The following is a 115,343-nucleotide window of genomic DNA, read 5'->3' as shown; positions in this document are numbered from 1 at the left end:
CGGATCACTCTTCGTGCATTTGACGCACCAAAAGTTAACAACGTCGCTTTTTCTCTTTTACTTCACTGCTATATTCCCCTCACAAACACAGCGTTTTCGCCTGTCTGACATCACGCTAACAGCGTGGTTAACTTGCAGAACTGGCATGAAACATGCAAATTACTTTGCGCAAACACATCACGAACCACATAACAAAAAGCACTTCACTTGAGGGTAATCTATGAAAAAGCGTGTTCTGGCTCTTTCCCTGATGCTGGGCTTATCCAGTGCTGCCAGCGTCTTCGCGGCGGTTCCGGGTTCAATCCGTATCGGCACAGATCCAACTTACCCACCGTTTGAGTCGAAAAACGCGCAAGGCAAGTTAGTGGGCTTCGATATCGACCTCGCTAACGAAATCTGTAAACGTATTCATACCCAATGTACCTATGTTGAGAGCGACTTTGATGCGCTGATCCCTTCGCTGAAAGCGAAGAAAATTGATGCCATCATCTCCTCACTTTCCATCACAGCGAAACGTCAGGAAGAGATCGCCTTCTCGGAAAAACTCTACGCCGCTAACGCGCGTTTAGTCGCGCCGAAGGGATCGAAAATTGAGCCGACCATTGAGTCCCTGAAAGGCAAAAACATCGGTCTGCTGCAGGGCACCACCCAGGAAACTTACGCCAATCAGAACTGGCGGCCAAAAGGGGTGAACGTCACACCTTATGCAAACCAGGATCTGGTCTATCAGGATCTGAATGCCGGTCGTATTGATGCTGCCTTCCAGGATGAAGTGCAGGCCAGCGAAGGGTTCCTGAAGCAGCCGGTCGGTAAAAATTACGCCTTCGCCGGTCCGGCCGTGAAAGATGACAAGATTTTTGGCGTCGGTACCGGCATGGGACTGCGTAAAGATGACAGCGAACTGAAAGCCGCCATCGACAAAGCCTTTGCTGACATGCGTAAAGATGGCACCTACGACAAGATTGCGAAGAAATACTTCGATTTCAACGTGTACGGCGACTAACCATCCTGTCGCTTTACCCTCTGTATCCGTTTTGCCGGGTCTGAGCCGGTTCTGCCAGGTGCAGAATCGGGTTCTTTTCCGCTAATGGCGGATGGCATCTGCAACAGAGAGGTAAAGCTAAACTGCCCGTCTCGCTTGCGGGCAGCGTTTCGTTTTCACCCCACGACAGGACCCTCTCGATGCTGTATGGCTATTCTGATGTAATTCTTCGGGGCACGCTGGTGACGCTGGAGCTGGCGCTCACTTCCGTCGTGCTGGCAGTGCTGCTGGGCCTGATTGGCGCAGGCGCGAAACTGTCGCGCAGCCGGCCACTGGCGATGATTTTTGAAGGCTACACCACGCTGATTCGTGGCGTGCCAGACCTTGTACTGATGCTGCTGATCTTCTACGGTCTGCAGATTGTCCTCAACCAGATAACCGATGCGCTGGGCATGGCGCAGTTTGATATCGACCCGATGGTCGCCGGTATCATCACGCTCGGCTTTATCTATGGTGCCTACTTCACCGAAACGTTCCGCGGCGCCTTTATGGCCGTGCCTCAGGGGCAGATTGAAGCAGCAACCGCGTTTGGCTTTACCGGCGCGCAGGTGTTCCGCCGCATTCTGTTTCCGGCCATGATGCGCTACGCGCTGCCAGGCATCGGCAACAACTGGCAGGTGATTCTGAAAGCCACCGCGCTGGTCTCGCTGCTGGGGCTGGAAGATGTGGTGAAGGCGACGCAGCTGGCAGGAAAAAGTACCTGGCAGCCGTTCTACTTCGCCATTGTGGCCGGTGTGATTTATCTGGTATTTACCACGCTGTCAAACGGTGTGCTGTGGTGGCTCAACCGGCGCTATACGGTAGGTGTAAAGAGGGCGAGTTATGATTGATATTATTCAGGAATACTGGAAATCGCTGCTCTGGACTGACGGTTATCGTTTTACCGGTGTAGCTATCACCCTGTGGCTGCTGATCCTCTCGGTCACCATTGGCGGATGTCTGGCAATCCTGCTGGCGATAGCGCGGGTTTCCCCTAACCGGTTTATCAGCTTTCCGGTCTGGCTCTTCACCTACGTCTTTCGCGGCACGCCGCTCTATGTGCAGCTGCTGGTGTTCTACTCCGGCATGTACACGCTGGAGATTGTGAAAGGCACTGAACTGCTGAATGCCTTTTTCCGCAGTGGTCTGAACTGTACGCTGCTCGCCTTCACCCTCAACACCTGCGCCTACACCACGGAAATTTTTGCCGGTGCGATTCGCTCGGTGCCACACGGTGAAATTGAGGCGGCACGGGCATACGGCTTCTCTACTTTTAAACTCTATCGCTGCATTATCCTGCCATCGGCGCTGCGTACGGCACTGCCGGCCTACAGCAACGAAGTGATTCTGATGCTGCACTCCACGGCGCTGGCCTTCACCGCCACCGTGCCGGATCTGCTGAAAATCGCGCGGGATATTAACTCGGCGACCTATCAGCCGTTTACCGCCTTTGGTCTGGCGGCTGTGTTGTACCTGATTATCTCTTACGTGTTGATCAGCCTGTTCCGCCTGGCGGAACGTCGCTGGCTGGCCCACGTGAAACCCTCTTCATCGCATTGAGTAGAACTATGGCTGACAATAAATTAAGCGTCACCGAATTGCATAAGCGTTACGGTGAACATGAAGTGCTGAAAGGGGTCTCGTTAACTGCTAAAGCGGGCGATGTGATCAGTATCATTGGATCGTCCGGCTCAGGGAAAAGTACCTTTTTACGCTGCATCAACTTCCTCGAAAAACCGAGTGAAGGCAGCATCATGGTGAATAACCAACAAATCACCTTAGTCCGTGACAAAGATGGTCAGCTCAAAGTGGCTGACAAAGAGCAGCTGCGCGCGTTACGTACCAGCCTGACCATGGTGTTCCAGCACTTTAATCTGTGGAGTCACATGACCGTGCTGGAAAACGTGATGGAAGCGCCGATTCAGGTGCTGGGGCTGAGTAAAGCGGCGGCGCGTGAGCGTGCCATCAAATACCTCGATAAAGTCGGAATTGATGCGCGGGCACAGGCAAAATATCCGGTTCACCTCTCCGGCGGTCAGCAGCAGCGTGTGTCGATTGCGCGCGCGCTGGCGATGGAGCCAGAGGTGTTGCTGTTTGACGAACCCACTTCGGCGCTTGATCCGGAGCTGGTCGGGGAAGTACTGCGCATCATGCAGAAGCTGGCGGAGGAGGGCAAAACCATGGTGGTCGTGACCCACGAGATGGAGTTTGCCCGTCACGTCTCCAGTCATGTCATTTTCCTGCATCAGGGTAAAATCGAAGAGCAGGGGCCGCCTGCGGAACTGTTCGGCAGCCCGAAAAGCCCACGTTTACAGCAGTTCCTCAAGGGATCGCTGAAGTAACGGTTAGATGTTAGTTAAGGTGAGGGAATCAGGGCACCGGCGTAACGTGCCCTGCGCAGAATAAGTGCGAGCCGCGTTTGAGATTTTGCGTCATCTCTGCGTTCTGCCCTCGCACTCTGCATCCATGCTGAGATATCACTTTTGCAGTAGCTTCAGCGCCGTATCCTCATCGGTCACCAGTCCCGATACCCAGCCGCCCTGTAATGCGGCACGGATTGCTGGATACTTGCGCTCGCTACCCGCAAAGCCAATAATTTTACGCTGAGTCCGGCTTTCCAGTCGCACGCTGGTCAGTAGCTCATCCGTTTCGCCCCATACCCGCTCACCCTGCTGATTGAAAAAGTGACCGAGCATTTCGCCCACCACGCCGCGCCCATTTAGCGCCTCGACCTGCGCATCTGTGATGAATCCCTCGGCATTCAAAGGACAGCCCGGCATCACTTCGCCAATACCCACAAAAGCCACGTCCGCCTGTAATGCGCGATCAATGACGCGCTGGTAAACCTTATGCTGAACCCACATCGCTTTATCCTCTGGGGTGTCGGCGTATAAGGGCGCTGGGATAAAGAAATACTTACCTTGCATCTTTTCGGCCATCTTCAACGGTACGTCATAGCGAGTACCGGAATCATCCCGCGCGATGGCACCAATCATGGAAACGCAATGATGCTGCGGGCGATCAACCCAGGGTAGCGCATCAATCATTGAGCGCAGGGTTTTACCGGAACCAATACCGAACACCTGAGGCGTTTCCTCATTGATGAATTGTGTCATCACCGCCGAGCCTTCAACTGCCAGCATTTGTTGAATAGCCTCATCATTCAGACTGGCCGATGGCACAACGCGGCACAAATCCAGACCAAACTTCGCCTGTACCTCACGCGCCAGCTGCAGACAGTGTGTGACGGGATGATCAATTTTTACGTTCACCATGCCCATTTCACGTGCACTGGATACCAGCCGCTGCGCTACCTGTCGTGACAAACCCAATGCCTGCGCAATCTCCTGCTGTGTCACGCCTGCGACGTAATACATCCATGCAGCACGTGCGGCCAGCTCCTGCTTTTTTTCTTCTCTGCTCATCACGATGTTCCGTCGAATTTGAGGGGACATCTTAACGCCGTGCGGGTCGAAAAGCACTAACTGAGCAAAAGCCCGGAATGAGAGCAAAAATATTATTTGTGACTCAGCTCGCAGAAGGATCTTCGTAATAGGCACTATGCTACAGGTCATCGGGCAAATGCCCTTAGGTGTGGCAAATGTTTAAATGAGGCGATTATGAACAACCAATCAGTGTGGATGCACATCGGCGCGGGATCTTTTCATCGTGCACATCAGGCGTGGTATCTGCATAAACTGCGTGAGCAGGGTGATGAAAGCTGGAGCATCGCGCTCGGCAATATCCGTAATGACGCAGTGCCGCTGCTCAATCAGCTCGCGGCGCAGCAGGGAGAATATGTGCTGGAAACCGTGACGCCTGAAGGTAAGCGCGACTACGAAACCATCACTTCGCTGCGCAAAATTTTGCCCTGGGACAGTGATATCAGTGCGTTGATCGAGCAGGGGGCCAGTGCGGAAACGCGTGTGATTAGCTTTACCGTGACCGAAGCGGGTTACTACCTGACGCCCGCGTTTACCCTGGATCTCAATCAGGCAGATGTGAAGGCCGATCTGGGTGGCGATATCCGCACCCTTTACGGTGCACTCAGCCATATTCTGACACAGCGTGTTGCGCAAGGCGGTCCGCCGGTTACGCTGCTGAACTGCGACAATCTGCGGCACAATGGTGAGCGTTTCCGTGACGCCTTCCTGGCGTTTCTTACGGCCAAAGGCGATACCGCGCTGGCCGACTGGGTGCGCACGCAAACCCGTTCACCGAATACCATGGTTGATCGCATTACACCCCGTCCTACTCCGGAGGTGGCAGAACGCGTGCAGGCGGCGACCGGCAAACAGGATGGCGCAGCAGTAATGGCCGAATCTTTTATTCAGTGGGTCATTGAGGATGATTTTATTGCCGGGCGCCCGGCGCTGGAAAAGGTCGGTGTTGAACTGGTGGAATCGGTACTGCCGTGGGAAGAGGCGAAAATTCGCATCCTCAATGCGACACATGCTGCGATTGCCTGGGCGGGCACACTGATTGGTCTGAACTATATCGATGAGAGCACCAGCCATCCGGCGATTTATCAACTGGCTCACGACTATGTGACCCAGGATGTCATTCCTTCTCTGTCTCCCAGCCCGCTTGATTTAGCGGATTATCGTGACGTGGTGCTGGCCCGCTTCAGTAATCCTTACATTAAAGATACCAATCAGCGCGTCGGTGCCGATGGTTTATCCAAAATTCCCGGCATGGTGACGCCAACCCTGCAACAGTGCTACCAGCGCGGTGCGCAGCCCACCGCAACGGCGGTGATTCCGGCACTGTTCTTCCTGTTTATGCAGCGATGGGCCGATGACAATTTACCCTATTGCTATCAGGACGGTGCGCTACAGGTCGATACGCTACGTAAGCAGTTCGCCAGCGCCGATCCGCTCCATGCGTACCTGAGTGATAGCGCGCTGTTTGCGGAACTGGCATCTGATAAGGCGTTTCATGAGTTAGTCACCCGCCGTGTTGCGAGTTTGCAGCAGTGGCTGAAACAGCCTGAACTGGCGGCGGTGTAATTATGTATCTCGGCATTGATATTGGTACCTCAGAGCTTAAAGCGCTGATCATTAATACGCACGGTGAGATTGTGGCGGCTCAGCACGCCACGCTGAGCGTGCAGCGTCCCCATCCCCACTGGGCTGAACAGGATCCTGAATGCTGGTGGCAAGCCTGCAGCGAGGTTCTGGCGGGATTACGTCATCAGTTTCCTCTGGCATGGGCCGCGATTCGCGCTATTGGATTATCGGGACAGATGCACGGGGCCGTGTTGCTGGATGCCGGAGGGAAGGTGCTGCGTCCGTGTATCCTCTGGAACGACACGCGCAGTGCACCGCAGTGTGAAAGGCTACGGAAGAGCAATCCCCGGATAATGGAAATTAGCGGCAATATGATTATGCCCGGCTTCACTTTGCCGAAACTGCACTGGGTCGCGGAAAATGAGCCAGAAATTTTCAGCCGTATCGATAAGGTCCTGCTGCCGAAAGATTACCTGCGCTGGCGTCTTACCGGGCGCTTTGTCAGTGAGCCTTCGGATGCTGCCGGAACGCTGTGGCTCGATGTCTCCCGGCGTGACTGGTCGGAAGAACTGCTGGCCATCACCGGACTGAAGCGTGCCCAAATGCCTGAACTGGTAGAAGGCAGTGCCATAAGTGGACGCCTGCAGCCGACGCTGGCGAGCGAGTGGGGTTTATCTACTGCGGTTACTGTCGCGGGAGGCGGCGGTGACAATGCCGCATCGGCAGTCGGTGTGGGGGCGGTGAATCCCGGTGATGCGTTTATCTCATTGGGTACCTCCGGTGTGATTTTTGTCGTAAACGACCGCTTACGGGCTGACCCTCAATGCGGGGTGCACGCCTTTTGCCATGCGTTACCGGGCCGCTGGCACCAGATGAGTGTGATGCTTAGCGCCGCCAGTTGTCTGCGCTGGTTGTGCAATCTGCTGTCGGTCAGTGAAAGCCAGCTGATGGAGGAGATGGTCCAGCTCAGTGATGAGCAAGTGCGTAGCGCCCCGGTTTTCCTGCCCTATCTGTCTGGTGAACGCACACCACATAACGATCCTGACGCATCCGGTTCTTTCTTCAATCTGCGCCATGAAACCCCGCGCGCCTTGCTGGGCTATGCGGTGGTTGAAGGCGTGGCATTTGGGCTGGCTGATGGGTTGAGTGTGCTCGGCGATGCCAGGCATCACATTCAGCAGTGCAGCCTGACCGGTGGTGGCGCACGTAGCACATTGTGGGCTCAATTGATTGCCGATGTGCTGCAACTGCCCATTGTTACCCATCCCGCCAGCGCATCTGGCGCGCTGGGTGCGGCACGTTTAGCGTGGCTGGCTGATGGCGGCCTTGAGCATGAGGTGTGTCTGAAGCCGGCTGTGCAGGCGCGCTACCAACCGGACGAGACGCGCGGTGCCGTGCTGCAAAAGCGGCTATGTCTGTTCCGGGAACTCTACGTCCAGCAACAACAGGTGCGCAGTTTGCTGCCTGCATAACGACTAACCAGACAGAAGGTAATTGTGATGCAATCGAACGAATACTGGTTTGGCTTACCGAAAAAGATGTTCTGGGGCTTCCTCGCTATCGCAATCTTTATGGCGGGTGATGGCTTTGAAATGGCGTTTCTGTCGCGCCATATCACCGATATGGGCTTTACGCCCGCGCAGTCTGCAGTCGTATTCACCTTCTATGGCTTAGCGGCAGCCCTGGCGGCCTGGGCATCTGGCGTGGTAGCCGAGTTGATCACACCGCAGCGCGCGATGATGATTGGCTTTGTGTTATGGATCGTGATGCATACGCTGTTTATGTCGCTGGGGCTTGGCCTGCGCAACTATCCGCTGATGGTGCTGTTCTACGGCATTCGCGGGCTGGCTTATCCGCTGTTTATCTACTCTTTCATGATGATGCTGGTGCAGGTCTTACCGCGCGAAAAACTGGCGGCGGCGACCGGCTGGTTCTGGGCGATGTATTCTGTCGGCATCGGGGTGATTGGCAGTTATCTGCCAAGTCTCACCATCCCGATGCTGGGGGAAACCGGAACGCTATGGCTGGCTATTATCTGGGTGGCTTGTGGTGGGATCCTCGCATACTTCAGCCTGCGCAAGGTACCGGTGGATCGCTCTCGTGTGAATTTGCCGATGCGTGACAAGATGACAGAGATGGCGCGTGCCGTGACCATCCTGTTCACCAATCAGAATGTGTTTTATGCCTGCCTGATTCGCATCATCAACACGCTGTCGCTGTTTGGTTTCGCCATTATCATGCCACTGCTGTTTGTCGATCGTCTCGGCTTTACCATCTCTGAATGGCTACAAATCTGGGCGGTGTTCTTCTTTGTCACTATATTTACGAATATCTTCTGGGGCCTCACGGGAGAGAAGCTGGGCTGGATCCGTCAGGTGCGCTGGTTTGGTTGCCTGGGGATGGCCATCTCCAGCCTGACCTTTTATTATCTGCCGCTGTATGCGGGTCATAACTTCTGGGTCGCATTAATCCCTGCGGTAATGCTGGGCATTTTTGTCGCCGCGTTTGTACCGATGACCGCTGTATTTCCCACGCTGGAACCGCATCATAAAGGCGCTGCGGTCTCTATTTACAACCTCTCCGCAGGACTCAGTAACTTTGTGGCACCGGCTATCGCCTCAGTCATGCTGCCGTTCTTCGACATTGTCGGTGTGGTATGGGCCTATACCGGGCTATACGTGTTCGCTGGCGTGCTGACCTTTATTATTCGTGTGCCACAACCGGGGCATACGCGTGAAGAGAAGGTAGTGAAGTCGCGTGTAGCAGAGCAGCGTAACTAACGAAACATACGGCGGCCCAGGGCCGCCGTATGTTTATCCTGCGACATCCTGCAGCGCTTCCTGCAAATCGTACCAGCGGAAACCAAAGCCTGAGGCTTCCAGCCGTTTTGGCAGCACATGCTGTCCTCCCAGCACCAGCACCGACGATTCGCCCATCATCAGTTTAATGGCGCTGGCAGGCGTGCGCATAAAGGCCGGACGATGCATAACCTGGCCCAGGGTAGCGGCAAACTGCTCGTTACGCACCGCGTAGGGAGCGACCATATTGAACGGACCCCGCAGATCGTCATGCTCCAGCAGCCAGATAATGGCGTTTAGCATGTCATCAATGTGAATCCACGGCATGTACTGTTTACCACTGCCAATCGGCCCGCCGATGCCGAGTTTAAAGGGCAGCTTCATTTTGCTGAGTGCGCCGCCCTCAGACGCCAGCACCACGCCGGTTCGCAGCAGGCAGACGCGGGTGCGTTCGCTTTCAGCCGCGAGCGCCAGCTGCTCCCAGCGGGCGCAGAGCTGATGAGTAAACTCATCCTGACCCTGATCCTCTTCAGTCAGCACCAGATCGCCGGTGTTGCCATAAAAGCCGGTTGCCGAACCTGAGATCAACACGGACGGTGGCGTGGCGCTGGCGTTGATCAGTGAGACAATCTGCTCGGTTATCTGCCAGCGGCTTTCACACAGCTGCTGTTTATGCGGCTCCGTCCAGCGTTTGTCGGCAATAGGTTCTCCCGCCAGATTAATGACCGCATCGATCGTATCCAGGTTCGACTGTTGCGCCAGCCCTGACCAGAGCGCGACCTCTTCGCCCAGTTTTTCACGCGCGCTGACCACGTCACGCGTCACCACACTGATCTGATGCCCCAGCTGTTGCAGGCGCGGAATCAGGTGACGGCCAATCAGTCCCGTGCCACCGGTAATAAGAATGTGCATGTTGCGGCTCCCTTGATGTTTTTGTTATTTGCACCTTTCAGCATAGAAGAGTCGAGCCACTCTATCGTGAGTCGCGTCGCGCTTTCTTATTCCGGAGGCAGAGATCGGATCAGCTCAGCGTTGCCTTCCCAAATAAAAATCGGTAAACATGATGCAACCCTGACAGCCAATTGAGGTAACCGATGAATTATCCGTCCATCACCCTGTGGTCAGATTCATCATTTTTCAGTCCTTACGCCATGTCGGCCTATGTTGCTCTTACCGAAAAAGGGATCCCTTTCCAGCTGAAGCGCGTCGATTTGTCGCAGAATCAGCAATACGCCGCGGCTTACCGCGAGCTGTCGCTGACCTGCCGGGTCCCGACCCTGCAGATTGATGCGTTCCTGTTAAGCGAATCCTCGGCGATTACCGAATATCTTGAAGAGCGCTTTCCGGCGCCCGAATTTGAGCGCCTCTATCCCCGCGACCGCGAGAAGCGTGCCCGCGCCAGAGAGATCCAGGCCTGGCTGCGCAGTGACTTCCTGTGGATACGTCAGGAGCGTCCCACAGAAGTGCTGTTTGCCGGTGAGCGCTTTGCGCCGCTGACCGCATCAGCGCAGCAGGCGGTGGATAAACTGGTTATGGCCGTCGATCGCCTGCTGCCGGACGGGCAACAGAACCTGTTTGGCGAGTGGTCAATTGCGGATACCGATCTGGCGGTGATGCTTAACCGGCTGGTATTGCATGGCGATCCTTTGCCCGCGCGTCTGCGGGATTATGCTGAGTTTCAGTGGCAGCGAGCCTCAGTACAGCTGTGGTTAGCAGAAAGTGGTAAAAATCGGTAACAGCCAGGGCTTGCTCAGGCTGCCGGAAGTGATTACCTTACGCCACATAAAAATAAAGACGTGGCAAACTGCGTACCCAAGTGTACGCCAAACAGGAAAGGGTTACGGATGGTGGATCAAACTGCGGGTGACGGCATCGAGTGGGTCGATATCGTAAACGAAGAGAATGAAGTTGTTGCTCAGGCAACACGTGCGCAGATGCGCGCTGAGTGCCTGCGTCACCGCGCTACCTATATTGTGGTTCATGACGGTATGGGCAAGATTCTGGTGCAGCGTCGCACTGAGATAAAAGATTTTATGCCGGGCAAACTGGACGCAACCGCAGGCGGCGTGGTGCAGAGCGGTGAAGATATGCTGGAGTCTGCGCGACGTGAAGCGGAAGAGGAGTTAGGAATTGCCGCGGTGCCGTTTGCTGAGCATGGCAAATTCTACTTCGAAGATCAGCACTGTCGCGTCTGGGGCGGACTGTTCAGTTGTGTGTCACATGGGCCGTTCGCCATGCAGGAATCGGAAGTCGATGAGATTATCTGGATGACGCCCGATGAGATCACCGCACGTTGTGATGAGTTCACTGACGATTCTCTGAAAGCGCTCTCTCTGTGGATGAGCCGCAACGGCGATAACCGGGCCTGAAAACGGGCGCTTTAACGCGTCTCAGCGATCCGCATTAAAGCTTCCGGCTCTGTTACCGGCGAAAAAAAGGCATGCCCTGGGGCATGCCTTTTTCGTTCTTACCTGACGCTTAGCCTTGTTCAGCCTGCTGAGACTGAATGGCGGTTAAGGCGATGGTATAGACGATGTCATCAACCAGCGCACCGCGCGACAGGTCGTTAACCGGCTTACGCATACCCTGCAGCATCGGCCCGATTGAGATCAGATCGGCTGAACGCTGTACCGCTTTATACGTGGTGTTACCGGTGTTCAGATCCGGGAAGATAAAGACGGTGGCGCGACCGGCAACCTGTGAATCTGGCGCTTTCGACTTCGCCACATCTTCCATGATCGCGGCGTCATACTGCAGCGGACCATCAATGACCAGATCAGGACGTTTTTCCTGCGCGATACGCGTTGCTTCACGCACTTTTTCAACGTCGCTGCCTGCACCTGACGTGCCGGTAGAGTAGGAGATCATCGCAACACGTGGATCGATACCAAAGGCTTTAGCAGAGTCGGCTGACTGAATTGCGATCTCAGCCAGCTGCTCAGCGGTGGGATCCGGGTTAATCGCGCAGTCACCGTAAACCAGCACCTGCTCCGGCAGCAGCATAAAGAACACCGATGAAACCAGTGAGCTGTTAGGCGCAGTTTTGATCAGCTGCAGAGGCGGACGAATGGTGTTGGCGGTGGTGTGAACCGCACCTGAAACCAGGCCATCCACTTCGCCACTTTCCAGCATCATGGTGCCCAGCACCACGTTATCTTCCAGTTGTTCCTGGGCGACCACTTCGGTCATCCCTTTGCTCTTACGCAGCTCAACCAGACGCGGCACGTAGTTTTCACGCACCTGTTCCGGATCAACAATCTCAACCCCTTTGCCCAGTTCGACACCCTGAGCCGCAGCAACACGCTGAATCTCATCCGGGTTGCCTAACAGTACGCAGGTGGCGATACCGCGTTCAGCACAGATAGCGGCCGCTTTAACCGTACGCGGCTCGTCACCCTCTGGCAGCACGACGCGTTTGCCCGCTTTGCGCGCCAGCTCAGTCAGCTGATAGCGGAAGGCCGGTGGCGACAGGCGACGGCTGCGCTCTGACGTGGCGGTCAGTGACTCAATCCAGTCAGCATTAATGTAGCTGGCAACATATTCCTGCACTTTCTCGATGCGCTGCGTATCGTCAGCGGGCACTTCAAGATTAAAGCTCTGCAGGCTCAGAGAGGTCTGCCAGGTATTGGTTTTCACCATGAACACCGGCAGGCCGGTCTGGAAGGCACGGTCACAGAGGCGCGCGATGCGATCGTCAATCTCGTAGTTACCGGTCAGCAGGATAGCGCCAATCTCAATGCCGTTCATGGCGGCCAGACAGGCGGCGACCAGTACATCCGGGCGGTCTGCGGAAGTCACCAGCAGTGAGCCTGGACGGAAATGCTCCAGCATGTGCGGGATACTACGGGCGCAGAAGGTGACCGATTTAACCCGGCGGGTCTGAATCTCACCTTCGTTGATGATGCGCGCATCCAGGTGGCGGCACATATCGATTGCGCGGGTGGCGATCAGATCAAAGCTCCACGGCACGCAGCCCAGCACCGGCAGCGGGCTGTCTGAGAACAACTGCTTAGGATCGATATTGGCGATGCTGGCTTTTGACGAGTCATCAAAAATTTCTGACAGGTCAGGGCGGGTACGCCCCTGATCATCGACCGGCGCGTTGAGTTTATTGATGATCACGCCAGTGATATTTTTATTCTTCTGACCGCCGAAGCTGCTCTGCGTCAGTTCAATGCGCTCTTTCAGTTGGGCCGGAGAGTCATTGCCCAGCGCCATCACGAAGACGATTTCCGCATTCAGGGTTTTCGCGATTTCATAGTTCAGCGCGTTGGCGAACTGATGCTTACGGGTAGGGACCAGACCTTCAACCAGTACCACTTCAGCATTCTGCGTGTTGGCATGGTAACGGGAGATGATCTCTTCCATCAGCACATCCTGCTGGTTCGATCCCAGCAGTGATTCAACACGTGACATCTGCAGCGGTTCAGCGGCAGGAATCGAAGAGTTCTTACGGATAATAGTGGTGGTTTGATCCGGCGTATCGCCGCCGGTACGCGGCTGAGCAATCGGCTTAAAGACGCTGAGCCGAACGCCTTTGCGCTCCATGGCGCGGATAACGCCGAGGCTGACGCTGGTCAGGCCGACGCTGGTGCCGGTCGGAATGAGCATAATTGTACGTGACACGTTTGAACCTCTCAGTAATGGCAGGGTGTCAAAAACAACTCCGTCAGCCTGAGCTGACGGAGAGAAGTGTTTACGCAGTCAGACGCGCGGCGTCCTGGGCGATGACCAGCTCTTCGTTGGTCGGGATCACCAGCGCCGGGCGGGTGCCTTCTTTATTGATGTAGCCAGACTTGCCGAAACGGGCCGCCAGGTTGCGATCGTGATCGACGTCAAAGCCCAGCAGCGCCAGTTTTTTCAGTGAGAGTTCACGAACCATCGCGGCGTTTTCACCGATGCCGCCAGTAAATACCACGGCGTCCAGGCGACCATCCATCAGCGCGGTGTAGCTGCCGATATATTTCGCCAGGCGATGACAGAAGACATCCATTGCGCGCTTCGCATCTTCTTTGGTGGTGTAGTTATCTTCCACGTAGCGGCAGTCGCTGGTGACTTCGGTCAGACCTAACAAGCCAGACTCTTTGGTCAGCAGTTTATTGATGGCATCGACGCCCATACCCAGCGTATCGTGCAGGAAGAAGATGATTGCCGGGTCGATGTCGCCACTGCGGGTACCCATCACCAGGCCTTCCAGTGGGGTCAGGCCCATTGAGGTGTCCACACACTCGCCGTTGCGAATGGCAGAGACAGAACCGCCGTTACCGAGGTGGCAGGTAATAATATTCAGTGACTCAAGCGGCTTGTTGAGCATTTTGGCCGCTTCGTGGGTCACATAGAAGTGGCTGGTGCCATGCGCGCCATAGCGACGAACGCCATGCTCTTTATACAATTTGTACGGCAGCGCATAGAGATAAGACTCTTCCGGCATTGTCTGATGGAAAGCGGTGTCAAATACCGCGACATTCTTATCTGACAGGTGCGGGAAGTTTTTCATCGCTTCATCAATACCGATCAGATGAGCCGGATTGTGCAGCGGTGCAAAAGAAGAGGCGTCTTTGATGCCCTGTACCACTTCTTCAGTGATGATGACTGACTGAGTCAGCTTCTCGCCGCCATGAACGATACGATGGCCGATTGCAGCAATTTGTGCCGAAAGCTCAGGTTTTTGTGCCAGAATGGTTTTAACGATAAAGTTCAGCGCTTCACTATGCGCTGCGCCAGCACCCAGAGGCGCTTCCTGTTTTTCGCCTTCCAGCTTCCATTTGATGCGGGCTTCAGGAAGGTGGAAACATTCCGCCAGGCCAGACAGGAATTCTTCACCGCTGGCAGGATTGAGGATGGCAAACTTAAGGGAAGAGCTGCCACAGTTCAGAACCAGAACTAACTTACTCGACATGGAAGTACCTATTTTTTGAGAGTGGCTAAATAAAACGCAATCAGACTAACAGCGTAGCCCATGAAAGCTGGTAGATTAATGACAAACATCATGCGGTAGACAGAATTCTGCATTTCCGCAAAAAATTTCGGCAATCTTACGCGAAAATTTGAAGATTGCCTCGTCTGAACCTGGCTCAGGCCTCTTCCCAAAAGCGCAATCCGCTTCCGGAAAGGGGGTAAAACGGCGTCAGAATAGCTGGAGTCACCTTTAAAGACAAAAATAATTGAAGGATGTCACGTAAAGTTGTGTAGTTATAACTATTTTTTAATTTTTACAGCATTAGTTGAGGTGAGCCATGGCGAATGAATCTGGCAGTACCAATTGGTTTCGGATGTTTCAGCGCGGCCAACACTATATGAAGACCTGGCCGGCTGATAAGCGCCTGGCACCCATGTTCCCGGAAAACCGTGTTTCATCGGCAACGCGTTTTGCTATTCGCTTTATGCCCCCTTTGGCGATTTTTACGCTGACCTGGCAGATCGCGATGGGCGGTCAGTTAGGCCCGGCCGTGGCGACCGCGCTGTTTGCCTGTACCCTGCCGATGCAGGGATTATGGTGGCTGGGAAAGCGTTCTGTGACGCCGCTGCCGCCGACGCTGCTTAACTGGTTTCATGAAGTTCGTGCCCGGCTGGAAGAAGCGGGGCAGGCGACAGCGCCAGTAGAAGGCAAGCCGACCTATCAGGCGCTGGCCGATCTGCTAAAGCGGGCGTTCAAACAACTCGACCGCACTTTCCTCGACGATCTCTGACCCATCCCAGGCTGGCGGTAAAATATTTACCGCTAACCTGCGGCCAAATCAAAGAATGGTGATACGGCGATTTCCGTGTCGCTAACGCTGTGCAATGATTTCTCCATTGTCGATTAACTGAGCGGTCTCTGACCGGGAGTAAATGATGGAAATGACCCATGCGCAGCGTTTGATTCTCACTAATCAGTACAAAATGATGGCCATGCTTGAGCCGGAAAATGCGGAGCGTTTTCGTCGTTACCAGACCATCATCGAACTCGGTTATGCGCTGCAGATGCGGGAGCTGGACAAAGAGTTTGGCGAACTCAGCGAAGCGATCTGCCGGACGGTGATCGATATTATGGAAATGCATCACGCTCTCCACGTCTCCTGGTCGAACCTTAAAGAGAAAGGTGAGCTTGAAGAGCGGCGTCTGGCCTTTCTGGGCTTCGATGCGGCAACGGAAGCGCGCCTGCTGGGTTATGTCCGTTTTATGGTCAATACAGAAGGGCGTTATACCCACTTCGATTCCGGCACCCATGGTTTTAATGCGCAGACCCCGATGTGGGAAAAGTATCAACGGATGTTAGCTTTGTGGCAGACTTGTCCGCGCCAGTACCATTTAAGTGCAAACGAAATTGCGCAAGTGATTAATGCCTGATGAGGAGTAGCGCGTGACCTACAGAGGTTTTCTATTTGATTTAGACGGCACGCTGGTGGATTCACTGCCAGCGGTTGAACGAGCCTGGAGCCAGTGGGGTGCCCGTCATGGCATCGCGGCTGATGAGATTCTGGATTTCATTCATGGCAAACAGGCGATCACCTCTCTGCGTCATTTCATGGCAGGCCAGTCGGAAGAGGCTATTCAGGCGGAGTTTGTTGCGCTGGAGCAGGCTGAAGCGGCGGACACCGACGGTGTGCAGGCGCTGCCAGGGGCCAACGCGTTGCTGAACCGGCTGAACGAACTGCAGATTCCCTGGGCGATTGTCACTTCCGGTTCAGTGCCGGTCGCACATGCACGTCATAAAGCCGCAGGCTTACCGAAGCCTGCCGTGTTTATTACCGCTGAACAGGTGGCTAAAGGTAAACCGGAGCCCGATCCCTACCTGCTTGGTGCGGAGAAGCTGGGATTAGCGGCGACATCGTGCGTGGTTGCAGAAGATGCACCTGCCGGAATCTTATCCGGCCTGAATGCTGGCTGTGCGGTGATTGCCATCAATGCGCCGGCGGAGACACCCCGGCTGGATGAGGTAGCGCTTCAGCTCGACTCACTGGCGTCACTGGTGATAACCCGCGAGTCTGACGGCAGCTTTACCTTCCGTCAGCAGGCTTAAGGGCTGGCCCGGCGGCCAGACCGCCGGGCTTAGAGTGGCGTATCCTGCGAGATTTCATCCAGTGACAGGCTGAAGCTCGGAATAAACACCTCAACGAAGTAATCCATCTCCGGTGAACGCCGAAGTGCCAGGGTCTTTTCCAGCCGCGCTTTGGCCAGTAAAAATTCGTTGTTCCCGGCAGACAACTCCTCAAGACATTTTACATATGCACAGAGCGCATCCGCCTGTTTCACAACCGCCTGCTCCTCTTCGCTGTGCAGATGCTCATCGATCAGCGGGCGATAGATCGCCTGAAACTCTTCAGGCAGCATCTCAATCAGCTTCTGCTGAGCAATCTTCTCGATTTTCTTATATTCGTGGGCGATCTGCGCGTTGTAATATTTTACCGGAGTCGGTAAATCGCCTGTGAGCACTTCACTGGCATCGTGGTAAAGCGCCAGCATGGCAATGTGATCGGCATTAAGCGACCCGTTGAATTTAAGGTTTTTGATCACGGCCAGGGCATGCGCCACCATGGCGACCTGCAGACTGTGTTCGGAGACATTTTCGGTGCGCACATTGCGCATCAGCGGCCAGCGATTGATCAGCTTAAGACGGGAGAGATGAGCAAAGAAGTGGCTTTGTGTCATGAGCGTTCCTGTTGGCTGGCGGGGGAGAGACAGGCTCTGGCTCTCCCCAAATAGCGTCAGTATACGCGGGCCTGATTATTGACGATAGCCTTGCAGGAAGCGGCCAAATTTATTGATCGCCATCTCAAGATCATCCACACGAGGCAGCGTAACAATGCGCAGGTGATCGGGCCATGGCCAGTTAAAGGCACTGCCCTGAACCAGTAGCACCTTCTCCTGTAACAGAAAATCCAGCACCATCTTCTGATCGTCGAAAATGTTGAATTTTTTGGCATCGATTTTCGGGAACATATAAAGCGCGCCCTGCGGCTTCACACAGCTGACGCCTGGGATATCATTAATCAACTCCCAGGCGCGCTGCCGCTGCTCGTAGAGACGACCACCCGGCATGATAAATTCGCTAATGCTCTGGTAGCCGCCCAGCGCCGTCTGAATCGCATGCTGCGCCGGTACGTTGGCACACAGGCGCATCGAGGCGAGCATCTCCAGTCCTTCTATATAGCCTTTAGCATGTTTCTTTGGCCCGTTCAGTACCATCCAGCCCTGACGGAAACCGGCAACGCGATAGGTTTTAGAAAGGCCATTAAAGGTAACAGTCAGCAGATCGGGTGCCAGCGCTGCGATGCAGTGATGCTGTGCATCGTCATAGAGGATCTTGTCGTAGATCTCATCGGCGAAAATAATCAGGTTATGCTGACGCGCAATTTCAACCACCTCTAACAGCAGCTCTTTGCTGTAGACCGCGCCAGTGGGGTTATTCGGGTTGATAATCACGATGCCGCGGGTACGAGGCGTTATCTTGCTGCGGATATCATCGAGGTCAGGGAACCAGCCTGCTGATTCGTCACACAGATAGTGCACTGCTTTACCGCTGGAGAGGGAAACCGCAGCCGTCCATAACGGATAGTCGGGGGCCGGCACCAGCATTTCGTCGCCGCTGTTCAGTAACGCCTGCATCGCCTGCACGATGAGTTCTGAAACACCGTTGCCAATGTAGATATCTTCTACGGTGACATCGCGCATGTCGCGCGCCTGGTAGTGCTGCATGATCGCTTTACGGGCGGAATAGAGACCCTTGGAGTCACAATAGCCCTGAGAGCTGGGAAGGTTACGAATAACATCGACCAGTATCTCATCCGGTGCTTCAAAACCAAACGGCGCCGGATTGCCGATGTTCAGTTTCAGTACTTTGTTACCTTCTTCTTCGAGGCGCTTAGCCTCTTTCAGTACCGGGCCACGGATGTCATAGCAGACGTTATCGAGTTTTCCGGATTTATCAATTTGAAAAGTCATTGTTACCGCCTTAATGGGCAGAATCCTTTTGGCTGCCACAGAAATCCAACCAGCACAATGTACTCTCCTGACAGTCACAAAAGAAGGGTGCCGCCCCGTTTTGGCGGGTTCAACAACTTTTTGCCCGGTGCGCAGCGTAAAAAATATTTGTTGTCGCGTAAACTGGTTAATAAAACTATAAATTGGAATTAATGCAGGATTTTAACTTGTCCAAAGCGCTGCTGAACCGACATATGGCTTTAGCATCATGAACGCTATCTGGAAGTTATTGAAATGGAACTTTTCTTTGCACCTGAAATATACACTTAGAGAAATAGTTAAAGGATATTTTATAAATGTTCAAATTATGGACGATTTTATAACGTGCCTGAAGATTACGCCTTAACGCTGCTTAAGAGTGGCGTGTTTAAGGCCTTGTGTTCGCCGGAAAAGTGCCAAAAGCAGAGCTTCATATGGCACCTTTATTGCAGGATTGTGAGCCGTACTTAACACTTCCTCACTAAATTTCAGAACGCTGAAGGCTTAAAAAGTGATCAATAATGTGGCATAAGGGTCTGGAAATGCCTTTAGCACAAAATTTACAGCGCTTTTCACAAAATCATTTCCATTTTGAAGTCAAAAATGATTAAGTATAATTTATTATTTAGTGCACTTTGCCGCTTCGCTTTGATAGCCCGTAAAGTGCGCTTTCTATCCCACACGATTCTTTCTGGTGGGAATAAGACAACTACGCAGCTTCCTGCATTTGCGCACCCAGCGCCATCGGTTCAGAAGTTGTATCTGTCTTGAATAGCACTATGACCCTTCAGAGGAGTCAACAGTGCAGGATCCACATAAACTTTTTTTGTGTCAGTCTTCACACAGGACTGTCATTGAGCACCATTACTGCTTATCACTTTGATAAGCTTGTGATAACACCAGGGTAGTAGTTCGTAAAAATCTTATAAGTGAAGAAAAAACATGACTAATGCAAATCGTCCGATACTGAATCTCGACCTCGATCTGCTGAGAACCTTCGTTGCCGTTGCGGATTTGAATACCTTTGCAGCTGCTGCTGCAGCGGTCTGCAGAACCCAGTCAGCAGTCAGTCAGCAGATGCAGCGTCTGGAACAATTGGTAGGTAAAGAGCTGTTTGCCAGACATGGACGTAATAAGCTTCTGACAGAGCACGGTATCCAGCTTTTAGGCTATGCGAGAAAAATTCTTCGTTTTAACGACGAAGCCTGCACATCTCTGATGTACAGCAACATTCAGGGCGTGCTGACTATTGGCGCCTCTGATGACACCTCTGACACTATTCTGCCGTTCCTGCTAAACCGGGTGACCTCGGTGTATCCGAAACTGGCAATCGATGTGCGGGTTAAACGTAATCCGTTTATGATGGAAATGCTCAATCAGGGTGAAGTGGACCTGGTTGTGACCACTTCAAGCCCGGGCAATTTTACCTATCAGGTACTGCGTACTTCACCTACCTTGTGGTACTGCGCAGCGGATTATATCTTCCAGCGTGGCGAAGCCATTCCATTGGTGTTGCTGGATGAGCCAAGTCCTTATCGTGATATGGCTATCGATCATCTCAACGAAGCGGGCATCCCGTGGCGTATCTCTTATGTCGCTTCCACACTGGCTGCAGTACGCGCTGCGGTGAAAGCGGGACTGGGCGTGACGGCACGTCCGGTCGAGATGATGAGCCCGGAACTGCGTGTTATGGGTGCAGCTGAAGGACTGCCGGTACTGCCGGATACGCAATATCTGCTGTGCCGTAATCCAGACAGCGATAATGAACTGGCGCTGGCCATCTTCAATGCCATGCAGTCCACCAATGATCCTTATAACCTGAGCAATAATCCCGACGGTTCACTGTTGCTGGATGACGAAGAGTAATTTCGCTAACGTGTTGTACTCAATACCTGCGTGATTGCCTTAATAAACGCTTATAAATAAGCCTCTCCTTCCCTGAAAAGAACGAGAGGCTTTTTTGTGCCTGACCCCCGTCCGATGCTCCTTACTGACTCCTCTGCTTCTTATGACCCGACTAAAGAAATTTCACCATCTACTGAATTGAAATTTCCAGACCAAAAAACCGAATGCTTTGTTCCGAATCACCGTTTCAGGTGGGGAAAATTAACGCATAAAGGGCAAAAGTGTGTTCTGGATCAAAAAAATAGCCCTGGAAAGGGGAGGGAAAATTCAGTGATACCTGTCAAAATATGTTTGTTAAATGCACGATCCATGCATGTGAATACCCGCTACACTAAAATTAACCCTACAGACTGAAGCGATTTAGCTGGAAAGCGGGGCATCATTTGTTAATAATATGATGCAGGTGTGAAATAATGTTTGGATACTTTTGTCAAAGTTGACAAAAGGTTATAGAAAGGAGTAAAAAACCCCATAAAATAGCTGCTTATTACTTAATAACAGCGACATTTGAAAGGTTTTTATCCTTCCCTTGAATCGATGTGGTCAGTTTGCTGCGGGAAACGCGTGCAGGATGCCAGCGCCACTTTTGATGAGTAAGCAATGAGTATGTCAACTACCACCGAAATCATCGCTCAGCACTGGGCGTTTATCGTATTTATCGTTATTGCCTTTGGCCTGTGTGCTTTCATGCTGACCGGAGGATGGCTGCTTGGCGGCAGAGCGCGCGCCCGCTACAAAGACACGCCATTCGAATCGGGCATTGAATCCGTTGGTGATACCCATATCCGCCTGTCGGCGAAATTTTATCTGGTTGCGATGTTTTTCGTCATCTTCGACGTCGAAGCCCTCTTTTTATACGCATGGGCGACTTCAATCCGTGAAAGCGGTTGGATCGGCTTTGTGGAAGCCGCAATTTTCATTTTGGTGCTCCTGGCGGGTCTGGTCTATCTGGTACGCATTGGCGCACTGGACTGGGCTCCAGCTCGCCGTCGCGTGGTGGTCAAAACCACTACGGTCAGCCACACCAATCCTCATAAGCAGTAAAAGAGAGGCAATAAGATGGACTATACGCTCACCCGCATAGACCCGAACGGTGGTGAGAACGACCGTTATCCTCTGCAAAAGCAGGAAATCGTCAGCGATCCGCTGGAGCAGCACGTTCATCGCAGCGTTTATATGGGCAAACTCGAAAATGCCCTGCATGACATGGTGAACTGGGGGCGTAAAAACTCCCTCTGGCCTTATAACTTTGGCCTGTCCTGTTGTTACGTTGAGATGACAACATCGTTCACCGCGGTCCACGACGTGGCACGTTTTGGCGCCGAAGTTATGCGCGCTTCGCCACGTCAGGCCGATTTCATGGTCATTGCCGGTACGCCGTTCACCAAAATGGCCCCGGTTATTCAGCGTTTGTACGATCAGATGCTGGAACCCAAATGGGTGATTTCCATGGGTGCCTGCGCCAACTCTGGCGGCATGTATGACATCTATTCCGTGGTGCAGGGTGTCGATAAATTCCTGCCGGTCGATGTTTATATTCCTGGCTGTCCGCCACGTCCTGAAGCGTATATGCAGGCACTGCTGCTGTTGCAGGAGTCGATCGGCAAAGAGCGCCGTCCGCTCTCATGGGTGGTTGGCGATCAGGGCGTTTATCGCGCCAACATGCCATCTGAGCGTGAAAGAAAACGCGGCGAGCGCATCGCAGTCACAAACCTGCGCAGCCCGGACGAAGTTTAAAACCGTATGGATGGAAAACAGCGCCTGCAGCAGAACATCACAATTTAATGCATGGCCCCATCCTGACGCCTTCATTTGAGTGCCTGAGACCAGGCCGGAATGGTGAGTAACGTATGACAGATTTGACCACGCAAGATCTCGCTCAGCCTTCATGGCAAACCCGTGATCACCTTGATGACCCGGTGATCGGCGAGTTGCGTAACCGTTTTGGGCCGGATGCCTTCACTGTTCAGCCAACCCGTACCGGTATTCCGGTGGTGTGGGTGAAGCGTGAACAGATACTGGAAATTATCGAGTTCCTGCGTAAATTACCCAAGCCTTACGTCATGCTGTATGACCTGCATGGCGTGGATGAGCGTTTACGTACCCACCGTGCAGGCCTGCCTGCGGCGGATTTTTCCGTTTTCTACCACCTGCTGTCGATTGAACGCAACCGCGACATCATGCTCAAGGTGGCACTCTCTGAAAACGATATGCATCTGCCGACCATCACCCGCCTTTTCCCGAATGCCAACTGGTATGAGCGTGAAACCTGGGAGATGTTTGGTATCACCTTTGATGGTCACCCGCATCTGACGCGCATCATGATGCCGTCGACCTGGGAAGGCCATCCGCTGCGTAAAGATTACCCGGCGCGCGCCACCGAATTCGATCCCTTTACGCTGACCAAACAGAAAGAAGATCTGGAGATGGAAGCGCTGACCTTTAAGCCTGAAGACTGGGGCATGAAGCGCAGCACCACCAACGAAGACTTCATGTTCCTGAACCTCGGGCCTAACCACCCGTCGGCGCACGGTGCGTTCCGCATCATTCTGCAGCTGGATGGTGAAGAGATTGTCGACTGCGTGCCTGACATCGGCTATCACCATCGTGGTGCCGAAAAGATGGGCGAGCGTCAGTCGTGGCACAGCTACATTCCTTACACTGACCGCATCGAGTACCTCGGCGGCTGCGTAAACGAAATGCCGTACGTACTGGCGGTGGAGAAACTGGCCGGTATCGTGGTGCCCGATCGCGTTAATGTGATCCGCGTGATGCTCTCTGAGCTGTTCCGCATCAACAGCCACCTGCTCTATATCTCCACCTTTATTCAGGACGTCGGGGCCATGACGCCGGTGTTCTTTGCCTTTACCGACCGTCAGAAAATCTATGACGTGGTTGAGGCGATTACCGGTTTCCGTATGCACCCGGCGTGGTTCCGCATCGGTGGTGTCGCGCATGACCTGCCGCGAGGCTGGGAACGTCTGCTGCGTGACTTCCTCGACTGGATGCCAAAACGTCTTAAAGAGTATGACAAAGCGGCACTGCGCAACAGCGTACTGATTGGCCGTTCCAAAGGCGTTGCTGCTTACAACATGGAAGAGGCGCTGGCGTGGGGCACTACCGGTGCTGGTCTGCGTGCTACCGGTCTCGACTTTGACGTACGTAAATGGCGTCCCTACTCCGGTTACGAAAACTTCGATTTTGAAATCCCGGTCGGCGACGGCATCAGCGATGCTTACAGCCGCGTCATGCTGAAAATGGAAGAGATGTGGCAGTCGCTGCGCATTCTTGAGCAGTGTCTCAACAACATGCCAGAGGGTCCGTTTAAAGCGGATCATCCGCTGACCACGCCGCCACCGAAAGAGCGCACGCTGCAGCACATTGAAACGCTGATCACGCACTTCCTGCAGGTTTCGTGGGGGCCGGTGATGCCAGCCAATGAGTCGTTCCAGATGATTGAAGCGACGAAAGGGATCAACAGCTACTACCTGACCAGCGATGGCAGCACCATGAGCTACCGCACCCGCGTGCGTACGCCGAGCTTCCCGCATCTGCAGCAGATTCCTTCAGTAATCCGTGGCAGCCTGGTATCCGACCTGATCGTATATCTGGGTAGTATCGATTTTGTTATGTCAGACGTGGACCGCTAATTATGCACGATCAACACATTGCCATTAAAACGATCGACCCTAACGAGGTCTTCGTGCTGAGCGCGGAAGAGCATCACGCCATTGAGCACGAAAAACACCACTATGAAGATGCGCGTGCAGCCTCGATTGAAGCGCTGAAGATCGTGCAGAAACAGCGCGGATGGGTGCCGGACGGCGCCATCAATGCGATTGCCGAGGTTCTGGGTATCCCGGCGAGTGATGTTGAAGGTGTGGCGACATTTTACAGCCAGATCTTCCGTCAGCCGGTTGGCCGTCATGTGATCCGTTACTGTGACAGCGTGGTCTGTCATATCACCGGTTATCAGGGCATCCAGTCAGCACTGGAACAGCAACTGAATATCAAACCGGGTCAGACCACTGCCGATGGCCGCTTTACACTGCTGCCAACCTGCTGTCTGGGTAACTGCGATAAGGGGCCAACGATGATGGTGGATGAAGACACGCATGTGCATCTGACGCCGGAAGGCATCCCTGGTTTGCTGGAGCAGTATCAATGACAATTAAACAGATCATTCGCACTGCAGAAACTCATCCGCTGACCTGGCGGATGCGTGACGACAAGCAACCTGTCTGGCTTGACGAATATCGCAGTAAAAACGGCTATGCCGGTGCGGAAAAAGCGCTGAAAAGCATGTCGCAGGATGAAATCGTTGCGGCAGTCAAAGATTCAGGCCTGAAAGGGCGCGGCGGTGCGGGCTTCTCCACCGGGCTGAAGTGGAGCCTGATGCCGAAAGATGAGTCGATGAACATCCGTTACCTGCTGTGTAACGCCGATGAGATGGAGCCGGGCACTTACAAAGACCGCCTGCTGATGGAGCAGATGCCTCACCAGCTGGTGGAAGGAATGCTGATCAGCGCCTTTGCGCTGAAGGCTTACCGTGGCTATATCTTCTTACGTGGCGAATACATTGAAGCCGCGGTGCATCTGCGTCGTGCGATTGCTGAAGCGACCGAAGCGGGCTATATCGGTAAAAATATTCTCGGTACCGGCTTCGACTTTGAGTTGATTGTCCACACCGGCGCAGGTCGTTATATCTGCGGCGAAGAGACGGCACTGATTAACTCACTGGAAGGTCGTCGTGCTAATCCGCGTTCGAAACCTCCATTCCCGGCGAGTGCGGGCGCGTGGGGCAAACCGACCTGCGTGAACAACGTGGAAACCCTCTCCAACGTTCCGGCGATTCTGGCCAACGGCGTGGAGTGGTACAAAAACATCTCTAAAAGCGAAGATGCCGGTACCAAAATGATGGGCTTCTCCGGACGGGTTAAAAATCCCGGCGTCTGGGAGCTGCCATTCGGTATCACCGCACGTGAAATCCTTGAAGATTATGCGGGCGGTATGCGTGACGGACTGAAGTTCAAAGCCTGGCAGCCCGGCGGGGCAGGGACTGACTTCCTGACCGACCAGCACCTGGATCTGCCCATGGAGTTTGCCAGCATCGGCAAAGCGGGCAGTCGTCTGGGTACGGCGCTGGCGATGGCGGTCGATCACGAGATCAACATGGTCTCGCTGGTGCGTAACCTGGAAGAGTTCTTTGCCCGCGAGTCGTGCGGCTGGTGTACACCGTGTCGCGATGGCCTGCCGTGGAGCGTAAAAATTCTGCGTGCGCTGGAGCAGAAGCAGGGTCAGCCAGGCGATATCGAAACCTTACTGCAACTCTGCCGTCAGCTTGGCCCGGGTAAAACCTTCTGTGCGCACGCGCCGGGTGCGGTTGAGCCCCTGCAGAGTGCGATTAAATATTTCCGTGAAGAGTTTGAAGCCGGCATGGCACCGCAGGTGTTTGGCAATACCCGCGCCATTGGCGGGATCCAGCCAAACCTGCTGAAAGCGCGCTGGTAATTCGCCGAAGAACACGGAACAGGCCTGGTGCCGCCGCCCCGACAATGTCGTGCGTCGGGGCAAGAATATGATTAACGCTCGTCTCTGACGAGCCTTACGGAAGCATGTCACTATGGCTACAATTCATGTAGACGGTAAAGAGTATGATGTGAACGGAGCGGACAACCTGCTACAGGCATGTCTCTCTCTGGGCCTTGATATTCCTTACTTTTGCTGGCATCCGGCGCTGGGAAGCGTTGGGGCCTGCCGCCAGTGTGCGGTAAAGCAATTCCAGAATGCCGAAGATACCCGCGGCCGTCTTGTCATGTCCTGCATGACGCCGGCCTCTGACGGCACATTCATCTCCATCGATGATGGCGAAGCGAAAGAGTTCCGCGAAAGCGTGGTGGAGTGGCTGATGACCAACCACCCGCACGACTGTCCGGTGTGTGAAGAGGGCGGTAACTGTCACCTGCAGGATATGACAGTAATGACCGGCCACAGCTTCCGCCGCTATCGCTTCACCAAACGTACCCACCGTAATCAGGATCTCGGCCCGTTCATCTCCCATGAGATGAACCGCTGTATCGCCTGTTACCGCTGCGTGCGTTACTACAAAGATTATGCCGATGGCAAGGATCTGGGTGTCTACGGCGCACACGACAACGTCTACTTCGGTCGTCCGGAAGATGGCACGCTGGAGAGCGAATTCTCCGGTAACCTGGTTGAAATCTGCCCGACCGGCGTCTTCACCGATAAAACGCACTCCGAACGCTATAACCGTAAATGGGATATGCAGTTTGCGCCGAGCATCTGCCAGCAGTGCAGTGTGGGCTGTAACACCAGCCCGGGTGAGCGTTATGGTGAGTTACGCCGTATCGAAAACCGTTATAACGGCACCGTAAACCACTATTTCCTGTGTGACCGTGGCCGCTTTGGCTATGGCTACGTGAACCGTAAAGATCGCCCACGCCAGCCGATGCTGCTGCGCGGCAACGACTGGGTGACGCTGAACGCAGAGCAGGCGGTCAATGCCGGTGCAGATTTGCTGCGTCAGGCAAAAAAAGTGATCGGTATCGGCTCGCCGCGCGCCAGCATTGAAAGTAACTTCGCGCTGCGTGAACTGGTCGGTGCAGAGAACTTCTCTACCGGCATGCCAGCGGGCGAGCAGGCCCGGCTTGAACTGATGCTGAAAATTCTGCGTGAGGGCGGTATCTATACGCCATCGCTGCGTGAAATTGAAAGCTACGATGCGGTGCTGGTGCTGGGCGAAGATCTGACCCAGGTTGGCGCACGCGTGGCGCTGTCAGTGCGTCAGGCCGTGAAAGGCAAAGCGCGCGACATGGCTGCCGCTCAGAAAGTAGCAGACTGGCAGATCGCCGCGATCCTGAACATCGGACAGAATGCGAAACATCCGCTGTTTATCACCAACGTCGATGAAACCCGTCTGGATGATATCGCGGCATGGAGCTATCGCGCACCGGTTGAAGATCAGGCGCGTCTCGGTTTCGCTATCGCCAGTGCGCTGGATGAAACCGCTCCGGCGGTGACCGATTTCGACAGCAAACTGAACGGCAAAATGGATGTCATCGTGCAGGCGCTGGCCGGCGCGAAAAAACCGTTAATTATTTCCGGGACCCATTCCGGCAGCAGCGCGATGATCGAAGCGGCTGCCAACGTGGCCAAAGCGCTGAAAGCGCGCGGTGCCGACGTCGGGATTACGCTGCTGGCGGGACACGCCAACAGCGTGGGTCTTGGCCTGATGGGCGGCAATCCTCTGGAAAGCGCGCTGGAGCAACTGAGCAACGGTGAAGCCGATGCGCTGGTGGTACTGGAAAATGACCTCTATCGCCATGCACCGAAAGCGCTGGTTGATGCGGCGCTGGCCCAGACCACTAACGTGATTGTGGTTGATCATCAGCGCACCGCGACGCTTGAGAAAGCGGGTCTGGTGTTATCAACCGCCAGCTTCGCCGAAAGTGATGGCACCTCGATCAACCATGAAGGCCGCGCACAGCGTTTCTTCCAGGTTTACGATCCTTCTTACTATGACAACAACGTTGTGATGCTGGAGAGCTGGCGCTGGCTGCATTCGCTGCACAGCACGCTGGAAAGCCGTCACGTCGACTGGACGCAGCTGGACCACGTGATCGATGCGGTGGTGAGTCATCTGCCACAGCTGGCCGGAATCAAGGATGCGGCACCGGATGCCAGCTTCCGTATTCGCGGACAGAAACTGTCGCGTTCACCGCACCGTGCCAGTGGCCGTACCGCGGCGCGCGCCAATATCAGCGTGCACGAACCGCGTCAGCCGCAGGATCAGGACACGATGTTCGCCTTCTCAATGGAAGGGAACAACCAGCCAGGCGCACCGCGTTCGCAGATTCCGTTTGCCTGGGCACCGGGCTGGAACTCACCGCAGGCGTGGAACAAGTTCCAGGTTGAAGTGGGCGGCAAACTGCGTAATGGCGATCCGGGTGTACGGCTGTTTGAAGCCAGCGCAGCCAGTCTGCCCTGGTTCAGCAACGTTCCGGCGGCATTCGTCAGTGAAGCGCAGTGGCGCGTGGCCCCTCTCTACCAGCTGTTTGGTAGCGAAGAGATGTCACAGCGTTCACCGGTCTTCCAGCAGCGTATGGCACCGCCTGCACTGGTGATTAACCCGGAAGATGCAGCGAAGCTGGGCGTCAACAATGGCGCGGCGGTTGAGTTCATCTGTGCCGGTGAGACAGTGCGTCTGCCGGTCCGTTTCTCGGCGTCACTGCAGGCGGGACAGATTGGTCTGCCGCTGGGCATGCCGGGCGTTCCGCCATTCCTGGCGAACGGTAAAATCGACACTCTGCAGGAGGCGGCGCAATGAGCTGGTTAACACCGGACGTTATCGACATTCTGCTGGCCATTGTTAAAGCCATCGTGATTCTGCTGGTGGTTGTGGCCTGCGGCGCGTTCATGAGCTTCGCCGAGCGTCGTCTGCTCGGCCTGTTCCAGAACCGTTACGGACCAAACCGCGTAGGCTGGGGCGGCTCGCTCCAGCTGGTAGCGGACATGATCAAAATGTTCTTTAAAGAGGACTGGGTTCCGCCGTTTACCGACCGCTTTATCTTTACCCTTGCGCCGGTTATCGCCTTTGTTTCACTGCTGCTGGCCTTTGCTATCGTGCCGGTTTCGCCAACCTGGATGGTGACAGACCTGAATATCGGTCTGCTGTTCTTCCTGATGATGGCGGGCCTTGCGGTCTACGCGGTGCTGTTTGCCGGCTGGTCGAGTAATAACAAATACTCGCTGCTGGGCGCGATGCGCGCCTCGGCGCAGACCCTGAGCTACGAAGTGTTCCTGGGTCTGTCGCTGATGGGTGTGGTAGCGCAGGCGGGCTCGTTCAATATGAACGATATCGTCAACAGCCAGACGCACCTGTGGAACATCATTCCGCAGTTCTTCGGTTTCGTAACCTTCTGTATTGCTGGCGTGGCGGTGTGTCACCGTCATCCGTTTGACCAGCCAGAAGCGGAGCAGGAACTGGCGGACGGTTATCACATCGAATATGCCGGTATGAAGTTCGGCCTGTTCTTTGTCGGCGAATATGTGGCGATCACCACCGTTTCAGCGCTGATTGTGACGCTGTTCTTTGGTGGCTGGCACGGCCCATTCCTGCCGCCGTTCATCTGGTTCGCCCTGAAAACGGCGTTCTTTATGATGATGTTCATCCTGATTCGTGCTGCGCTTCCGCGCCCACGCTACGACCAGGTGCTGTCATTCGGCTGGAAAGTGTGTCTGCCGTTGACGCTGTTGAACCTGCTGGCGACTGCCGCAGTGATTCTCTACACAGCGCCGTAAGGGGTTAACAAATGACTTTGAAAGATATTGTCGTAGGCTTTGGCACGACAGTTCGCAGTATCTGGCTGATCGGGCTGCACGCCTTCGCCAAACGTGAAACTCAGATGTATCCGGAAGAGCCGGTTTATCTGCCACCACGCTATCGTGGCCGTATCGTGTTAACCCGCGATCCGGATGGTCAGGAGCGTTGCGTCGCCTGTAACCTGTGTGCGGTTGCCTGTCCGGTTGGCTGTATCTCGCTGCAGAAAGCTGAAACCAAAGATGGCCGCTGGTACCCGGAGTTCTTCCGTATCAACTTCTCACGCTGCATCTTCTGCGGCATGTGTGAGGAAGCCTGTCCAACCACGGCGATTCAGCTGACCCCCGATTTCGAACTGGGTGAGTTTAAGCGTCAGGATCTGGTGTATGAGAAGGACGATCTGCTGATTTCGGGGCCGGGTAAATATCCGGAGTACAACTTCTACCGCATGGCAGGTATGGCGATTGACGGTAAAGATAAGGGCGAAGCAGAAAACGAAGCGAAGCCTATCGACGTCAAAGGCTTATTACCTTAAGGAGCAAGGCATGGAATTTGCGTTTTATCTTTGCGGGCTGGTGGCGGTGCTGACGACGTTGCGCGTCATTACTCACACTAATCCGGTACATGCGTTGCTGTACCTGATCGTTTCGCTGTTATCGATCGCGGGCGTCTTCTTCTCTATGGGAGCCTATTTTGCCGGTGCGCTGGAGATCATCGTCTACGCCGGTGCCATTATGGTGCTGTTCGTCTTCGTGGTCATGATGCTGAACCTGGGCAAACAGACCGAGAAGCAGGAGCGTGAGTGGCTCAGCCCGTCACTGTGGATTGGTCCGGGTATCGTCTCGTTGCTGCTGCTGGTCGTAATGGTCTACGCCATCCTGACCGCCAACGATCAGGGCATCGATGGCACCATCATCGACGCCAAAGCGGTCGGCATCAGCCTGTTCGGTCCTTACGTACTGGCGGTTGAACTGGCCTCAATGCTGCTGCTGGCGGGTCTGGTCGTGGCGTTCCATATCGGTCGCGAGGAGCGTCAGGGCGAAGTCCTGAGTAACCGTAATGCTGACGCCGCTCAGGTGAAAAAGGAGAACGCATGATCCCGTTACAACATGGATTGATTCTTGCTGCCGTGCTGTTTGTCCTTGGACTGACGTCGCTGGTAATACGCCGCAATCTGCTGTTTATGCTGATCGGCCTTGAAATCATGATCAACGCCGCCGCCTTAGCCCTGGTGGTTGCCGGGAGCTATTGGGGTCAGGCCGATGGACAGGTGATGTATATCCTGGCGATCAGCCTGGCGGCAGCGGAAGCCAGTATTGGTCTGGCACTGCTGCTTCAGCTCTATCGTCGTCGTCAGACGCTGAACATTGATACTGTGAGCGAGATGCGCGGATGAATCTTCTCTATTTAACTGTCTTGTTTCCGCTGATCGGCTTTCTGCTGTTAGCGTTTTCGCGCGGTCGCTGGTCAGAGAACCTGTCGGCCACGATTGGTATGGGATCGGTGGGTCTGGCGGCCCTGACTACAGCGATGGTCGGTTTTGACTTCTTCGCCAACGGCCAGCAAGCCTACACGCAGGCGCTCTGGACCTGGATGCATGTCGGCAACTTCGACATGAAGGTGAACCTGACGCTGGATGGCCTGTCGCTGACCATGCTGTCTGTCGTGACCGGTGTCGGTTTCTTCATTCACATGTTCGCCTCCTGGTACATGCGTGGAGAAGAGGGCTACTCCCGCTTCTTCGCCTATACCAACCTGTTTATCGCCAGCATGGTTGTTCTGGTGCTGGCCGATAACCTGATGCTGATGTATCTGGGCTGGGAAGGGGTAGGGCTCTGCTCTTATCTGCTGATCGGTTTCTACTACAGCAATCCGGAAAACGGCAAAGCGGCGATGAAAGCGTTCATCATTACCCGCGTGGGCGACGTCTTCCTGGCATTTGGTCTGTTCATCCTCTACAACGAGCTGGGCACGCTGAACTTCCGCGAGATGATGGAGCTGGCACCTGCGCACTTTGCCGCAGATAACCATATGCTGCAGTGGGCAACGCTGATGCTGCTGGGTGGCGCGGTCGGTAAATCGGCTCAGCTGCCGTTACAGACCTGGCTGGCAGATGCGATGGCTGGTCCGACACCGGTTTCGGCACTGATCCACGCCGCGACCATGGTGACAGCAGGTGTCTACCTGATTGCCCGTAGCCACGGTCTCTTCCTGCTGACGCCGGAAGTGCTGCATCTGGTCGGGATTATCGGGGCGATTACCCTGGTGCTGGCAGGCTTTGCCGCGCTGGTACAGACCGACATTAAACGTGTTCTCGCTTACTCCACCATGAGCCAGATTGGCTACATGTTCCTGGCGCTGGGGGTTCAGGCGTGGGATGCGGCGATTTTCCATCTGATGACGCACGCCTTCTTTAAAGCGTTGCTGTTCCTCTCTTCGGGTTCAGTGATTCTGGCCTGCCATCACGAGCAGAACATTTTCAAAATGGGTGGCCTGCGTAAGAGCATTCCGCTGGTCTACACCTGCTTTCTGGTGGGCGGCGCGGCGCTGGCGGCACTGCCGCTGATTACGGCGGGCTTCTACAGTAAAGATGAGATCCTGTTTGGCGCACTGGCTAACGGTCACATCAACCTGATGGTTGCGGGTCTGGTGGGGGCGTTCCTGACCTCTATCTATACCTTCCGTATGATCTTCATCGTGTTCCACGGCGAAGAGAAAATTCATGCGCACGCCGGTAAGGGTATTACCCATCATCTGCCGCTGATTGTGCTGCTGCTGCTCTCCACCTTTATTGGTGCGCTGATCACGCCGCCGCTGGCAGGGGTACTGCCAGCCAATGAGTTCGGTGAAGCGGGCAAAGTGGGACTTGAAATCACCTCGGGCGTTGTAGCGATTGTCGGCATTCTGATCGCTGCCGCGCTGTGGCTGGGCAAACGTGAGCTGGTTACCCGTATCGCAAACAGTGCACCAGGCCGTTTCTTCGGCACCTGGTGGTTTGCGGCCTGGGGCTTCGACTGGCTCTACGATAAAGTGTTCGTCAAACCTTATCTGGGTATTGCGTGGCTGCTGAAGCGCGACCCACTGAATGGCCTGATGAACCTGCCTGCGCTGCTGTCACGTATTGCCAACAAAGGCCTGGTAGTCAGTGAGAATGGCTACCTGCGCTGGTACGTTGCGTCAATGAGCGTGGGCGCCGTGCTGGTGCTGGCTCTGCTGCTGGTGATTTAAAGATTGATGAGCGGGGCAGGTTAGCTAATCTGCCCATTGAGAATGTCAAAAATTGTCCTGAGCAAGGGCGTTATCGTCGCGGCCAGTTTGGTTACCGCCAGCGCACAGCAACCGGAGCATACCGAGGTATGTGAGGATTGCGAGCAGTGCCGGGAGCCAAAATGGCAAGTAAGATAGCCCGAACTAAGACAAAGAAAAGGGAAGTGTGCCGTGTTATTACCTTGGCTAATTATCATACCCTTCGTCGGTGGTCTGATCTGCTGGCTCACTGAGCGCCTTGGCGCGAAGGTGCCACGCTGGATCGCACTGATCACTATGGGGCTGACGTTGGCGCTTTCACTGCAACTCTGGTTGCAGGGAGGCTATTCACTGACGCAGGCAGCGGGCATTCCGCAGTGGCAGTCAAGTTTCTCCGTTCCGTGGATCCCACGCTTCGGCATCAGCTTCCATTTAGCCATTGATGGCCTGTCGCTGCTGATGGTGGTGCTGACCGGCCTGCTCGGTCTGATGGCGGTGCTCTGTTCCTGGAATGAGATTTCAAAGTATCAGGGCTTCTTCCACCTGAACCTGATGTGGATCCTGGGCGGCGTAATCGGTGTTTTCCTCTCCATCGACCTGTTCCTGTTCTTCTTCTTCTGGGAAATGATGCTGGTGCCGATGTACTTCCTCATCGCGCTCTGGGGTCATAAAGCATCGGACGGCAAAACCCGTATTTCCGCCGCGACAAAATTCTTCATCTACACCCAGGCTTCAGGTCTGGTGATGCTGATTGCGATTCTGGGCCTGGTGTTTGTCCACTACAACGCGACTGGCGTCTGGACATTCAACTACGAACAGCTGCTGCAGACGCCAATGTCGAGCGGTGTTGAATATCTGCTGATGCTGGGCTTCTTTATCGCCTTTGCGGTGAAGATGCCGGTGGTACCGTTGCACGGCTGGCTGCCGGATGCGCACAGTCAGGCGCCAACGGCCGGTTCTGTTGATCTGGCGGGTATCCTGCTGAAAACCGCAGCTTACGGTTTACTGCGTTTCAGCCTGCCGCTGTTCCCGAATGCGTCAGCCGAGTTTGCGCCAATCGCCATGTGGTTAGGCATCATCGGTATCTTCTACGGTGCCTGGATGGCCTTCTCGCAGACTGATATCAAACGTCTGATTGCTTACACCTCGATTTCGCACATGGGCTTTGTGCTGATTGCCATCTATACCGGCAGCCAGCTGGCGCTGCAGGGCGCGGTGATTCAGATGATTGCGCACGGTCTCTCCGCTGCAGCACTCTTCATTCTGTGTGGTCAGCTGTATGAACGTCTGCATACTCGTGATATGCGTCAGATGGGTGGCCTGTGGTCGCGCATCAAATGGATTCCGGGTCTGTCGCTGTTCTTTGCTGTTGCCAACCTCGGTATGCCAGGCACCGGTAACTTCGTCGGCGAATTTATGATTCTGACCGGCAGCTTCCAGGTGGTGCCGATGATTATCATCATCGCGACCTTTGGTCTGGTGTTTGCCTCGATTTACTCGCTGGTGATGATGCAGCGCGCTTATTACGGCGAAGCGAAATCGAAAGATCCGCTGCCAGGCATGTCACCGCGTGAGTTTATGACCATCGGTGTTCTGGTGGTGCTGCTGGTGCTGCTGGGCGTCTATCCACAGCCGATTCTGGATACTTCGCACGCTGCCATGAGCAATATTCAGCAGTGGTTTACCGCTTCAATTTCAACTACAAGGCCGTAATTCGCCATGACAATAACTCCTCACCAATTGATTGCGTTGCTACCGCTGTTAATCGTCGGATTGACGGTGGTGGTTGTGATGCTGTCCATTGCCTGGCGACGCAACCACTTCGTTAACGCCACGCTAACGGTAGTTGGCCTGAACCTGGCGCTGCTCTCGCTCTACTTTGTCGGTCAGGTCGGGGCGATGGATGTCACGCCGCTGCTGCGCGTCGATGGCTATTCGATGTTCTATACCGCGCTGGTCATGCTGGCGAGTCTGGCGACCTGTACCTTTGCCTATCCATGGCTGGCGGGCTTCCCGGACAACAAAGATGAGTTCTACCTGCTGGTGCTCATTGCGGCACTTGGTGGCATCGTGCTGGCCAGTGCTAACCATCTGGCTTCGCTGTTCATCGGTATTGAGCTGCTTTCGCTGCCGCTGTTTGGTCTGATTGGCTACGCCTTCCGCCAGAAACGTTCACTGGAAGCCGCACTGAAGTACACCATTCTTTCGGCGGCGGCCTCGTCGTTCCTGCTGTTTGGTATTGCGCTGATCTACGCCGACTCCGGTAACCTGAGCTTTGTGGCGCTGGGCCAGAGCCTGACTGACAGCATGATCCACGAGCCACTGCTGCTGGTGGGTCTGGGTATGATGATTATCGGTCTGGGCTTTAAGCTCTCACTGGTTCCGTTCCACCTCTGGACCCCCGATGTTTATCAGGGTGCGCCTGCGCCGGTTTCAACCTTCCTGGCCACCGCCAGCAAGATTGCTATCTTCGGTGTCATCATGCGTCTGTTTATGTATGCGCCGGTGACCGACAGCGAAGCGGTGCGCACAGTGCTGGCCATGATCGCCTTTGTGTCGATTCTGTTCGGTAACCTGATGGCGATTTCGCAGAGCAACATCAAGCGTCTGCTGGGTTACTCCTCTATCGCCCACCTCGGATATCTGCTGGTGGCACTGATTGCGGTGAAAGATCATCAGCTGTCGCTGGAAACGTCGGGCGTTTACCTGGCCGGTTATCTGTTCAGCAGCCTGGGTGCCTTTGGTGTGGTGAGTCTGATGTCCAGCCCATATCGTGGCCCGGATGCTGACTCGCTCTACTCCTACCGCGGCCTGTTCTGGCATCGACCTATTCTGTCAGCGGTGATGACGGTGATGATGCTGTCACTGGCGGGTATCCCGATGACGCTGGGCTTTATCGGTAAATTCTACGTTATCGCTTCAGGCGTCAGTGCGCACCTGTGGTGGCTGACCGGTGCTGTAGTCGCGGGTAGTGCGATTGGCCTCTACTACTATCTGCGCGTGACGGTGAGTCTCTACCTCAGCCCGCCAGAACTGCATACCCGTGATACCCCGGCTAACTGGGCATTTACGGCCGGTGGTGTGGTAGTACTGATTTCTGCCATTCTGGTGCTGCTGTTAGGGGTTTACCCGCAGCCGCTGATCAGACTGGTGCAGATGGCTCAGCCGCTGATGTAAGCGCGTTGCTGCGACTGACGAATCAGGCCTCCGGGCCTGATTTTTTTTGCCTGTAAGAGGGTGTCACCAGCAGGTGCTGGCGACACCGCGCTGATGTAGAGTGTGTGGTTTAAAGGAGAGACCATGGACATTAACTGGCAGGATAAACACCATAGCGAACTGACCCCCTCACAGCTCTATGCACTGCTGGCGTTGCGCAGTGCCGTGTTTGTGGTGGAACAGCAGTGCGCTTACCTTGATGTGGATGGCAATGATTTGCAGGCGGAAAACCGGCATCTGTTGGGAATGGCGGATGATCAGCTGGTGGCCTATGCGCGACTGCTCTCCCCGGAGGATGAGACCAGCCCGGTGAAAATCGGACGGGTGATTGTTTCAGATCGGGTTCGTGGTGCGCGGCTGGGGAATCGTCTGATGGAGCAGGCAATCAACAGTTGTCAGCAGCACTGGCCGGGCCGCGATCTGTTTCTCTCCGCGCAGGCGCATCTGGAAGGTTTCTATGGGCAGCATGGCTTTGTCGCGGTGGGGGAGAACTACCTGGAAGATGGGATCCCTCACGTCGATATGCTGAAGAACGCGCCATAAAAAAGGCGAGGCCTGAGCCTCGCCTTTTTTACATCAACCCACCGTCATCTGGCGGTCATCGACATATTTACGCTGATCCGGCGCAGGCGGGAAATATTGATAGAGCCAGGTTTCACTCAGCGTCTCATCTTTGCTGCGCAGGAACAGACGCATCTCTACCGGCTCGGTGGAATCGCTGTTCGGATACCAGTCAAACAGGATGCGATAGCCCTTAAGCGGATCGACATACAGAATCTCAACCTGCTTCACGCTGCCGGATGAAACGGTAATCACCGGCTCAATACCTTTCGGCGCAGCAGCCTGCAGATCGCCACCAATAAAATCGATGGCGAAGCGGCGGCACCAGGTTTCCGGGAAGTGTTCGCCAGGCGCCCAGCCTTCCGGGAAACCACCGATACCGGTACGGGTTGCATCCACGCGCGCCAGACCGCTACGCACCGGCGGCAGACCACTCCAGTAAAGCTTGTAGGAGAAGTTCAGCTCGCTGCCCGCTTTGACCGGCTCAGCCGGTTGCCAGAAGCAGACCACGTTATCCAGCGTTTCACCCGTGGTCGGGATCTCCATCAGGTTGATCGCGCCTTTGCCCCACTTACCGACCGGCTCAACCCACAGGCTGGGACGTTTGTCATACCAGCCAATCACATCCTGATAATCTTTGAAGTCGTGATTAAGCTGCAGCAGGCCAAACCCACGCGGATTCTCATCTTCATAGGCGTTGAACTGCAGACGCTGAGGATTATTCAGTGGGCGGGCAATCCATTCGCCTTTACCGGTCCACATCGCCAGGCGATCGGAGTCATGGATCTGCGGATGGTAAGTGTTACACATACGGCGTTCGTTGGTGCCGCAGCTGAACATACTGGTCATTGGCGAGATGCCAATCTGACGGATCTCTTTACGGGCAAACAGGTGGTTTTCCACCTCCATCACCACGCGTTTCTCTTCGCAATGGATGATGAATTTGTAAGCACCGGTGACGCTGGCACCATCCAGCAGGGCGTAGCAGGTAAAGGTGGTATCTTCCGCTTTTGGCGTTTCAAACCAGAAGGCGGTGAAATCGGGAAACTCCTCCTGGCCATTGCTGAAGGTGTTGATCGCTACGCCACGCGCCGAGAGGCCGTACTGGAAAGTATCGTCAACGGCACGGAAGTAGCTTGCGCCAAGGAAGGAGACGATGTCGCGACGGGCCAGTTCCGGTTTTTTAAAGGCGCGGAAACCGGCGAAGCCGAGGTCAGTTTTGCCCTCCAGCTGCTTCGTATCGACCCTGGCGTCGTTGTAGTTGAACAATTCGGGACGGAAGTGAATTTCGCGTGCTTCGCGACTCTCACCGTCAACAGAGAACATGCGGATGCGCCGCTTGAAGCCCATACCGACATGGAAGAACTGAACGTCCAGTTGACGATCGGGCAGGTTGTTCCAGAGTGAGTGGTTGGCGTCATACTGAATTTCGTTGTACGCCTGCGGGGTCAGTGTGGCCAGCGTCTCCGGCAGCGCGCCCGGTGCTCCGCCCCAGGGTTTTTTCGCCAGCGCAGCCGCGTTTTTCTTCAATACGTCGAAATCGAAGCGTACGGCGGTTCCGTCAGCAATGCCATCTTCTGCCCATGCGGATTGCGCAAACAGCGTTGACAGGCCGGTCATGCCGCTGACGGCGGAGAAGGCCATTGACGCTTTCATAAACATTCTTCGATTCATGCCAGAGATTATTCCTTAGCTGTTCGAGGGTGTCGTGACTGTCGTGCAAAATGCACTTTCATGGCCCGATAATCACAGGCAACAGAGGGGTACGACAGTAGGGTTACTGGAAAATTCAGTCACGACAAAATTTATCAGATTAATCAAAGAAGCGAAGCGAAATTCCGCGGTTGCCGCTGCGTCTTACACTTCTTTGCGTAGCGAAACGGCGCACAGCCTGCACTGAGCAAGATTAACAGATGAAAAATCAGGTGATTCCTGGAGCAGGAAATCAGCAGAGCGCCAGATTATGACTATAGTTAATGAACTGCTTTGCAATTCACACGGAGGAAACGATGGTAAATCAGACAAATCAATTCGAAACGGGCCTCGATGACGATATTGCGTTACTGACTGAAACGCTGGAAGAAGTTCTTAAGGCATCAGGTGATCCGGCCGATCAGAAGTACATTGAGCTTAAGAGCAAAGCCGAACAGGCGCTGAACGATGTGAAATCCCGTGTCAGCCAGGCGTCCGATAGCTACTACTATCGCGCTAAACAAGCGGCTTACCGTGCAGACGACTACGTGCACGAAAAACCGTGGCAGGGTGTCGGTATCGGTGCAACAGCCGGTCTGGTACTCGGTCTGCTGCTGGCGCGTCGTTAATCGCGATTCGCTGACTCAGTGGTAGCAGACAACAGTAGTAAAAAAGCGGCGGGGCAATCCCGCCGTTTTTATTGGTTTTGAACTCCCTGAACACCTTCACCACCCTTGATCCTGCTTCACCCTCGCTATCTTTATGCGCAACGTGCCTGAGACGCAATGGTCACAATCCCTGGTGATGCCGATTGTGTCTGGCGGGAGGAGTTCGTACAGTAAAGCAAACGTGAAAAGGAGAACTCAACGTGATTAGAGTAGAGATGCTGTCGACCGGGGATGAGGTGCTGCATGGCCAAATCGTCGATACCAACGCAGCCTGGCTGGCGGATATGCTGTTCCAGCAGGGGTTACCTATGACCAGCCGCACCACGGTAGGAGATTCACTCGAATCGCTAATCGCCACGCTACAGGCGCGTAGCCATGAGGCAGATGTGCTGATTGTAAATGGCGGTCTGGGGCCGACCAGTGACGATCTCAGTGCGCTGGCAGCCGCCAGAGCCTGTGGCGTTGAGCTAGAGGTGCAGCAGGAGTGGCTGGAACAGATGGAAGCCTGGTTCGCCAGCCGGGGACGCGTGATGGCGGCCAGCAATCGCAAGCAGGCGGAAATCCCGGCTAATGCGGAACTGATTGATAATCCGGTCGGTACCGCCTGTGGCTTTGCCCTGCAACTCAATCGCTGCTGGATGTTCTTCACGCCTGGTGTGCCATCTGAATTTAAAGTGATGGTGGAGCAGCAGATCATCCCCCGTCTGAAAGCGAAATTTTCGCCGCCCGAGCCACCGATTTGTCTGCGGCTGACTACCTTCGGTCGTGGTGAAAGCGATATTGCCGCCGAACTGGAGCCGCTGGCGCTGCCGGAAGGCGTAGTCATGGGATATCGCTCGTCCATGCCGATCATCGAGATCAAGCTCACCGGCCCGGCCAGTCAGCGGGTGGCGATGGAGCAGGTGTGGCAGCAGGTGCGCCTGCAACTGGCGGAGTGCACCATTTTCGAAGGCACCGAAGGCTTACCGGCGCTGCTGGCACGTGAGCTGGAGCAGCGCGGTGAGCAGCTGGCAATCAGTGAGCAATACACCGCCGGACTGCTCTACTGGCAGTTGGCTGGCGCCAGCGTGCCGCTGCGTGGGGCTGACATCCTGCCATCCGGGCAGGAGACGCTGGAGCAGCAGGTGATCCGCACCCGCGAACTTGCTGCACAGCAGCAGGCCGCGCTGGCGCTCTCTGTTGGCAGCCTGGAGCAGGAAGAGATTTCGGTGGCGCTGCATACGCCGGATGGCAGCTTTGGTCAGCGCGTGAAGTTCAGTACCGGTCGCCATAATCTGGAGACGCGGCAGAAGGTGGTGGCAATGATGGCGATGAACATGCTGCGCCGCTGGTTACACGGCAGCGAAGTGAGCACCGGTCACGGCTGGATCGATGTGGTTGAAACGGTCAGACAGTAATGTCAGTGAAAATAAAACGGGCGCCTGAGGCGCCCGTTTTTGTATGTGACTGCGAATTAACCCCCATACAGCGTCATTCTCGCAGCAATAAATTAGCTCAAAGCGCAGGGAACACGGGCAGAGGAGGAAAGCGTCCCGCGCCTGGGACAAAAACGCCGGGAGCGTTTTTGAACAACGCAACGCGTTGGCCCGGCTACGGGCGCACCTCAGGGATGAGGTGCGTAATCGCGCGGGCCGAGCTGTCAGGGATGACGCTTTTTGCGTCTTTCCGATCTGACCGTGTTCCCTAAGCTGACTCGATCTCACAGCAAATCAAGCCAGACTTATTCCACCTCAGTTATAACTCCAGCTCAATCTCGCCTTTGGCTTTGCAGCAGCAGGGCAGAATCTCATCTTGCTGCACAAAAGCCAGCGGCCGTTGTGGGTAATGCACTTCGCCTTTCAGCAGCCGCATCCGGCAGGAGCCGCAGTAACCTTCGCGGCACTGAAACTCCACGCAGAGATTGTTGGCTTCCAGCAGCGTCAGCAGATTGGTATGTTCGTCTGTACATTCCAGCCGGGTGCCGGAACTGCGCAGAATAACAACGTCGCGGCTCATAATTAAAGCTGGAAGTCGTCGAAGTCGTTAGCGCCTACTTCAGAATCGATCTGACCCACCAGATAGGAGCTCACTTCCACTTCCTGTGGCGCAACCTGAACGTTGTCAGAGACCAGCCAGGAGTTAATCCATGGGATTGGGTTTGAGCGCGTCTGGAACGGCAAATCAAGGCCGACAGCCTGCATACGGATATTGGTGATGTACTCAATGTACTGGCAGAGAATATCTTTGTTCAGGCCGATCATTGAGCCGCCGCTGAACAGATATTCTGCCCACTCTTTCTCCTGCAGTGCTGCTTTCTTAAACAGCTCGAAGCACTCTTCACGGCACTCTGCCGCAATCTCTTTCATCTCCGGATCGTCTTCACCGCTGCGCAGCAGGTTCAGCATGTGCTGGGTGCCGGTCAGGTGCAGCGCTTCATCGCGGGCAATCAGCTTGATGATTTTGGCATTGCCTTCCATCAGCTCACGCTCGGCGAACGCGAATGAACAGGCGAAGCTGACATAGAAACGGATCGCTTCCAGCGCATTGACGCTCATCAGGCAGATATAGAGCTGCTTCTTCAGGGCGCGCAGGCTGACGACAACCGGTTTGCCGTTGACCTGATGCGTGCCTTCACCCAGCTGATGCCAGTAGTTGGTCATCTCAATCAGATCGTCGTAATAGCGTGAGATATCCTGAGCACGCGCCAGAATCTGCTCATTGGTGACGATATCGTCAAACACCACTGCCGGATCGTTAACGATATTACGGATGATGTGGGTGTAAGAACGGGAGTGAATCGTCTCTGAGAACGCCCAGGTTTCAATCCAGGTTTCCAGTTCAGGAATCGAGATCAGCGGCAGCAGCGCGACGTTCGGGCTGCGGCCCTGAATAGAATCCAGCAGCGTCTGATATTTCAGGTTGCTGATAAAGATATGTTTTTCGTGGTCCGGCAGCGCCTGGTAATCGATGCGATCGCGTGAAACGTCGACCTCTTCCGGACGCCAGAAGAAGGAGAGCTGCTTTTCGATCAGCTTTTCAAAGATGTCATATTTTTGCTGGTCGAAGCGCGCCACGTTTACGGACTGACCGAAAAACATCGGCTCTTTCAGCTGATCATTTTTGTTCTGTGAGAAAGTGGAGTAAGCCATAAAAGTTGTCCAAAAGTAGACGAAGCCAGGCCTCGTGAAATGAATGAGGCGGGAGATTCTCCCGCCTGACCATTAGATCTTACAGGCGCCGCTCTCGCAGCCATCATCCTGGATAGAAGGTGCCAGGTCATCCTGCGCATCTTCAGCACCGTCACGGGTGTTTTGATAGTAGAGCGTTTTCACGCCGAACTTATACGCCGTCAGCAGATCTTTCAGCAGCTGTTTCATCGGCACTTTACCGTTGGTGAAGCGCGACGGATCGTAGTTGGTGTTGGACGAAATCGCCTGGTCGATGAATTTCTGCATCAGACCCACCAGTTGCAGGTAGCCATCGTTGTTCGGCATTTCCCACAGCAGTTCGTACTGATCTTTCAGACGCTCATACTCCGGCACGACCTGACGCAGGATGCCATCTTTTGACGCTTTGATGCTGATGTGACCGCGCGGAGGCTCAATACCGTTGGTGGCATTGGAGATCTGCGACGAGGTTTCAGACGGCATCAGCGCAGACAGGGTCGAGTTGCGCAGGCCGTGCGTTTTAATCTCTTCACGCAGGCTTTCCCAGTCGAGATGCAGCGGTTCGTTGCTGATCGCGTCCAGATCTTTCTTGTAGGTGTCGATAGGCAGAATGCCCTGCGCATAGGTGGTTTCATTGAACCACGGGCAGGCACCTTGCTCTTTCGCCAGCTCGTTTGAGGCTTTCAGCAGGTAATACTGAATCGCTTCAAAGGTCTTGTGCGTCAGGCCATTGGCGCTGCCATCGGAGTAGCGCACACCATGCTTCGCCAGATAATAGGCGTAGTTGATGACGCCGATACCCAGAGTACGACGACCCATCGCGCCACGCTGGGCAGCAGGGATTGGGTAATCCTGATAGTCGAGCAGCGCATCAAGCGCACGTACGGCCAGGGTAGCCAGCTCTTCCAGATCGTCGAGGCTTTCGATGGCGCCGAGGTTGAACGCCGAAAGCGTACACAGGGCAATCTCACCGTTTTCGTCGTTAACATCTTCCAGCGGTTTGGTCGGCAGGGCGATTTCCAGGCAGAGGTTAGACTGGCGAACCGGCGCAATGCTCGGGTCAAACGGGCTGTGGGTGTTGCAGTGATCGACGTTCTGAATGTAGATACGGCCAGTAGAGGCGCGTTCCTGCATCATCAGTGAGAAGAGATCGACCGCTTTAACACGCTGCTTGCGGATGCTCTGATCCTGCTCATATTTGGTATAGAGGCGCTCAAACTCATCCTGATTGGCGAAGAATGCGTCATACAGGCCAGGCACATCAGACGGGCTGAACAGGGTGATATCTTCGCCTTTCAGCAGGCGCTGATACATCAACTTGTTGAGCTGTACACCATAGTCCATGTGACGCACGCGGTTGCCTTCAACACCACGGTTGTTCTTCAGCACCAGCAGGCTTTCGATTTCCAGATGCCACATCGGGTAGAACAGGGTGGCTGCGCCGCCACGAACGCCGCCCTGAGAACAGGACTTCACAGCGGTCTGGAAATGCTTGTAGAACGGGATACAGCCGGTATGGAACGCTTCACCGCCGCGAATCGGGCTGCCCAGCGCACGGATACGACCGGCGTTGATACCGATGCCGGCACGCTGAGAGACATATTTCACAATTGCGCTGGAGGTGGCGTTGATGGAGTCCAGGCTGTCGCCGCACTCGATCAGCACACAGGAGCTGAACTGACGTGTTGGGGTGCGTACGCCAGACATGATTGGCGTCGGCAGGGAGATTTTAAACGTCGAGATCGCATCATAGAAACGCTTGATGTAATCCATACGCGTGTCGCGCGGGTAGCCGGAGAAGAGGCAGGCGGCGACCAGAATGTAGAGGAACTGCGCGCTTTCGTAGATTTCACCCGAAACGCGGTTCTGCACCAGATATTTGCCTTCCAGCTGCTTCACAGCGGCATAGGAGAAGTTCATGTCACGCCAGTGGTCGAGGAACTCGTCCATCTGCGCAAACTCTTCCTGGCTGTAATCTTCCAGCAGGTGACGATCATATTTGCCCATGTCGACCATCTTAACGACCTGGTCATAGAGCTTTGGCGGCTCAAACTGACCATACGCTTTTTTGCGCAGGTGGAAGATCGCCAGGCGGGCAGCCAGGTACTGATAGTCAGGGGCATCGCGGGAGATGAGGTCTGCTGCGGCCTTGATGATGGTCTCATGAATGTCAGAGGTTCTGATGCCATCATAGAACTGAATGTGAGAGCGCAGCTCAACCTGTGAAACTGAGACGTTGTTCAGCCCTTCAGCTGCCCAGTCCAGCACACGGTGAATTTTGTCGAGATCAATGCGCTCCTGGCGGCCATCGCGTTTAGTAACGAGCAGACTCTGGTTCATGTCGCGTTTTTACCTTTGCGTGAGTATCCAAAAATTAAAAGAAATCCCGGTTTATACACAGCCTATTCATTGTGAATAATGTGTGGATAAACACTACATCTAGGGGGTGATGGGAAAAGCCATAACTACATGGGGGCATATTTTAGTATTTTACGGCCGCTTAACAAGAGCAAAAAATGATGGCTGGAGGGGTTGTAATTCTTGCGAAATTTCTTAGCCCACGCCTTGTAAGGCCTGGCATCATGTCAACCAGATCACACTTTTTTTTCTTATTATGATCGGGCGCGTGTTTCTTATTCAATCCTCAGGATTCAGCAGGAAAAGGGATGAAAAATGGCTAAAAGCCGCTAGCGGGTTGCTGGTCAGCAGAGAATCGGATGCGGTAACGCTGAAGAGGATGGAGCCGGGCTGATGTAACCTATTGGCAGACATCAGAATGCCTCTGGCGCGGTGAGTGCTGTTACCGGCACAGGGAGAACGGGCGCAGAAGAGGAGATGCCCGCCCTGATTCAGGCGGGCGGGTCACTCAGACGGCGCGGTGGGTGTGCACCATATAATTCACGTCAGTGCCGGGAGCCAGTTTGAATCGGTTAGTCACCGGGTTGTAATGCAGGCCAATGATGTGGCGTTCACGCAGGGCCGTTTCATCGACCCAGCCCAGCAGTTCGGAAGGACGGATAAATTTCTTCACGTCGTGAGTGCCGCGCGGCAGCATGCGCAACACATATTCCGCACCAAATATCGCCAGCAGCCAGGCTTTTGGATTGCGGTTCAGCGTAGAGAAGAAGACTTCGCCGCCGGGTTTGACCAGCTTCGCACAGGCGTGAACCACTGAGCGCGGATCCGGCACGTGCTCCAGCATCTCCATGCAGGTCACCACATCATATTTTCCGGCGTGCTGCTCCGCATGCTCTTCGACGGTCTGCTGCACGTAGTCCAGCGTCACTCCGCTCTCCAGAGCATGCAGGCGCGCCACGGCCAGCGGTTCCGCGCCCATGTCCAGGCCCGTGACCACGGCACCTTCACGCGCCATGCTTTCGGCTAAGATGCCGCCGCCGCATCCGACGTCGAGCACGGTTTTACCGAACAAGCCGTTGCTGTGCTGCGCGATATAGCCCAGGCGCAGCGGGTTAATGCGGTGCAACGGTTTAAATTCACCCTCCAGATCCCACCAGCGCGAGGCAACGGCCTCAAACTTGGCAATTTCCTGCGCATCGACGTTCTGCTGATGATTCTGCGGTTGTGCATTCATTGAATCGTAACTCCTGACAAAATGTGCCCACAGTATAAACGCTTAACCGCAGATGGCACACCTTTCAGGCGCAAGGAAAAGCGGGTGAAATCGGTGGTTAGCGTTCACCAGAGCATTGCAGTGTGATATACTTTCGCACCTTTAAAATCCGGGATTAAGTAGAGGGATAGCGGCTCCATGAGCGACCTTGCGAGAGAAATTACACCGGTCAATATCGAAGAAGAATTAAAAAATTCTTACCTCGGTTACGCCATGTCGGTCATCGTTGGCCGAGCTTTACCCGATGTGCGTGATGGCCTGAAGCCGGTTCATCGTCGCGTACTTTTTGCGATGAGCGTACTGGGTAACGACTGGAACAAACCCTATAAAAAATCTGCCCGCGTCGTCGGTGACGTTATCGGTAAATATCACCCGCATGGTGATTCCGCCGTTTACGACACCATTGTACGTATGGCCCAGCCTTTCTCCCTGCGTTACATGCTGGTGGACGGACAAGGCAACTTCGGTTCCATCGACGGCGACTCCGCCGCGGCGATGCGTTATACCGAAATTCGCATGTCGAAAATCGCCCACGACCTGTTAGCTGACCTGGAAAAAGAGACCGTCGATTTCGTACCGAACTACGACGGCACTGAGCAGATCCCTGAAGTTCTGCCGACCAAAATTCCTAACCTGCTGGTGAACGGCTCTTCCGGTATCGCCGTGGGTATGGCAACCAACATTCCGCCGCATAACCTGCGTGAAGTGATTAACGGCTGTCTGGCTTACATTGAAAATGAAGACATCAGCATTGAAGAGCTGATGGAGCACATTCCGGGGCCTGATTTCCCGACCGCCGCTATTATCAATGGTCGCCGTGGCATCGAAGAAGCGTACCGCACCGGACGCGGTAAAATTTATATTCGTGCGCGTGGCGAAGTGGAAGCCGATGCTAAAACGGGCCGCGAGACCATCATCATTCATGAGCTGCCGTATCAGGTTAACAAGGCACGCCTGATTGAGAAGATTGCGGAGCTGGTGAAAGAGAAGCGTGTCGAAGGCATCAGCGCACTGCGCGATGAGTCTGATAAAGACGGCATGCGTATCGTGATTGAGATCAAGCGCGATGCGGTCGGCGAAGTCGTGCTGAATAATCTCTATTCACTGACCCAGTTGCAGACCTCGTTTGGTATCAACATGGTCGCCCTGCATCAGGGTCAGCCGAAGATCATGGCGCTGAAGGAGATTCTGGACGCCTTTGTTCGCCATCGTCGTGAAGTTGTGACGCGTCGTACTATCTTTGAACTGCGTAAGGCGCGCGATCGTGCGCATATCCTGGAAGGTCTGGCGATTGCGCTGGCGAATATCGATCCGATCATCGAGCTGATTCGTCGTGCACCAAACCCGGCAGAAGCGAAAGCGGGTCTGATTGCGCAGGCGTGGGATCTCGGTAACGTGTCAGCGATGCTGGAACGTGCCGGTGATGACGCCGCGCGTCCGGAGTGGCTGGATCCACAATACGGCATCCGTGATGGTCAATACTATCTGACCGAGCAGCAGGCTCAGGCGATTCTGGATCTGCGTCTGCAGAAACTGACCGGCCTTGAGCACGAGAAGCTGCTGGATGAGTATAAAGCGCTGCTGGAGCAGATCGCTGAGCTGCTGCGCATTCTGTCGAACGCGGACCGTCTGATGGAGGTGATCCGCGAAGAGCTGGAGCTGATGCGTGATCAGTTCGGTGATGAGCGTCGCACAGAGATTACCGCCAACACGGCTGACATTAATATCGAAGACCTGATCAATCAGGAAGATGTTGTGGTGACATTGTCGCATCAGGGCTATGTGAAGTATCAGCCGCTGACCGACTATGAAGCGCAGCGTCGTGGTGGTAAGGGCAAATCAGCCGCACGTATCAAAGAAGAGGACTTCATTGATCGTCTGCTGGTCGCCAATACGCATGACACGATTCTTTGCTTCTCCAGCCGTGGCCGTCTCTACTGGATGAAGGTTTACCAGCTGCCGGAAGCAAGCCGTGGCGCACGTGGACGTCCAATCGTCAACCTGCTGCCGCTGGAAGCCAACGAGCGTATTACGGCGATTCTGCCGGTACGTGAGTATACCGAAGGCTTTAATATCTTTATGGCGACCGCGCTCGGTACCGTGAAGAAGACCGCACTGAAAGAGTTCAGCCGTCCACGCAGCGCGGGCATTATTGCCGTGAATCTGCGTGACGACGATGAGCTGATCGGTGTGGCGCTGACCAACGGTAACGATGAAGCGATGCTGTTCTCAGCGGCCGGTAAAGTGGTGCGCTTTGCAGAAACCGCAGTCCGTGCGATGGGTCGTACCGCCTCTGGCGTACGCGGCATCAGGCTGGCTGAAGGCGATCGCGTTGTGTCATTGATTGTGCCGCGTGAAGAGGGTGCAATTATGACCGTGACGCAGAATGGTTACGGCAAGCGTACGGCCAACAGCGAATACCCGACCAAGTCGCGTGCGACTCAGGGTGTTATTTCAATCAAAGTGACCGAACGTAATGGTCCGGTGATTGGCGCCGTTCAGGTCGTTGATGGCGATCAGATTATGATGATCACCGATGCCGGTACGCTGGTGCGTACCCGCGTTTCAGAAGTCAGCGTCGTGGGTCGTAATACCCAGGGTGTGATTCTGATTCGTACCGCAGAGGATGAGAACGTCGTGGGTCTGCAGCGTGTTGCCGAGCCGGTTGAAGAAGAAGAGCTGGATTCAATCGACGGTAGCGTGGCGGAAGGCGAGGAAGATATCGCGCCGGAAGCAGAGAACGACGATGAAGAGATTGCGCCGGAAGCGGATGCAGAAGACGAAGACGACGCGGCTGAAGACGAAGAGTAATTTGTCTGGCGTGAGCTGAGGTTCGTTGCAGAAACGGCAGGTCAGGGGAAACCCGGCCTGCCGTTTTTTTTGTGTGATGGGGAGGGAGCAGGGAGCTTAGGGCTGGAGGCTGGAGGCTGGTTGCTGGTTGCTGGTTGCTGGTGGCTGTGAGTTGGGAGCCGCCGAAAGGCCCACTATGCCCGATCGCAAAGGATTCCCGCATCCATGCGGATCGGCCACGCCATCCCTGGCGTGGACGCTTTGCTCTTCGGGCACAGCAGGCCTTTCTTGTTGGGATTTGGGTGTCGCTTTGAGGGGATGGGCGTGTTGTTTGAGGTGTGAGAGGCGGGTCGGGAAAATGGCTGGTGGCTGGTGGCTGGTGGCTGGTGGCTGTGAGTCGGGAGCTGCCGAAAGGCCTGCTATGCCCGATCGCAAAGGATTCCCGCATCCATGCGGATCGGCCACGCCATCCCTGGCGTGGACGCTTTGCTCTTCGGGCATAGCAGGCCTTTCTTGGTGGGATTTGGGTGTCGCTTTGAGGGGATGGGCGTGTTGTTTGAGGTCTTAGAGGCGGGGCGGGAAAATGGCTGGCTGATGGCAGTCAGATGGGAGCCGTCGAAAGGACTGCTGTGCCCGATCGCAAAGGGTTCCCGCATCCATGCGGATCGGCCACGCCATCGCGGGCCAGACGCTTTGCTCTTCGGGCATAGCAGGCCTTTCTTGTTGGGGTTGTGGTGTCGCTTTAAGGAGATGTGTGCGTGCATTTGTTTGAGGGGGAGAGGCGGCGACTTCTTCCTAAGATAAAGATGTTGCTTTGGCTGTCTTAAAAGATTCCCAAACCGCCCGCTAAGCCTGCGGCTGGCTGGCTTTTTACGCCCGATAAAGCTAGTGTATGGGCATTAAAAATCGATGATGCGACTAACCTTGCCAACTGCGAGTTACCTTTGAAATATCCTGTCTCTTTCCGCACTACGCTTCGCATCTCGCGCTATCTTTTCCGCGCGCTGGCGCTGCTAATCTGGACGCTGGGCGCCGTTCTTACTGCGTTTTACATTATCAGCGTGCTGCACAATAAAGAGACGCAGGTTCGGCAGGAGTTTGCCAGCAACTACGGCACGATACAGTGGTATGTGCGCCATTCGGCGGACATGATGCGTGAGCTGAAATATATCACCGAGAACCGCTTAACCAACGCCAGCAGCGGTCTGGATGTGCTGACCGGTATGATGCCAGGCAAAACATCTCAGCCGCAGTTTACGCCCCTGTTTTCGGATGGCGACTGTACCTCGATGAGCAATACCTGGCGCAACTCGCTCGATTCACTCAGTTACTACATCAATTACTGGAAAAGTAACTTCGCCTCATCGTATGAGCTGAATCGGGTGTTCTTTATCGGTGGCGAGAGTCAGTGTCTGGCCGACTTCACGATTGGCAGCAGCAATGCTGACCGGGAACGCAGCCTGAAATCGCTGCGTGAGAATGTGCTGCGCTATCGCAACAGCAGCGAAGAAGATCGCCGCAATCCGATGTACTGGATTAACAGCAGTGCTCAGCCAGGCGTCGGAACCTTCTTTATGGTGGTGCCCGTCTACGTTGCTAATAAGTTACAGGCGCTGCTTGGCGTCGAACAGAATATCCGTCTGGATGAGTTTATTCAGCCGGGCAGCCTGCCGATTATCGCGTCCATTACCGATGAAAATTATCGTCCACTGCTAAATTCGCGGCGCGGCGGGCTGGGCTTCTCGCTCGATAGTCTTCCTGATGATAAAACTTGGTTCGGATACCTGAATGGTTATCGTCAGCTGGTTCTGAAAAAGCCGCTGCCGCCTTCCGATCTTAACGTGGTGTGGTCGATATCTACCGACGTGATGGTGGATCAGCTCAAGCTGATGATCATTAATGCGCTGCTGCTCAATATTTTCAGCGCTGTCATTCTGTTTACCCTCGCCTGGCTATTTGAGCGCCGGATGTTCCTGCCGGCGGAGGAGAACGCGCACCGGCTGGAAGAGCATGAGCAGTTTAACCGTAAGATTGTCGCCTCTGCGCCGGTCGGGATCTGTATTTTACGCACCAGCGACGGCACCAATATTCTGAGTAACGAGCTGGCGCACAATTATCTGACGTTGCTGACGCAGGAAGATCGCCTGCGGCTGAATGAGATTATTGGCGGGCAGCAGGTCAACTTTGTCGATGTGCTCACCGGCAGTAATACCAATTTGCAAATCAGCTTCGTGCATTCACGCTATCGTAATGAGAACGTGGCGATTTGCGTGCTGGTCGACGTCTCGGCGCGCGTGCGGATGGAGCAGTCGCTGCAGGAGATGGCCCACGCGGCAGAGCAGGCGAGCCAGTCAAAATCGATGTTCCTTGCCACAGTCAGTCACGAACTGCGCACGCCGCTTTATGGCATTATCGGGAATCTCGATCTGCTGCAGACCAAAGAGCTGCCCAGCGGTATCGACTCGCTGGTGACGGCGATGAACAACTCCTCCAGCTTGCTTCTGAAAATCATCAGCGATATTCTCGACTTCTCAAAAATCGAATCAGAGCAGCTGAAAATTGAGCCGCGTCCGTTTGCACCTCGTGAAATCGTGACCCACATCGTCGGCAACTATCTGTCGCTGGTGGTGAAGAAGCGGCTTACGCTCTACTGCTTTATCGAACATGACGTTCCGCAGGTGCTGGACGGCGATCCGCTGCGTCTGCAGCAGGTGATCTCTAACCTGCTGAATAACGCGATTAAGTTCACGCATACGGGCTGTATTATCCTCCACGCTTACGTTGCGCAGGGCTATCTGGCATTCCGCGTCCGTGATACTGGCGTCGGCATTCCGGCAAAAGAGCTGCCACGCCTGTTTGATCCTTTCTTCCAGGTGGGAAATGGCGTGCAGCGTAATTTCCAGGGCACCGGGCTGGGACTGGCGATCTGTGAAAAGCTGATCAATATGATGGACGGCGACATCGAGGTCGACTCAGAGCCAGGCATGGGCAGCCAGTTTATTGTGCGTATTCCAATCTACAAAGGACAGAAGCCGTCACTGATGCTGCTGGAGGATTTACAGGATAAGAAAATCTGGCTGGCGATGCGCAACGAGTACCTCGCGGAATTTATCACGCGTCAGATTCAGCAGCAGGGCATTCAGGTCGGGGAGTATAACGGTAAGCCTGGCCATGACGATGTGGTGATGACCGATTACGAACTGGATATTGATGTTCCGCTGCGGGCGCTGGTCACTTTCGATGGATCGCATGTGGATATGCCGCGTGAACGTCAGCCTGGCCGCTGGATCCACTCTACCGCCACGCTGCACGAGGTTCCGGCGCTGCTGGCGCGCATCTATCGGATCGCACTGGGCAACGACGCCGCAGATGCGCTGTTGCTGGCCGCGCCGGTAGAAGAGAAAGTGCATAACGATGACATCATGGTGTTGATTGTCGATGACCATCCGATTAACCGCATGCTGCTGTCGGAGCAGCTCGGCACGCTGGGCTATCAGGTGAAGACTGCGCAGGATGGCGTTGATGCACTTAATGTACTGAGTCGTAATGAGATTGATATCGTACTGACCGACGTGAACATGCCGAATATGGATGGTTATCGCCTGACGCAGCGGTTGCGTCAGCTGGGCCATCTCTTCCCGGTCGTTGGCGTGACGGCGAATGCGCTGGCGGAAGAGAAACAGCGTTGCATGGATGCGGGCATGGATAACTGCCTGTCGAAACCGGTGACGTTAGATGTGCTGAAAGTGACGCTGGCAATCTATGCTGATCGGGTACGTAAAACGCGGATGGGATAGGGCAGGAAAGGGCAGAGGCGAGGCGGTGCAGGCTGCACCGCCTCAGGAAGTAACTTAGTCTCTTTCGACCTGAGTCTGGCTGACAGACGACAGGTAGTTCAGCAGTGCGATATCGTTATCCACGCCCAGTTTCATCATCGCTGATTTCTTCTGGCTACTGATGGTTTTGATACTGCGGTTCAGCTTCTTGGCAATCTCGGTGACCAGGAAACCTTCTGCAAACAGACGCAGCACTTCGCTCTCTTTCGGTGACAGGCGTTTGTCGCCATAACCACCCGCGCTGATTTTCTCCAGCAGTTTCGCAACGCTTTCCGGCGTATATTTCTTGCCTTTCTGCAGTGCAGCCAGTGCCTTTGGCAAATCGGTTGGCGCGCCCTGTTTCAGTACAATCCCTTCGATATCGAGATCAAGCACTGAACTCAGAATCGCCGGGTTATTGTTCATGGTCAGAACAATAATCGAGAGATCCGGGTAGTGGCGTTTAATATATTTAATCAGCGTAATACCATCGCCATACTTCTCACCTGGCATAGAGAGGTCGGTGATCAGGACGTTGGCGTCAAGCTTGGACAGATTATTGATCAGTGCTGTTGAGTCTTCGAACTCACCTACAACGTTAACCCATTCAATTTGTTCCAGAGATTTTCGGATACCGAAAAGGACAATTGGATGGTCATCGGCAATAATTACGTTTAAGTTATTCATCTTATTGGTTACCTTGCTGCAGCAGTTGATTGACGTAAGCGTCAATATCACTGGTGGTATTTGTAATGTTTGAATCGTCACACGCTTTAATGTGGTGTTCTAACTCTTCACAAAGCTGTTTGCCGGGAGTCAGATTGAGCATGGCAAACACGCCCTTTAGGCGATGCGCTGTCTGAGCAAGCGAGGCGTAGTCCTTTTCCGCCGACTCAGTATACAGCCTCTTCACATCAACCGGTACTGTCTCCGTAAACAGCTGGAAATAGCCGCCGCTCATCAATGGCGTGGCCGCGTCGTCTTCCGTGTCGTTATCCATCACATCATGCGACAGTTGCTTCTCTATCAGTGCCAGCAATGCATCCAGCAGCGCATTACTGAGATTGAAATTGACCCGATACTGCTGGTCGTTCAGTGCATGGTGCCCCAGTTCATCTTCCGCCAGCAGCAGTGCCCAGCCGCTAAGCTTTGATGGATCGTCGGTCACCAGCACATCGTGATCCTGACCGGAAATGCGCTCGTCGGGTGTCAGACAACGCGCTCCCCAGTTTTCCAGATGGCGGCAGACAATTTTATGCACGTCCTCCACGGTGATCTCCACCAGCGCGGTAACGCCATCCAGAATTTTTTCCTCTTCTTCTTCGCGCTTCTGCTCCAGCACCAGCGGCAACTGCATGTTGTAGCGCGTGCCGATATCCGCTTTTGCCACGATATCCAGGCTGCCACCCATCTGCTTGCAGAGCTGCTTACAGAGGAAGAACGCCATGCCAGAAGCCTGTCCGTAGCGATCCTGACTGGTATCGCCCAGGAACGGGAAGTCGACATTGGCCAGTTCATCCACCGTCAGGCCCGCACCGGTATCCACCAGCTCGATAATCAATCTATCGGCCTGCTTGTCCGCAGCCTTAACTTCCAGGGTGATTTTCCCCCAGCGGGTGGTGGTCAGGGCGTAGTGCATCAGCGTGGTCAGCACTTTACGCAGGGCGCGACGGTCGCCAAAGCGCGTCTCATCATTAGCCAGGTGATTATTCACCACCAGCGACAGCCCTTTGCGGCGCATCAGCGGCAGGCTTTCCAGCGCGATCTCATCCAGCAGTTCCTGCAGGTTAAAGACGGTCGCATCGGGTGACCAGTCGTGCGCCTCAAGCCGGTTCAGCAGCACGATATCATCCACCAGCCGCGCCAGCCCCTGACTCTCATCGAGCAGGTCCAGCACGGTCTCATCGGCATCACGCTGGCTGAGCTGTACCAGCTGCGTCACCATCTTCTCCAGGGGCTGATTCAGCGCGTGGCCCAGATTGTGCAGCAGCTGCTGTCGCATCTGATGGTTACGATCCAGCACCTGCTGCGCTTTTTGCAGCTTCTTATTCACCAGCAGCTCGCGATCCTGGTCACGCATCATAAACAGCTGGGTATGCGGCGACAGCACGCTGCGGGCGTGGCGAATCTCATACACTTCGTTATTAATGGTGGCCTGCAGCACGCCCTGATGCTGGTCGGACATATTAATGATCTTCTGCAGATTGAGGTGAGGCAAAAGATGTTCAGCAATCTTATTGCTCAGCAGGGTGCGGTTGCTGGCAAAGTCATACACCAGCAGACCGACCGGCAGACTGGCCACAATCTCTTCATTCAATACCCGCAGCGAATCGAGTTCAGCGCTCTGGTTCTCGCTGGGACGCAGCGACTGCTGGCGCAGCAGTACGATACCCGCCAGTGAAAGCAGGAACAGCAGCAGGTTAATCAGCAGCGGCCAGAGCAGATTATGCAGGGTGTCGATAATCAGACGGCCAATCGGCACCTGATAAACCAGCTGTAGCGAGGTGCTGGGCAGGGTGGCCGTAATCTCAATATTGGGATTAACCAGTGAGATGCGGGTATTTTCCACCTCCTGCTGTTCACTGCTGCTGGCAGGCATTGAGCTGTCCTGACGCAGCTGGAAATTTTCCAGCGGCATGTTCTGCGGAACAATATCGTTAACCGGCAGATCAAAGGCGACCACCGTGGCCAGATGGCCTGGCTGGTTAAAGGTGGTACGCAGCGTGAAATAGTGATCGTTCTGGAAGGCGAGGTGGCGCAGCGGTGAGAAACTCTCGCGCTCATCGAGCGCATTCGCCTGCTGCAACATCTCAGCACGACGGCCATCAACCATTGAACTGATGGCGCTCTCTTTATAGCGCGTCGCCATATCTTTCAGCGGCAGGGTCGAGATCATAATCAGGCTATTGTCCTGACCATTTAAAAAGTACATCGACCAGGTGGGATTTTCTGCGCCCCACAGCGTGTCGAGATAGTTCGACATCCGCATGGTCATGTCCAGCGTGCTGCTGTCATGTGAACCGAAAATCAGCGCTTCCGTTTTACGCCGGGTTTTTTCCAGGTAGTAGACGTCAGGACGCAGTCGCGTCTCCTGCAGGTTACTGCCGGGTGTTGCACCTGCCGCACTGGTAGAGAGGTTTTCATAGATCTGCCAGGTGGCAAAGCGATAGGCATCAATGCGCTTCTGAACGTCACGTGCCAGATCGTCCATGGCATAGCGCTTCCCGGTCAGCCAGGCATTCACCGAGTTATGCACCATAAAGCCCAGCGCCAGCAGGAGCACCAGATTGAAAACTACAAAAAAGCGGGTGACGTTGCCGGAGGTCAGTGGAAACTTATACAACATAGCGTGTCAGGTACCTGAATTATTGCGCAACTTTTCGCGCACTGGCGGCTACCGCTAACAGCAACAGGGCGATCGCTAAAAATGCGCCGCTGAGGCTGATCCATTGCGAAATGAATCCGATTAAAGCCGGACCTGAGAGAATACCCGCATATCCCAGCGTTGTCATGGCAGAAATCGCCAGGTTCGCAGGCATATCCTGTTGATTCCCGGCAGCATTGAACAACATCGGCACCGTGTTAGATAAACCAAAGCCGACCAGCAGGAAAGCCAGCAGGGCGATCTCCGGCCACGGCAGCCAGACGGCCAGACTCATGCCAGCTGCGGCGGTCAGCGCGCCGGTCAGCATCACCGGGTAGCGACCAAAACGCTGGATGATCTTATCGCCGCTAAAACGGCCCAGCGTCATCGCTACGGAAAACACCGCATAGCCCATTCCGGCCCAGGCGGGTGACATCTCCGGGTTCTGCAGCAGCAGCAGCGCGCCCCAGTCCAGCACGGCCCCTTCCGCCAGGAACAGGATAAAGCAGAGCAGGCCAAGAAACGCGACCCAGCCGCGTGGGATCACCAGCCAGGGTTGATCGGGCTGATGCAGGCGTTCATTCATTAAGACCGGCAGTCGCCACAGCAACAGCAACAACATCACTGCCATTACCACCAGCGTGGCGGCCAGGGGTGAAAAAGACTGGCTCAGCAACAGGCTGACCGTGCCCGCACCCAGAATCCCGCCAAGACTAAAGAAGCCATGGAAGCCGGACATCATCGGTTTATCCGCCGCCTGCTCAACCTGAACCGCCTGATAATTCATCGCCACATCCAGCATGCCCAGCCCGGCGCCAAACAGCATCAGCGCAGCCGCCATGACCAGATGAGAGTCAGCCGTGGCCAGTAGCGGCATCATCATCAGCACTAACAGGGTAGAGAAGCACATCACCCGACGGCAGCCAAACCGCGCCACCAGTGTGCCGGTCACCGGCATCGCGGCCAGCGAACCAATACCCAGACAGAGCAGTAACGCGCCCAGTGATGCGCCGCTGAGCTGCAGACGATCGCGGGCAAACGGCACCAGCGGAGCCCAGGCTGACATTCCTAAGCCATTGATCAAAAAGATGGTGCGTGTGCCCCAGTTCAGGCGGCTCTGATGTTTGTTTTGTTGTGCAGCGTCCAGTGCGGTCATAGGTCAGATTCATCAATGGTAAAGCGGAAAAGTGTAGCACTGGCCGTGAGTCAGTGGTCGTTGCGCCTCTTATCAGGAAGGGGATTGCAACATGGCATAAATGACAAAACCGGGAGTTTACCGACTTTTGTCGCGCTGCGAATTTTTTCCAGAACTTTCCTGGCATGACCACCGCCCCGCAGAATGACTTAACTCAAATTTCACTGTCGTTTTTCAACGACTTGCTGCTGAAAAATCGGAACAGGACCACTGATAAATGATGGCTGAATCGCTTAATGAACAAATTTTTTTTACAGCCCTGATGTTCCGGTAGTGGTGGTTTTTTAACCTTTCCGCATCATTTCCGGAAACAGTCAGCAATAAATTGACATGTAAAAACAAAGGCAAAGCGGATTTTATGAAAACCTTTTTTCAAGTGAGGCTTATGTAATGAAGATTAAACCATAATGAAATCTGTACATTGAAATTGTTTTTTAACACGGCTACGCTAAAAGTTAATCTGTCAGAAACGTTACATTTTGCGTGAGTCTGTACAAGTAAAACTAACAATAATAGCGTCACTCGCCACGCTGATTAGGGGCGTGCGACCAGCTTTGGCTTTGCCGTTTCGACATACACCAGGTTAAGACATCTTCTGATCTTCAGAAGGTGAAACTATGTGTGAACACTGTAAGCATAAAATAATTTTATGTTTATGGATTCAGTATATTAGCTAATCTGGTGGAGTAGAGGTTACAAATGGCAGAACTCACGCAAGGCCGTGTAGACATTATCTCGCGCGAAAACGGCACACTCATCTCGCAGTCCGTCAGCGGTTCGTCACAATCCATTAACCTCACCGAGCCCAGCGTCGTGCGCATCAGCGGCACCCGCGACATGGTGACGCAGTATGAGCGCCAGGGTAACGATCTGGTGCTGCATATGCGCGACGGCAAGACTGTCCGCTATCAGAAATTCTTCCTCGACGACGCCGATGGCCAGCACAGCGAACTGGTGTTCGATGATGGCGTCAACCCACCGGAACACGCGCTCTTTCCCCAGACCGCAGAAGGGGCTGAACTCGCTTCCACGTCGGTCACGCCAACCTATGAATCACTCGACAGCGTAGAGCCGCTGCTGCTGGCAGATAACGCCAACACCTCGATGGGTGTGATAACGGCGGGCGGTCTGGGTGTGCTCGGCTTAGCCGGTCTGGCCGTTGGCGTCGGCGGTGGTGGTGGTGGTGGCGGGGGTAACGGTGGCGGCAATGACGGTGGCACCGATCCTGGAACACCGGTCACGCCGGGGACGCCTGCTATCACGCTCAATGCATTCGCTGGCGATGATGTTCTGGATAACGCGGAAAAAAGCAGCGATCAGGTACTGAGCGGCACCACCAGTAATGTCGAAGCGGGTCAGATTGTCACTGTCACGCTGGGCGGCCAGACCTACAACGCCACCGTCGGTGCTGACGGCAGCTGGAGCGTTACTATCCCTGCTGCCGCGCTGGCGGGACTCGCCGCAGGCACCACCACCATCGACGTCAGCGTCACTAACGCGGCGGGCACGACGACCACCGGCAGCCTGCCCATTACCGTCGCGGCCGCCGATCCCGGCACACCGGCTGCGCCGTCCATTAGCCTGAACCCGTTTGCGGGCGATAACCTGCTGGATAACAGCGAAAAAACCACGCCACAAACGTTGTCCGGCAGCACCAGCAATGTCGAAGCGGGCCAGCAGGTCAGTGTGACATTGGGCGGACAGAGCTATAACGCCACTGTGGGGGCGGATGGCAGCTGGAGCGTCTCAATTCCGGCTGCCGCACTCTCGGCGCTGGCTGCAGGCAGCAGCACCATTTCGGTCAGTGTGACCAGCGCCGCGGGCACGGCGGCTTCCGCCAGCCTGGGTATCCAGGTGCAGGCACCTGACACCACCCCTGGCGTGCCAGCCCTGACAATCGCCCCGTTTACCGGCGACGACGTGCTGAGCAACGCAGAAAAAACCAGCGATCAGATTCTTAGCGGCAGCACCACCAACGTCGAAGCCGGGCAGATCGTCACGGTTACACTGGGCGGCCAGAGCTACAGCGGCAGCGTGGCAGGCGACGGTAGCTGGAGCATTACCGTGCCTGCTGATGCGCTGACCGCACTGGCATCCGGCACCACCACGGTGACTGCCACCGTTGCTAACCAGGCAGGAACCGCTGCCAGCGGTAGCCTGACCGTAAACGTAGAGCCACCACTGACTCAGCCGGGTACGCCCGTTATCACCATCGATCAGTTTGCCGGTGATGATATTCTCAGCAATGCCGAGAAAAGCAGCGATCAGGTTCTTAGCGGCACCACCACCAATGTGGAAGCGGGCCAGATTGTCACCATCACGCTGGGCGATCAGACCTACAGCGCAGTAGTGGATGCGCAGGGCAACTGGAGCGTCACGCTCTCGCCTGCGGCACTGAATGCGTTGGCAGCTGGTTCGGTTGCGATTTCCGCGGTCGTCACCAGCCAGGCTGGCATTGAAGCCAGTGAAAACCGCGCGATCAGCATTGATACGCCGGTCGTTCCGGGCCCGCCATCCGTCACGCTGGATGATTTTGCCGGGGACAACGTGCTGAGTAATGGGGAGAAAGTCACCGATCAGACACTCACCGGCAGCACCAGCAATGTTGAACCCGGTCAGCTGGTAACCGTCACCCTGGGCGGCCAGACTTACAGCGGCAGCGTTGATGCGCAGGGCAACTGGAGCGTTACTTTGCCATCGGCGGCCCTGAGCGCCCTGGCGGCAGGTGAAACGACGCTGACGGTTTCAGTCAGCAATGTGGCCGGTGATACCGTGACCGGCACGCTGCCCATCACCGTGGAAGCGCCTGTCACACTGCCGGGCGAACCCACCGTCACCATTGGTCAGTTTGCCGGGGATGATATCCTCAGCAACGATGAAAAAGGGACGGCCCAGACGCTCTCCGGCTCCACCACCAACATCGAAGCGGGCCAGACGGTGACAGTCACCTTCGGTGGCCAGACTTACCTCGGCACCGTCGATGGCAGTGGTAACTGGAGTGTAATTGTTCCGGCAGCCGCGCTGGGTAATCTGCCGGCGGGAGCTAATACCATCAGCGTTACCGTCAGCAATGCCGATGGCGTGAGCACTACCGAAATCCGCGATATCGCAGTTGAGACGCCAGTAACGGAACCGGGCGTGCCGTCTCTGATCCTGAATGATTTCGCCGGCGATAACCTTCTGAGCAACGACGAAAAAGCGGTCGATCAGCTTGTCAGCGGTAGCACCAGTAATGTCGAAACCGGGCAGATCGTGACGGTCACCCTGGGCGGTCAGACCTACAGTGCCAGCGTGCAGGGTGATGGCAGCTGGAGCGTCGCCGTGCCGTCAGCCGCGCTGAACGCGCTGGCAGCAGGCACCACCACACTGACCGTCTCGGTCAGTAATGCAGCGGGCGACACAGTCACTTCAACGCAGCCAGTCACTGTCGAAGCCCCGGTAACGCAGCCGGGTGAAGCCACCGTAACCATCGACGCCTTTGCCGGGGATGACATCCTCAGCAATAGCGAGAAAGCCAGCGATCAGCTGCTGAGCGGCACCACCACCAATATCGGTGAAGGCCAGCAGGTCACTGTCACTCTGAACGGAGAGACTTTTACCGCCACGGTCGGCGCGGATGGCAGCTGGAGCGTGTCGATTCCTGCCAGTTCGCTGGCGGCGCTGACAGCCGGTAGCGCAGCCCTGAATGTGACGGTGACAGATCAGCTTGGTACGCAGGTCACTGAAACCCGCGACTTCCTGGTGGAGGCCTCGGGCACCGGGCCAGGCACCCCGACGCTAACCCTCAATGCCTTTGCTGACGACAACATCCTGAGCAACGATGAGAAGCTGGAGGCGCAGGCGGTCTCCGGCAGCACCACCAACGTCGAGGCGGGCCAGATTGTCACGGTGACGCTGGGCGGCCAGAACTACAGCGGAACGGTTGGCGCCGACGGCAGCTGGAACATTGCCATTCCGGCCGATGCACTCGGTGCGCTGGCAGCAGGTTCTGCCTCGCTGGTGGTCACGGTCAGCAACGCGGCAGGCACCACCGTCAGCGACACCTTGCCGATCACGGTTGAGCCGCCGGTTACCGGGCCGGGCCAGCCCACTATCACGCTCGATCAGTTCGCCGTGGATGACGTGCTGAGCAACGATGAGAAAACCAGCGATCAGCTGCTGAGCGGCAGCTCAACCAATGTCGAGGCGGGTCAGGTCGTGACCGTTACGCTGGGCGACCAGACTTACAGCGCCACGGTCGGCGCGGATGGCAGCTGGAGCCTGAGCGTCCCGGCCAGCGCGCTGGCGGCACTGACGGCGGGCAACGCAACTATCGCGGCGACAGTCACCAATCAGGCGGGCGTAACAGTCAGCGAAGATCGGGTGATTGCGGTGGAAGCGCCAGCGGAACCGGGTACGCCGACGGTGACGATCGCCCTGTTTGCCGGTGACGATCTGCTGGATAACAGCGAAAAAGCGCTGGACCAGACGCTGTCCGGCAGCACCAGCAACGTGGAGGCGGGCCAGACGGTCACCATTACCCTGGGCGGCCAAAATTACACTGCGCTGGTCAACGCGGATGGCAGCTGGAGCACGCAGATCCCCTCTGCGGCGCTCAGCGCACTGGCGGCGGGCAGCAGCACCATCGCGGTCAGCGTCACAACGGCGGCAGGCGCCTCAGCCACCGACACCCGCGATATTAACGTCGCCCCGGCGGCAGGCGAACCTGGCGTGGTTTCCATTAGTGAACCTGTCAGCCTTGATGGTTTCCTGAACCAGCAGGAGCTGAGCAGCGATCTGATCATCAGCGGATCTGCAGTCGGCGTTAACCCGGGCCAGGCGGTGCAGGTTAACTTTAACGGCAATAATTACAGCGCGGTAGTGAACAGCAATGGCTTCTGGAGCGTCACCGTTCCGGCAGGCGATCTCACCACTATCACCGACGGCGTAAAACTGATTTCGGTCACCACCACCGACGCCACCGGCGCACTGCTGACCGACTCCGCTCAACTGAATGTAGTCGCAGCCACGCTGCCGCAAATCACGCTGGAGGAGAGCGCAATCACCGATGGCCTTCTCAACCGGGTGGAAGCGGGCAGCGATCTGCTGATCGGCGGCAGCACCGGCAAAGCCGTGCCGGGCCAGCAGGTTGAACTGGAACTTAACGGTAAAACCTACAGCACCACGGTCAATGCAGACGGCAGCTGGCGCCTGGCGCTGCCGGCCGCCGATCTCGCCTTACTGCCACAGGGCGCCAACAGCCTGATCATTACCGCGATTGATGAAGCAGGCAACCGCGTGGACGAGACGCTCAACTTCAGCGTCGACACGCTGCCACCGAATCTGATTGTGGCAGAGGTCGCAGGCGGCGATGGCATTCTCAACAGCAGTGAAGTGGCTGCCGGTCTGCCGGTCAGCGGTTCAGGTGCGTTGCCGGGCGAAGTGGTGTCTGTCTCGCTGAATAACGAGAGTTACAGCGCCACCGTAGATGGGCAGGGCAACTGGACGGTGGATCTGCCGCCAGCGGCGCTGCAGGCCCTGTCAGATGGCAGCAGCTATACGCTGGTGGTTACGCTGACAGATGCCAGCGGTAACACCACCACGCAGACGCAGCCCCTGGCGGTCAGCACGCAGCCTCCGGTTGCGACCGTTACCGCACCGGGCGGTGATGGCGTCCTGACCAACAACGAACTCACTACGCCGCTGCAAATCAGCGGAACCGGCACCCCGGGCGACAGCGTGACGGTGGAATTAAACGGTAAGTCCTACACCGCCATTGTTGACGAAAACAGTAACTGGAGTGCATCCGTCCCGGTGGCCGATCTCGGCACGCTGACCAATCAGACCTATCCGGTGACCGTCACCGTGACCGATCCGGCCGGTAACATCAGCACTCAGAATACGGAACTGCGGGTGGCTACCGCGGTGCCCGCTCTGACGCTCAACGATCTCAGCGATGATGGCGTGATCAACGTCAGCGACGCGCAGCAGCCGCTAATCGTCAGCGGAACCGGCGACGAAGGCGACATCATCCGCGTCACGCTGAATAACGTGGCCTACAGCGCCGTGGTGGCGCAGGGTGGCAGCTGGAGTGTCACCGTTCCGGCATCCGACCTGGCAAATGTGCCCAACGGTACCCAACCGGTATCGGTAGTGGCGACAGACGCCGATGGTAATACCACGCCAGCCAGCAGTTCACTGATTTTCGCCACCACACCGCCGTTGCTGGAAGTCTCCACGCCGGGCAGTGATGGTTATATCAATATCGCTGAACACACTCAGGATCTCACACTCGACGGACGCGGGGGGGCCCAGGGCGACACCGTCACGGTGAGTTTCAATGGCGAGACCTACACCGCCACCGTGGATACTGATGGCGCGTGGAGTGTTACGGTGCCCGCCGCGATTATCAGCCAGCTGGGTGACGCAACCTATCCGGTGGATGTGGTACTCAGCGATGCTTATGGTAACAGCAGCACCGTACCGACCAGCGTCACTGTGCTGGCGGCAACGTCGCCGGCGCTGACCATTAATCCCGTGACCGGCGATAATCAGGTCGACAGCGCTGAACAGCTCACCGACATTCTGGTCACCGGTAATGTCACCGGCGTACCGGCAGGTCAGCCGGTATTGCTGACCATCAATGGCCAGTCTTACGATGGCGTAGTACAGGCGAACGGTAGCTGGAGTGTGTCGCTGCCAGCCGGATCGCTGGGCGGCGCAGGCGATAAAACCTTCACCGTGGCGATTACCGATGTGGCCGGTAACCCGGCGCTGCCTGCTGAAGGGCAGTTCAGCGTGGTTACTTCACCCGTACCGTCGCTGTCGATTGCCCCAATCAGTGACGACAATGCGCTGAATGCCCTGGAGGCGCAGAGCGATCTTATCCTCAGCGGCGGTTCAGCGAACCTGCCGGCTAACAGCCCGATCAGCGTAACGCTGGTGACTGGCGGCACCGTCTACACCACCACAACCGATGAAACCGGTGCGTGGACCCTGACCGTGCCGGCTGCCGATCTGGCGACGCTGCCGCAGGGCACGACCACCGTTACCGTCTCTTCGGGTGATGTGCAGAACAGCCTGCCGCTGCTGGTGGCGACCGCGCCGCTGGCAGACCCGCAAATCAACACGCCATTCACTGACGGCATACTCAATACCGATGAAGCCAGCGCGGCGCAGACGCTGACCGGCACAGTGCTGCCAGGCCAGGCCGTCAGCGTGACCCTGGGCGGTACCAGCTATCCGGCCACTGTAGACGCGAATGGTGAATGGAGCGTGACGATACCCGCAGACAGACTGCAGGCACTTGCGCAGGGCAGCAATCCGATTACCGTGACGGTGAGTGATGAAGCAGGTAACAGCACCAGCATCAGCGAGCCGCTGATTGTTGATACCGGCGTACCGGCGCTGACCGTTAACCCGATTGCTACCGATGGCACGATTAATGAGGCTGAAACCGCCACCGATCTGACCCTCAGCGGCATCGTTACGCCAGGCAGCAGCGTCAGCCTTGCGCTGAATGGCCAGACCTATGACGCAGTGGTTGCCGCCGATGGCAGCTGGACCGCCACCGTGCCTGCTGAGAATCTGCAACAGTTGCCAGATGGCCGTTACGATCTCAACGTGACCGTCACGACCGTGAGTGGCAACGTGGCTACCACGCCATTCCCGGTTACCGTGGATACCACGGCACCAGACTTCAGTATCGCTGCGCCCGCGGGTGATGGCGTGCTGAACATCGCTGAGCAGGCGGCAGGGTTCAGTTTCAGCGGCGCAGGCAGTGAAGGCGACCGCGTCAGTGTGACGCTGAATGGCGTGACCTACACCGGCACCGTTGATGGTGACGGAAACTGGGCGCTGGCTGTTCCGCCAGCGGCGCTTGCCGGTCTGACCAATGGCAGCAGCTACCCGGTGGTGGTCACCGTCACTGACGCAGCCGGTAACAGCAGCAGCCAGAACAGTGCCCTGACGGTTGCGACTACGCCGCCTCCGCTGGTCGTCGCGCCGGTCAGCGGTGATAACGCGCTGAACGTCGGGGAACTGGCAGAGCCGCTGGTGGTGAGTGGCAGTGGTCAGAATGGCGACGTGGTCACGGTGCAGCTCAATGACCAGCTCTACAGCACCACCGTTGGCGTTAACGGCCAGTGGACGCTGCAGATCGCCCCTGAAGCACTGGCGGCACTGCCTCCTGGCAGTAATCTGGTGACGGTGACGGAAACCAGTGCTAACGGGAATCAGAGCAGCCAGGTGGTTGATCTGAATGTGGCAACCGCGCCGGACGTGCAGCCTGTACTGACCATCGACAGCAGCACCTTCGCCGGTGACGGCATCGTTACGGCAGCGGAGCAGCTGCAGCCGATAACGGTGCGCGGCAGCAGCACGAATGTCGAACCGGGCCAGCAGGTGATCATCTCCCTGAATGGGATCGAATACAGCGGTGTGGTCGAGGCCAGCGGCAACTGGAGCATTATTCTGCCTGCGGGCGCCCTGGCTGAACTGGGAGAAGGCACTCAGACGCTGAACGTCAGCGTCATCAACGCCGTGGGTAACACCGCCAGCAGCACGCTTGACTTCAGTGTAGACAACACCCTGCCGTCGATCGCGCTGGCACCCGTCAGTGACGACAACTACCTCAATGCGCAGGAATTGGGTGGCCCCGTCGTGGTCAGCGGCAGCACCAGTGGTCTGCCTGATGGCAGCATTGTCACCGTGCTGGCCAACGGCACCACGGTCAGCACCACCGTGACGGCAGATGGAAGCTGGAGCCTGACCTTACCGGCAGGCACCTTTACCGGAACGGCAGATGGCCCGCAGACCATCACCGCCACCGCCAGCGACGCTAACGGACAGCCGCTGGCGACCAGCGACGCTACCCTGACGGTGGTCGCCAGCGCATTGCCGGTGGCGACCCCGGGAGTGGCCTTTGATGATGGCATTCTGAACGGTGAGGAAGCCGCCGCCGGTGGCGCGATCACTGGTAACACGGGCGTGACCGGCGACGGCCAGACCGTCGTCGTGACGCTGGGCGGCAACAACTACAGCGGCACGGTCGATGCCGCAGGCAACTGGCAGGTCGCCGTTCCGGCCGATGTCTTGTCTGCATTGCCGCAGGGCAATAGTGGCTACACCGTGGTCGTCAGTGATGTAGCGGGCAACAGCAGCCAGGCTGATGGCAACCTGGTGGTGGATACACTGCCTCCGGTGCTGAACTTCATTACGCCATCCGATGGCATCATTAACGCCGCTGAAAGTCAGCAGCCGCTGACGCTGACCGGCAGCAGCGAAGCTAACGCCCTGATTGTGGCCAGCTTCAACGGCACCACCCTGAGCACCACCGCTGACGTTAACGGCGTCTGGTCGCTGGAGCTGCCCGCCACGGTTTACACCGGGCTGGGCAACGGCAGCTATCCGCTGACCGTGACCGCCAGCGATGCGGCAGGAAATGCCACCACCACCAGCCGCGACCTGGCGCTGAAAGTGGAGCCAGGCACACTGCCGACCCTGACGCTGGATGCCTTTGCCGGTAACAACGTGGTCGATGGCGCGGAGCGCCTCACCGATCAACGTCTCTCCGGCACCACCACCAACGTCGAAGCGGGTCAGCTGGTTACCGTCACCGTTGACGGCACAGTCTACAGCGCCGCCGTGCAGGCGAGCGGGGCATGGAGCCTGATCGTGCCAGCCGGTGCGCTGGCCGCGATTAATGATGGCAGCGCCAGTTTTACCGTGGCAGTCAGCGATGTGGCGGGCAACACCTCCACCAGCAATCTCACCTTTGACGTCAACAGCAATGCCTCTGGCCTGGCGATGGATGCCATCAGCGAAGATAACTACCTGAATGCGCAGGAGCTGGGTCAGGCCCTGGTCGTCACCGGTACGTCGGTGAACGTGACAGAGGGCAGCACGGTCACGTTGCTGTTTAACAACATCAGCTACACCGCGCAGGTCTCGGCCAGCGGCCGCTGGACAGTGATCGTTCCAGCTGAGGCACTGACGGCGCTCGCCGATGGACCTTACACCCTGACGGTCACCGCAACGGACAGCGGCGGGGCGACCCTCAGCAGCGAGGCAGCGCTCAGCGTGCTGGCGACGCTGCCAGCACCGCAGATCGTCTCGGCCTTTGGCGATGGCCTGCTCAACAGCAGCGAGATCGCCACAGCACAAACCCTGAGCGGCACCACCGGCATAACCGGTGACGGCCAGACGGTGAGCGTGCTGCTGAATGGCGCAACCTACAACGGCACCGTCGACGGCAATGGTAACTGGCAGATCAGCGTGCCGGCTTCCGCGCTGGCCGGCCTGCCGGAAGATCTCCTGAACTATACCGTCACAGTCCAGGATGCAGCGGGTAACACCGGCAGCAGCCAGGGCAGCGTGACGGTGGATCTGACGCCACCGACCCTGACACTGAATACGGTTGCGGGCGATAACAGTATCAATATTGCCGAAAGCACCGCGCCGATAGTTCTCAGCGGCAACAGCAATGCCGAAGCCGGACAGCAGGTCACCATTACCCTGAACAACCAGACCTGGACCACCACGGTTGACCAGAACGGCGAGTGGAATCTGACGCTGCCTGCGGGTTCGCTGGCCGGCATTCCGGCCGGGGCGTACATTCTGACCGTGACGGTCAGCGATGCGGCGGGTAACCCGGTAACCGAAACCCGTGAAATCACCGTGGCAACGGCGTCGCTGGCCGTCAGCATAGACACCCCGTTTGGTGATGGTTATCTGAACCTGGCGGAACAGGGGGTCGGTCAGACGCTGACCGGCAGCACCGGTGTAGCAGGCAATGGCCAGACCGTCAGCGTGACGCTGGGCGGGAATGATTATTCCGCTACGGTGGATGCGCAGGGTAACTGGACGCTGACCTTAACAGCGGATCAGGTGCAGACGCTGGGCGAGGGGGTTACTACGCTGGTGGTCAATGCCAGCGATGCCGCGGGTAACAGTGGTTCGCTGACCAGCGCCGTTACGGTCGATCTCACGCCGCCAGTGCTGACCGTCAATGCCATCGGCGGCGACAACATCATCAATTCGGTAGAGGTGCTGGAAGCGGTCGCCATCAGCGGCAGTGCGTCGATAGCGGACGCCGGACAGACGGTCACCGTCAGCTTCCAGAACGTCGATTACACCACTCAGGTGCTCTCTGACGGCACCTGGGAGGTGACACTGCCAGCCAGCGTCGTGCAGGGGCTGGCAGACGGCAACTACACCGTTGCTGTCTCGATGACCGATGCCGCGGGGAACCCTGCCACGGCCACCCAGACCCTGACGCGTGATGCTGACACTCTGAACCTGCCAACCCTGACCATCGGGACCATCAGTGATGATAACTTCCTTAATCAGGCGGAGTCGCTACAGGATCTGAACATCGGCGGCACCAGTAACAACCTGGCGGAAGGCCAGCTGGTGACGGTGACGCTGAATAACATTCAGTACAGCGGCACGGTGGCAGCCGATGGCAGCTGGACGGTGACCGTTCCGGCCGCCGATCTGGGTAATCTGCCGGATGGCGATCAGCTGCTGGTCGTGGTCTCAGCGGATACGTCTGGCAATCCGGCCAGCGCCAGCACCAGCCTGGTCGTGCTGGCCAGCGAGCAGGTTCAGCCGACGCTGACCATGAACGTGGTAGCCGGCGATGATGTGATTAACGCCACCGAGGCCACAGCGGATGTCGCGGTCAGCGGCAGCAGCACCCTGCTGGCAGCGGGTACGCTGGTGACGGTGTCGTTTAACGGCACTGACTACAGCACCACGCTCGACGCTGACGGCAACTGGACGGTGAATGTGCCGTCTGCTGCCTTTACCAGCGTGGCTCCGGGCAGCACGCAAATCTTTACCGTGACCGCCACTGATGTCGCAGGCAATCCGGCGACCGCCACTCAGGAGGTTAGTTTCATTACCACACCGCCTGCGCTGACGAATATCACGGTCGATGCGGGAGATACCCTTAACCTGGCGGAGTCGCTGCAGGATCTCACCATCAGCGGCAGCACCACGGGCGCATTGCCGGTGACCGTGACGCTGAATAACGTCAGCTATACCACCACGGCCGATGCCGACGGTAACTGGTCACTTACTATTCCGACCGCTGACCTGCAGCAGCTGGCGGACGGCCCCAATGCGATTACCGTTTCGGTCACCGACGCGGCGGGCAATATCACCACAGACAGCACCACGTCACTGGACGTAGCGTTTAATACCCTGCCAGCGCTGACGCTGAATACGCCGTTTGGCGATGCGCTGATCAGTGCGGCAGATGCGGAAGGGGCGTTAACGCTGAGTGGTGACAGTACCAATCTGCCGGAAGGCAGCGTGGTGAACATCTCTGTAGGCGGGCAGAACTTCAGCACCACCACGGATGCCAGCGGTAACTGGACGCTGAACCTGGCACCGGGCGCGCTGACGGGCCTGGCCGATGGATTGACACAGGTGGTGGTCAGCGCCGCGGATGGTGCCGGTAATCCGGCGCAGGTTACCGCAGGCGTTGAGATCCTGCAGAGTGATCCTGTTTCAGCCGCCTTCGACACGACACTGTTCGGCGATAACATCATTAATATCAGCGAAGCAGGCTCCGTTCAGCTGGTCACCGGCACCTCCACCGTCGTGCCGGGCCAGACCCTGAGCGTCACGGTAGGCGATGACAATATCCCGCTGTCGGTGACGGTCGATGCCAATGGCAACTGGACTGCCAGCCTGCCCCCAGAGTTCATTGCCAGCCTGGGAACCGGTGAACATACCCTGACCCTCACCACCACGGATCGGGCCGGTAACAGCATTGAAACGACCAAAACGTTCGTCGCTGCGATTACGCCGATTGCTAATCCAACGCTGGATACGCCATTTATTGATGGCCGTATCAATGCTGAAGAGGCCGCCTCAGGCGGATCCCTGACCGGTGCGGTGAATATTAATAACGCCGCGTCGGTCACGGTGACCGTTAATGGCACGGTCTATTCCGCTACGCTCAGTGCGGATGGTTCGCGCTGGTCGCTGGATCTGCCACCTTCTGTATTGCAGTCATTGCCGGATGGCAACTGGCCGGTGAGCGTGACGGTTACCGATGCGAACGGCAACGTCGGCAGCACCAGCGGCACGATACTTGTAGCCGTTAACGCGCTGCCGGATGTCACCCTGAACCTGCCGTTTGGCGACGGTGCGCTGAACGCAGCAGAGGCGGCCGGTGAACAGATCCTCACTGGCACAACCGGCATTACCGGTGCCGGACAGACGGTAACGGTGCTCATCTCCGGCTTTAACAACGGTCAGCCGCTGGCAGCCACGGTGCAGACCGATGGCAGCTGGTCTCTGGCCCTGTCGCCAGCGCAGTTAGCCACCTTCACCAGCGGCACCCACACCATTACCGTGACGGCGACCGATATCGCGGGTAACAGCGACGCGACGGCGCAGAACGTGGTGACAGAGGTGGCGCTGCCTGTGCCGACCTTCAACCCAGGCGCATTTGGCGGCGACAACCTGCTGAACATCAGTGAAGCCGCGGCAGGGGTGACCCTGACCGGCACCACCGGCAGTGTCGGGGCGAACCAGGCGGTCAGCATTACCGTGGATGTCAACGGCAGCCTCTATTCTGGCACGGTGGCAAGCAACGGTAACTGGACTGTTAACATTCCTGCCAACGCCCTGAGTTCACTGGGTGACGGTGCGCAATCACTGACGGTTAACGTCGTGGATGCGGCGGGCAACAGCGCATCGGCGCAGCTGCCGTTCACCGCAGATCTCAGCGCGCCGCAGCCTGCGGTCAATCCGGAATTCCTTGGCAGTTATGTGAATGGCGGCGATGTGGCCGCGGGAGTAACGCTGAGCGGAACCACCGGTGAGGCGGGCGCGAATCAGACTGTGCAGCTTACGCTTGGCGGCACAACCTATTCCGCGACAGTGGATGCCAATGGGAACTGGACGGTGCCACTGACAACGGCGGAGCTTTCACTTCTGCCGGATGCCACCTATCCGGTTACCGTGACGGCAACCGATGCGGCGGGCAACAGCACCACCATTAACAGCTCGCTGGTGCTCGACACCACACCGCCGGTGCTTAATGTTGCCGCCTTTACCGGTGACAATGCGCTGAACTACACCGAGAGCATTCAGCCGCAGAGTCTCAGCGGCACCGCAGCGGGAGCCGAGCCGGGATCAGTGGTTTCGATCTCACTGAATGACACGCTGCTTGGCACCGCGATAGTGACAGCCAACGGCAACTGGAGTGTAACGCTGACGCCAGAACAGATGGCCACCTTTGGTCCATCGACGACCCTGGCGCTGGCAGTGACCGATCTGGCAGGCAATACCGCCAACGGCACGGTTGCGCTGACGGTAGATCTTACCCCACCGCCAGGGCCGCTGGTCACGCTGGGCACGGTGTCGGGCGACAACATCATCAGCACTCAGGACGTGGCGGGTGGTGTGGTAGTGAGTGGCACCTCCGCTAACCTCGGTGCGGGTGGGGTAGTGACGGTGTCGATTGGTGATCAGGAGTACGCGACTACGCTGGATGCGTCGGGCAACTGGTCAACGGCGGCATTGCCGGTCAGCGCCTTTGGCAATGCGGACGGCAGCGTTGCCATCACGGTGAATGCTACCGACGGCACTAATCCTGTAACCACCAGCGGTAACGTGCTGATCGACCTTACGCCACCGGCACTGACTCTCAATCCATTTACCGGTGACAACCAGGTCAATGGCAATGAAAGTGCCACCAGCCAGGCCATCAGTGGCACCGCCGATCTCAGCGAAGTGGGTCGCACGGTGGTGGTGACCTTCAATAATCAGACCTACAACGCCGTGGTGCAGAGCAACGGCACCTGGTCCACAACGGTTCCTGCCAGCGCGATGCAGGCTCTTCCCGATGGCAGCTCGCCGGTGATCACCGCGCAGCTGGCGGATGCGGCCGGTAACGTGACGACGACCACCCAGACGGTGACGGTGGATACCGCCGCGCCGCTGGTCCAGGTCGACGCGTTCCTCGGCGACAACGTGATCAACGCCGCTGACCTGGTGCTAAGCCAGGTGCTGACCGGCAGCGCGCAGGGAGCAGAAGGCCAGACCATCGGGCTCTATCTGGGCGATGCCGCGCCAATCGCCACCGCGACGGTGGGTGCTGACGGACGCTGGAGCATCGATCTCGCGCCGGATGTCCTGTCGAGTCTCACTGACGGTGCGCTGGTGTTTGGCGTGCGGGTCAATGACGGTGCGGGCAACCAGACCGACGCCACGCTGACGGTCAACAAAGTGGTCAACAGTGCGCTGACGCTGGTGGTCGATTCGGTGTTCGGCGACGGCACGCTCAGCGCGCTGGATACCACGGTGGCGCAGACTATCTCCGGGGTTGCGACCTCGGCGGGCGTGGGTGCCACGGTATCGGTGGTGCTGGGCGGCACAACGCTCTCTGCGTCAGTGGGCCAGGATGGTAAATGGGCCATCGTGGTGCCGCCTTCGGTGCTGGGCCTGTTAAGTGATGGCAATCTTGCGCTTGACGTCACCCTGACCGATGCCGCGGGTAACACCCGCACCGTCGGTGAAACCGTCACGGCGATTGTCGATGCGGTGCCGGTGGTTGGCGCGCTCACCGGGCTGTTTGGCGGTGATAACCTTCTGAACATTGCGGAAGCCGCTGCCGGACAGCTGGTCAGTGGCGTGATAGAAAATGCGGCTGTGGGTTCCCAGGTAACGGTCACCTTTGGCAGCAAGAGTTACAGCACGACGGTGCAGGCGGGTGGAGTGTGGAGCGTTAACCTGCCGGGCAGCGATCTGACCTCTCTGCTGGATGGCAATCTGACGCTGGGTGTCAGCGTCAGAGACGTGGCGGGCAATGTCGCCTCCAGCAGCGCATCCATCGGCATCTTTACTCAGACACCATCAATCTCGCTGACCTCACTGTTTGGTGATGGGGTGCTAAACCTGGCTGATATCGCCACCGGACAGGTGATCAGCGGGGTGGTGAACAACGTCGCGCAGGGCAGTGTGGTGACGCTCTCGGTTGGCAATAGCCAGGTGACCGCCACCGTGGGTGCGGGTGGGGCGTTCAGCGCCACGGTGACGCCAGATATTCTGGGCACGCTGGCGCAGGGCAACCTGACGGTGGGCGCATCGGTAACGGATGCGGCGGGCAATACCGCCAGCACCAGCGCCGGTATCCGGGTCGATACGCTGCTGCCGACCATCACCGTGAATCCGCTGTTTGGCGACGGTCTGCTGAACGTGGCGGATTCGCTGGTCACCCAGGTGATCGGTGGGGTGATTGGCGGCGCGGAAGCGGGATCGCGCGTGGTGGTGTCGGTAGGTTCACAGCAGTTGGTGACGGCGACCGATGCCAATGGCAACTTTAACGTCTCGCTGACGCCAGCGCTGTTGCAGGGGATTGCAGATGGCAATCTGACCGTGGGCATCAGTGTCACCGACAGCGCGGGTAACACCAACAGCACCACGGCCGGGGCACTGGTCGGTATTCACAACCTGCCGAAAGTCACCCTCAATCCGCTGTTTGGCGACGGCGTGCTGAACCTGGCGGAGTCACTGGTGACTCAGACCATCAGCGGCACGGTCTCCGGGCTGGCTGCGGGTAGTAGCGTCAGGCTGGCAATTGGCAGCACCATCGTCAACGCGCAGGTCAACGCGGATGGCAGTTTCTCAACCGCCGTCTCGCCAGCGATTCTGTCAACGCTGCTGAACGGTAACTTCACCGTCAGCGCGGCCGTCACCGATCCGGTCGGAAACGTCAGCAGCACCAGCGCGGGCGTGTCACTGGGACTGTTCCAGCCGACCCTGTCGGTGAATACGGTGTTTGGCGATGGTGTGCTGAGCGCTGCGGATCTGGCCTCTAACCAGACCCTGAGCGGGACGTCCAGCCTCTCTGCCGGTTCAACCGTCAGCGCCACGCTGAATGGCCTGACCTACACCACCAAAGTGGTCAGCGGCGGCAACTGGAGTATTACCGTCCCGAAAGCGGATCTTGTTGCTATCACTGACGGCAGTAAAACCGTCACGGTCACCGGCACCGATGCCTACGGTAACGTGGCAAACAGCAGCGGAACGCTGAGCGTCATCAGTCAGTCGACGCCGGTGGTCGCCATTACCTCGCTGTTTGGTGACAGTGCGCTGAGCGCGGTGGATGTGAAAACGGCGCAGACCATCAGCGGCACCGCCAGCAACGCCGAGGGATCGGTTGTGCGCGTCACGCTGGGTGGTCAGACTTACAGCACGACGGTGAGCAGCAACGGCAACTGGAGTCTCTCTGTTCCGGCGGCTAACCTTGCTGCCATTACTGACGGTCTGCAGACTGTCACCGCCAGCGTAACCAACGGTGCGGGCAGCATTGGCAACACCTCGGCGTCGCTGGGTGTGGTCAGTCACACCACGCCAACGGTCAGCGTCAACAGCTTCTTTGGCGGCGATGGCTACCTCAATATTGCGGAAGCCAACAGTACTGAAACCATCAGAGGAACCAGCACCAACGCGGCGGGCGGCACGGTGACGGTGAACGTGGCGGGCAATATCCTTACCACTACTATTGGTGCGAATGGCGCATGGAGCATCAGCGTGCCGTCAGCGACGCTGAAAGGGATCGCCGATGGCAGCCATCCTCTCACCGTCACGGTGGCGGATATTGGCGGCAACACCGCAACCAGCACCAGCAGCTTTACCGCGCTGTCGCACAATCAGCCGCTGGTCGGGGTCGATCCGGTGCTGAGCATCGTCGGTTCCTTACTGGCGGGTCTGGTGGTGCAGGGGGGATCGCTGAATGCCGCGCAGGGCTCGAAAGTGAACGTTACGCTGCTGCTCTCCAACGGCAACAACGGCCCGACGCTGAACACCACGACCGATGCGCTGGGGCGTTACGCGGTTAACTTCTCACCTTCACTGCTGTCGGTGGGGGGCCTGCTGCTGTCGCTGGGAACGCTGGCGAAAGTCACGATTACCGACGCGGCCGGTAACAGCTACTCGACCACCAATACCCTGTTACTGGGTGCCGTGCTACCGGTGACGCTGGCGGCAAACGAATCGGTTGCGCTGTTCTCGGTGGCGGATGACAGCGCTACTGTCGCCAGCGCGGAGACGCAGCATAACAGCAGCACCAGCAGCGACGAGAGCAGCGCCCATGTGGCAGTGGCTTCCACGCTGATCACCGAAGCGGATACCGTGACACCCGTCGGCAGCAGTGAAAACGCGGCGGCAAATGACGCCGCGGTGGCAGCGGCACCGGCAGAGGAGGCGGGGTACACCATCGGCGGCGTCGTGATTACGCTGGCCGATGGCAGCACCATTGAGGGGGCGACAGTGACCGGCAGCAGCGGGGCGGATATCGTGACGGTCAGTGACCTTAACTTTACCCATATTGATGGCGGCGCAGGCACCGATACCCTGGTGCTGAATGGTGAGCATCTCAGTCTGGATCTCACCGCGCTGGGCCTGAAGGTCGAACACATTGAGGTGCTCGATTTGGGTAAAACCGGAACCAACTCCGTGAAGCTCGATCTCAATGAAGCACTCAATATCACGGATAAACAGAGTGACGATTTGCTGATCAAAGGCGCAGATGGCAGCCAGGTGACACTGGCTAACAGCAACGGCGGAATCTGGGAAGTGACGGGCGAGCGTACCGTTGAGGGCAGAGTCTTTGAGATCTACCACAACTCGGCGCTGACCAGTGATAACACCCTGGGCGATGTGCTGGTGCAGCAGAACCTGCAGGTTCATGTTGTGTAGTGACTGAAAGGTCTGTTCAGAAGATGAATAGAGCGGGTGCGAAAGCACCCGCTTTTTTTGTTTTAGTCACGTGATAATTGCATTTTCCAGATTATCGCCACTATTCATTAGCAGGATGAAAGATTAGGGTAGGCGCAACAAACGGCGTCACGCCGTAAAATCAGCATTCTGACTCTATTTGGCGCTTTTATTAGCGTCCTGTTTATCAATCCTTGTTACCTGCGGGTAACCGGTTCCGACCAGCGGAAACGGGCAGCTTCAGCTGTCCCACTACCATGTCGTCAGACTAAACGATCGGTTTATCCGATGGTTTTTGTCTGCGTTTCTGTTCTGAACTGAGGTTACCTATGTCATCACGCGATACGCTTCGTACTACCCGGCTTGAATCCATTTTTCAGACGGCGGTAAGCGACTTTGCCGTCGCCGATAGCGCAGTGCCAGCCATTGCGCCGGTCACCACGCAAAGTCTGAGCCTTCCTTTCGCCACGCAGAGCCAGAGCCTGCTGATCACCACGCTCTCCACCGAGTCACTGCATAGCAGCCCGCTCAACGACAGCACACTGGCTGTCAGCGCGGTCAAAAGTTCGCCGCCCGCTATGCTGCGACCCTATGAACCGATCGCCAGTGATGGCGTGATCGCCGGCTGGGAAGCGCAAAAGCCGGTGCATCTGCGCGGCCGTGCGGAAGGAGAAGCGGGATCCACCGTCACGCTGACCTTCAACGATCAAAGCTGGCACAGCACCGTCAATAAGTGGGGCTACTGGAACGCCTCAATGCCGGCTGATGCGCTGAAAGGCGTAGCGGATGGCAATCACACGCTGACGCTGACCATTACCGATAAAGCAGGGCAAAGCACGGCAACCACCGTTGATTTTGGTCTCTATACCGACCGCACGATCAAACCTACGCTGACCGTGGACACGGTCAGTGGTGATAACGCGGTGAGTATTGCTGAGAGCATTTATGGCGTTGAGATCAGCGGCAGCGCAACGCATCTGCCGGTGGGGTCGGTGCTGAAACTGACGCTGGGGACGCAAACCACCACCGCCAGCATGGGAAACGACGGTAAGTGGTATGGCTCATTTCATGAAAGCGATATGCAGGCGCTGAAAGACGGGGTCTACAGCCTGAAAGTCACGGCGACCGATCCCAATGGAAAAACCGCCACCGAATATCATGATCTGACGCTGATCACCCATCTGAGTAGCCTGCCAAAAATTAGCTTCGATAAGGTCACTGCGGACGATGTGATAAACCTGGCAGAAAGCCAGCAGGATCTGCTACTGAGCGGCACGCTCTCCACCGTCATGCCGGGCCATCGCCTGGTGATCACGGGTGCCAACCAGAAAGATTACGCCGCCACAACAGGCGATGATGGACACTGGCAGGTGGTGATCCCGGCAGCGGATGTGCACGCCTTTATCAACGTTGGGGAAATCCGCGCCTGGTCGATCGACGGGGCCAAAAACTACATCGACGTCACGCATGAGCTGAATATCCACACCGGCTTTATTCCGATCTACACCGAAATGGATATCGGCGGTGACATGACGCTTAACTATCAGGAGGCGCAGCACGATCTGAGCTTCTACGTTGAAGGCGCCAACACCCTGGAGATCAACGGTAAAACCTACCAGCCCGATGCCAAAGGTATGGTAACACTGACCTCCAGCGAGCTGCTGGCACTGCCGGATGGCCCGGTCGCCGCCACCTTTCACCGCTGGGATGAATATGGCAACAGCGACACCCAGACCAGCGATAAACTCTTTACCGTAGCCGTGCACCAGCAGCCGACGCTGACCCTGGACACGGCTTTTGGTGATAACCAAATTGATGCTGCCGATGTCAACAGCTGGCATCTGATTCAGGGCAGCTCCAGTCATCTGCAACCGGGCAGCCTGGTGGAATTAACGTTGGGCGATCAGCACTACAGCGCCAGTGTAAAAGCCGATGGCGGCTGGGCGCTGACCATTCTGGCCGGGCAGCTGGCACCGCTGGACGATGGTGAGTACCAGATGACAGTCAGCGGCAAAGACAGCGCCTTTAATCTGGCCAGTGCCAGCCAGACGGTGCAGGTGGCATCACATACTGAAAGTGCCAACCCGCTGGAGGGTCAGACGGTGGACCAGTTGCTGGAGACGGTCAGCCTGACCCAGCAGGCGGAAACCGCACATGTGGCGCAGGCATCTTCTGCCGCCGCCGCACCGCAGGAAAGTCAACTGTTCTCCGATATTCCTTATACGCTCGCCGACCACCTGCTGCAGCATCCTGCGGCACACCCCCTGGTCTGACGCTGACACATTAGTAAACGCACTGCCTTCCGGACAGGTCTGTTAAGCCTGTCTGGATTGGCGCGAGCTAGCTGAGTGGTTGCTTTTCGTTCGTTCAGCAGAAATATTAACGATTTCATCTGTTTTTAGCAGGAATAAGCGCGGGATCTGATCTAATAATGTTAAAGGTCGTTTAGCGTCTCGCTTGCGAACCATAAATAAAATAACGCAGTAAATCTGTCAGACGCTGAGTAGCACCCCTTTTTGCTCGCTTTGTTCACCAGGAAAAACACCATGATGATAAGAACCCCTGTTGGTATGGATAATGAACAAAGCGCGATTAACTTTTTTGTTGTGCGCCCTGAGTGGCGTTGCAGTGCACGCGGCCTTTGCCGCACCGTTACCTAAAGCCGAATTTAACTGGCGCGCCGCGCCCACCGAAGAGCAGATTGCCAGCTTAACGCTGCGCGACGCCATTCTTCGGGCCTTCGCCCGCAATCCGAAAATCTCGGAAGCGGCGGCACAGATCCACATCGGTGAGGGGGATCTTGATGCCGCCCGCAGCGCCTGGTATCCGCAGATCTCACTGCAGGGCGCGGCGGGACGCTCTCATCAGACTGACTCCGCCGGGAGCCTGAACAATAACGGCTCCGGCGGTATCACACTCAGCCAGCTGCTCTACGACTTTGGCCGCACCGGCAGCGCCATCGATGAGCAGCACGCGCTGTCGGATGCTTATCGTTACAGCCTGTTCGACTCGATGACCACCGTGGCGGAAGATACGCTGCAGGCCTACCTCGAAGTCAAACGTTACCAGGCGCTGGCAGAAACGGCGCATACCAATATTGCCTCGCTGAAGCGCGTGCGGGATATCGCGAAACTGCGCGCCGATGCCGGCCTCAATTCCCAGTCCGACGTGCTGCAGGCAGAAACCCGCATCGCCGCGATGCAGGCCACGCTGGAGCAATATCGTGCCCAGCATCGTTCCGCCACCGCGCAACTGACCGTGCTGACCGGCGTGGTCCCCGCCACGCTGCCTGAACTGCCACAGGCGCTGCTTAAGCAGCAGATCACCCTCGACAAAATCGCCTATGAAAGCAGCGCGGCAGTGCGCAGCGCGCAGTCGAAACAGGAAGCCGCTCGTGAACGGGTGCGCCAGGCAGAGTCCGGTCACTGGCCGACGATTAAAGTGCAGGCGGGCCGGACCCGCTATGAAAACGATCGTCAATCTTACTGGGATGATGAAGTGCAGCTGCAGGTGGAAGCACCGCTTTATCAGGGCGGCCTGGTGAATGCGAAAACCCAGTCAGCGGAGGGCGATCGTGAAGCGGCGCAGGCCGCTATTCAGCAGGCTAAGCTCGCCATCAATCAAAACGCCTCTACCGCCTATGCCGACATGATTGGCGCGCAGCAGCGGCAGGCTGCCGGGGAAGTGCAGCTGGCCAGCGCCGACCATACCCGTAATGTCTACGCCGATGAATATCGCCTGAGTAAGCGCAGCCTGAACGATCTGCTTAGCGTGGAACAGGATGTGTTTCAGGCTGACAGCTCACGTATCACCGCGCTTTACGATGGCTGGGACGCCACCGTGCGTTATGCCGCCGCGGTAGACAATCTGCTCGATATCATGGGTATCGATCGCCAGCAAAGCAGCGGCGATCTCCTTCCTTCGCTGCAATAGCGATAAGGCATTAATAATGAGTACATCAACCCTGAATACCGATAACTGGATTGCCGCCATGCTGCGCGTAGCCGCGCGATTCGGTAAACCTGCCGATGGCAAAACCCTGCGTCAGCAGATGCGCTGGTTTGAACATCTGCCGGTGTCACAGCAGCTGGAACGACTCTCCGGCCTGCTGGGACTGCATCTGACCATGGTGCCGCAGAACAAACTGCGCTGGCGTCAGGAGATCACCCCGGTGGTGCTGGTGCTGGAGAATGCCAGCGTGGCGGTGCTGGAGAGCATCGATTCAGACAACAGCGCGCGCTACTGGCTCAGTGAAGGTGGCGATGTGGTGCGTGAAAGCGCGTTATCAGAACTGCTGGCACGCGCCCAGGGCGATGTCGGCGTGATTGGCGTAGCGGCGCGTGGCCGTGATGCGCGCATCGACGAATTCGTTCAGCCTTATGAGCCACACTGGTTCTGGAAAAATTTTCGCGGTATGGGCCGCCGTATCACGGAAATTTCGCTGGCCTCGGTGATCAGTAATGTGCTGGCACTGGCCGGTATTCTCTTTTCGATGCAGGTCTACGATCGGGTCATTCCGGCCCAGTCGCAGTCCACGCTGTGGGTACTGTTTGTCGGCGTGCTGATCGCTGCGGCCATTGAGTATCTGATCCGGCTGATGCGGACCCAGGTGTCAGACTTAATGGGCAAACGCATCGACCTGAAAGTCTCGGCCATGCTGTTTGCCCGGGCGATGAGCATACGTAATGAGGCGCGTCCGAAGTCGACCGGTTCGTTTATCTCGCAGCTGCGTGAGATCGACCAGGTGCGTGAGCTGCTCACCTCGACCACGGTAGGCGCAGCGGCCGATCTGCCGTTTGTTATCCTGTTCCTGTTTATTATGTCGTTTGTTGGCGGCTGGCTGGTGCTGATTCCGCTGGCGGCGATCCCGCTGATCGTCATTCCCGGTCTGCTGGTGCAGATCCCGATGGCGCGGCTGGCCAAAGAGGGTCTGCGCGAGGGCGCGCTGCGCAATGCGGTGCTGGTAGAGACCATTGAAGGGATTGAGGATATCAAGGCGCTGCAGGCGGAACCCTATTTTCAGCGTCAGTGGGAGCAGACGCACGAAGTCAGCGCCTCAATCAGTAACCAGCAGCGGTTGTGGGGCGCGCGTCTCACCGGCTGGGCCTCGACTGTGCAGCAGCTCACCTATGCGGGCATGCTGGTATTTGGTGTCTATCTGGTGCTCGATTCGCAAATCACTACCGGTACGCTGGTTGCCTGCAGCCTGCTCTCATCACGCACCATCGCCCCGCTGATGCAGCTGACCATGGTTTTCTCGCGCTGGCAGCACGCCAAAATGGCGATGAAAGGGCTGGATGAGTTGCTGAAAAAGCCGCTTGATCAGCCTGAAGCGACCACGCTGGCACACTGCCCGACGCTCACCGGCCGGTACGATCTGCGCAATGTGCACTACAGCTATGACGAAGAGAATGAAAAGAATGTACTCAACGTTCAGCAGCTGCAGATTAAGCCCGGCGAGAAGATTGCCATTCTGGGCAAAGTCGGAGCAGGGAAATCGACGCTGCTGAAGATCCTCGCCGGTCAGGCGCTGGCTACCCAGGGCAAAGTGATTGTCGATGGCGTCGATATTGAGCGTATCGATCCCACCGATTTACGTCGTCAGCTCGGCTGGCTGTCGCACGACTCCCGCCTCTTTTTTGGCACGCTGCGGCAGAATCTGATGCTGGGCAATCCCCATGCCAGCGAACAGGAGATGCTGCAGGCGCTGCGCATCAGCGGCGCGCTGTCGCTGGTCCAGCAGGATGCCGCCAGCCTGGACCGCATTATCAATGAAGGCGGGCGCGGACTTTCGGGCGGCCAGCGTCAGATGGTGATGCTGAGCCGGTTGATCCTGCGTCAGCCGCAGGTGGTGTTGCTGGATGAACCCACCGCGGCGATGGATGAACAGCTGGAGGAGCATGTGATCCGTCAGCTACAGGGCTGGATCAGCGGCCGGACGCTGGTGCTGGTGACGCACCGTCCGGCGCTGCTGAAGATGGTCGATCGTATTGTGGTGATGGATAACGGCCGGATTGTGGCCGACGGCCCGCGCGACGAGATCCTGCGCCGTGCGACGACACCCGCGTCGGCACCGTCGCCAGGTAAAGGAGACACCGCATGAGTCTGGTTATTGTTGATAAAGATCTTGCTCGTCATGAGCGCCGGACATCGGCGATTATCTGGCTCTGCACCGCCGCGCTGGCGATTTTTCTCATCTGGGCGCACTTTGCCATTCTGGATGAGGTCACGGTCGGCACCGGTAAAGTCACCCCTTCCAGCCGCGCGCAGGTGATTGACAGCCTGGATGGCGGCATCGTCAAACAGCTTAACGTGCATGAGGGCGACATTGTCGAAAAAGGGCAGGTGCTGGCGACCCTCGATCCGACACGCTTCCAGTCGAACTTCGGCGAGGCGCAGGCCAAAGTGCGCACCCTGCGCGCCTCGTCCGAGCGGCTGGAGGCGGAGCTGTCGGGCACGCCGCTGACATTCAGCGCCGAAACGCTGAAGGAGCCGAACCTGGTGACGCGTGAACGGCAGCTCTACGAGTCGCGACGCCGTAATCTCACCGAAACCATCAGTAATCTGCAGCAGTCGCTGCGACTGGTGCAGGATGAACTGCGCCTGACGGAACCGCTGGTTGCCAAAGGCGCAGCAGGGCAGGTCGAGGTGATTCGACTGCGTCGTCAGGTCAGCGATCTGCGCGGCAAAATCGATGAGGCGCGCAATGACTATCTGGTGCGCGCCCACGAAGAGCAGGTGAAAAATAATGCCGAACTGGATGCGCAATTGCAGGTTGCTGCAGGCAAAGAGGATCAGCTGACGCGTGCCACGCTCTATTCACCGGTGCGCGGCATTGTTAAAGATATTCAGGTCACCACGGTCGGTGGGGTACTGGAGCCTGGCGGTAAACTGATGGAAATCGTCCCGCTGGAGGATCAACTGCTGATTGAGACGCGCATCAATCCACGCGATATCGCTTATATCCGGCCCGGTCTGGCGGCTACCGTCAAAGTGACCGCCTATGACTCCTCCATCTATGGCGATCTGCACGGCGAAGTTGAAACGGTGTCGCCAGATACCCTGCAGGATGAGGTAAAACGTGATCAATATTACTATCGTGTTTATGTTCGTACCCAGAAAGCCGAGCTGACTAACCGTGCCGGACGTAAATTCCCGATCGTGCCCGGTATGGTGGCCAATGTAGAGATTAAAACCGGTCAGAAATCGGTTATGGATTATCTGATTAAGCCCCTGAATAAAGTCAAAGAATCGATGCGCGAGCGCTGAAAATCCGCACCTGCTAAAATATCCGCCTGCTTAATTACGGTGATAAATTAACATGGCGGATATTTGGGCAGTCAGGGCGCAAAGCGTGCGTATTTTAACAATATGTGCGGAAACAGGCCGTAGTTAATTTAACCCGGTTAAGAAAGTTTACGAAGATATAACGGAACGGTAAATAGCAGGCAAAAAAATGCCGGACAACTTGTCCGGCGGGAAATAATAAGTTGTACATCTCATTCGGGGAGAATGAAGGTAATAATGGAATAAATGATGATAGCGGGGTCTATTCTATTACCAGATTCCGTATAAGTTTTATCATTCAGTGCTTCGGAATACTCTGATGTAACCCGTTGATAACATAGCTCTCTGAATCGGTTTATCGATTTGTGCGCCATTTTTTATCGATCCGTGCTGGTTATTAGTTCCCCGTTATTTACATTATGAAATAACTGTTTCGACGTATGAAACACTTTTGGAAATTTAGTAGCATTTTCCTGGTGGATTATTGCCCGTTATAAAACAACAATGGCCTGCCGGCTGAATTTTTAATCATTCAGTTAGCAGTGGCAAATAATAAAGGCACATAACAGAGGGTAATAAAATGAAACGTCGCGTTCTCTCCCTGATGATCCCTGCGTTGCTGGTTGCAGCAGGATCAGCAAACGCAGCTGAAATCTATAACAAAGACGGCAACAAATTAGATCTCTTTGGTAAAGTTGACGGTCTGCACTACTTCTCTGATAACGATGGTTCTGATGGCGATCAGTCTTACGTTCGCTTCGGCTTCAAAGGCGAAACCGAAATCAGCAATGAGCTGACCGGTTACGGCCAGTGGGAATACCAGGCAGCGCTGAACAACGCCGAGTCTGAAGGTACGGCTGACAGCTTCACCCGTGTTGGCTTTGCCGGTGTGAAATTTGGTGATGCAGGTTCGTTCGACTACGGTCGTAACTACGGCGTAGCTTACGACATCGGCGCATGGACCGACGTGCTGCCAGAGTTCGGCGGCGACACCTACGGCGCAGATAACTTTATGTATCAGCGCGGTAACGGCATGGCGACCTACCGTAACAATAACTTCTTCGGTCTGGTGGATGGCTGGAACTTTGCAGTCCAGTATCAGGGCAAGAATGGCAACAGCACCGAGTCTCCGAATGGCCGTGACGTACTAGGTCAGAACGGCGACGGCTGGGGTCTGAGCACAACTTATGATCTGGGTTCAGGTTTCGGCATTGGTGCGGCTGCTTTCCAGTCTGACCGTACCAACGACCAGAACAGCGCAACATCAGGCATCCTCGGGAGTGGCGATAAAGCGGAAGTCTATACTGGCGGTCTGAAATATGACGCGAACAACGTCTATCTGGCGGCTATGTACTCACGCTCGTACAATGCGACCCGCTTCGGCGACAGCACCAATGACTCTTCAGCTTATGGCTATGCGGATAAAGCGGACAACTGGGAACTGGTTGCGCAGTATCAGTTCGACTTTGGCCTGCGTCCATCCCTGGCGTACGTCACCTCACGCGGCACCGATGTTCAGAACTGGGGTAAACAGAATCTGAAAAAATATATCGACGTTGGCGCGACCTACTACTTCAACAAAAACATGTCCACCTATGTTGATTACCAGATCAACCTGCTGGACGACAACGCTTTCACCGACGCAGCCGGTATCAATACCGACGACGTGGTGGCACTGGGTCTGGTTTACCAGTTCTGAGTTGTACGGGAGCGCAGTTACCGCTGCGCTCCTGCGTCACCTTTCGGGCTGAGCGCTTCAGCCTTTCGCCACTTGGTGGCTTCCGGCGCGGTTGTCACTGACGACACCACGCTGCCGAATCGCGCGCCTTCAAATGCCACGCCTGCCAGGGTGAAGGCTGAAAAGCTCAGCCAGTGATGCCATGCTGACTGCCACTTCTGTGAATTTTTCATTCTGCACCTCTCAGAGATAAACACTGTTTCAACAGTGCAGAATTCATGCCAGCTTTACCGCTCTCACAGCCACAGACCTCGCGCGCACTTTGGTACACTTGCCGCGCGCGTCAGGGCGATCTTGCCCCAATCAGGTGCAGTGAAGCCTGTTATTGGCGCGGGCGTGAGGGTGTCATGTGACGATGACGACGCTGATGCAAGACTTTATAGCTACTGAAGATAAACAGCCCCAGGGCAATGACGAGAATCAGATAGATCATCTGCCGCTCCTTACTTTGGTTAACGTTAGTCGCCTGATGAAAGGCGCATACAGGGTAGATGACCGGTGAATACTGATAGGTTTCAGAGAAATATTCAACTCTCTTTAAGCGTCTTTACCCGAAGTTTATGCTTTGTAGCAGAGCTGAATAAAGTGTTACAAGTGAGGAAAGATGCGTTCTCAGATTAATCTGCTGTTTATAGCGATGTTAGCGTTGATGTTAACGGCCTGTGATAAGCCAGCGACCACATCCGCGCTGGTGCTGGAAGGAAAAACCATGGGAACCGTCTGGCGGGTAAGCCTGGCCGGTGTGGCGAGTGAGCGCAGAGCGGAACTGCAACAGCGGATTCAGCAGCAGCTGGATGCGGACGATGCGGAGCTCTCTACCTGGAAGCCAGACTCCGCCTTATCGCGCTTCAACCAAAGCCGTGACCTGTCACCGCAGCCGGTGAGTGAAAACATGGCAGATATTGTCACGACCTCACTGCGGATTGGCCGTAAAACCGGCGGGGCGATGGATATTACCGTCGGGCCACTGGTCAACTTATGGGGCTTTGGCCCGACGAAGCAGCCCCGCCATACGCCGGATGCGGCACAAATCGCCGCCGCCCGGGCGCAGACCGGATTGCAGCATCTGCGGGTGGTGCAGGGCGCAGACGGACAGTGGCTGCAGAAAGATCTGCCAGGTCTCTATGTCGATCTCTCGACGGTGGGCGAGGGCTTCGCCACCGATCATCTGGCGCGACTGATGGAGCAGCTCGGCATCAATAACTATCTGGTGTCTGTGGGCGGCGCCGTGCTGAGCCGTGGCCTTAATGCGCAGCAGCAGCCGTGGCGGGTGGCGATTCAGAAACCGACCGATCGTGAGAATGCGGTTCAGGCGCGCGTTAATCTGCAGGGACACGGCATCAGTACCTCCGGCAGCTATCGCAACTATTATGAACTGGACGGCAAACGCATTTCTCATGTTATCGATCCCGTTACCGGACGGCCAATTGAGCATAAACTGGTTTCCGCCACGGTGATCGCCACCACGGCGCTGGAAGCCGATGGCTGGGATACCGGACTGATGGTACTTGGCACGGAAAAAGCCCAGGCGCTGGCGATTGAACAGCATCTGGCGGTCTATCTGATCAGCAAGCAGGGCGATAAATTTGTCAGCTGGATGTCGCCGCAGTTCGCTGCTTTCCTGATCCCCGCTGAATCCGGAGAACCCTGATGTTAGATCTGTTTAGTGAAGAACAACCCTGGCAGGAGACGCTGGCTGAGGGCGCGGTGATCCTGCGGCGTCGCGCACGTGAGGATGCAGAGGCGCTTTATCAGCAAATAATGGCAATTGCGGAGCAGAATCCGTTTGCCCATCGCATTACGCCCGGTGGCCATCGCATGTCGGTGGCGATGACCAACTGTGGCGATTTCGGCTGGTCGGTGGATTCACGCGGCTACCAGTATCAGCAGCAGGACAACCTGAACGGGCGTAAATGGCCGGCTATGCCGCCGCTGTTTCGTACTCTGGCGCAGCAGGCGGCGTCTGAGGCGGGGTTCCCTGGCTTTAATCCGGATGCCTGCCTGCTTAATCGCTATGAGCCGGGCGCGAAGCTGACGCTGCATCAGGATAAAGATGAGAAAGATCTGCGTCAGCCTATCGTTTCGGTGTCGCTGGGTTTACCGGCGGTCTTTCAGTTTGGCGGTTTCGAACGGGGTGACAGTACCCAGCGTGTGCTGCTGGAGCATGGCGACATTGTGGTGTGGGGCGGGCCGTCGCGCCTGCGTTACCACGGCATCCTGCCACTTAAGCCAGGCGTTCATCCGCTGGTGGGTGCCTGGCGTTATAACCTGACGTTTCGACGCGCTTTCTGACCCACCACGCCGGTTACGGCGTGGTACGAATAACTATTGCTATCATATTGCATCCCATTACACTGCAGGCTGTTTTTTGACTGCTGGATTGCCTGCATGACGTTGCTAAGCGTTGTTTTTCGCCAGTTCCGCTGGCCTTTTATCGGGGTGATTGCGCTCACGTTGTTAAGCGCCGTGCTGGGTATCGGCATGATCGCCTTTATCAATCGCGAAATGATTGTCGCCATCAACACCTCATTTGCGGTACTGCCGCAGTTTCTGTTGCAGCTGGTGGTGCTGATGGCGGTGACACTGGCCTCGCAGCTGGCGCTGACCATGCTTGGCCATCAGTTTGTCTGGCGACTGCGCGGCGAATTTATCAAGCGTATCCTCGATACCCGTATTGAACGCATCGAGCAACTCGGCAGTGCGCAGCTGCTGGCGGGCCTGACCAGCGACGTGCGGGCCATTACTCTGGCCTTTGTGCGCCTGCCGGAGCTCTTTCAGGGTGTGATTATTACGCTTGGCTCGGCGATCTATCTTGCGTGGCTGTCGCCTAAAATGCTGCTGGTAACCAGTGTCTGGCTGGGTGTCACGCTGGTTGGCGGCTGGCTGCTGGTCTCGCGGGTTTACCAGCACATGGCAAAGCTGCGGGAAATCGAAGATAACCTCTATCGTGATTATCAGACGGTGATTGAAGGGCGCAAAGAGCTACAGCTTAACCGCTCACGCGCTCAGCAGGTCTACGACACGGTTTATCAGGAAGATGCCCGCGCCTGGCGACACCACATTGTCCGCGCCGATACTTATCATCTCAGTGCGGTCAACTGGTCAAATATCATGACGTTAGGCGCTATCGGCATGGTCTTTTTTATGGCCAACAGCCTGGGCTGGGCCAATACCGCCGTCGCCGCTACCTTTTCCCTGACGCTGCTGTTTTTACGCACGCCGCTGCTCTCCGCGGTGGGCGCGTTACCGACGTTGCTCAGTGCCCAGGTCGCATTCCGTAAGCTCAATGCCTTTGACCTCGCTCCTTATCAGTCAGGATTCCACTCCGCCTCAACGTCCTCAGACTGGCAAACGCTGGAGTTGCGCGACGTCTCTTTTCACTATGGTGATAACGGCTTCCAGGTCGGGCCGGTTAACCTGACGCTGCGCCGGGGCGAACTGGTCTTTCTGATTGGCGGCAACGGCAGCGGGAAATCGACGCTGGCGATGCTGCTGACCGGTCTTTATCAGCCTCAGTCCGGCACGCTGCTGCTGGATGGCAAGCCGATAACGGCGGATGAGCTTGATGTGTGGCGCAGTCAGTTCTCGGCGGTCTTTACCGACTTACATCTGTTTGACCGGTTAATGGGACGGGAAGGGGTTGCAGCCAACCCGGCGCTGGTTCAGCTCTGGCTGGAGAGACTGAAGATGCAGGATAAGCTGAAGATTGAAGGCAACAAAGTGCTGAATCTGCAGCTTTCTAAAGGACAGAGTAAGCGACTGGCACTGCTGCTAGCGGTGGCAGAAGAGCGCGATGTGCTGCTACTGGATGAGTGGGCGGCGGATCAGGACCCTCACTTCCGACGTATCTTTTATCGCGAGCTGCTGCCATGGTTACAGCAGGCGGGTAAAACGGTGTTTGCCATCAGCCATGACGATCACTACTTCATTCATGCCGATCGGCTGCTGGAGATGCGTGAAGGCAAGTTGACGGAGCTGACCGGTAATGAGCGCGATCTTGCCACGCTCGACTCGGTAAAACGCACCGACACCGGGCTTTAACGGCAGCTGGCAAAGCTTAGCAAAAAAGCGTAGTGGCATGCTTCGCCTGAACCAGGCTACGTTAGCGATCAGCAGAAACTCCGGTTTCTGCCATTCTGAACCTTTTCTTTCGTCTGTGTTACCCCCGGCTAAACCGCAAAGTTTTAACGCGTATTGTTTAGCCGGTTTTTTTAAAGCCGATGTGTGATTAGCGTGATTACCTGAGTATCCCGCCACACAAAGCTCGCCTCCAGTAACGTTCCCATCGCAAAACACCCGCTGAAGTCCTGAGTCAGTCGCAACGTCGCGCGCTGCTGTGAGAAATCTACCGACACCAGTTCCGCATCCGGAAAGTCCATCGGCTGAAGCAGTTGCGGCCAGATGGCTTTATAAACGCTCTCTTTGAGGGAGAAGAGCAGGGTAGCGGCAGCGCGAAAAGAGACGGGCAGCGTCCGTAACAGGTGCTGTTCCTGCTCGTTCATCAGCAACTCAGCCGTTTCATGCGCCGTCGTCTCCGACATAAATTGCTCGACATCCACCCCAACAGCGCAGGGCTGACGGGTTGCCGCTACCACAACGATGCCTGCACTGTGCGACAGTGACGCCTGAATGCCAGCGGGCCAGCAGGGGGATCGATCAGCTGCATTGGTCAGAATGAAATCAGCAATACCCAGTTCTGCCATCACTGACCGGACCAGCAGACGGCTGGCGAGGTATTCAGCACGCCGTTTACTGACAGCCTGCTGCAGTCGGGCGGGCAGCGGAATATCCCATTCGACAGCCAGCCCGTCATGATACTTTTGCGGATCGAAGTGACTCACCGCCAGCAAAGGATCGCTGCGGTTAAGGTGCCGGGAAAGGATAAAGCCGCCTGCAACAGGCGGCAGCGGCAGGTCGGGATAGCGCATGCGGGACCATCATCAAAACCAAAAAGGCATTAAATCAGGCGCGATGGATCAGGGCAAGCAGCCCGCCGGAATCAGTCGTTGGGAGGAATGGCAAAACTCTTCAGAGAAACAACGAAATGGTGGTGACCCCTGCTGATGCGTGCACCTCGGTCGCACCAGTGGCTTGCCAGACGAAAGAAATCGTCGCTGCCAATGTCATACGCCAGTTCCACTTTGCTAATGCCTGAATGCAGCAATGCTTCTGCATCTTTCAGGCTTTTCGCTTTGATCGCCATAAAAATTATCCGTCAATTTCTGGGGATTTCAGGGTAGGCATTTTCTGTGACATTTTTGTTTCAGTTTGATGAATAAGCGCAGCCGGTAGCCGATTTTGTGAAGCAGATCAGATTATAATGCAACTGTTAACCTGCTGATTGTAAGAGGAATGTTAACTGCCACACGGGACTATTCTGAATGTTAAACGGAGAGATAAGCTGAGATAGAAAGGCCGCGTCAGACGCGGCCCCGTGGGTTACTTCTGGTCTGGCGGGGAAGGTTGCTTATCGCCTGACTCGGGTGCTTCTGTTGGATCGTCTTTTTCAATATATGTCATGAACTCTCCTCTTGTTACCCACACGCAGTTAAGTATAGAACGAATTGTGGAAGGTGCGAGGAACGTTAAGGTTTGATGACATAAACGAAAAAAGCAGCCTTTAGGGCTGCTTTTCAGGGAATTTGGTCGGCACGAGAGGATTTGAACCTCCGACCCCGGACACCCCATGACCGTGCGCTACCAGGCTGCGCTACGTGCCGAACACTGGAGGATTAGTCTACTGGTTATCACCATTAATGCAAGATACCTGCAGACTATTTGCCTGATTATTAATCAGTTAGCGATAAACCGCTTCTCTTCAGTTAATACCTGCAACAGTAGCGCCAGTTCTGGCTTGTGATCTTTCAGGGCGTTGCCCTGCGCATCATAAGCGCGATAGCTGCCGTTATTGTTGAGTACCAGCGTCACCTGCGGCGTGGTAATCACCAGCTTATTCTCTTCGCTGCTGACGACCCAGTCATGGCGACGGCGCGCAGCAAACAGATCTTCACCCTGAGAGTAGTTCACTGGATTGGTCCGCACATGCAGCAGTCGCTGCATCAGCGTCGACATCACATCCTGATGATCAGAAAGGCGATCAACGGTCTGCGCGGGCGTATCAGGCCAGTGAATCACTAACGGCACCTGCAGAGTCTGGCGGTTTCCAGCGCTGTCAGGATTGCCATCCAATGCCAGTCCACGCTGCGCCGTAATCACCACCACCGTGTTCTTCAGTAAATCACGCGCCTGCAGGCTGCTGAGCACCGCGTGGATCTGCTCATCAACGGCAGGAGCCTGGCGCAGATAGCTGCGCTGACGCGCTTTTGCACTGTCGCCGGTGACGTCCGGGCCGTTCAGGGCAATCCATGAGAACCACGGTGCCTGTGAACCGTTCTGTTTCTCCAGCCAGTTCTGCCATTGCGCCACAGTACTGGCGTTGGGCTGGCTGGTGGTTGCAGGCAGTGAATAATCAGTCAGCAACGCCTGCCGGTAGAGCGGCGGATTAAAGCCTTCCGAGGAGAAGAGGCCAAACTGGTAACCCTGGGTGCTAAGCGCGCCCAGCAGCGCCGACGGCGTTCGGGATGCCAGAATACCGTTCATGTAGCTGGATGAGATCCCATAAAACAGGCCAAACAACCCTTTCTCCGGCGTATCACCCGCGCTGTAGTGCTGGGTAAAACGCACGTTCTCGCTGGCGAACTGATTAAGCTCCGGCAGCGCTTTGGCCAGCGTGGCGTTGTTCAGACCATCGACCGTCAGCACCAGCAGGTTGTTGCGTGTGCCGGCATCACGGAAAGTAATCTCGCTCAGCGGATATTCCACCGCCAATGCTTCCGGGTCGCCCTGCTGAATCAGCCGACGCTGATACTCCTGCGCATCCAGCAGACCATGACGCTCAAGGAAGCGGCGGGCGGTCATCGGGTAGGAGAGCGGCAGGTTGGCACGCTGCATCGTAATCGGACGATAGAAATTCGCATCGGCCCAGATATACATCAGGTGGCTGGCAAAGAAGGCGCTGATAAACAGGGCGGCGACAGGCTTACCAAACGAACGGCGATTCAGGCTGCGAAGCTTCTGCCAGCTCCAGGTCGCAAACAGCATCTCAACCAGGAAAATCAGCGGCACGCTGATAAACATCAGCTGCCAGTCGCGCGCCATCTCGCTCTGATCAGGGTTAATGACCAGCTCCCACACCACCGGATTCAGGTGCAGGTGGAAGCGGCTGAACACTGCACTGTCGACCATCACCAGCGTCAGCCCGGCGGTAGCGACCACCGCGGACAACACCCGCATCAGCCGTTGCGACATCACCACAAAGGTCAGCGGGAAGATAATCAGCAGATAGGCGGCAAAAACAACAAAACTGAAGTGGCCAACCCAGCTGGTATAGGCGTAGATGCGCCCCGCCAGCGAAGAAGGCCAGTCGGCGACCAACAGGTAGCGACTGCCTAAAATCAGCGCGAATAAGATGTTAAACAGAGCAAACCAGTGACCCCAACTGATCATCTGGGAAACTTTTTCGCGGTAGCGCTGCCGGTTGGTTACCATATTATGAAGTCAAATCAGCCAATTAATGGGCGTTATCGTCACGCACAGACGCCTGAAGGGCATCGGCGAAAGATCGTGCCAGTGAACGACGTTGCGCCGGAGCGACATCGCTGTTAATTAAGTTGGTCACCATATTTCCCAGAACCATCAGGGAGAGATCGGTGGGGGCTTTGTCCTTGTGCAGGATTTGGGCCATTTCCGCGAGGAGTTGTTCCACGCGTTCGTCACTGTAACGGGATGATTGTGCCATATCGTCGTCTAAGCTCATTTCAAAAGGCGATATATTACCGGAACAGCGCACTTTTTACCGCAATTTTATCGAAAGCAGCGCGTTCGCTATACGCATGGAGTTGAAAGCCGATGCTGGCGGTGTTTGAATACGCGCCTGTGCTAAAAGGAGAGTCTACCATGAGTCTGGATATCGACCAGATTGCCCTGCATCAGTTAATTAAACGCGATGAAAACCAGCTTGAACTGGCGCTGCGCGATTCGCTGCTGCCTGCCACCAACACGGTCAACGCGATGGTGGAGGAGTTACACCGGGTTTATAGCGCAAAAAGCAAAGCCTATGGCCTGTTCAATGCAGAGAGTGAACTGGCAGAAGCGCTGCGTAATTGTCGTAAGGGCAACGATGATTTTCTCGCTTTTAGCCGTGCCGCGACCGGTCGTCTGCGCGATGAGCTTGCAAAATACCCCTTCGCTGAAGGCGGCGTGGTGCTGTTTATTCACTACCGCTATCTGGCGGTGGAATACCTGCTGATTGCGGTGCTGAACAGCCAGTCCAGCATGCGCGTCAACGAGCAGATGGATATCAGCAGCACCCACTATCTTGACATCAATCATGCCGACATCGTGGCACGCATCGATTTAACCGAGTGGGAAACTAACCCGGAATCGACCCGTTACCTGACTTTCCTGCGTGGCCGGGTCGGACGTAAAGTGGCTGACTTCTTTATGGACTTCCTGGGTGCCGAAGTGGGATTAGACACCAAGGCGCAGAACCGCGGTCTGTTGCAGGCGGTAGATGACTACTGCAACGAATCGGAACTGGATAAGCAGGAGCGGCAGAACTATCGCCAGCAGGTCTACAGCTACTGCAACGAGCAGCTGCAGGCGGGCGAGGAGATTGCGCTGGAAGAGTTGTCGAGCGAACTGCCACCACTGGGTGAAAAAACGTTCCAGGCCTTTACCCAGGAGCAGGGGTATGAACTGGAAGAGAGCTTCCCGGCGGATCGCAGTACTCTGCGCCAGCTGACGAAGTTTGCCGGAAGCGGCGGGGGCCTGACCCTGAACTTCGATGCGATGTTGCTGGGCGAACGCATTTTCTGGGATCCGGCAACGGACACCCTGACGATTAAGGGCACACCACCCAATCTGCGCGATCAGCTGCAGCGCCGTACCAGCAGCAAATAAAAAAGCCGGGCTTAGCCCGGCTTTCATTCCCTGCACGCGGCGATCATTTCACCGGGCAGCGCCAAAAGAAAAGGGCCGGTTTCGCAACCGGCCCTTCTGCTTTCAACGAAGTTCGCGATTAAGCGCGAACGAAGTCGATGTGGAACAGTTTTGGCTTGAACGGGTGACGCTGAACAGCCTGAACTTTCACTTTAGTTTCTTTACCGTCAACTGACAGGGTCAGCACTTCGTCGTAGAAACCTGGCTTAGATTGCAGGTTCATTACGGAGTCGTGATCCAGGTCGATGGCAACAGCCGCTTCAGAACCACCGTAGATGATGGCCGGGAAACGGTTTGCTGTACGCAGGCGGCGGCTCGCACCCTTACCCTGCTCTTTACGTTCTACTGCATTGATAGTGAGCATTAATATATCTCTTTATTTAATTCCTGCTACAGGCGACCCAGTAACAGGCTGGTTATTCAATACCGCTGATGCACATGCAAAAGCGGGCGGCAGTATAGCCGTTATGCCGGGTGGTAGCAAACGATATACCCGCCAGCCGGGCTCGGCATCCGGTTAGCCGGACCCGATAGCGCTCATTAGCGCAGCTCATTGGCACGGCGATAGCGACCCTGATAATCGAACATTTTTTCGCGGATCTGCCAGAACTGACCTTTGGCCCGCGCCACCACAAAGTCGGGATGACGCAGCAGCGGCTGCAGCGCCAGCACGTCAGCGGCGCTTTGCCAGCCCAGCGGCACGCCGGGCGCGCGCTGATGCGGGCGCATAAAGAGCTGTTCAAACGCTTTGCGCTGGGCCGGTGTCTGCAGACGAAACCGTTCGCTGACGCTGGTGCCTTCCTCGTCATAATAGGTCGCCTTGAGCCATTCACCTTTGGCATCACGGCCCTGTTCCAGCGTCATGCCGCCACAGCGCAGCACCAGCGCATCTTTAAGCTTCAGCGCCGCTTTGAGCATATCGTCAGGATCGACCAATATTTTGTCGCACTGGTGACAGCGCCGGGCGGCAATATCATTCTCTGCGCCACAGTCGGGGCAGCTTTTAAAGCGGAAGCGGAAGTCACACTGTTCGCGCTCGCCCTCATCATCTTCCAGCACGCCCTGACAGCGTCGGCCAAAATGTTCGATAACCATGCCATCTTCGGTCGCCTTGCCCCAGAAGGTGTTGGCGAAACCGCAGGCGGGACAAAAAACCTGTACCGGCTGATTGTCGCTGGCCCCTTTGGGCGCGCCGACCTCGGGCGTAAAAAGATCGTGCGGATTACCGGCATAATCGAGAATCAGACAGTCGATTTTACCGGGCGAGAGCCGCAGGCCGCGTCCGACGATTTGCTGATAGAGGCTGACCGACTCGGTCGGGCGCAGAATCGCAATCAGATCAACGTGCGGAGCATCAAACCCGGTGGTCAGCACCGCCACGTTAACCAGGAATTTCAGCTGCTGCGCCTTAAAGGCCAGAATCAGAGCATCGCGCTCTCTGGCAGGCGTTTCGGCTGATACCAGCGCGCTGTTAGCGGGCAGCAGCCGCAAAATTTCATGCGCATGCTCCACCGTTGAGGCAAAAATCATCACTCCCAGTCGATCTTCAGCGAACTCCACGATCTGACGGATAATATGGGGCGTCACGCGCTGCTGCTGTTTCAGTTCACGATTAAGATCGGCTTCGCTGAACAAGCCGCTGCTTTGTGCCGTCAGGCGGCTGAAGTCATACTGCACCACCGGCATATCCAGTCGCTCCGGCGGCACCAGAAACTGATGTTTGATCATGTAGCGCAGCGGCAGTTCATAGATACAGTCGCGAAACAGCGATTTTTCGTCGCCACGCACCATGCCGTGATAGTGGAACTGATAAATCCAGCCTTTACCCAGCCGGAAAGGCGTGGCGGTCAGGCCCAGTAAACGCAGTTGCGGATTATGCTGACGCAGATGATTGAAGATCTGCTGATACTGACTCTCTTTATCATCACCGATACGGTGGCACTCATCGACAATCACCAGTGAAAAGGCGCTGTCGAACTGGTCGAGGTTACGCGCCACTGACTGCACGCTGCCAAACACCACTTTGCGCTGACTCTCTTTACGCTGAAGTCCGGCGGCAAAGATATCTGCCTCCAGCCCGTAAGCCTGATATTTACTGTGGTTCTGCGCTACCAGCTCTTTGACGTGCGCCAGCACCAGCACCCGGCCACGCGCCAGCCGTGCCAGCTCGGCAATGACCAGGCTCTTTCCGGCACCGGTCGGCAGCACAATGACTGCAGGCTGATGATGACGACGGAAATGCGCCACGGTGGCATTCACCGCATCCTGTTGATAGGGGCGTAAGGTAAAAGACATGATGCTCACTTTTGCAAAACTGGGGGTAATTATGCCATGAAAGTGCGGTAAACGCGCTGTCAGGCTGGCGCGGATCACGTTATACTTCCCGCACATTTTCAACGGTTAACCAGGCCGTTTCAGATTCCCTCCGCAGTAACAGGCAAAACGAATTCATGCGACTCGACAAATTCATCTCTCAGCAACTGGAAATCAGCCGCGCCATCGCCCATCGCGAGATCCGTGGCCAGCGTGTCACCGTTAACGGGGAAATCGTACGCGATACCGCGTTTAAACTGCTGCCCGACCACGAAGTCGTCTATGACGGCAACGTACTGCAGATGCAGACTGGTCCACGCTACTTTATGCTGAACAAACCGCAGGGTTACGTCTGCTCAACCGACGATCCCGATCATCCCACCATCATCTATTTCATTGAAGAACCGATGTCATTCAAACTGCACGCGGCGGGGCGTCTTGATATCGACACCACCGGACTGGTGCTGCTGACAGATGATGGCCAGTGGTCACACCGTATTACCTCGCCACGTCATCACTGCGAGAAAACCTACCGTGTGACCCTGGAATCACCGGTCAGTGACGATACCGCCGCGCAGTTTACGGCGGGCGTGCAGCTGCACAATGAGAAGAGCCTCACTAAACCGGCTCAGCTGGAGGTGATCACCCCGACAGACGTCCGGCTGACACTGAGCGAAGGCCGTTATCATCAGGTAAAACGGATGTTTGCGGCAGTAGGCAATCGGGTCCTTGAGCTGCATCGCGAGCGCATCGGTGACATCGTACTGGACGCCGATCTGGAACCGGGCGAATATCGTGCGCTGACAGAAGAAGAGATCGCCAGCATCGGTCTGCCGAAAGAGCTGCAGACAAAATAACCGGACGGGCCCGGCGGCCCGCATTACGACCATAAGGGCAGGAGAGGGTGTGCGTAAGGAAAAGAATTCGCCAACAGGACTGGTGGTCATCCTCGGTCTGTTAGCCATGCTGATGCCGTTGTCGATCGACATGTATCTGCCCGCCATGCCGCAGATTGCACGTGAGTTCGGCGTTTCAGCCGGTAGCGTGCAGATGTCGCTCAACCTCTACATTCTTGGCTTCGCGATTGGGCAGCTGATCTATGGGCCGCTGGCAGACAGCTATGGGCGTAAGCCGGTGATTGCGCTCGGCACCCTGATCTTTGCCTGCGCCGCCGCGGCCTGTGCGCTGTCGCAAACCATCGATCAGCTGATTACGATGCGCTTTCTGCATGGACTGTCGGCTGCCGCAGCCAGTGTGGTGATCAATGCGTTAATGCGTGACAGCTACTCGAAAGAGGACTTCTCCCGCATGATGTCCTTTGTGATGCTGATTACCACCATTGCGCCGCTGCTGGCGCCGATCATCGGCGGCTGGCTGCTGGTGCTCTGGAGCTGGCACGCCATCTTCTGGGCGCTCGCGGGCGCGGCATTAGTCACGACCGTGCTGGTGACCACGCAGATCCGTGAAACCCTGAAGCCGGAGCAGCGACAGCGGTTTCATCTGCGTACTACGCTCGGCAATTTCGTAACGCTGTTTCGCCACAAACGCGCGTTCAGTTACATGCTGTCGAGCGGTTTCTCCTTTGCCGGGCTGTTTACCTTTCTCAATGCCGGTCCCTTTGTTTACATCGAACTGAATCACGTTTCACCGCAAAACTTTGGCTACTACTTTGGCCTCAATGTGGTGTTTCTGTTTGTCCTGACGCTGATTAACAGCCGCGCCGTGCGCCGCTTTGGCCCGGTGGCGATGTTCCGGATGGGACTGCTGATACAGTTCTGTATGGGGATCTGGCTGCTGCTGGTCAGCGCCTTCAGCCTCGGCTTTTTGCCGCTGGTGATGGGGATCGCGATGTTTATCGGTTGCGTATCGATGGTCTCATCGAATGCGATGGCGGTGATTCTGGATGAGTTTCCACATATGGCGGGTACGGCATCGTCGCTGGCGGGCACCCTGCGTTTTGGCGTCGGGGCATTTGTTGGCGCACTGCTGTCGCTGGTGAGTTTCAACAGCGCCTGGCCAATGGTCGGCACGATTGCACTGTGCGCGACAATCTCTCTGCTGCTCTTTTTCTACGCTTCACGTCCCCGCACTGCGTCCCGGTAATCGGGCGCAGTGGTTTCCCTCTGCAATGACCTGCCGACTTGCACGCCTCCTGACTTTGTTTCGATATTGTGAAAATATTTAGTTAAAAAAGTAATCACAATGCAGCTAAAATGATTGTTAACGGCGTGTGAACGCGGTACATATAGGCTGAAGTGCGATGTGAGTCGCAAAAAATGCGCTTCTGCAATCCACACGGACGGGCCATTAAACCCTGTCCGGACTCAGCGGTTATCAGGCCGCTTCCAGCTGGGCTGCTTTGTGTTGCGACATAAACTCATCCGGGGAGAGTAAACTATGCTGCAACTTTCGATTGTGCATCGTCTGCCACAGCATTTTCGCTGGGCCAGCGATCACCACAGTGCTATCGAATCCGATGACACCACGCTGGACGAGCAGGATTTCGTTGCGCTGCGCTTGATCAGCCATGATGGCATTCCGGCGTGGGAGATTCTTCAGCAGCTAAAAGAGGTTCTGGCGGATATTCAGGTCGATTGTAAAGTGGCCGAGTGCGAAGGACAGCCCTGCCTGTTCATTCAGCGTCGTGACGAAAGCGCCACCAACTGCTGCCTGAAAAATCAGGGCGTAGCGATTGCCGAAACCTTTATCGCAGGTTGAGTTGCGCCGACTGCAGCAGCTCGCGGGTATACCCGGCCGCGGGTGAAGCAAACAACCTTTCACACTCTCCCTGTTCCACCACTTCTCCCTGACGCAGCACAATAAGCTGATGGCACAGGGCGCGCACCACATCCAGATCGTGACTGATAAACAGATAGCTGAGCTGCCGCTGCTGCTGTAAACGGCGCAACAGCGTCAGAATCTGCTTCTGCACCGTGCGATCCAGCGATGAGGTCGGTTCATCCAGCACCAGCAACTCTGGTTCCAGAATCAGTGCCCGCGCAATGGCAATACGCTGTCGCTGACCGCCCGAAAATTCGGCCGGATAACGGTGGCGACTTTCCGCTTCAAGCCCCACCTCCGCCATTACCTCGATGACCCGCTGCTCCTGTTGCGCACGGCTAAGTTCGGGCTGATGTACCGCAAGCCCTTCCGCAATGATCTGCTGCACTGTCATACGCGGATTCAGTGAAGAGTTAGGATCCTGAAACACCACCTGAATGCGCTGACGCAGCGGCAATAACTGACGACGTGACAGCTGATGCAGCGGCTGGCCGTCAAACCAGACTTCGCCGCGCGAAGCAATCAGCCGCAGCAGTGCCAGCCCGGTAGTGCTTTTACCTGATCCGGACTCGCCCACCAGCCCCAGACTTTCGCCGCGCCGCAGGCTGAAGCTCAGCCCGGAGAGCACCTGTTTCTCACCACTCTGCCGGCGGAACAGCCCGCGCCGCAGCGGAAAGCTGACCTGAAGATTATCGACCCGAAGAATGACCGGCGCGTCTGCGGGCAGCGGCAGCGCTTTTCCTTCCGGTTCGGCAGCCAGCAACTGCTGGCTGTAAGGGTGTTGCGGCTGATTCAGCAGGACCTGGCAGCGGTTCTGTTCGACGATGTGACCATTGCGCATCACGCTAACGTTATCCGCCAGCTGACGCACGATATTCAGGTTATGGGTGATAAACAGCATGCCCATATTCAGCTCTCGCTGCAGTTCACGAAGCAGCGTCAGGATTTGTGCCTGCACCGTCACATCCAGCGCGGTGGTTGGCTCATCGGCAATCAGCAGCTGAGGCTCGGTCAGCAATGCCATGGCGATCATCACCCGCTGACGTTCTCCACCCGAAAGCTGGTGGGGGAAATCATTGAGCCGGGTGGCGGGCTGCCGTATCCCGACCCGATCAAGCACGCTGAGAATTTCACCGCGTGCCGCCGGACGACGCAACCCGCGATGCAGCGACAGCACTTCATAGAGCTGCTTCTCCACGGTGTGCAGCGGATTAAGCGATACCATCGGCTCCTGAAAAATCATCGCGATCTGGTTGCCGCGAATCCCGCGCAGGCGCTGCTCGCGCGCGCGCAGCAGATCTTCACCGTTAAACAGAATCTCACCGCTGGGATAAACCACCGCAGCCTCATGCAGCAGTCGCATCACCGAGAGTGCCGTGACGCTCTTGCCGGAACCCGACTCGCCCACCAGCGCCAGCGTTTCGCCCGCGTCGATGCGCAGTGAAACGTCATTCACCACCTGGCGAAGCGTCTCGCCCTGACGAAAGGCGACCGAGAGATGATTGATGGCAAGCAATGGCGTGTTCATTCAGGCTCCTTTGCCCGGATCAAAAGCGTCGCGTACCGCTTCGCCAATAAAAATCAGCAGCGAAAGCAGGATCGCCAGGGTGAAAAAGCCCGCCAGGCCTAACCAGGGTGCCTGCAGGTTATTTTTGCCCTGCAGCAGTAACTCGCCCAGCGAGGGCGAACCCAGCGGCAGGCCAAAGCCGAGAAAATCGAGTGAGGTCAGCGTGGTAATCGATCCGCACAGAATAAACGGCAGAAAGGTCAGGGTGGCGACCATGGCATTTGGCAGCATGTGGCGCAGCATAATCCGGCCGTCGCTGACCCCCAGCGCCTGCGCCGCACGGATGTAATCAAAGTTTCGGGTACGCAGAAACTCGGCCCGGACCACGCTGACCAGGCTCATCCAGCCGAAAGCCACGGTGACCAGCAGCAGCCACCAGAAACCCGGCTGGATCACGCTGGAGAGGAGAATCAGCAGAAACAGCGCAGGCATGCCGGACCAGACTTCAATCAGCCGCTGCCCAATCAGGTCAATCCTGCCGCCGAAATAGCCCTGCAGCGCGCCGACCACAATTCCGATGACACTGGAGAAGAGCGTCAGCATCAGTCCGAACAGCAGAGAAATGCGCGTGCCATAGAGCAGGCGTGCCATCACGTCGCCGCCGTTGGCATCCGTGCCGAGCCAGTTCTGCGCAGAGGGCGGAGAGGGGAAGGGCACCTCGGTAGCAAAATTGATGGTGCTGTCGCTGAAACGAATCGGTGCCCATATTGCCCAGCCATTCTGCTCAATGCGCTGCCGCAGCCAGGGATCCTGATAATCCGCCGCTGTCGCCAGTGCGCCGCCATAGTCGGTCTCGCTGTAGTCAAACAGCAGCGGCACTGTCCAGCGCTGCTGGTAATGCACCAGCAGTGGCTTGTCATTGGCAATCAGTTCGGCACCCATCGACAGCAGAAAGATGATCAGAAAGATCCACAGCGACCAGTAGCCGCGCCGGTTATGACGAAAGCGCTGCCAGCGCTGTTGATTCAGCGGAGAGAGCCTCATGAGCGGCTCCCGAAATCGATGCGCGGATCGACCAGCGTATAGGTGAGATCACTGAGAATATTCATCAGCAAACCTATCAGCGTAAAAATATAGAGCGTGCCAAACATCACCGGATAGTCGCGTTGCAGAGTCGCATCATAGCCGAGCAGCCCAAGTCCGTTGAGTGAGAACATAACCTCGATCAGCACTGAACTGGTAAAGAACATGCTGATAAAGGTGGCGGGGAAGCTGGCGATCACCAGCAGCATCGCATTGCGAAACACATGGTGATAGAGAATACGGCGCTCCGGCACCCCTTTGGCGCGCGCAGTCACCACATAGAGCTTGCGGATCTCATCCAGAAACGCGTTTTTCGTCAGCATGGTCAGCGTGGCGAAGCCACCGATCACTGTCGCCAGCACCGGCAGGGCGATATGCCAGAAGTAGTCCAGCACTTTGCCATACCAGGGCAGTGTGTGGTGCTGCGCAGAGGTGAGCCCGCGCAGCGGAAACCAGTCCAGATAGCTGCCACCGGCAAATAGCACGATTAACATGATGCCGAACAGAAAAGCCGGGATGGAGTAGCCAATGATAATAAAAGCGCTGCTCCAGACATCGAAAGCGCTGCCATTGCGCACCGCTTTGCGGATCCCCAGCGGGATCGACACAAGGTAGATGATCAGTGTGCTCCATAATCCCAGACTGATCGAAACCGGCAGGCTCTCTTTGATCAGCCCGATCACCGAGGCACTGCGAAACAGGCTGTCGCCAAAATCCAGACGCAGATAATTCCACAGCATCTCGCCGTAACGCTGCCAGAGAGGTTTATCGAAACCGTAACGCTGTTTAATCTCAGCAATGAGTTCGGGATCCAGCCCGCGTGCGCCACGATACTGATTATCGGCCGGATTGAGATGACTGACGCTGGCGCGTGAACCGGCGCTGTCTGCGCCGCTGCCGGGCAGACCGGTTGTCTGACCAAACTGAATGTTAGCCAGCGCCTGATCGACCGGTCCGCCGGGCGCGATTTGCACGATAAAAAAATTAAGCGTGATGATCGCCCATAACGTTGGGATGATCAGCAGCAATCTGCGCAGAAAGTAAGCGGCCAACGGTGATCTCCTTAGCGTTTGCTGGCCGGCAGGCGTCCGGCTTTGTTTGTGTCGTACCACCAGTTTTCCAGTCCGACGCTGTAGGCTGGCTTGCGGGCAGGGTGAGAAAACTTATCCCAGTACGCCAGCCGCTGCTCTGCGTTGTACCACATCGGGATCATATACGCATTCCACAGCAGCACCCGGTCCAGCGCCTGGGCCAGCGGCCGCAGCGCGGCGGGATCACCCTGATGCGCCACAATCTGTTTCACGAAATGATCGACTACAGGCTCTTTGACCCGCGCGGTATTCCACGACGAGGCGATAAAGTCAGACTGCCACAGGATCTGCAGACTGGAGGTCGGGATCGGCATTGCACCATAGACCGTGGCAATCATGTCATAGTCGCCTTCGCGCCAGCGCCGCAGATACTGTGAGTTGTCGATCTGCCGCAGGTTTAGCGTAATGCCAAGCCGGGAAAGATTGTGCTGGAACGGTAACGCCCAGTCGGTATTGGTGCCACCGCGCAGCAGGAGTTCTATGGTAAACGGCTGACCGGTTTTATCATTGACCAGACGGCGATTTTTTATCTGCCAGCCCGCCTGTTTCAGCAGATCAGACGCTTTTAACAGGCTGGCGCGGTCATAGCCGCTGCCGTCGGTTTTGTGTGGCTGATAAGGCTGGCTGAACAGCTCAGGTGGCAGTTGCGCGCGCCAGGGTTCAAGCAGGGCCTGCTGCTGTGCATCCGGCACGCCGCTGGCCGCATACGCCGTGTTCTGGAAATAGCTGCTGGCGCGCTGCCAGGCACCGTAATAGAGCGCCTTGTTCATCCACTCGAAATCGAACATCAGTGACAGCGCCTGGCGCACGCGGCGATCCCGGAACAGCGGTTTTTCATTGTTGAATGCCAGCCAGCGGGTATCGATAGCGGCATCGTTAGGCGTGGTCTCTTTAACGATGCTGCCATCGTCAAAATTGCGGCCGCGATACTGGGTAGCCCATTTCTTTGCCGATGTCTCTTCACGCAGATCGTAAGCACCCGCCTTGAAGGCTTCAAATGCCACATTGTCATCCAGATAGTAGTCATAGCGCATTCGATCAAAATTAAAGCGTCCGCGATTGACCGGCAGATCAGCGGCCCAGTAATCTTTTACCCGGCTGAACTCAATAAACTGTCCCAGCTTCCAGCGAGTGATGCGATAGGGTCCGCTCGACAAGGGTGGCTCGCTTAACGGCTCATTAAACTTCTTATCGCGCCAGAACGACTCTGCGATAACCGGCAGCGTCAGTAAGCCAAGCAGCAGATCTTTATCCGGCTTCTGTGCCTCGATGCGCACAGTGAGATCGTTCAGCGCTTTAACGGTCACGCCACGGTAGGCGACGCGAAATTGAGGCACACCCTCGGTCATGAATTTCTGATAGGTGAACGCCACGTCGCGGGCGGTGATGGGTGTGCCATTCTGAAAACGGGCGCGGGGATTAAGGCGGATCTCAATCCACGTAAAATCGCTGGCGTAGCGCGCTGACTCGGCAATCAGCGGATAATAACTGCCAGGTTCATCGTCTGAGCTGGTGTAAAGCCCATCATAAAGCGTGCCGGTGTTAATGCCCGGATTACCGCGAGAAGCGTAGCGGTTGAAGTTGTCGTAAGTGCCCACCACCGCCATGGTGATGCTGCCGCCTTTGGGTGCGCGGGGATCGGCGTAGTCGTAATGGCTGAAGCCAGGCGGATATTTCGCTTCACCGGCCTGGGTGAACGCGTAGCTTTGCTGGACAGAGGCCGCCAGCAGCGGGGCGCTGAGCAGGCTGCACAGCAGCAGAAGTCCGGAACGAAACAGCATGCACTCTCCTGTCAGATGTCTGGCGCGATTCGGGCCAGGTAGTGTCAGGCGTTATGACGCCGGAAATAGTCTATCAGCGTTTCCGGCCGCAGCGGACGGCTAAAGATGTAACCCTGCAGATGGGTCACACCGCGGTTAATCAGCCAGGCAGCCTGCTCGCCGGTTTCTACCCCTTCGGCCACACTTTTCAGGTTCAGCTTCTTCGCCAGCTGCAGCACGGTATCGAGTACCGGCGAGGTCAGGCTATCCGTACCGATACTCTGAACAAAACCGCGATCGATTTTCAGATAATCAAAGTCATAACGTTCCAGATAGATCAGCGCGCTGTGACCGGTACCGAAATCATCAATGGCGATATGGATCTGCTGCTGATGCAACCAGTCAAACAGTTCTCCGACGTTTTCGTCGCGCACCATGGCTCGCTCGGTGATCTCAAACACGTAAGTAAAGTGGTCCGCAGGCATGGTATCAAGCCAGCGCAGCACATCCTGACGGAAACCGCTGTCAGCCAGATGCAGGGGCGAAATGTTGAGGCTGAGGCAGGCATGACGGGGAATGGTATGACACAGCAGGTGGGCATCACGGGAAACAAGCTGAAACAGATGTCGGGTCAGGGGAATAATCAGGTTCTGCGCCTCGGCATAGTGAATAAACACATCGGGCGGAATCGGGCCTTTCGTCGGGTGGGTCCAGCGCAGTAACGCTTCCATCCCATACGGCTGACCATCATGGGAGGTGACCAGCGGCTGATATTCGACGTGAAATTCACCGCGCTTCATGCCCCGAATCAGCTCTTTACCAGGGCGCTGATAAACCGACAACAGCAGCCAGCAAGCGCCTGAAACCAGCAGCGACAGTAGCAGGCCGCTCAGCAGGATATTCTGATAATCGCTGAACGCCAGAGTGGAACCGTACAACACAAACTGCAGCGGATAGCCTGTCAGCGTCTGCCGGTGCAGCGGCGTCGGCAGGTTTTTATTCTGCATGACGACGGATTGCCAGCTGGTTAAGGCACTGCGTTGTGCCACCAGTGCCATACCGGTGATTTCCGGATGCCCGGACGCCAGCAGCTGATAGGGTGCCAGGGTAATATTCAGCGTCGCGAAAACGCCTGACTGCACGCTGCCGGGATTTTTGATCCACAACGCCAGCGCCGGTTTATTGGGCTGCAACGGCGTGCCCGGCATCAGCTGCAGATCGATATCACGCGAAATATCACTCAGGGGCGCAATCACATTGAGCGGCAGATTAAAACTGCCGGTGGCCGAGGAGCAAAAGGCATTACCTTCTTTAACCAGCAGGATGGCACGAAGATTTCCGGCAAAGGCGGCGCGTGAGGTAAGTTCACGATTGATGGTATTGCAGGCAGTGTGGGTAAACGGAAGCAGGGGACTGAGAGTACTGTTAATCAGGCTGGAGAGCGTTTGCTGTAATGCCGTGCGGCTGTTCTCCAGCAGTTGCTGATGCTGTCGTTCGCGCTTCTGCCAGGTCTGGTGAAGCGAGAGTGCAGCAAATAACAGAAAGAATAAGCCGCCAGCCATCGCACTACTCCATGCGATACGGCGAGGATAGGTGGCATGGCGCCGTAGCGCCCCCGACAGTGGCATGAGGAGCTTCCCCTAATCAAATTATTATTATGTTATTGCGCACGACGGCTTCGGTTTAAGCGACCGAGAATATAACGAGACGGCGGGAAATGTCTTGCTATTAATCTGAGTCAGAATGCTTTTATCTTATATAACTGCTGGTAAAAATGATTAAAGGCGAAAAAAAACGCTGCATAAGCAGCGTTTCATGTTCTCTGGCTGAGAGAAGATCGAAAGTGGTTATCAGGTCGGGTTACGACTTAATACACGGCGTCCTTCACGGTAGCGCTTTTTCCAGTAATCATCATTCAGACTGGAGATCATCACGCCACTGCTGGTCGAGGCATGAACGAAGTTATCGTTGCCAAGATAGATGCCAACGTGACGGCCCGTAGAGCCTGCACGGAACATCACCAGATCGCCGGGACGCAGTTTACTGCGGGTAATCTCTTTACCGGTGTCCTGCTGCTGAGAGGTAGAACGCGGTAATTCTAAGCCAAACTGATCGCGGAAGGTGCGTTGTACAAAGGCGGAACAATCGATCCCGCGTTTAGTATCGCCACCGAGGCGATAGCGCACACCTTTCCAGACGGCGTATTGTTCCATGATGCGCGACTTAACGTCGACATTACGCACCATTTCTTCAAACTCATCCTGAGACGCCTGAAGTAAAAAACCATTGTGGTTGTTAACTTCATGATTCTCGTTATTCGCGTTTTGACTGCTATGGGTACTGCTACAAGCTGAGAGGAGTGTTGCCAGCGCCACTGCGGGCACGATCCGCAAGATATATCTCAGTATTGGTTGAGACTTGACCATTATTCGGGTTTTCCTTCGATTTCCTTACGACAAGATTGTCGCCAGCCAGATGACAAAACAGGGAGATTAATAAGCGAAACAGACTAAGACAAATCCTTAATTACTAAAATGTGTTAATGGACACATTTTAACGGTAAAAAATCCGAATTTTCTGCCGCTTTTGCCTCACTGCGACTGAGGTTAACTGATTACAGACGCCGTGGCGAGTGCTTTTAATCAATTTCATATAGGTTTTTTTGATGTGAAATCAAACCGTAACACACTGACTACTTTAGCTACAATTGTGGTCAAATGATGGTGAGAACAGGGAGTTAAAGGGGGGCTAATTCGGGGCATAGCCGCTATTTTTAGAGTTTTCTTTATTGACAGAGGATATTGGCGACTATTTGACCTGCCAGCAGGGTCATAACCTTTTCTTTTCGTGAATTTAATTAGCAGGCTAATAGTGATGAGGTGTTTTTTATAAGCGCGGGCGGTTCAAACCAAGGGTTTAAATCGTCCGCGCTTAACATTTACGTCACGGGCTTATATTTACCCGGCAATTTGCGATAAAACCAGTTAACCAATACGTCACTGGCTGGCGTTAATAGCCACCAGCTCAGACCCACTAATACCACCGACATTGAACCGACGGCAACATCGGTAAACCAGTGCGCACCGGCCATGATGCGTGGCAGTGAAAATATCACCACAATAGCCGTGGCAATTAAAAAGCGGCTGAAACCAAAATAACGCCAGATAAAGCAGGCGAAAATGATCAGCATCATACCGTGGTCGCCAGGGAAGCTATCTTTTGAAGCATCTTTTGCGGGAATACCGGTCAGTTCACTGACGCGATGCACGTTTTCGAAGAACAGTGTCGGACTGGAGTGTTTAACCGGCAATAAATGGCCCAGCTGATTGAGGACGACGGCGGTCAGCAGCATGGTGATGCCGATTGCCAGCATCCGGCGCTGCGCCTGTGGCGTTTCGCGCCGCCAGATCGACAGGTAAAGCAGACCCATCGCCAGCAATGACACCGCATCAAAACCACGGTAATTCGTGATAGCGACGATCAGCGCGAACAGCGGATGGGTCACCATCTGGCTATTGAAGCCAAAGAAAATAGATTTATCGACGCCGAACCAGAAGCCATGTTCCGGGGGCAGATACCATGACAGAAATAGCACCACGCCCAGTGCATTAAGCAGCAGGATAGTAATAAGGCGAGTTACGCGCATAGTTAAACTCATTATTATTAAAAATAACCGCCGACAATACCTCTGTCAGCGTAAACGGCACTTCAACAATGCCGATTGTAGTCGATTCCAGTCAGCCTGTTGAGAATGAATGATCTCAATGCGGCTATCGGATGGCGGTGAGGGGAGTGTTTCACTCTGCAGCTCATTTGCCTGGCGATTGATGCGCAGAGCGCCTTCTTTCGTGCGCATCACTCCTTTAACGCGATCTACCGGCGCCTGCCGAACCCATTCCAGCAGCGTGCCGCTGTCGAACAGCGTATCACCATCAAACAGCCAGCCGCAGGCGCTATAGCCCTGTCCGTGGTTCAGCGCCCGACGCCAGCGCGCCTCGCCATTCAGTCGCAACGCCGCCAGACCGCTGGTGGGACCCGACGAATGATGGTGCTGCGGCACGGGAAGCTCGCGCGGCTGCCGGGGTGTATCCAGCAGGGAAAGGGGGATCTGACCAAATTCTGTCTCTATCAGAGGGCGCGCAGGCTGCATCTGCTGCTGCCAGTCAGCCAGGCGCTGACGATCCGCCTGATCCCAGCAGTCGCGCTTATTAGCGATAATAAGGTCGGCGGCAGCCAGCTGATCGCGGAAGTTTTCATTGGCAACGATACGAGGATCAGCCAGCTGACGCGCATCCAGCAGCGTTAGTGTGGCATTCAGTTGCAGCCACGACTGATAGACGGGCGCACTCAACATCTCCAGCACCTGACGAGGATGGCCCAGGCCGGTTGGCTCGATCAGCAGCCGATCGGGTTTACTCTTCAGCAGCATATTCAGCCCGACCTGCATCGGCAGGCCATTCACACAGCACAGGCAGCCGCCGGGGATCTCTTTCAGCGTGGCACCGCTATCGGCCAGCAGGGCGCCGTCGATCCCGATCTCGCCAAATTCATTAACCAGCACCGCCCAGTTTTCCCCGGACGGCCTGGCAGCCAGCAGATGGCAGAGCAGCGTGGTTTTGCCGCTGCCCAAAAAACCGGTAATCAGATTAACGCGTGTCATGGGGGTGACTCCTGCCGGGGAATAACGTGATAATGTAATAATATAACACTATCACGATCGGCAGCAGGCTTCTGATTTAGTCTGCGCGGCCCATATAGCGGCGTTCAGCAATGTGGATGCGGATGCGGTCACCGTTGCTGAGGTATTCCGGTACCTGAATTGAGAGGCCTGTACTCATACCGGCGGGTTTGGTGCGAGCGCTGGCAGAAGCACCTTTAATGCCTGGTGAAGTATCCACGATCTCCATATCCACGGTTTGTGGCAGTTCCAGCGCCAGCACCTGACCTTCCATCGTCAGCACGTGAATGCCAGGGATACCGCCTTCAGGGATAAACAGCAGCTCTTCTTCAATCTGCTCCTGTTTAAAGGAGTAGGGGGTGTAATCCTCATCATCCATAAAAATATATTCGTCACCATCTATATAAGAGAAGGTCACGCTGCGACGGCTGAGCGAAATCGCATCAATAATCTCGTCGCCTTTAAAGCGCTCTTCCACTTTTAAACCGGTGCGGACATCGGTAAAGCGCATTTTATACAGGGTGGCGGCACCGCGTGCGCTGGGGCTCTGGACATCAATATCTTTAACCAGCAGCAGTTTACCGTTGTGCGTGACGGCCATCCCTTTTTTGATTTCATTGGCTTTTGGCATTGCTGTTCTCGCTATCTTGAGAGTGAAGTGCGCGCAACGTTACTCGCGCCGATGAAAACTGGCAATATCACCGGCGTGAAATTTTGTCTCAGGCCGCGGCTTTCATGGCAATTGCCGCCCCGGACTGCTATTGTCGCCGCGACTTTCTCTGCCGGGGCACAGCATGCAATGCCGTAGCCAGGGCGGTGCCTGTTGCACAGCGCGCTCTATTTCTTCACCGATTTCTGACAGGGGTAACAGTGAACGATTTAAGCAGGAAGTTAAGAGCTGAAGGGTGTGGTGTCGCTCCCTCTGAGGTTCTGTTACTGTCTGTTGTATCCTGAAGGTCGCGTGAGAGGTATTAATGCAGTGTCGTATTGATTGTGGTGCCTGCTGCATCGCGCCGTCAATCTCCAGCCCCATCCCCGGAATGCCGCAGGGTAAACCCGCGAATGTCCGATGCATTCAGTTATCGGATGAAAATTTGTGCATGATTTTCGGTTCAGATTTAAGGCCGAAAGTATGCGGAAGTCTGCAACCTTCAGTTGATATGTGTCTTACAGACCGTACCTCAGCCATGACCTACCTGATTGAGCTTGAAGCCAGCACTCGTGCCTGAGAACTCTCCCACCGCTTAGATTTAATCCCGCGTCAGCGGTTAGCTGACCCAGTCTTCCAGCTGCAATCCGGGTACCCGTTCAAACTCGCGTGTGTTATTGGTCACCAGAATAGCCCTGGCCGCAATGGCATGCCCGGCAATCGCGGTGTCGTTGGGACCAATGGGCGTTCCGGCAGCAGCCAGCGCCGCTTTGATTTCAGTAGTTGCATCTACCGCTGCGCGATCCCATGAAAGCACAGCATCAAGACGTGCGCAGAATGCATCTACCAATTGCAAACGTATCTGCTGTAAACCGAAGCGGATACCGCGCCATCAGGCGCTGACGCTGCTGAAGTTTTTCGGTCCACCCATTCTCACTTTACAGCAGCAGCGTCAGCCTGTTCGCCCGCTAATCACCTAAACCTGCCCGAAATGTGCGTAACGTCAAAAATCTGCTACGCCATTTGCGCATTTTCTTGCCTGGCGAAAGCGGCTGTACCACAATCCCTGAAACGTTTCAGCGGTGACTGCGCCATCTGTTTTCCTCAGAATGGCGTAAAATCTTTCCCACTAGCTGAAACGATTCAATCTCAGCAAGCGAGGAGAATTATGTTCCAGCTCGAATTGCAGGCCATCCATACCGGAGCCAGCGCCCAGAATAAAGAAGAGGCCATTCGTCAGGTTGCTGCCGCGTTAACCGCGGCGGGCAATGTGACCGAAGGGTACGTCAACGGCATGCTGGCGCGCGAACAGCAGACCTCAACCTTTCTTGGCAACGGCATCGCAATCCCTCATGGCACCACCGATACCCGCGATCTGGTGCTGAAAACCGGCGTTCAGGTTTTCCAGTTTCCGCAGGGCATTGCCTGGGGTGACGATCAGACAGCCTATGTTGCCATCGGGATTGCCGCTAAGTCGGATGAACATCTGGCGCTGCTGCGTCAGCTGACCCATGTGCTGAGCGATGACACCATTGCAGAACAGCTAAAAACCGCCTCTGCTGAAGATCTTCGTGCGTTGCTGATGGGCGAGAAACAAGCCGCTGAATTCAGCTTCGACACCTCCTTAATCACGCTCAACGTGGCTGCCAGCGATCTGATCACCCTCCAGGCGATGAACGCCGGTCGGCTGCAGTCCGCTGGTGTGGTGGATGCCAGCTACGTCGCAGACGTGGTTTCAACGCCTCCGCTGAATCTGGGTCAGGGTATCTGGCTCAGCGACAGCAGCCTCGGCAACCTGCGCAGCGGCGTGGCTATCAGCCGCGCTGAACATGCCTTCGACCATCAGGGCGAATCGGCTGCGATGTTAATCAGCGTTTCGGCGACCGATGAACGTCCGTTGGAAGTGTTGGGTTACCTCAGCGCCTTGCTGCAGCAGGGCAAAGCGGATCGTCTGTTGAAAGCGGATGCTGCAGGCGTTTACGCACTGCTCACCAGCGAAGTCGATGAGCAGGCTGACGTGCTGACGGCTGAATTTACTATTCGCAACGAACACGGCCTGCATGCCCGTCCGGGCACGGCGCTGGTTAGCGTGATCAAGCAGTTCAACAGCGACATTACCGTGACCAATCTCGACGGCAGCGGCAAACCCGCTAATGGCCGTAGCCTGATGAAAGTGGTTGCGCTGGGCGTGAAGAAAGGCCATCGCCTGCGCTTCACCGCCAGCGGTGAAGATGCACAGCAGGCGCTGAACGCGATTGAAGAAGCGATCACCAGTGGTCTGGGTGAGGGGGCATCATGAGCAGACGCGTCGCCACCATTACGCTGAACCCGGCGTATGACCTGGTGGGTTATACCCCTGAAATTGAACGTGGCGAAGTTAACCTGGTGAAAACCACCGGGCTGCATGCTGCGGGCAAGGGCATCAACGTAGCCAAAGTACTTAAGGATCTGGGTATCGATGTCACCGTCGGTGGCTTCATGGGGAAAGAGAATCAGGACGGTTTCCAGCAGTTGTTCAGTGAGCTGGGCATAGCCAACCGTTTCCATGTCGTGCCTGGCCGTACCCGTATCAACGTTAAACTCACTGAACAGACCGGTGACGTCACCGATCTGAATTTCTCCGGTTTTCAGGTGACGGCGCAGGACTGGGATCGTTTTACTACCGATTCTCTGACCTGGCTGGGCCAGTTCGATATGGTCTGCGTCAGCGGTAGCCTGCCTGAGGGCGTCGACCACGATGCCTTTACCCGCTGGATGACCGAACTTCGCACCCACTGCCCATGCATCATCTTTGACAGCAGCCGCGAGGCGCTGGTGGCAGGACTGAAGGCGGCACCGTGGCTGGTTAAACCTAACCGACGTGAGCTGGAAATCTGGGCCGGTCGCAAACTGCCAACCCTGCAGGATGTGATTGGCGCTGCGCACGAACTGCGCGAGCAGGGTATCGCCCATGTGGTGATTTCGCTGGGCGCAGAAGGTGCTCTGTGGGTCAACGCTTCTGGCGAATGGATCGCTAAACCGCCGGTGTGCGAAGTGGTCAGCACCGTGGGTGCAGGCGACTCAATGGTTGGTGGCCTGATTTATGGCCTGCTGATGCGCGAATCCAGCGAACACACGCTGCGTCTTGCGACTGCCGTGGCGGCGATGGCCGTCAGCCAGAGCAATGTTGGCGTTTCCGATCGTACTCAGTTGGCCGCAATGATGGCGCGCGTCGACTTACAACCCGTTAACTGACAGCAGGAGAGCGATAATGAAAACGCTGCTGATTAAAGACCCTACACTGGGACTGGCTTCCGCATATATGGCACAACAGCGTCTGGCGGCTGCCGCCGCTGCGGCGGGCCTGACCCTGACTGATAATCCTGCCGACGCTGAGCTGGCGATTGTGCTGGGCAAAAACGTGCCGGACGATGCGGCGCTGAACGGCAAAGCGGTCTGGCTGGGCGATATCCAGCTGGCAGTACGTGAGCCAGAAACCTTCCTGAACCGCGCGAAAGCAGAAGCGAAAACCTGGCAGGCACCGGCTGCGGTAGCAACACCTGAAGCAGGCGCACCTGCTGCACCGGCTCAGGCTGGCGCGCAGAAACGCGTCGTCGCGGTGACCGCCTGTCCGACCGGCGTGGCGCATACCTTTATGGCTGCCGAGGCCATTCAGGCTGAAGCGACCCGTCGCGGCTGGTGGGTGAAAGTTGAAACCCGTGGTTCAGTGGGTGCCGGTAATGCGATCACTCCGGAAGAAGTCGCTGCCGCCGATCTGGTGATCGTCGCAGCTGATATCGAAGTCGACCTGGCGAAATTTGCCGGTAAGCCGATGTACCGTACCTCAACCGGTCTGGCGCTGAAGAAAACCGCGCAGGAGCTGGATAAAGCGGTAGCAGAAGCGAAGCCGTATAAAGCGGCGGCTGGCGGACAGAACAATAGCAGTGAAGAAGAGAAGAAAGGCGGAGCAGGGGCTTATCGTCACCTGCTGACCGGTGTTTCTTACATGCTGCCGATGGTGGTCGCAGGTGGTCTGAGCATCGCGCTGTCGTTTGCCTTTGGTATCACGGCGTTTAAAGAGCAGGGCACGCTGGCTGCGGCGCTGATGCAAATTGGTGGTGGCAGCGCCTTTGCCCTGATGGTGCCGGTGCTGGCGGGCTTTATCGCCTTCTCCATCGCTGATCGTCCGGGTCTGACGCCGGGTCTGATTGGCGGTATGATCGCCACCAGCATTAACGCAGGTTTCTTAGGCGGTATTATCGCGGGCTTTATTGCCGGTTATGCGGCGAAGCTGATCAGTGGCAAAGTTAAACTGCCGCAGAGTATGGAAGCGCTGAAACCGATACTGATTATTCCCCTGTTCGCCAGTCTGATCACCGGTCTGCTGATGATCTACGTAGTGGGTAAACCGGTTGCTGGCATCATGAACGGCCTGACGCACTGGCTGGCCAACATGGGAACGGCGAATGCGGTCCTGCTGGGTGCCATTCTGGGCGGCATGATGTGTACCGATATGGGCGGTCCGGTAAACAAAGTGGCTTACGCGTTTGGCGTCGGGTTACTGAGTTCGCAGACCTATGCGCCAATGGCAGCCATTATGGCAGCCGGTATGGTGCCACCGCTGGCGATGGGGCTGGCGACGCTGGTTGCCCGTCGTAAATTCAATAAAGGTCAGCAGGAAGGTGGTAAAGCAGCACTGGTTCTGGGTCTCTGCTTTATCTCTGAAGGCGCGATTCCGTTCGCTGCCCGTGACCCGATGCGCGTTCTGCCTTGCTGTATCGTTGGCGGTGCAACCACCGGCGCGATCTCCATGGCGATTGGCGCAAAACTGATGGCTCCGCACGGTGGACTGTTCGTGCTGCTGATCCCTGGCGCGATTACCCCGGTTATCGGCTATCTGATGGCGATCATCATCGGTACTGCGATTGCGGGTCTGAGCTATGCGGTACTGAAACGTCCGGAAGAGCAGCTGGTGAAAGCCTGATTTGCAGAAGTGCATAATCTGCTGAAGTGAAAATAACAGGGAGCCGGATGGCTCCCTGTTTGCTTTTACAGACGGTTCCCGAAGTCAAAGCGACGGGAGCATACGACTGGAGTAAAGCATCGCGGGCCATGGACAAAAAGCCGGGAGCGTTTTGAACAACGCAAAGCGTTGGCCCGGCTGCGGGCGCACCTCAGGGATGAGGTGCGTAATCGCCCGCGCTGCGCCTGCCAGGGATGGCGTTTTTTTGCGTCTTTACGGAAGGCGTATGCTCCCTGAGCCAGCGTTCTCTCTAAACGAAAAGGGAGCATGCCAGCCAGTTAAGCGACAGGTGATAACGCAGTCTGGTGCCGCTCAGGTGCTGGCGGTCCTCGCGCCGCTGCGCGGTTCCTTCACTTCATTCGCCTGCCTGACGGACCGCCGGGGATGGCACATCC

Annotated in this window: 79 protein-coding genes, 1 tRNA gene and 1 pseudogene; 48 read left to right on the top strand and 33 right to left on the bottom strand. The window is 56.2% G+C overall.

The genetic code is table 11. The annotated features are described in order from the left end of the window. Nucleotides 1-220 precede the first annotated feature (220 nt). The 4 genes from argT (at nt 221) to hisP (ending at nt 3,363) form a co-directional block, all read left to right on the top strand. Complete coding sequence (gene argT, locus HFD87_RS11740) at nt 221-1,003, top strand: lysine/arginine/ornithine ABC transporter substrate-binding protein ArgT (protein ID WP_010258004.1); 783 nt, start codon at nt 221-223, stop codon at nt 1,001-1,003. Between the two features lie 179 nt (nt 1,004-1,182). Beyond that, the gene (locus HFD87_RS11735) at nt 1,183-1,872 is read left to right on the top strand and encodes a histidine ABC transporter permease HisQ (RefSeq protein ID WP_010258006.1); all 690 of its coding nucleotides are present in this window, start codon (nt 1,183-1,185) and stop codon (nt 1,870-1,872) included. Beyond that, entirely contained in the window at nt 1,865-2,581 is a 717-nt protein-coding gene (locus HFD87_RS11730) for an ABC transporter permease (RefSeq protein ID WP_010258010.1), read from the top strand. The genes HFD87_RS11735 and HFD87_RS11730 overlap by 8 nt, the downstream gene beginning before the upstream one ends. Nucleotides 2,582-2,589: 8 nt before the next feature. Continuing rightward, nucleotides 2,590-3,363: a histidine ABC transporter ATP-binding protein HisP gene (gene hisP / locus HFD87_RS11725; RefSeq protein WP_010258014.1), complete on the top strand. Its 774-nt coding sequence runs from the start codon at nt 2,590-2,592 to the stop codon at nt 3,361-3,363. A 135-nt stretch (nt 3,364-3,498) separates the two neighbouring features. Here hisP and HFD87_RS11720 read toward each other — a convergent pair whose 3' ends face one another. After that, nucleotides 3,499-4,446 (bottom strand): sugar-binding transcriptional regulator, encoded by a 948-nt coding sequence (locus HFD87_RS11720; RefSeq protein ID WP_060680642.1) that lies wholly within the window; start codon nt 4,444-4,446, stop codon nt 3,499-3,501. A 195-nt stretch (nt 4,447-4,641) separates the two neighbouring features. On the opposite strand from HFD87_RS11720, the gene dalD reads away from it, so the two are divergent. The 3 genes from dalD to HFD87_RS11705 are packed head-to-tail and all read left to right on the top strand — an operon-like array spanning nt 4,642 to nt 8,810. Next, nucleotides 4,642-6,030, top strand: a complete 1,389-nt coding sequence (gene dalD / locus HFD87_RS11715; protein ID WP_010671449.1) for a D-arabinitol 4-dehydrogenase — start codon at nt 4,642-4,644, stop codon at nt 6,028-6,030. A 2-nt stretch (nt 6,031-6,032) separates the two neighbouring features. After that, a complete protein-coding gene (gene xylB, locus HFD87_RS11710; RefSeq protein WP_010671450.1) occupies nt 6,033-7,502 on the top strand; it encodes a xylulokinase in 1,470 nt (489 codons plus the stop codon). Nucleotides 7,503-7,529: 27 nt separating this feature from the next. Continuing rightward, the gene (locus HFD87_RS11705; RefSeq protein ID WP_010258025.1) at nt 7,530-8,810 is read left to right on the top strand and encodes an MFS transporter; all 1,281 of its coding nucleotides are present in this window, start codon (nt 7,530-7,532) and stop codon (nt 8,808-8,810) included. A gap of 33 nt (nt 8,811-8,843) precedes the next feature. Here HFD87_RS11705 and HFD87_RS11700 read toward each other — a convergent pair whose 3' ends face one another. Then, on the bottom strand, nt 8,844-9,740 hold the full coding sequence (locus HFD87_RS11700; RefSeq protein ID WP_061901250.1) for a TIGR01777 family oxidoreductase: 897 nt from the start codon (nt 9,738-9,740) through the stop codon (nt 8,844-8,846). A gap of 182 nt (nt 9,741-9,922) precedes the next feature. On the opposite strand from HFD87_RS11700, the gene yfcF reads away from it, so the two are divergent. Continuing rightward, a complete protein-coding gene (yfcF, locus tag HFD87_RS11695; protein ID WP_010258032.1) occupies nt 9,923-10,564 on the top strand; it encodes a glutathione transferase in 642 nt (213 codons plus the stop codon). Nucleotides 10,565-10,672: 108 nt separating this feature from the next. Next, complete coding sequence (gene yfcD, locus HFD87_RS11690; RefSeq protein ID WP_010258035.1) at nt 10,673-11,197, top strand: NUDIX hydrolase YfcD; 525 nt, start codon at nt 10,673-10,675, stop codon at nt 11,195-11,197. 109 nt (nt 11,198-11,306) lie between these two features. Here the strand turns inward: yfcD and pta are convergent, their stop codons facing one another. Continuing rightward, nucleotides 11,307-13,439 carry a phosphate acetyltransferase gene (gene pta, locus HFD87_RS11685; RefSeq protein WP_031292718.1) on the bottom strand — a complete coding sequence of 711 codons (2,133 nt, stop codon included), beginning with the start codon at nt 13,437-13,439 and terminating at the stop codon, nt 11,307-11,309. 85 nt (nt 13,440-13,524) lie between these two features. After that, a complete protein-coding gene (gene ackA, locus HFD87_RS11680; protein WP_167423466.1) occupies nt 13,525-14,727 on the bottom strand; it encodes an acetate kinase in 1,203 nt (400 codons plus the stop codon). Between the two features lie 337 nt (nt 14,728-15,064). Between ackA and yfbV the strand changes: the two genes are divergently transcribed. From yfbV to HFD87_RS11665, 3 genes are all read left to right on the top strand, one after another. After that, on the top strand, nt 15,065-15,517 hold the full coding sequence (yfbV, locus tag HFD87_RS11675; protein ID WP_010258042.1) for a terminus macrodomain insulation protein YfbV: 453 nt from the start codon (nt 15,065-15,067) through the stop codon (nt 15,515-15,517). 145 nt (nt 15,518-15,662) lie between these two features. Continuing rightward, nucleotides 15,663-16,157 (top strand): YfbU family protein, encoded by a 495-nt coding sequence (locus tag HFD87_RS11670; protein ID WP_167423537.1) that lies wholly within the window; start codon nt 15,663-15,665, stop codon nt 16,155-16,157. 13 nt (nt 16,158-16,170) lie between these two features. Then, on the top strand, nt 16,171-16,830 hold the full coding sequence (locus HFD87_RS11665) for a sugar phosphatase (RefSeq protein WP_010258046.1): 660 nt from the start codon (nt 16,171-16,173) through the stop codon (nt 16,828-16,830). 29 nt (nt 16,831-16,859) lie between these two features. Here the strand turns inward: HFD87_RS11665 and yfbR are convergent, their stop codons facing one another. Both yfbR and HFD87_RS11655 read right to left on the bottom strand, forming a co-directional pair. Next, on the bottom strand, nt 16,860-17,459 hold the full coding sequence (gene yfbR / locus HFD87_RS11660) for a 5'-deoxynucleotidase (protein WP_010258048.1): 600 nt from the start codon (nt 17,457-17,459) through the stop codon (nt 16,860-16,862). Nucleotides 17,460-17,534: 75 nt separating this feature from the next. Further along, entirely contained in the window at nt 17,535-18,752 is a 1,218-nt protein-coding gene (locus HFD87_RS11655) for a pyridoxal phosphate-dependent aminotransferase (RefSeq protein WP_010258051.1), read from the bottom strand. Nucleotides 18,753-19,712: 960 nt separating this feature from the next. On the opposite strand from HFD87_RS11655, the gene lrhA reads away from it, so the two are divergent. The 15 genes from lrhA to HFD87_RS11580 all read left to right on the top strand — a co-directional run bounded on the left by lrhA (nt 19,713) and on the right by HFD87_RS11580 (nt 37,020). Beyond that, nucleotides 19,713-20,636, top strand: a complete 924-nt coding sequence (lrhA, locus tag HFD87_RS11650) for a transcriptional regulator LrhA (protein WP_010258055.1) — start codon at nt 19,713-19,715, stop codon at nt 20,634-20,636. 639 nt (nt 20,637-21,275) lie between these two features. Then, nucleotides 21,276-21,719 carry an NADH-quinone oxidoreductase subunit A gene (locus HFD87_RS11645; RefSeq protein ID WP_010258058.1) on the top strand — a complete coding sequence of 148 codons (444 nt, stop codon included), beginning with the start codon at nt 21,276-21,278 and terminating at the stop codon, nt 21,717-21,719. A gap of 15 nt (nt 21,720-21,734) precedes the next feature. Next, nucleotides 21,735-22,412, top strand: a complete 678-nt coding sequence (locus HFD87_RS11640; RefSeq protein ID WP_003854245.1) for an NADH-quinone oxidoreductase subunit B family protein — start codon at nt 21,735-21,737, stop codon at nt 22,410-22,412. Nucleotides 22,413-22,525: 113 nt separating this feature from the next. Beyond that, nucleotides 22,526-24,325: an NADH-quinone oxidoreductase subunit C/D gene (gene nuoC, locus HFD87_RS11635; RefSeq protein ID WP_010258063.1), complete on the top strand. Its 1,800-nt coding sequence runs from the start codon at nt 22,526-22,528 to the stop codon at nt 24,323-24,325. Nucleotides 24,326-24,327: 2 nt separating this feature from the next. Further along, entirely contained in the window at nt 24,328-24,843 is a 516-nt protein-coding gene (gene nuoE / locus HFD87_RS11630; protein WP_010258066.1) for an NADH-quinone oxidoreductase subunit NuoE, read from the top strand. A gap of 2 nt (nt 24,844-24,845) precedes the next feature. Then, a complete protein-coding gene (nuoF, locus tag HFD87_RS11625) occupies nt 24,846-26,186 on the top strand; it encodes an NADH-quinone oxidoreductase subunit NuoF (RefSeq protein ID WP_029519446.1) in 1,341 nt (446 codons plus the stop codon). Nucleotides 26,187-26,298: 112 nt separating this feature from the next. After that, entirely contained in the window at nt 26,299-29,022 is a 2,724-nt protein-coding gene (gene nuoG / locus HFD87_RS11620; protein WP_022625073.1) for an NADH-quinone oxidoreductase subunit NuoG, read from the top strand. After that, on the top strand, nt 29,019-29,996 hold the full coding sequence (gene nuoH / locus HFD87_RS11615; RefSeq protein WP_003854240.1) for an NADH-quinone oxidoreductase subunit NuoH: 978 nt from the start codon (nt 29,019-29,021) through the stop codon (nt 29,994-29,996). The genes nuoG and nuoH overlap by 4 nt, the downstream gene beginning before the upstream one ends. A gap of 11 nt (nt 29,997-30,007) precedes the next feature. After that, nucleotides 30,008-30,550, top strand: coding sequence for an NADH-quinone oxidoreductase subunit NuoI (gene nuoI / locus HFD87_RS11610; RefSeq protein ID WP_003854239.1), 543 nt, complete (start codon nt 30,008-30,010; stop codon nt 30,548-30,550). 10 nt (nt 30,551-30,560) lie between these two features. Next, nucleotides 30,561-31,112 carry an NADH-quinone oxidoreductase subunit J gene (gene nuoJ / locus HFD87_RS11605; protein ID WP_010258075.1) on the top strand — a complete coding sequence of 184 codons (552 nt, stop codon included), beginning with the start codon at nt 30,561-30,563 and terminating at the stop codon, nt 31,110-31,112. Beyond that, entirely contained in the window at nt 31,109-31,411 is a 303-nt protein-coding gene (gene nuoK / locus HFD87_RS11600; protein ID WP_003854236.1) for an NADH-quinone oxidoreductase subunit NuoK, read from the top strand. Before nuoJ ends, nuoK begins: the two co-directional genes overlap by 4 nt. Continuing rightward, nucleotides 31,408-33,243, top strand: a complete 1,836-nt coding sequence (gene nuoL, locus HFD87_RS11595) for an NADH-quinone oxidoreductase subunit L (RefSeq protein WP_010258078.1) — start codon at nt 31,408-31,410, stop codon at nt 33,241-33,243. The genes nuoK and nuoL overlap by 4 nt, the downstream gene beginning before the upstream one ends. Before the next feature lie 210 nt (nt 33,244-33,453). After that, on the top strand, nt 33,454-34,974 hold the full coding sequence (gene nuoM, locus HFD87_RS11590) for an NADH-quinone oxidoreductase subunit M (protein ID WP_010258081.1): 1,521 nt from the start codon (nt 33,454-33,456) through the stop codon (nt 34,972-34,974). A 6-nt stretch (nt 34,975-34,980) separates the two neighbouring features. Next, on the top strand, nt 34,981-36,438 hold the full coding sequence (gene nuoN / locus HFD87_RS11585) for an NADH-quinone oxidoreductase subunit NuoN (RefSeq protein WP_010258083.1): 1,458 nt from the start codon (nt 34,981-34,983) through the stop codon (nt 36,436-36,438). Between the two features lie 123 nt (nt 36,439-36,561). After that, on the top strand, nt 36,562-37,020 hold the full coding sequence (locus HFD87_RS11580) for a GNAT family N-acetyltransferase (protein WP_033788199.1): 459 nt from the start codon (nt 36,562-36,564) through the stop codon (nt 37,018-37,020). Nucleotides 37,021-37,053: 33 nt separating this feature from the next. Here the strand turns inward: HFD87_RS11580 and HFD87_RS11575 are convergent, their stop codons facing one another. Continuing rightward, on the bottom strand, nt 37,054-38,712 hold the full coding sequence (locus HFD87_RS11575) for a glucan biosynthesis protein D (protein ID WP_022625071.1): 1,659 nt from the start codon (nt 38,710-38,712) through the stop codon (nt 37,054-37,056). 335 nt (nt 38,713-39,047) lie between these two features. On the opposite strand from HFD87_RS11575, the gene elaB reads away from it, so the two are divergent. Both elaB and HFD87_RS11565 read left to right on the top strand, forming a co-directional pair. Continuing rightward, nucleotides 39,048-39,359 carry a stress response protein ElaB gene (gene elaB, locus HFD87_RS11570; protein WP_010258091.1) on the top strand — a complete coding sequence of 104 codons (312 nt, stop codon included), beginning with the start codon at nt 39,048-39,050 and terminating at the stop codon, nt 39,357-39,359. 239 nt (nt 39,360-39,598) lie between these two features. After that, the gene (locus HFD87_RS11565; protein ID WP_124890143.1) at nt 39,599-40,795 is read left to right on the top strand and encodes a nicotinamide mononucleotide deamidase-related protein YfaY; all 1,197 of its coding nucleotides are present in this window, start codon (nt 39,599-39,601) and stop codon (nt 40,793-40,795) included. A 337-nt stretch (nt 40,796-41,132) separates the two neighbouring features. Here HFD87_RS11565 and yfaE read toward each other — a convergent pair whose 3' ends face one another. The 4 genes from yfaE to ubiG all read right to left on the bottom strand — a co-directional run bounded on the left by yfaE (nt 41,133) and on the right by ubiG (nt 46,136). Continuing rightward, a complete protein-coding gene (gene yfaE, locus HFD87_RS11560) occupies nt 41,133-41,393 on the bottom strand; it encodes a class I ribonucleotide reductase maintenance protein YfaE (protein WP_010258095.1) in 261 nt (86 codons plus the stop codon). A gap of 2 nt (nt 41,394-41,395) precedes the next feature. Then, nucleotides 41,396-42,526 carry a class Ia ribonucleoside-diphosphate reductase subunit beta gene (gene nrdB / locus HFD87_RS11555; RefSeq protein ID WP_010258096.1) on the bottom strand — a complete coding sequence of 377 codons (1,131 nt, stop codon included), beginning with the start codon at nt 42,524-42,526 and terminating at the stop codon, nt 41,396-41,398. A 72-nt stretch (nt 42,527-42,598) separates the two neighbouring features. Continuing rightward, the gene (gene nrdA, locus HFD87_RS11550) at nt 42,599-44,884 is read right to left on the bottom strand and encodes a class 1a ribonucleoside-diphosphate reductase subunit alpha (protein ID WP_010258098.1); all 2,286 of its coding nucleotides are present in this window, start codon (nt 44,882-44,884) and stop codon (nt 42,599-42,601) included. A 526-nt stretch (nt 44,885-45,410) separates the two neighbouring features. After that, entirely contained in the window at nt 45,411-46,136 is a 726-nt protein-coding gene (gene ubiG, locus HFD87_RS11545; protein WP_010671459.1) for a bifunctional 2-polyprenyl-6-hydroxyphenol methylase/3-demethylubiquinol 3-O-methyltransferase UbiG, read from the bottom strand. Between the two features lie 177 nt (nt 46,137-46,313). On the opposite strand from ubiG, the gene gyrA reads away from it, so the two are divergent. Next, nucleotides 46,314-48,986: a DNA topoisomerase (ATP-hydrolyzing) subunit A gene (gene gyrA, locus HFD87_RS11540; protein ID WP_064690246.1), complete on the top strand. Its 2,673-nt coding sequence runs from the start codon at nt 46,314-46,316 to the stop codon at nt 48,984-48,986. Nucleotides 48,987-49,909: 923 nt separating this feature from the next. Then, nucleotides 49,910-52,762: a two-component system sensor histidine kinase RcsC gene (rcsC, locus tag HFD87_RS11535; protein WP_010248396.1), complete on the top strand. Its 2,853-nt coding sequence runs from the start codon at nt 49,910-49,912 to the stop codon at nt 52,760-52,762. 54 nt (nt 52,763-52,816) lie between these two features. Here rcsC and rcsB read toward each other — a convergent pair whose 3' ends face one another. From rcsB to HFD87_RS11520, 3 genes are read right to left on the bottom strand one after another with little or no spacing between them, the layout of a single operon-like run. Then, the gene (gene rcsB / locus HFD87_RS11530; RefSeq protein WP_009089068.1) at nt 52,817-53,467 is read right to left on the bottom strand and encodes a response regulator transcription factor RcsB; all 651 of its coding nucleotides are present in this window, start codon (nt 53,465-53,467) and stop codon (nt 52,817-52,819) included. A 1-nt stretch (nt 53,468) separates the two neighbouring features. After that, nucleotides 53,469-56,126, bottom strand: a complete 2,658-nt coding sequence (gene rcsD, locus HFD87_RS11525) for a phosphotransferase RcsD (protein WP_010248389.1) — start codon at nt 56,124-56,126, stop codon at nt 53,469-53,471. Between the two features lie 19 nt (nt 56,127-56,145). Next, on the bottom strand, nt 56,146-57,300 hold the full coding sequence (locus HFD87_RS11520) for an MFS transporter (protein WP_167423465.1): 1,155 nt from the start codon (nt 57,298-57,300) through the stop codon (nt 56,146-56,148). A 738-nt stretch (nt 57,301-58,038) separates the two neighbouring features. Between HFD87_RS11520 and HFD87_RS11515 the strand changes: the two genes are divergently transcribed. The 6 genes from HFD87_RS11515 to ompC all read left to right on the top strand — a co-directional run bounded on the left by HFD87_RS11515 (nt 58,039) and on the right by ompC (nt 85,045). After that, nucleotides 58,039-76,041, top strand: a complete 18,003-nt coding sequence (locus tag HFD87_RS11515) for an Ig-like domain-containing protein (RefSeq protein WP_167423464.1) — start codon at nt 58,039-58,041, stop codon at nt 76,039-76,041. Between the two features lie 347 nt (nt 76,042-76,388). Beyond that, nucleotides 76,389-78,332, top strand: coding sequence for an Ig-like domain-containing protein (locus HFD87_RS11510; RefSeq protein ID WP_167423463.1), 1,944 nt, complete (start codon nt 76,389-76,391; stop codon nt 78,330-78,332). 304 nt (nt 78,333-78,636) lie between these two features. Further along, the gene (locus HFD87_RS11505) at nt 78,637-79,992 is read left to right on the top strand and encodes a TolC family outer membrane protein (RefSeq protein ID WP_010248373.1); all 1,356 of its coding nucleotides are present in this window, start codon (nt 78,637-78,639) and stop codon (nt 79,990-79,992) included. Nucleotides 79,993-80,008: 16 nt separating this feature from the next. Continuing rightward, complete coding sequence (locus HFD87_RS11500; protein ID WP_167423462.1) at nt 80,009-82,162, top strand: type I secretion system permease/ATPase; 2,154 nt, start codon at nt 80,009-80,011, stop codon at nt 82,160-82,162. Beyond that, a complete protein-coding gene (locus HFD87_RS11495) occupies nt 82,159-83,328 on the top strand; it encodes an HlyD family efflux transporter periplasmic adaptor subunit (protein WP_010248368.1) in 1,170 nt (389 codons plus the stop codon). Before HFD87_RS11500 ends, HFD87_RS11495 begins: the two co-directional genes overlap by 4 nt. 598 nt (nt 83,329-83,926) lie before the next feature. Continuing rightward, a complete protein-coding gene (gene ompC, locus HFD87_RS11490; RefSeq protein ID WP_031292696.1) occupies nt 83,927-85,045 on the top strand; it encodes a porin OmpC in 1,119 nt (372 codons plus the stop codon). Nucleotides 85,046-85,062: 17 nt separating this feature from the next. Here ompC and HFD87_RS11485 read toward each other — a convergent pair whose 3' ends face one another. Both HFD87_RS11485 and HFD87_RS22830 read right to left on the bottom strand, forming a co-directional pair. Then, nucleotides 85,063-85,257, bottom strand: coding sequence for a hypothetical protein (locus tag HFD87_RS11485; protein ID WP_010248364.1), 195 nt, complete (start codon nt 85,255-85,257; stop codon nt 85,063-85,065). A gap of 149 nt (nt 85,258-85,406) precedes the next feature. Continuing rightward, nucleotides 85,407-85,517, bottom strand: a complete 111-nt coding sequence (locus HFD87_RS22830) for a hypothetical protein (RefSeq protein ID WP_010248361.1) — start codon at nt 85,515-85,517, stop codon at nt 85,407-85,409. Between the two features lie 171 nt (nt 85,518-85,688). On the opposite strand from HFD87_RS22830, the gene apbE reads away from it, so the two are divergent. The 3 genes from apbE (at nt 85,689) to HFD87_RS11470 (ending at nt 89,125) form a co-directional block, all read left to right on the top strand. Further along, nucleotides 85,689-86,735: an FAD:protein FMN transferase ApbE gene (gene apbE / locus HFD87_RS11480; protein ID WP_167423461.1), complete on the top strand. Its 1,047-nt coding sequence runs from the start codon at nt 85,689-85,691 to the stop codon at nt 86,733-86,735. Next, nucleotides 86,735-87,376, top strand: a complete 642-nt coding sequence (alkB, locus tag HFD87_RS11475; protein ID WP_033767444.1) for a DNA oxidative demethylase AlkB — start codon at nt 86,735-86,737, stop codon at nt 87,374-87,376. The genes apbE and alkB overlap by 1 nt, the downstream gene beginning before the upstream one ends. Nucleotides 87,377-87,472: 96 nt before the next feature. Then, nucleotides 87,473-89,125, top strand: coding sequence for a multidrug ABC transporter permease/ATP-binding protein (locus tag HFD87_RS11470; protein WP_010248354.1), 1,653 nt, complete (start codon nt 87,473-87,475; stop codon nt 89,123-89,125). A 170-nt stretch (nt 89,126-89,295) separates the two neighbouring features. Here the strand turns inward: HFD87_RS11470 and HFD87_RS11465 are convergent, their stop codons facing one another. The 5 genes from HFD87_RS11465 to HFD87_RS11445 form a co-directional block, all read right to left on the bottom strand. Further along, nucleotides 89,296-90,012, bottom strand: coding sequence for a 4'-phosphopantetheinyl transferase (locus HFD87_RS11465; protein WP_167423460.1), 717 nt, complete (start codon nt 90,010-90,012; stop codon nt 89,296-89,298). Between the two features lie 71 nt (nt 90,013-90,083). After that, nucleotides 90,084-90,287, bottom strand: a complete 204-nt coding sequence (locus tag HFD87_RS11460) for a hypothetical protein (RefSeq protein WP_003854174.1) — start codon at nt 90,285-90,287, stop codon at nt 90,084-90,086. 440 nt (nt 90,288-90,727) lie between these two features. Continuing rightward, nucleotides 90,728-90,804, bottom strand: a tRNA-Pro gene (locus HFD87_RS11455). Nucleotides 90,805-90,877: 73 nt separating this feature from the next. Then, a complete protein-coding gene (gene yejM, locus HFD87_RS11450) occupies nt 90,878-92,632 on the bottom strand; it encodes an LPS biosynthesis-modulating metalloenzyme YejM (RefSeq protein WP_167423459.1) in 1,755 nt (584 codons plus the stop codon). A 22-nt stretch (nt 92,633-92,654) separates the two neighbouring features. Continuing rightward, entirely contained in the window at nt 92,655-92,882 is a 228-nt protein-coding gene (locus tag HFD87_RS11445; RefSeq protein ID WP_010248348.1) for a YejL family protein, read from the bottom strand. A 158-nt stretch (nt 92,883-93,040) separates the two neighbouring features. On the opposite strand from HFD87_RS11445, the gene yejK reads away from it, so the two are divergent. Next, the gene (yejK, locus tag HFD87_RS11440; protein ID WP_010248346.1) at nt 93,041-94,045 is read left to right on the top strand and encodes a nucleoid-associated protein YejK; all 1,005 of its coding nucleotides are present in this window, start codon (nt 93,041-93,043) and stop codon (nt 94,043-94,045) included. A gap of 118 nt (nt 94,046-94,163) precedes the next feature. On the opposite strand, the gene rplY is transcribed toward yejK, so the two are convergent. Both rplY and HFD87_RS11430 read right to left on the bottom strand, forming a co-directional pair. Continuing rightward, nucleotides 94,164-94,448, bottom strand: a complete 285-nt coding sequence (gene rplY / locus HFD87_RS11435; protein WP_003854168.1) for a 50S ribosomal protein L25 — start codon at nt 94,446-94,448, stop codon at nt 94,164-94,166. A gap of 176 nt (nt 94,449-94,624) precedes the next feature. Next, nucleotides 94,625-96,379, bottom strand: coding sequence for a DEAD/DEAH box helicase (locus HFD87_RS11430; protein ID WP_163640006.1), 1,755 nt, complete (start codon nt 96,377-96,379; stop codon nt 94,625-94,627). Nucleotides 96,380-96,534: 155 nt separating this feature from the next. On the opposite strand from HFD87_RS11430, the gene rsuA reads away from it, so the two are divergent. From rsuA to HFD87_RS11415, 3 genes are all read left to right on the top strand, one after another. Continuing rightward, a complete protein-coding gene (gene rsuA, locus HFD87_RS11425) occupies nt 96,535-97,254 on the top strand; it encodes a 16S rRNA pseudouridine(516) synthase RsuA (RefSeq protein ID WP_010248342.1) in 720 nt (239 codons plus the stop codon). 49 nt (nt 97,255-97,303) lie between these two features. Beyond that, on the top strand, nt 97,304-98,500 hold the full coding sequence (locus HFD87_RS11420) for a Bcr/CflA family multidrug efflux MFS transporter (protein WP_010248339.1): 1,197 nt from the start codon (nt 97,304-97,306) through the stop codon (nt 98,498-98,500). Nucleotides 98,501-98,794: 294 nt separating this feature from the next. After that, a complete protein-coding gene (locus tag HFD87_RS11415) occupies nt 98,795-99,115 on the top strand; it encodes a hypothetical protein (RefSeq protein WP_010248336.1) in 321 nt (106 codons plus the stop codon). Here HFD87_RS11415 and yejF read toward each other — a convergent pair. The 9 genes from yejF to yeiP form a co-directional block, all read right to left on the bottom strand. Further along, nucleotides 99,102-100,706 carry a microcin C ABC transporter ATP-binding protein YejF gene (gene yejF / locus HFD87_RS11410; RefSeq protein WP_061703757.1) on the bottom strand — a complete coding sequence of 535 codons (1,605 nt, stop codon included), beginning with the start codon at nt 100,704-100,706 and terminating at the stop codon, nt 99,102-99,104. The two genes, HFD87_RS11415 and yejF, sit on opposite strands and share 14 nt — an antisense overlap. Then, nucleotides 100,707-101,729, bottom strand: coding sequence for an ABC transporter permease (locus HFD87_RS11405; RefSeq protein WP_163798755.1), 1,023 nt, complete (start codon nt 101,727-101,729; stop codon nt 100,707-100,709). Further along, a complete protein-coding gene (locus HFD87_RS11400; protein WP_167423458.1) occupies nt 101,726-102,820 on the bottom strand; it encodes a microcin C ABC transporter permease YejB in 1,095 nt (364 codons plus the stop codon). The genes HFD87_RS11405 and HFD87_RS11400 overlap by 4 nt, the downstream gene beginning before the upstream one ends. 11 nt (nt 102,821-102,831) lie before the next feature. Continuing rightward, nucleotides 102,832-104,640 carry an extracellular solute-binding protein gene (locus HFD87_RS11395; protein WP_167423457.1) on the bottom strand — a complete coding sequence of 603 codons (1,809 nt, stop codon included), beginning with the start codon at nt 104,638-104,640 and terminating at the stop codon, nt 102,832-102,834. 44 nt (nt 104,641-104,684) lie between these two features. Beyond that, a complete protein-coding gene (locus HFD87_RS11390) occupies nt 104,685-106,247 on the bottom strand; it encodes a cyclic di-GMP phosphodiesterase (protein ID WP_167423456.1) in 1,563 nt (520 codons plus the stop codon). A gap of 222 nt (nt 106,248-106,469) precedes the next feature. Further along, entirely contained in the window at nt 106,470-107,045 is a 576-nt protein-coding gene (mepS, locus tag HFD87_RS11385; RefSeq protein WP_010248316.1) for a bifunctional murein DD-endopeptidase/murein LD-carboxypeptidase, read from the bottom strand. A gap of 512 nt (nt 107,046-107,557) precedes the next feature. After that, nucleotides 107,558-108,265, bottom strand: a complete 708-nt coding sequence (locus HFD87_RS11380; protein WP_010671014.1) for a phosphatase PAP2 family protein — start codon at nt 108,263-108,265, stop codon at nt 107,558-107,560. Between the two features lie 45 nt (nt 108,266-108,310). Next, entirely contained in the window at nt 108,311-109,279 is a 969-nt protein-coding gene (locus HFD87_RS11375) for a GTP-binding protein (protein ID WP_167423455.1), read from the bottom strand. Between the two features lie 76 nt (nt 109,280-109,355). After that, nucleotides 109,356-109,928 carry an elongation factor P-like protein YeiP gene (gene yeiP, locus HFD87_RS11370; protein WP_003854146.1) on the bottom strand — a complete coding sequence of 191 codons (573 nt, stop codon included), beginning with the start codon at nt 109,926-109,928 and terminating at the stop codon, nt 109,356-109,358. Between the two features lie 343 nt (nt 109,929-110,271). Here yeiP and HFD87_RS11365 point away from each other — a divergent pair, with 343 nt between their 5' ends. Further along, on the top strand, nt 110,272-110,526 hold the full coding sequence (locus HFD87_RS11365) for a YkgJ family cysteine cluster protein (protein ID WP_031292689.1): 255 nt from the start codon (nt 110,272-110,274) through the stop codon (nt 110,524-110,526). A 39-nt stretch (nt 110,527-110,565) separates the two neighbouring features. On the opposite strand, the pseudogene HFD87_RS11360 reads toward HFD87_RS11365, so the two are convergent. After that, nucleotides 110,566-110,802, bottom strand: a pseudogene (locus HFD87_RS11360) (PIN domain-containing protein); the annotation flags it as partial. A gap of 312 nt (nt 110,803-111,114) precedes the next feature. On the opposite strand from HFD87_RS11360, the gene fruB reads away from it, so the two are divergent. The 3 genes from fruB to fruA are packed head-to-tail and all read left to right on the top strand — an operon-like array spanning nt 111,115 to nt 114,909. Continuing rightward, entirely contained in the window at nt 111,115-112,245 is a 1,131-nt protein-coding gene (fruB, locus tag HFD87_RS11355; protein ID WP_010248303.1) for a fused PTS fructose transporter subunit IIA/HPr protein, read from the top strand. Continuing rightward, nucleotides 112,242-113,180 carry a 1-phosphofructokinase gene (gene fruK, locus HFD87_RS11350; RefSeq protein WP_010248301.1) on the top strand — a complete coding sequence of 313 codons (939 nt, stop codon included), beginning with the start codon at nt 112,242-112,244 and terminating at the stop codon, nt 113,178-113,180. The genes fruB and fruK overlap by 4 nt, the downstream gene beginning before the upstream one ends. Nucleotides 113,181-113,196: 16 nt before the next feature. Then, on the top strand, nt 113,197-114,909 hold the full coding sequence (gene fruA / locus HFD87_RS11345) for a PTS fructose transporter subunit IIBC (protein WP_010248299.1): 1,713 nt from the start codon (nt 113,197-113,199) through the stop codon (nt 114,907-114,909). Nucleotides 114,910-115,343 lie beyond the last annotated feature (434 nt).

Origin of the sequence: Pantoea sp. EKM21T (genome assembly GCF_011800405.1) — a bacterium.
GTDB lineage: Bacteria > Pseudomonadota > Gammaproteobacteria > Enterobacterales > Enterobacteriaceae > Pantoea > Pantoea agglomerans.
The sequence above is the reverse complement of the archived record's forward strand: the minus strand, read 5'-3'. Positions and strand labels throughout refer to the sequence as shown.

Bases quoted from the DNA above. Each gene is read 5' to 3' on its own strand.
- HFD87_RS11640 (WP_003854245.1), top strand. From the start codon at position 21,735: ATGGACTATACGCTCACCCGCATAGACCCGAACGGTGGTGAGAACGAC.
- nuoN (WP_010258083.1), top strand. From the start codon at position 34,981: ATGACAATAACTCCTCACCAATTGATTGCGTTGCTACCGCTGTTAATC.
- ompC (WP_031292696.1), top strand. From the start codon at position 83,927: ATGAAACGTCGCGTTCTCTCCCTGATGATCCCTGCGTTGCTGGTTGCA.
- HFD87_RS11470 (WP_010248354.1), top strand. From the start codon at position 87,473: ATGACGTTGCTAAGCGTTGTTTTTCGCCAGTTCCGCTGGCCTTTTATC.
- ackA (WP_167423466.1), bottom strand. From the start codon at position 14,727: ATGTCGAGTAAGTTAGTTCTGGTTCTGAACTGTGGCAGCTCTTCCCTT.
- pta (WP_031292718.1), bottom strand. From the start codon at position 13,439: ATGCTCATTCCGACCGGCACCAGCGTCGGCCTGACCAGCGTCAGCCTC.
- HFD87_RS11465 (WP_167423460.1), bottom strand. From the start codon at position 90,012: ATGCGCTATCCCGACCTGCCGCTGCCGCCTGTTGCAGGCGGCTTTATC.
- nuoL (WP_010258078.1), top strand. From the start codon at position 31,408: ATGAATCTTCTCTATTTAACTGTCTTGTTTCCGCTGATCGGCTTTCTG.
- yfaE (WP_010258095.1), bottom strand. From the start codon at position 41,393: ATGAGCCGCGACGTTGTTATTCTGCGCAGTTCCGGCACCCGGCTGGAA.
- alkB (WP_033767444.1), top strand. From the start codon at position 86,735: ATGTTAGATCTGTTTAGTGAAGAACAACCCTGGCAGGAGACGCTGGCT.
- nrdA (WP_010258098.1), bottom strand. From the start codon at position 44,884: ATGAACCAGAGTCTGCTCGTTACTAAACGCGATGGCCGCCAGGAGCGC.
- dalD (WP_010671449.1), top strand. From the start codon at position 4,642: ATGAACAACCAATCAGTGTGGATGCACATCGGCGCGGGATCTTTTCAT.
- HFD87_RS11510 (WP_167423463.1), top strand. From the start codon at position 76,389: ATGTCATCACGCGATACGCTTCGTACTACCCGGCTTGAATCCATTTTT.
- nuoC (WP_010258063.1), top strand. From the start codon at position 22,526: ATGACAGATTTGACCACGCAAGATCTCGCTCAGCCTTCATGGCAAACC.
- HFD87_RS11705 (WP_010258025.1), top strand. From the start codon at position 7,530: ATGCAATCGAACGAATACTGGTTTGGCTTACCGAAAAAGATGTTCTGG.
- HFD87_RS11730 (WP_010258010.1), top strand. From the start codon at position 1,865: ATGATTGATATTATTCAGGAATACTGGAAATCGCTGCTCTGGACTGAC.
- nuoH (WP_003854240.1), top strand. From the start codon at position 29,019: ATGAGCTGGTTAACACCGGACGTTATCGACATTCTGCTGGCCATTGTT.
- nuoK (WP_003854236.1), top strand. From the start codon at position 31,109: ATGATCCCGTTACAACATGGATTGATTCTTGCTGCCGTGCTGTTTGTC.
- fruK (WP_010248301.1), top strand. From the start codon at position 112,242: ATGAGCAGACGCGTCGCCACCATTACGCTGAACCCGGCGTATGACCTG.
- HFD87_RS11580 (WP_033788199.1), top strand. From the start codon at position 36,562: ATGGACATTAACTGGCAGGATAAACACCATAGCGAACTGACCCCCTCA.
- HFD87_RS11405 (WP_163798755.1), bottom strand. From the start codon at position 101,729: ATGAGGCTCTCTCCGCTGAATCAACAGCGCTGGCAGCGCTTTCGTCAT.
- gyrA (WP_064690246.1), top strand. From the start codon at position 46,314: ATGAGCGACCTTGCGAGAGAAATTACACCGGTCAATATCGAAGAAGAA.
- yfcD (WP_010258035.1), top strand. From the start codon at position 10,673: ATGGTGGATCAAACTGCGGGTGACGGCATCGAGTGGGTCGATATCGTA.
- HFD87_RS11375 (WP_167423455.1), bottom strand. From the start codon at position 109,279: ATGACACGCGTTAATCTGATTACCGGTTTTTTGGGCAGCGGCAAAACC.
- nrdB (WP_010258096.1), bottom strand. From the start codon at position 42,526: ATGGCTTACTCCACTTTCTCACAGAACAAAAATGATCAGCTGAAAGAG.
- HFD87_RS11430 (WP_163640006.1), bottom strand. From the start codon at position 96,379: ATGTCTTTTACCTTACGCCCCTATCAACAGGATGCGGTGAATGCCACC.
- HFD87_RS11485 (WP_010248364.1), bottom strand. From the start codon at position 85,257: ATGAAAAATTCACAGAAGTGGCAGTCAGCATGGCATCACTGGCTGAGC.
- yeiP (WP_003854146.1), bottom strand. From the start codon at position 109,928: ATGCCAAAAGCCAATGAAATCAAAAAAGGGATGGCCGTCACGCACAAC.
- xylB (WP_010671450.1), top strand. From the start codon at position 6,033: ATGTATCTCGGCATTGATATTGGTACCTCAGAGCTTAAAGCGCTGATC.
- apbE (WP_167423461.1), top strand. From the start codon at position 85,689: ATGCGTTCTCAGATTAATCTGCTGTTTATAGCGATGTTAGCGTTGATG.
- HFD87_RS11520 (WP_167423465.1), bottom strand. From the start codon at position 57,300: ATGACCGCACTGGACGCTGCACAACAAAACAAACATCAGAGCCGCCTG.
- HFD87_RS11395 (WP_167423457.1), bottom strand. From the start codon at position 104,640: ATGCTGTTTCGTTCCGGACTTCTGCTGCTGTGCAGCCTGCTCAGCGCC.
- HFD87_RS11415 (WP_010248336.1), top strand. From the start codon at position 98,795: ATGCTGCAACTTTCGATTGTGCATCGTCTGCCACAGCATTTTCGCTGG.
- HFD87_RS11645 (WP_010258058.1), top strand. From the start codon at position 21,276: ATGAGTATGTCAACTACCACCGAAATCATCGCTCAGCACTGGGCGTTT.
- yejK (WP_010248346.1), top strand. From the start codon at position 93,041: ATGAGTCTGGATATCGACCAGATTGCCCTGCATCAGTTAATTAAACGC.
- nuoE (WP_010258066.1), top strand. From the start codon at position 24,328: ATGCACGATCAACACATTGCCATTAAAACGATCGACCCTAACGAGGTC.
- HFD87_RS11575 (WP_022625071.1), bottom strand. From the start codon at position 38,712: ATGAATCGAAGAATGTTTATGAAAGCGTCAATGGCCTTCTCCGCCGTC.
- HFD87_RS11655 (WP_010258051.1), bottom strand. From the start codon at position 18,752: ATGACTTTTCAAATTGATAAATCCGGAAAACTCGATAACGTCTGCTAT.
- mepS (WP_010248316.1), bottom strand. From the start codon at position 107,045: ATGGTCAAGTCTCAACCAATACTGAGATATATCTTGCGGATCGTGCCC.
- yfbV (WP_010258042.1), top strand. From the start codon at position 15,065: ATGGCGAATGAATCTGGCAGTACCAATTGGTTTCGGATGTTTCAGCGC.
- nuoG (WP_022625073.1), top strand. From the start codon at position 26,299: ATGGCTACAATTCATGTAGACGGTAAAGAGTATGATGTGAACGGAGCG.
- elaB (WP_010258091.1), top strand. From the start codon at position 39,048: ATGGTAAATCAGACAAATCAATTCGAAACGGGCCTCGATGACGATATT.
- HFD87_RS11720 (WP_060680642.1), bottom strand. From the start codon at position 4,446: ATGAGCAGAGAAGAAAAAAAGCAGGAGCTGGCCGCACGTGCTGCATGG.
- yfcF (WP_010258032.1), top strand. From the start codon at position 9,923: ATGAATTATCCGTCCATCACCCTGTGGTCAGATTCATCATTTTTCAGT.
- HFD87_RS11390 (WP_167423456.1), bottom strand. From the start codon at position 106,247: ATGCCACTGTCGGGGGCGCTACGGCGCCATGCCACCTATCCTCGCCGT.
- rcsD (WP_010248389.1), bottom strand. From the start codon at position 56,126: ATGTTGTATAAGTTTCCACTGACCTCCGGCAACGTCACCCGCTTTTTT.
- rcsB (WP_009089068.1), bottom strand. From the start codon at position 53,467: ATGAATAACTTAAACGTAATTATTGCCGATGACCATCCAATTGTCCTT.
- lrhA (WP_010258055.1), top strand. From the start codon at position 19,713: ATGACTAATGCAAATCGTCCGATACTGAATCTCGACCTCGATCTGCTG.
- HFD87_RS11500 (WP_167423462.1), top strand. From the start codon at position 80,009: ATGAGTACATCAACCCTGAATACCGATAACTGGATTGCCGCCATGCTG.
- HFD87_RS11515 (WP_167423464.1), top strand. From the start codon at position 58,039: ATGGCAGAACTCACGCAAGGCCGTGTAGACATTATCTCGCGCGAAAAC.
- HFD87_RS11380 (WP_010671014.1), bottom strand. From the start codon at position 108,265: ATGCGCGTAACTCGCCTTATTACTATCCTGCTGCTTAATGCACTGGGC.
- HFD87_RS11460 (WP_003854174.1), bottom strand. From the start codon at position 90,287: ATGGCGATCAAAGCGAAAAGCCTGAAAGATGCAGAAGCATTGCTGCAT.
- rsuA (WP_010248342.1), top strand. From the start codon at position 96,535: ATGCGACTCGACAAATTCATCTCTCAGCAACTGGAAATCAGCCGCGCC.
- hisP (WP_010258014.1), top strand. From the start codon at position 2,590: ATGGCTGACAATAAATTAAGCGTCACCGAATTGCATAAGCGTTACGGT.
- ubiG (WP_010671459.1), bottom strand. From the start codon at position 46,136: ATGAATGCACAACCGCAGAATCATCAGCAGAACGTCGATGCGCAGGAA.
- HFD87_RS11495 (WP_010248368.1), top strand. From the start codon at position 82,159: ATGAGTCTGGTTATTGTTGATAAAGATCTTGCTCGTCATGAGCGCCGG.
- HFD87_RS22830 (WP_010248361.1), bottom strand. From the start codon at position 85,517: ATGATCTATCTGATTCTCGTCATTGCCCTGGGGCTGTTTATCTTCAGT.
- nuoI (WP_003854239.1), top strand. From the start codon at position 30,008: ATGACTTTGAAAGATATTGTCGTAGGCTTTGGCACGACAGTTCGCAGT.
- yfbR (WP_010258048.1), bottom strand. From the start codon at position 17,459: ATGACACAAAGCCACTTCTTTGCTCATCTCTCCCGTCTTAAGCTGATC.
- HFD87_RS11700 (WP_061901250.1), bottom strand. From the start codon at position 9,740: ATGCACATTCTTATTACCGGTGGCACGGGACTGATTGGCCGTCACCTG.
- fruB (WP_010248303.1), top strand. From the start codon at position 111,115: ATGTTCCAGCTCGAATTGCAGGCCATCCATACCGGAGCCAGCGCCCAG.
- HFD87_RS11505 (WP_010248373.1), top strand. From the start codon at position 78,637: ATGAACAAAGCGCGATTAACTTTTTTGTTGTGCGCCCTGAGTGGCGTT.
- HFD87_RS11445 (WP_010248348.1), bottom strand. From the start codon at position 92,882: ATGGCACAATCATCCCGTTACAGTGACGAACGCGTGGAACAACTCCTC.
- HFD87_RS11670 (WP_167423537.1), top strand. From the start codon at position 15,663: ATGGAAATGACCCATGCGCAGCGTTTGATTCTCACTAATCAGTACAAA.
- HFD87_RS11365 (WP_031292689.1), top strand. From the start codon at position 110,272: ATGCAGTGTCGTATTGATTGTGGTGCCTGCTGCATCGCGCCGTCAATC.
- nuoJ (WP_010258075.1), top strand. From the start codon at position 30,561: ATGGAATTTGCGTTTTATCTTTGCGGGCTGGTGGCGGTGCTGACGACG.
- rplY (WP_003854168.1), bottom strand. From the start codon at position 94,448: ATGCTCACTATCAATGCAGTAGAACGTAAAGAGCAGGGTAAGGGTGCG.
- HFD87_RS11735 (WP_010258006.1), top strand. From the start codon at position 1,183: ATGCTGTATGGCTATTCTGATGTAATTCTTCGGGGCACGCTGGTGACG.
- yejF (WP_061703757.1), bottom strand. From the start codon at position 100,706: ATGAACACGCCATTGCTTGCCATCAATCATCTCTCGGTCGCCTTTCGT.
- yejM (WP_167423459.1), bottom strand. From the start codon at position 92,632: ATGGTAACCAACCGGCAGCGCTACCGCGAAAAAGTTTCCCAGATGATC.
- fruA (WP_010248299.1), top strand. From the start codon at position 113,197: ATGAAAACGCTGCTGATTAAAGACCCTACACTGGGACTGGCTTCCGCA.
- argT (WP_010258004.1), top strand. From the start codon at position 221: ATGAAAAAGCGTGTTCTGGCTCTTTCCCTGATGCTGGGCTTATCCAGT.